Source organism: Halolamina pelagica, from assembly GCF_001307315.1.
GTDB lineage: Archaea > Halobacteriota > Halobacteria > Halobacteriales > Haloferacaceae > Halolamina > Halolamina pelagica_B.
Window position 1 is genome coordinate 724,929 of sequence record NZ_LGUC01000001.1, and the last position, 110,542, is coordinate 835,470.

Below are 110,542 nucleotides of genomic sequence, written 5' to 3' on the forward strand. Positions count from 1 at the left end.
GCCACCTCCTCGAACGCGGCGACGAGATCGTCGGCCGCGTGAGCGTTGGCGTCGGTGATGCAGACCTGCAGCCGGTGGTCGCCGATCACGTGGACGGCGAACCCCTCGTCCGCCAGGTCGTCGGCGATCGCGGCCGCGGGCTGGTCGGTGCCGACGACGAACTCTCGGAAGTGGTGGCGGTCGTCGACGGGCGCCTGCAGGCCGGTGATGTCGTCGAGGTCCGCCGCGAGATCTTGGGCGAGGGTCACGCAGTCCTCCGCGAGGTCGACGAGGCCGTCGGCGCCCAGGGAGGCGGCGTGCATCGCCGCCCGGAGCGCGACCCACGCCTGGTTCGTACAGATGTTCGAGGTCGCACGCTGCTTGCGGATGTGCTGTTCGCGGGTCTGGAGCGTGAGCGTGTACGCTCGCGTGCCGTCGGCGTCCTCGGTGGCGCCGACGAGCCGGCCCGGCACCTGTCGGAGGAACTCCTCCTTGCAGGCGAACATCCCCAGCCCCATGCCGTAGGCCGCGGGGAGGCCGAGCACGCCGGCCTCACCGACGACCACGTCGGCGCCGACGCTCGCCGGCTCCTCGAGGATCGAGAGCGCGACGGGGTCCGAGCCCAGACAGAACAGCGCGCCCGCCTCGTCGGCGAGCTCGCCGATCTCGGCCAGGTTGGGCTCGATACAGCCCCGGACCGTCGGCGTCTCGGCGTAGACGAACAGGGTCTCCTCGTCGACGGCGTCGGCGAGGGCGTCGACGTCGGCAGTCCCTGGGCTGTGGGGTAGCTCTCGACGCGGAGGTCGGCGCCGTCGACGTAGTTCGCGAGCACCGAGCGCTTGCCCTCGCGCAGGTTCTCCGGGACGAGCACGACCTCGCCGTCGGCGCTCCGGACGCGCTCGGCGAGCAGCGCGGCCTCGCCCAGCGCGGTCGCGGCGTCGTACATCGAGCAGTTGGCGATCTCGAGCCCAGTCAACTCCACGAGCATCGACTGGTACTCGAACAGCGCCTGCAGGAACCCCTGCGTGATCTCGGGCTGGTACTGGGTGTAGGAGGTGAGGAACTCCGAGCGCTTCGAGAGGCTGTCGATGACGCTCGGCACGTAGTGTTCGTAGTGCCCGCGGCCGAGGAACTCCGTCAGGTCGTCGTTCTCGGCGAGCAGGTTCGAGAACTCCCGGCGGAGTTCCTGCTCGCTCCGGGGCTCGATGCCGAACTCGCCGTCGAACGCGACGGGGTCGGGGATATCGAACAGATCGGCCTCGTCGTCGACGCCGAGGGCGTCGAGCATCGCGGCCGTCTCGGCGTCGGTGTGAGGAGCGTACGGGCTCCCGCTCCCTCCCTGCTGAGGACTGCCGTGGCTCATGGTTCGACAGGTGGGCCCTCGGGGACAAAGACGTGCCGACTCCGGCGCGTTAGTGGGGTGACTGTGCAGGGTCGTGTGGTAAAGGGGGCGACAACCGATCCCTAGCTACTGCTGCTCCCGGACTCGAACGTGGCGCCGTTCACGACGACGAACAGCACGAGGAGCATGACGCCGCCGACGCCGAAGGCGAGCGCGGTCGTCCGCTGTTGGCCCGGCGTCAGACCGACCCGCGCCGCGGCCCACGAGGTGCCTCAGGCTATCTGTGCTTCGTACTCGTCGGCGTCCATCAGCTCCTCGAACTCCGACTCGTCGCTCGGGTCGATCTCGAGCAGCCAGCCGTCGCCGTAGGGGTCCTCGTTGACCAGCTCGGGCTGGTCGTGGAGGGCGTCGTTGACGGCGACGATCTCGCCCGAAACCGGGGCGTAGAGGTCCGAGACGGCCTTGATGGACTCGACGACGCCGAACGGCTCGTCGTGGCTGATCGTGTCGCCCTCGTCGGGCAGTTCCACGAACACCACGTCGCCGAGCTCGTCCTGTGCGAAGTCGGAGATGCCGATCCGGATCGGTTCGTCGGTGGTCGCCCACTCGTGCGATTCGAGATACTTCCGGTCGTCGGGGGTGTCGAAGCTCATTGGTCGATGAAGGGGGTGTGGTGACTGCTGCGCGCTTCTCTTCGCCGCGGATCACGACGGCGACCTCGGTGCCGTCCTCGGCCAGTTCGGTCGGGAGGTAGCCCAGCGCGATCGGCTCGCCGAGCGTGGGGCTCATCGTCCCGCTGGTGACCTCACCCACCGTCTCGCCGTCGTGGGTGATCTCGTAGCCGTGGCGGGCGACGCCGCGGTCGAGCAGCGTGAGGCCGGTGAACGTCTCGTCGACGCCAGCCTCCTGCTGGGCCGCCAGCGCGTCACGGCCGACGAACTCGGTGTCGAGGTCGACCGTGAAGCTGACGCCGGCCTCGTACGGCGTTCGCGGGTTCTCCTCGGGGTGGAAGTCCTGGCCGGAGAGGAGCAGCCCCTGCTCCATCCGGAGGGTGTCCCGGGAGCCCAGCCCGCAGGGCTGGCAGTCGAACGCCGCCCAGACCGGCTCGGCGTCGTCGGCGTCACAGAGGATCTCGACGCCGTCCTCGCCGGTGTAGCCCGTCCGGGCGACCAGACAGTCGGCGCCGGCGATGGTCGCCTCGGTGGCGGTGAACCGCGGGAGGTCGGCGAGGTCGTCGCTCTCCTCTCCCAGGGGCGCGCCGACGGACTCGACGGCGTCGGCGGCGAGGCCGACCGCGTCGGGCCCCTGCACCGCGAACATCGCCCAGTCCGCGGTCTCGTTGGTGACCTCGGCGTCGAGCCCGTGCGCGTCGCGGTAGTCGACCCAGCGCCGCTCGGCCTCCTCGTCGTGGCCCGCGTTGGGGATAAAGAGGTACCCACCCTCGGGGAGGCGGTACGTCATCGTGTCGTCGTGGATGATCCCGTCCTCGTCGGTGATGCAGGCGTACTGGGCGTCGCCCGGCTCCATCGAGGCGATGTCGTTGGTCGTGAGTCGTTGCATCAGGGTCTCGGCGTCGGGGCCCTCGACGCGGATCTCACCCATGTGAGACACGTCGAAGATCCCGGCGGCCTCCCGGACGGCGGTGTGTTCGGCCCGGATGGAGTCGAACTCCACGGGCATCTCCCAGCCGCCGAAGTCGGTGAACCCCGCGCCGCGGTCCTCGTGGACCTCGTACAGCGGTGGTCGCCGTGTGGCCATACTGGCACTGTCGGTGGCGGGAAGTAATGTCTTGCCATCCCGGCCACCCCGACGATCGTGACCCGAGCAAAAAGGCTAACTCGCTGTCTCCCGACGCCGCTGACGTGCCGACACTCGCCGAACTGTTTCGGCTGGGGCAGGTCGTCGTGCTCTCGGCGACGCTGCCGCTCGCAGTCATCGCCGCCCGCGGCTTCCGGGACGCGCCGTTCGGCCGCGTCGTCCGGCCGCTGGTGCCGATCACGCTCACGTATCTCGCGATCGCCGCGATCAAACTGGCCGACCCGTCGATGGGGGCCGACGCCAGCAGACTACTCGGGAGCGTCGCCGTCGTGCTGATCGCGTGGACTGCCGCCCAGGGGATCCTGCTCCTGAGCGGCCGGAGGCCCCGATGAGCGTCCACGTCCTGGCGGCCCAGACCGTCGTCCTCGTCGTCGTCTCGCTGGCGATCCTCTACCCGGTCGTCGCCTACGCCCGGACGCTGCTGTACACCGAGGCCGTCACGCTGCTTGCGGCGTCGGTGCTCGTGTTCACCGCCGGCTCGGTACTCCAGGGTGGGCTCGGGATGGTGACGGCCGCCGAGGGGACGTATCTCCTCTCCTGTCTCTGCTTTGCCGGCTCTGTCTGGCTGTTCGCCCGCGAGTTCGTCCGGGTGGGTGACTCGTCGTTCGACACCGACGACACGCCGGGATCGTCCCCGGGGTTCGACGGGGCGACGACGGGCGTCCCGTCCCCGAGCGAGGAGGGGTTCGCCGGCGCCACGGAGGGGGACGATGGCGAGTAGCGAACAGCAGTCCCCCGCGGAGGGGCCGCTCGACCTCGAGCCGGGAGAGGCGGCGCTCGCGATGCTCTCGACCCGTGACACGCCGATCGCCTACCTCCCGCCGCAGGCGCTCGAGAACCTGCTCGTCGTGACTGTCGACGCCCCGAACGCGTCGAGCAGGCCGTGCGGGAGGCCGGCGGCGACCCGAAGAACGTGGGGATCGTGCCGGTCTCGGCGTCGCCGGTGCAGTACGACGGTCCCTGTTGGACCGCCGAGCGGGTTTCGCCGTCGGACCTGACGGGGATCAGTATCCAGTTCTCGCGGGGCGAGCGCTACCTCGCGGCGGATACGGGCTGGGTCGTCGTCGACGGGCTCGGGACGATGCTGATGTACGTCGAGGAGACGAAGCTCTATCGGCTGCTCTCGCATTTCGTCACCCGCGCCCGTGGCCGTCGGTTCCGGCACGTCACCGGCATCGCCGACGACGTCGTCTCGTCCGACACGCTTGCGCGGTTCCAGAGCCTGCACGACCGGTCGGTCTCGCTGGAGTAGCGGGTCGACCGAATCCCGGGTGGTCGGAGGCTCTCGGCCCGTTCCAAACGGTTTATACCCCTCACCCGGAAACTCCCACGTATGGCGAAAGAGCAGAAGCAGGTGCGTGAACTGCAGGAGGGGAGCTACGTGATGATGGACGAATCCCCCTGCGAGATCAACCACTACAGCACTGCCAAGCCCGGCAAGCACGGCAGCGCGAAGGCGCGGATCGAGGGCGTGGGCGTGTTCGACGAGAAGAAGCGCAGCCTCTCCCAGCCGGTCGACGCGAAGGTCTGGGTCCCGATCGTCGAGCGGAAGGGCGGCCAGGTCGTCTCCGTCGAGGGCAACGACGCGCAGGTGATGGACCTCGACACCTACGAGACGTTCACGATGCGGATCCCCGAGGACGAGGAGCTCAACCCGGACGACGAGATCGAGTACCTCGAGTACGAGGGCCAGCGGAAGATCGTGTGATGGGGTTTCCCGGCGCCGTCGCCGAGCGAGCGGCCGCCGACTACGCGATCGTCGGCGCACCCCTCGACGCCTCGACGACGTTCCAGCCGGGGACCCGGTTCGGCCCGGAACGGATCCGGCGGTTCGCGCGGACGTTCGACGACTACGACCGCCGCACCGACTACCACTTCTCCGACTGTGCCGTCCACGACGCCGGCGACGTGCGGGCGTGGGACGACGCGGTCGAGTACCTCGAGTTCCTCGGCGGCAGCCTCGCCGATCTCGCGCGTGACGACGCCGTCCCCCTCCTGCTGGGCGGCGAGCACACCGTCACCGCGGCGGGCGTCCGCGCGACCGACCCCGACGCGCTGGTCGTACTCGACGCCCACCTCGACCTCCGCGACGACTACGACGGCAACCCCTGGAGCCACGCCGCGGTCACGCGCCGCGCGCTCGACGGCGACCCCGACGACGACCCGCTCTCGACCGTCTCCGGCACCGCCGACCGCGCGGTGATCCTCGGCGCTCGAACGGGATCCGCGGCGGAGTGGGAGCGCGCCAAACAGGACGACGTGACGGTCGTCGCCCCCGAGGACACCGCCGACTGGGAGGCCGACTTCGCGGACGAGTCCGTGTACCTCTCGGTCGACATCGACGGCGCGGACCCGTCGGTCGCGCCCGGAACCGGGACGATGGAGCCGTTCGGGCTCGCGCCCCGAGAGATGCGGGACGTGGTCCGGCAGGTCGCGCCTCACGCCGTCGGTTTCGACGCCGTCGAGGTGAACGACCGCGACGACGGGCAGGCCGCCGCGCTGGCGGGCAAGCTGCTCAAGGAGTTCGTCTTCTCGCACGCCGACGCGTGAGTTAGCTGTCCGTGACTGTCCTTTCGACTGCACCGATCACCGCGTAGAGTACCACAGGGGCGGGCCAGAGGAGGAGGTACCAGCCGAACGGGGTCGGGTCGACGGGCGTCAGCCCGGAGGCGACGATCCGGTACGTCCCGAACGCGGAACCGACGAGGAGGAACACCGAGAGAGCCCCCGGCGCACGGGAGCCGTACTTCGAGTAGAGAACCGCCGGCACGAACCCGAGTGCGAACATCCCGCCGACGAGGTAGAACACGTACAACGGCTCGGTACCGACGGAGGACAGCAGATCCCCGAAATCGAGGAGGGACCACAGCACTAACGATAGCAGCGCGTGGCCGACTCCGACTGCGAGGCCCAACAGGCGCGGTCGGTCGTCGACGGACGCACGGAGGCTACTCGGGGACACGCGTCTCATATGTCGTGTGCGAGATAAACCCCTTCTGGGGCTGGGTCGCGGCGTCTGAGCGTGAGCCGGCTCGGCACGGCCGCGAAGGGAACGCTGTTCCGGACGCGACCCCGACGACTAAGTCCTCGGCCGCCCGCTCCCGAACTGAATGCGCGTCACCCTCCTCGGCACCGGCGACACTACCGGCACCCCGACGGTCGGCTGTGACTGTGCCACCTGCGAGCGCGCTCGGGAGCGCGGCGTCGAGCGCTCGCGCTTCTCGGTCCACGTCGAGAACGAGCGCACCGGCGAGTGCCTGCTGATCGACGCCTCGCCCGACTTCCGTCACCAGTTCCAGGCGACGGGCGCCGACCTCCCCGACGCGGCCGTGATCACCCACATCCACTTCGACCACTTGGACGGGCTGGGGAACTTCTACCGCCTGCTCGACGATCTGCCGGTCCACGCCGCAAGCGAGGTCGACCCGTTCACCGGCGAGAGCGTCGCCGACTCGGTCCGGGAGCGCTACGACTACCTCGACGTGGTCGAGGTGTTCGGCCAGGAGCCGCTGACGACGTTCGCCGCCTGTGGCTTCGAGTTGACGCTCGTCCCCGTCGACCACCCGCCGATGGCGTGCTACGGGCTGGTCGTCGAGGACCCCGAGACCGGGGCGAAGCTCTCGCTCTCCGGTGACACCAGCTACGACATCCCCGAGGCGTCCCGCGACGCGCTCCGGGACCCGGACCTCCTCCTGGCTGACGCGATCGTCCCGGCGTCGCTGGCGCCGAAACACCCGATGGGCGGCTCGGACGTCGTCGACGGCGTGCCGATGACCTTTGGCACCAAGCACATGACCCGCGAGGGGGCGATCCGGCTCGGTGACGACCTCGACGCCGACGAGACGCGGCTGGTCCACGTCGCGCACTACTACCCACCGACGGAGGCGTTCGCGGAGCCGCTAGCCGTCGACGGCGAGGTGTACGAGCTGTAGGGACCGCTAGAACTGGTCCAGCCCGGCCTGCTCGCGCGCGACGCCCGCCGGATCCTTCTCCCACGGGCTGCGCTCGGCGCGGCGGTCCTCGGAGTCGAGCTCCGGCGTCCCCCCGGCTCGTACCCCGGACAGTCCGTCCCGCAGTCCATCGACGGCACGACGAGGCGATCGTGGAACGAGCAGTGCGGAACTGCGTCCGGGGTCGCCGAACAGTTCGCACAGCCCGGGAACTCGGCGGGGCGCCAGCCTTTCCCCCAGGCTCGCTCGGCGATCCGGCGGCGCTGGCGCGCCTTGGCGTCGGTGTCGACGATGCGCACGTCGGTCCGCAGCGGTTCCTCCGCCAGGAGTTCGACGCCCGGTTCGTCGACGGGCAGCGACGACGCCTCGCGGACCGTTTCGCGCTCGCCCGTCTCGGGGTCGAACCGCCAGACGCCGACGGGCTCGGGGAGGCGGTTCAAGTGCGCGCCGGTGACGTAGCTCTCCGTCGCCAGCCACACCTCGTCGAACAGCCCCAACGCGGCGTCGAACCGGAGTTGGAACTCGAGATCGCCCGGCCGGCCGAGGTCGGGCTTGTTCTCGATCCCGACGAGTCGGTCGACCCACTCGGGTAGCGAGTCGTCTGCCGGACGTACGTGCGGCCGCCGCGGCGCGAGCGGTGGAAAAACCCCAGTTCGGCGGCGCGTTCGGCGACCGACGCGGCGTGTTCCGGGCTGCAGTCGAACGCCTCGGTGACGGGCACCGCCTCGCCGACGCCCACGTCGGCCTCGACGGCCAGCGGCGGGATGGTCCGGTCGGTGATCGCGGCGCGGTCGGTCACTCGCTCCGTCGGGACGACGCCGACGAGGTCCATCACGCGGGCGCCGGGGGTCTCGACGCCGGCGCCGAGTTGGCGAGCGACGATCCAGTCGGTCGCGGCTTCGAGGTGGGCCGACAGTGCGAGTTCGAACGCGACCTCCACGGGCGGGGGTGGGTGGGGCGCGGACAAAAGGGCGTCTCTCCGACGGATGCGGCCCCCACGAGGCCGGGAGAACAGCACCTTTATCAGTCGCTCGGGGTGAATTTAGAGTAGAATTCCTCTCAGGAGGTCATATGGTGACGGAGAACCCAACACAACCGGAGGTGAACATCGGACTGGTCGGCCACGTCGACCACGGGAAGACGACCCTCGTGCAGGCGCTGAGTGGTTCGTGGACCGACAAGCACAGCGAAGAGATGAAGCGCGGGATCTCCATCCGCCTGGGCTACGCCGACGCGACGCTGCGTCGATGCCCCGAGGAGGAGGAGCCCGAGTGCTACACGGTCGCGGAGCACTGCGACGAGCACGACGTGGACACCGAGGTCGTCCGCGAGGTGTCGTTCGTCGACGCGCCGGGTCACGAGACGCTGATGGCGACGATGCTCTCGGGCGCGGCGATCATGGACGGCGCCGTCCTCGTGGTTAGCGCCACCGAGGACGTGCCCCAGGCCCAGACCGAGGAGCACCTCATGGCGCTGGACATCATCGGCATCGAGAACGTCGTTATCGCCCAGAACAAGGTCGACCTGGTCGACCGAGAGCGGGCCCAGGAGAACTACCGCCAGATCCAGGAGTTCGTTGAGGGTACGGTCGCGGAGGACGCGCCGATCGTCCCGATCAGCGCCCAGCAGGAGGTCAACATCGACCTGCTGATCGACGCGCTGGAGCGGGAGATCCCGACGCCCGAGCGGGACCCGACGGCCGACTCGCGGATGTTCGTGGCACGGAGTTTCGACATCAACAAGCCGGGGACGACCGCCGACTCGCTGCTCGGCGGCGTCGTCGGCGGGTCGCTCGTACAGGGCACCCTCTCGGAGGACGACGAGATCGAACTCCGACCCGGCCGCGAGGTCGAGGAGGGCGGCCAGAGCGAGTGGCAGCCCATGGAGACAACCGTTCGCTCGATCCAGGCCGGCGGCAACCCCGTCGAGGAGGCGAGCCCCGGCGGCCTGCTCGGCGTGGGGACGGGGCTCGACCCGTCCTACACGAAGGGTGACGCGCTCGCGGGACAGGTCGCCGGCGAGCCCGGCACCCTGCCGCCGACGCTCGAAGGCTTCGAGATGGACGTCGAACTGCTCGACCGCGTCGTCGGCGAGGACGAGGACGAAGTGGAGGAGATCTCGACGGGCGAGCCGCTGATGCTCACCGTCGGCACCGCCACCACCGTCGGCGCCGTCACCAGCGCCCGCGACGGCGAGTGTGAGGTATCGCTCAAGCGCCCCGTCTGTGCGGAGCCGGGGGCGAAGATCGCGATCAACCGCCGCGTGGGCGCACGCTGGCGGCTCATCGGCATCGGCACGCTGAAGGAATGAGCGCGACGGCGGTGCTGGACACCAACGCCCTGATGATGCCGGTCGAACTCGACGTGCGCGTGTTCGACGAGCTCGACCGGCTGCTCGGGGCGTACGACGCCGTTACCCCCCGAGCGGTCGTCGCGGAACTGGAGAAGCTCCGGGACGGCAACGGGGCGGAAGGCACCGCCGCATCGGTCGGTCGCGATCTGGCCGAGCGCTGTCGGATCGTGGAGACGGACGAACCGTACGCCGACGACGCCGTCGTCGCGGTCGCGGAAGCGACCGAGGGCGAGGTGTACGTGGTGACCAACGACCGCCCGCTGCGTGATCGCCTGCTCGACGCGGGCGTTCACGTAATCGGTTTAAGGGGGCGGAACACACTGGCGATAACTGAAACCTAGCATGTACAAACGGGTACGACTCAAGGACACGGTCGAGGTGCCGCCGCGGAACCTGGCCGACGTGACGGAGGAGCGGGTGCGAGCTCTGCTCCAGGACAAACTGGAGGGACGGATGGACGAGGACGTGGGCAGCGTCGTGAGCGTCGTCGAGGTCCACGACATCGGCGACGGCGCCGTGCTGCCGAACCGACCGGGCGTCTACTACGAGGTAGAGTTCGACGCCATCACCTACGACCCGGACATGCAGGAGGTCGTCGACGGCACGGTCGTCGAGGTCGTCGAGTTCGGCGCGTTCGTCGGCATCGGCCCGATCGACGGGCTGCTCCACGTCTCCCAGATCTCCAACGAATACCTCGCCTACGACGGCGAGAACCAGCAGCTGGCGTCCTCGGACTCCAACCGGACGCTCGGCGTCGACGACGCGGTGCGCGTCCGCATCGTCACCAAGAGCATCGACGAGCGAAACCCCCGGGACTCCAAGATCGGCCTGACGGCCAAACAGCCGGGGCTCGGCAAGCACGAGTGGCTCGCCGAGGAGTACGAGAGCCGCCAGGAGGAGGAGGCGTAGATGGCCGACCCGCGACTGGCGTGTCGGGAGTGCCACTACGTCAACGATCCCGACAGCCAGAGCTGTGACTACTGTGGCTCCTCCAGCCTGACCGAGGACTGGGCGGGCTACGTGATCATCAACCACCCCGAGGAGAGCGACGTGGCCGACGAGATGGAAGTCACCGAGCCGGGGAGCTACGCGCTCAAGGTCCGGTAAGGTGCTCGCGCTTCCGCCCGAACTTCGGTCGGAGTTCAAGGAGCCGTTCGGCCCGGTCTTTTCCGACGCCGAGTCGCTACTCTCCGCGGCGGGCCGCCCCATCGTGGCCGTCGGCGACGTGGTCACCTACCACCTCCGGGAGGCGGGCCACGAGCCCCACGTCGCCGTCGTCGACGGCCGGACCGAACGCGAGACCGTCACCGAGGAGATCCGTCTCGCCCTCGAAGACGCCGAGCACCACCGAATCGAGGTGGTGAACGAGCCCGCCGAACTGTCCCGGGAGCTCCTCCTCTCGCTCCGCGAGGCCGTCGACGCCGAGGAGAACACCCTCCTGCTCGTCGAGGGCGAGGAGGACCTCGCGACGCTCCCCGCCGTGCTCGCGACGCCGCTGGGCGGCAGCGTCGTCTACGGCCAGCCCGGCGAGGGGATGGTGTTGATCGACGTGACCGAGTCGAACCGGGCGACGATGCGGGATCTGCTGGTCCGCTTCGACGGCGACGCGGACGCGGCGCTGGCGGCGCTGGGCGTGTAGCGTCGACCGTTCGAGTCGCGAACTCCGACAGTAGCCCTTCGAAATCCTTTTGCCGTTTTCCGGCGCATCTTCGGGCAACTGACCATGGAGATCGAAATCGTCCACGAGGAGGAGAACCCGATGTTGCACCGTACCGACGTCCGCTTCGAGCTCACCCACGACGAGGCCACGCCCTCGCGCCTGCAGGTCCGTGACAGCCTCGCGGCGAAGCTCGACAAGGACTCCGCGGAGGTCGTCGTGCGAAAGCTCGACACCAAGTTCGGCATGCGGAAGACGATCGGCGACGCGAAAGTGTACGAGTCGCCCGACGACGCCCGTGACGTGGAGCAGGACCACATGCTCGAGCGGAACAAGATCGAGGCCGACGCGGAGGCCGAGGAAGCGGCAGCGGACGGCGAGTAACGCCGAATGCGCGTTCTGGGTGTCGAGGGGACGGCCTGGTGTGCGAGCGCGGCCGTCCACGACACCGAGACCGACGAGACCTTCATCGAGTCCGACGCCTACGAACCCGACAGCGGCGGCATTCACCCGCGCGAGGCCGCCGAACACATGGGCGACGCCATCCCGCGGGTGATCGAGACCGCGCTCCAGCGAGCCGACGGCGAGATCGACGCGGTCGCGTTCTCGAAGGGCCCCGGGCTGGGGCCGTGCCTGCGCGTCGCCGGCACCGCCGCGCGCGCGCTCGCCGGCACGCTCGACGTGCCGCTGGTCGGCGTCAACCACATGGTCGCCCACCTCGAGATCGGGCGCCACGAGTCGGGGTTCGACTCGCCGGTCTGTCTCAACGCCTCCGGTGCCAACGCCCACCTGCTCGGCTTCCACGACGGCCGCTACCGCGTGCTGGGCGAGACGATGGACACCGGCGTCGGCAACGCGATCGATAAGTTCACGCGCCACCTCGGCTGGAGCCACCCCGGCGGCCCGAAGGTCGAGGAAGCGGCGAAAGGCGGCGAGTACGTCGACCTTCCGTACGTCGTGAAGGGGATGGACTTCTCCTTCTCCGGGCTGATGAGCGCGGCGAAGGACGCCGTCGGCGACGTCCCCGCGAGCGAAGCGAGTGGGGGCCAGTCGGAGCACCGCTCCGACGACGGCGAGGCCGTCGAGAACGTCTGTTTCTCGCTGCAGGAGCACGTCTTCGCGATGCTCACGGAGGTCAGCGAGCGCGCGCTCTCGCTGACGGGCAGCGACGAGCTCGTCCTCGGCGGTGGCGTCGGGCAGAACGCCCGCCTGCGGGAGATGCTCGCGGAGATGTGCGAGCAGCGCGGCGCCGAGTTCTACGCGCCCGAGCCGCGGTTCCTGCGGGACAACGCCGGGATGATCGCCGTCCTCGGCGCGAAGATGGCCGCCGCGGGCGACACGATCGAGATCGCTGACAGCGCGATCGACCCGGACTTCCGCCCCGACGAGGTGCCCGTGACCTGGCGCGACAACGAGTCCGTGGCGGTGGGCCACGGCGTGACCGACGGGACCTCGATGTCGGGGCTCTCCGACCCCCGGCGCGGCGCCGAGGCCGTCGTCGACGTTCAGGACGGCGTGATCGTCAAGCGGCGGCTCCCCAAGGGGTACCGCCATCCGGCGCTCGACGCGACACTCCGGCGGGATCGCACCGTGCTGGAGGCGCGGCTGCTCAGTGAGGCCCGTAAAGCGGGCGTACCGACGCCGCTGGTCCACGACGTGGACGTACCCGAGGCGACCCTCCGACTCCAACACGTCGGCGACAGCGACCTCGCGGACGCACTCACGGCCGAGCACGCCCGGGAGCTCGGCGGCCACCTGGCGCGCCTGCACGACCGGGGGCTGGTCCACGGCGATCCGACGACGAAGAACGTCCGGGTCGGCGACCGGCTGTTTCTCGTCGACTTCGGGCTGGGCTATCACTCCGGCCACCCCGAGGACCACGCGATGGATCTTCACGTGTTCGAGGGCTCCGTCGCGGGGACGGCGACGGACTCGGCAGCCATCTGCCGGGCGTTCGAGGACGGCTACGCCGCCGTCGGCGACGACGTGGTGCTGGAGCGGCTGGCGGAGATTCGGGGACGTGGCCGGTACCAGTAGCGTACCAAAACGATTTATCGCCGCCGACCGAGGGTGTAGCTATGGCAGACAACGACAGCGGCAAGCCCCAGTCCGGCGAGCTGTTCGGCATCCCGTACAACTTCGAGCAACCGAGCATCGGCCGGATGCTCTCGGCGTACTGGCAGCCCGGCGAGGGGATGCTGGTGGAGAAGCCGTTCGGCGTCGGCTACACGCTCAACCTCGCGAACTGGCGCTCGTGGCTGGTGGGTCTCGTCGTCGTCGGCCTGCTCTGGCAGGAGAGCCAGAAGGGTCGGGACACCGAGGACGACAGTGAGGAGCCGGTCGAAGTCATCGTCGACGACGACTGAACCTCGGCGACGGTCAGCCGAGGTTCTGTGACGACTGAGCGCGGCACTGGGCGGCCGCGTTTCGGTGACGACTGAGCGCGGCACTGGGCGGCCGCGTTTCGGTGACGACTGAGCGCGGCTGTCCGTCGGCGCATCCAGGGCGAACCGCACCCTTCTTTCCTGAACCACTCCCACCCCCGGTAGATGCTGCGCTACGTCACCACCAACCCCGGAAAGGTCCGCGAGGCCGAGGAGTACCTCGGCGAGGGGGTCTCCCAACTCGACTACGACTACACCGAGATCCAGAGCGACGACCTCGGCACGATCGCCGCCCGCGGCGCGCGCGAGGCGTACCGCCACGCCGGCGAGCCGACGCTCGTCGACGACGCCGGGCTGTTCGTCCGCGCACTCGATGGGTTCCCCGGCCCCTACTCATCTTACGCCGAGGACACCATCGGCGTCGAGCGGACGTGGGAACTCGCCCGCGAGGAGGACGACCGCGCGGCCTCGTTCCGTTGCGTGCTGGCGTACTGCGACGGCGAGGGGTTCGACGCCTCGCCCGATCCCGTCGACGTGGACGACCGCGTCGCCGCCGCCGCGGCGGGGCCCGAGGCCGACGACGACCGGGAGACGCTGCCGGTGAAGCTGTTCGAGGGCCGCGTGCGCGGCACGCTGGTCGAACCCCGCGGCGAGGGCGGGTTCGGCTTCGACCCGATCTTCGAACACGAGGGGGCGACGTTCGCCGAGATGGACGAGGCCGAGAAGAACGCCATCTCCCACCGCGGGCGGGCGCTGGCGAAGTTCGCGGAGTGGCACGCCGAGCGCTGATGGAGATTCGTCCGCTCCGGGAGGGGGAGGCGGCCGCGTTCGTCGAGGAGCTGTGGGTTCCCTACTCCGAGGCGCTGGCCGCGGTGGACCCCTACGGCGGCCTCGTCGACGGTCCCCACGCGGACGCGACCGAGCACCGCCGCGAGCGCGTCCGCGAGGACGGCACGTTCGACCGCGTCGCCGTCGCGGACGGCGCGCTGGTCGGCTACGTCGCCGGCGACTTTCGGCCCGCCCCGCCGGTCGTCCGTCACGGCGACACCGCCCACGTCAACGAACTCTACGTCCGCCCCGCGTACCGACGCGAGGGCGTCGCCGACGCGTTACTGGCCGAGGCGGAGGCGTGGGCCCGCCAGCGCGACTGCGTCTACGTCTCGCTGAACGTCCACCGCGAGAACGAGGCCGCGGCGGCGCTGTACCGCGACCGCGGCTACGAGGTGGCGCGGTACAACATGCGGAAACCGCTCGAGTAACGGCCCCGGTCAGGCCCGCGGATCTCGGTCCGGCCCGGGGTACTCGCCGCCGACGACTTCCGGATAGAGCGGCGCGGGATCGAACAGGGTCGCGAAGGCGTCCGGCGTCCGGACGGCGGTCTCGACGCGGTCGCGGACCATCGTGTTCCCCATCGCGCCCGTGAGCCGGTCGTCGAAGGAGAGCACGTGCATCGCGCCGCCGTGGAACGCCGACGCCAGCGCGGGGTGGTCGCCCGCCGGCTGCTCGACCGGCTCGCGGAGTTCTTCGATCCGTCCGCGCCAGTCAGCCGCGAGGTCGGCGTCCGCGAGCCGTTCGATCACCGCTTCGGCGTCGTCGAGCAGGGGATCGCTGGCGACGAGCGTGAGCCAGGAGTGACTCCGGACGTAGTCGAGACACTCCCGGGCCGGGCCGCCGACCAGTAGATCCGCCGCGAGCACGTCGCTGTCGGCGACGATCCGGGCCGGCGACGGCTCACTCATCTCTGACCTCCGCGAGCGCGTCCTCGACGGCGGCTCGGTCCACCTCGTACGCGGCAGCGCGGTCGAACAGCGACTCCCAGGGTTCGGCCATCGGTTCCCGTATCGGTCGCGGACGGTATCGGTGTTGCGGGTCGCCCCCGCGGAGCGCGGTCGTGGGGGTGCGTCGGTGCTGGCAGGCGATCGTCTGACGCGGGTTTAAGGTGGTCCGACAGCTGGGTTTCAGTGGGCGTACACCAATCCTCCCATCCTGTACGGTGCGCCCGACACGGCTCCTGACGGACGACGCCGGCCGTTGACCTTTCCCCACCTCCCCGGTGACGGCCAGGGCGTCGTCGTTTTCGGCGGCGTGAGCGTTATCAGCGCCGAGCGCTTACTTTCGCGAGATGATGGTCACTACCCACGCGCTGGCGGGGCTGTTGCTGGCGGTTCCGGTCGCGTTCGTCGCGCCGGAGTTCGCCGTCGTCGCCGCTGTCGCGGGGTTCTCGGGCGGGGTGTTCCCCGATCTCGACATGCCGGGCCAGCACCGCCGCACGCTGCATTTCCCGGTGTACTACTCGCTTGCGGCCGCCGTGGCGGGCGCCGTCGCGCTGGCGCTGCCGAGCGGGTGGACCGTCGGCGCCGCGCTGTTCCTGGCGGCCGCGGCGCTGCACGCCGTCAGTGACGCGGCCGGCGGGGGGCTCGAACTCCGTCCCTGGGAGGCGACCGGCGAGCGCGCGGTGTACAGCCACTACCACGGCCGCTGGTGGCGACCGCGTCGCTGGATCCGCTACGACGGGGCGCCGGAGGACGCCGTCGCCACGCTCGCACTCGCGGTGCCGGGCGTGCTCGTCTACGACGGCCACGTCGAGACGGCCGTTCTCGGCGCCGTCGCCGTCGGGGTGGGGTACGCGGCGGTCCGGCGGCCGATGATCGACTGGGCCGAGCAGGCGGTCGACCGGCTGCCGCCGGCACTGCTCGATCGCATTCCGGGATCGCTGCTGACTGACCTCCGCTGACAGGCCGGCGACGTGTTTTTCGCCCGGCCGTCCCTCCGTCGCGTATGGACACTGTCGATCTCGAGGACGCCTTCGCGGCGTTCGAGGAGCGTTGGGCGCCGCGGCTGGTCGCCTCGCTCAACGGCCAGGAGCTGAAAGTCGCCAAACTCGAGGGCGAGTTCGTCTGGCACAGCCACCCCGAGGCCGACGAGCTGTTCTGGGTGATCGACGGCGACCTGACGATCGAACTCCGGGACGAACCAGACGAACACCTCAGCGACGGCGAGCTCGGCGTCGTCCCCGCGGGCGTCGAGCACCGCCCGGTCGCCGACGGGCTGGCCGAGGTGGTGCTGTTCGAGCCGGCGGGCACCGAGAACACCGGCGACGCTGAGGGGACGGGCCGGACGAGCGAGGTCCAGCGACTGGAGGACTGACTCAGCGCGGGTCACCCCCGCCCGTCGACGACCCCGGAAGCCGGTCGAGCGCGAGCGCGGCCCCGAGGACGACGCCGGCGACGAGTAGCCCGCCCGCGGCTTCGTCGACGGTGTGGGCGCCGGTGGCGATCCGGCTCCAGACGAGCGCCGGCGGTACGGCGAGCAGCGGCGCGAACCGCCGGTCGGCGGCGACCAGTGCGCCCGCGGGGACGGCGGCGTAGATGACGTGACTCGACGCGTCCCACAGCGGGACGACGACGAGGTGGAGCAGCGAGGTGACGACGAGCAACGCCGCGTACGGCGGCACCAGCGATCCCCAGTCGAGGCGGCGCCACGCGAACGCGATGGCGCCGAAGGCGACGATCAGCCCGAGTGCCGCGAAGAAGTCCTCGCCGCCCGGGAGGTCGGTGCCGACCATCCGTGGGCCGCCCTGGTAGACGGCGACGGCGAGCACCCACGCGCTGGCGACGACGCCGGCGCGGCGAGCCAGCGAGCCCGCTGCGGGGTCGAGACGGCGTTCGTAGCCAACGAGCAGCAGCGTCGCGACGAGGACGAACAGCTCCGGAGCGAAAACCGTGGAGACGGTGGTTGCAACGCTCATACCGGAGGCGTGGAGCGCCCCCGAAAAGGCGTTTCGTCACGGGTCGAACTCGCCCGCCCGACCGCGCCGGAAGCCCCCGCCGGCGACGCCGAAGTCGGTCAGGTACACCGCCACGCGGATCGCGTGTCGACCAGCTGTTCGGTGGCCTATCCGCGTCTAGCGGTAGTGAAAACCGGATGCGAAGGAAACGGCAAGCCTAGGCCGGGATTTGAACCCGGGCTCTCGTCCTTACCAAGGACGCGCTTTACCGCTAAGCTACCCAGGCGCGCATCTTTGCTTACCGCGGTTTCGTCTTTAGTGGTTTCGATTCGCCCCGGAGTCAGGCATCCGTTCCCGTGCCACGCGCTCGGTCCGGCTCGACGACGCTGTCGGCGAAGCTCGCGATACGGTCCCGGGTCGACTGCGCCAGCAGCTCCGGCGCTGCCGGGAGCCCTCCGTCGTAGGAGCGAGCGATGTCGCCCGCGAACGCCAGTAGCTCCTCGGAGGGTGTGGCGTCGACGGCGGCGGCGCCGGCGACGATCGCGAGTTCGAACACGTCGACCTCGAGGTTCCGATCGATCGCCCCGGTCTCTTCGACGGTCTCACGCACGGTCTGGTCACGGCCGAACGTTCGAACCGTTTCGACCGCCCGGTCGGCGGCCGGCGTGCGAGCCAGAAGCGAGAACCCTCGCGAGACGAGCACGTCGGCGGCGACGACCGAGAGGTCGGCCTCGATGTCGGCGTCGGGGTCGGCCGCCCACGGCTCGTCGTGGGCCAACTGCCGGGTCAACGAGAGTCCCTCGTAGATCAACTGGACGCCGGCTGCGAGTTCGCCGAGTGCGGCCACGTCGGTTCTGGCGTCGAACGCGCGGGCGGATGCGAGCGTCAGCGCACCCGGCGCCATCGACGCCGTTGCCAGCCGCTGGTCGAGTGTCTCACGGAGGGGCTCGGGCTCGATCTCCCCCAGTGCGTTCCGGGCCGAGCGGCGGGCCACGGCGGCATCGTCCATCGTGTATGGAAAGCCGCGGCGGAGGCAAAGACCTTTGGAAAGCACACCAAAGCGCCAGTACCGTCGGTCAGTACTCTCCGGTTCGTTGGCGTCGCCGACCACCCGATAGCCAAGGGTTATGAGCGACGGGAGCGGTGGTGGAATATGGTCGAGTGTGAGTACTGTGGGGCGGCCTTCGACGACGAGGCGGCCTACCTCGAACATCTCGGCGAGGAGCACGCCGGGGAGCTCGGGCCGATCGATCAGCGCCGGGTCGAGTCAGTGCAGGACGACGAGGAAAGCGTCCCGATCGCGGGGCTGCTCTCCGGCGTCGCGGTGCTGGTGGTGCTCGTCGTCGCCATCTGGTTTTTCTTCCTGAGCGGCGGGGGCGGCGTGCAGGGCGTCGACGCGGAGCCGACAGGAATCGAAGACGATCCGCTCGAGGAACGCGGCGACGACGAGTGGATCTCGCAGGTCGAGACGGTCGAGAGCAACGGCGCTGCGCACCAATCGGACGCGGTCGAGTACGAGCGCGTGCCGCCACTCTCGGGCCCGCACTGGGACGGAACCGTCGCGGCCGGCTTCTACACTGAGACGCCGCAGCTGGAGGAGCTCGTCCACACGCTCGAACACGGCGCGGTCGTGATCTACTACGACCCGGCGACGCTGACCGACGAGGAGGAGGCCAGCCTGCGGGCCTGGAGCGCCAACTACCAGGGGACCTGGCAGAGCGTTGTCGTCGCCCCGAACCCCAACGACGACCCTCGGGGAGAGTACGTGTTGACGGCGTGGACCCACGAACTCGTGCTCACGGACTACGACGCCGAGGCCGTCCACGCGTTCGCCTCGGAGTATCTCGGCCGCGGGCCGGAGAACCCGGTTCGGTAGGCGACGCCGCCCCTTCTCACGTTATTCGCGTACTGAAACTCCCGGTGCGGGCGGCATCGACCGCTTGTGCGCGCTCCTCTCGACTAGTTCGACGACGCGCTCGACGTGGTCCTCGGTGACACCGTCGACGTAGCGCACCGTCGCGGCCTTCGATAGCGGGCCGTCGACGTGCAGCGCCAGCACGGCGTCCAGGTGGTCGTAGTTCAGCCCCATCTCTTCCTCGTCGGTCTGGCCCGCCCACATCTCGGCCGTTGGGGTCTGCATTACCAGTTCGTGGGGGACGCCGACGTGGGCGGCGAGCTGGCGGACCTGCTGTTTGTACAGGTCGCCGATGGGGTTGCAGTCGACGGCCTGATCGCCGTACTTCGTGAAGTAGCCGGTCATCGCCTCGCTGCGGTTGCCGGTTCCCAGCACGATCCGGTTCTCGACGTTGGCGACGTAGTAGTTCAGCACCGCCCGGGTGCGGACGCGGACGTTGCCAGCGGCGGTCCGGTCGTCGACGCCCTCCGGGAACGCCTTGTCGAACTGCTCGGCGATGGGCTCGATCTCGATCACGTCGTAGGGGATCCCCAGCGACTGGGCGACCGCCTCGGCGTCGCTCATCAGCTCGTCGTCGCTGACGCGGGCGGGCATCGTCAGCCCGTGGAGCCCCTCCTCACCCAGCGCCTCGACGGCGAGATAGGCGGTCAGCGTCGAGTCGATGCCGCCGGAGAGTCCCAGCACGGCGCCGTCGGCGCCGGCGGCGTCGACGGTGTCCTCGATGAACGAGACGATCTCCTCGCGGGCGGTTTCGAGTTCTTCCTCCGAGAAGCGGATGTCGAGCGGCGCGTTCTCGGTCAGGACGTCTTCGGGCATACGCGGGAGTTCTGTCCGCGCCGGCAAATAGGCACGCCCCGATCCGGTGACGTGGACGCGTGTCCGGTTCCGCCGGGGTCGACGCCGATGGGGTGGTGGATTCCGAAACCGACTTACCGGAGGCTGGCGTTCCTCGGAATGCAAGCACGCGCCGTTGGTCCAGTGGTAGGACAGTAGCTTCCCAAGCTACCGGCCCGGGTTCAATTCCCGGACGGCGCATTTCTGCCGAACGAAGTGAGGCGAAATCGCCGACGGGAATTGAAGTAGACGAGTCGCGCGCAACGAAGCGGGCACGTCTCGGCGTGGTTCAATTCCCGGACGGGGCACTCCTTCCCTACGGTCAGCCGTGCGCCGTCCGTTGTCTCGTTCGCTACGCTCACGAGACTCCCGGACGGCGCTTTTGGGTCACGGGGCGCGATCCGCTCCAGTGTCAAGGACGTTGTTGTTCGACCCCGACGCCGCTTTCTTCACCACCACCGCCGAATCCCCGCGCATGCACACCGTCTACCACGTCTCCGACGTCGACGCCTACCGCGTCGCCGAGCCGAAAGTTCGGAACCTCCTCGACGACGACACGCTCGAACTCGACGGCGTCGCGGTCGTCGTCGATCGACCCGTGGTCATCGACGCCGCGGCGGGGGAACTCCGGGAGACGACCGATGCGCTGGTCGGGATGGGGGCGACGGTGAAGCTCTGCTCGAACGCTGCCGTCGGCGCCGAGGCTGGCGAGGCTGATTTCGGTGAGGGCGTCGAATTCGTCTCCTCCGGTGTGGGCGAGTTGACGCGGTTGCAGGACGGCGGGTGGGCGTATATCCGGCTCTGAGGAGATCTCTCAATGATCAGTCTTTTCACCACTGCCCGTGATTAATGCGCTGTTCGTGTGCCGAAACAATCCACCGTCGAAGCCGAAATTTGACGATGACTGACGATAGCCTGCTCTCGAGTGAGCGGAACGCGGCACTGTTCACGGCGCTCGGCGTCGTCGCTCTCGTTGCCGGATTCACGGTTCTCGACGGGTGGCTGCTGCGCTGGATTGGCGCCGCCATCGTCGTCGGTGGGGTCGTTTCTCTCGCATTCTGGCGATTCGACGCTTCCGCGCGGACGGCAGCGACTCCAGCAGCGGCGTCGGTGCTCGTCGTCGGTGGATTGGTCGCGTGGCGAGGGATTCGGGCCGGGTCCGTACTGTGGACGACGGTCGGTGTCGGCGTCGCTGTCGCGCTGGGGCTGCTGATGCTGTTCCCGAACCGACTGGTGCTCGCCTGTGGACTCCTCACGGCCACGTTCGGCGGCGCCGGCGTCCTGTCCGTCGCGACCGGAGCACTCGCCACTGGGCTGGTGCTCGTCGGGTGGGCTGTCGGGTTCGCCTGGGTGGGCTACCAGAACCGGCCGACTGCGGAAAACTGACCGCTTATTCGCTCGACTCGCCCGGCGGCTGCAGGTCCCGCTGGAACTCGTCGAAGGCGTCCAAATCCTCGGGCAGGTCGTACTCGATGCGGCGCTCCTCCTTGTTGCGCTCCAGTCGGTCCTCGATCGGATCAGCCACGTCCTCCCACCCCGGCTTCACGCGGACCGACTTCGCGGGCTGGCCGACCGCAACGTGGTGAGCTGGCACGTCGCCGTCGACGATCGCCTTCGCGCCGACGACCGAGTTCTCGCCGAGCTTCGAGCCAGCCCGCACGAGGGTGTCGTAGGTCAGGCGGGCGTCGTCCTCGATGATCGTCCGGTAGTTGTCGACCTCGGTCTGGTCGACGACGTCGTGGTCGTGAGAGAGCACGTGAGCAGAGTCCGAAATCGAGACGCGGTCGCCGATTTCCAGCGCGCCGCGGTCGTCGAGGTGCACGTCGTCGTGGACGACGACGTTGTCGCCCATGGTGATGTTGTGACCGTAGGTGAACGTGATCCCCTTGAAGAAGCGGCAGTTGTCGCCACACTCCTCGAACAGGTGGGTCGCGAGCATCTGCCGGAAGCGCAGCGCGAACTCGACGTTGTCGGCCATCGGCGTCGCGTCGAACTGCCGCCAGAGCCACTGGAGGTGTTTCGAGCGCTGGAAGCGGTCCTCGTCCTTCTCGGCGTAGTACTCGGATTCGAGGGTCGAGTTACACGGATCGTACCCCTGCAGGCGGACGCGCTCGGCCGGGTTCACGTCGCCGCCGTCCTGCCAGCGCTCGTAGGCGTCGCGGTCGCCGAACAGGTCCACCAGCACGTCCTGCACCACGTCGCAGGTGTCCTCGTCGGACGCAAGTCGCTCGTCGACCGCCTCGATGAACTCGTCCACTCCTGCCTCGGCGTCCGACGGGAGCGAGGCGTGACGTTTGGTCATGCCCCGAAACTGGGGTGGCGCGGCCATATGGGTTCGGGTGTTCACACGCCGTACAACTGCCGTCGGGCAGTCGCCTCAGTCGATGCTCACGAGTCGACGACGGCTCGCGGGACCGAAGAAAACCGGTTGGTCGGTTGTTCAGGCCAGGAACACGTGTCGCGGCCGGTCCGCCAGCACGTCACGCCCCCACTGGACGGTGTCGCGGAACGCGTCCGAGCGGAAAAAGGCCATCGCGTCCTCCTGTGAGACCCACTGGCTCGCGATGAACATGTCGTTCTCGTCCTCGCGGTTCATCATCAGGTCCGTCTCCATGTGGCCCTCCATATCCTCGAGCAGGCCGCCGACGGTGTCGAACTTCTCGACGAACTCCTCGTGGTAGTCGGGCTTGACGGTGTAGAACATCCCCATCGTGCCGAAGCCGGACTCCTCGCCGGCCCGGGAGACCACGCCCGGCAGGTCCGAGAGGAACCCTGCCGCCGTCTCGGCGGCGCTTGCGGTGTCCCAGATGCTCACGACCGCCACGCGGTCGGTGTAGGTGCCCTCGTAGACGGCAGTCTTGACGTGGGTGTCGTAATGCTCGAAGTTGCCCCGGAGGCCGTCGACCTCGTCGGCGACCTCGTCTGCGCCGGCCTCGCTGTACAGCACCGTGGCGTACACGTCCTCGCCGTGGGGCTGACCCGCGTAGATGTCGAGGTCCTCGAGCTGGCCCCGGATGTCGCCCTCGTCGGCGTCGTCCCCGCCGTCGTCGTGATGGCCGTCGCCGTCGCCGTGGTCGTCGCCGTCGCCGTGGTGGTGGCCCGCCGCAGCCTCGGCGTGGTGGCCCTCGGTGTCGCTGGTCGGCACGGTCTCGCCGCGCAGGTACGCGCCCAGGTCCGCGGGCGGGAACCGCCGGCCGACGTAGAACGAGCCGAACTCGCCGTACTTCGAGGTGGCGTCGTCGAACCGCAGCTCGTAGACGATGTCCTTGATGTCGACGGCGTCGCCGGCGAACAGGGTCACGCCCCACTCCCAGTCGTCCAGTCCCAGCGAGGAGGAGATGATCTGGTCGACTTTCCCGCCCCACTTCCGGGCGGTTTCGCCGTGGCCGGCCATCAGGTCGGCGCGCTCGTCGAACGGCAGGTCGTACCAGTTGACCTCCTCGCCGCGGCGCTTGTCCATCGGGTAGAAGCAGACGTACTCGTCGTCGGGCAGTTCGGGCTTGATCTTCCCCTCGATGTACTGCTTGAGCCCCTCGTCGACCTCCTCCTCGTCCTCCGAGAAGTAGGCGTCCGAGACGTAGCCCGACACTTCCGTGACCGAGACGTAGGCGGTGGTCTGCTCGGTGTACTCGCCGAGGGCGGTGTGTTCGAACCGCCGCTCGGCCGTCGAGAGGTGGTCGAGCGTCGGCCGCAGGTGCAGCACCATGAGGTCGGCCTTGTCGCCGACGACGCTGAACACCGCCGAGGTGCCCTCGTCTGCGTCGACGACCGCCTCGTGGTCTTGGAGGTACTCGACGCCCTCGGAGATCGCCCGCTCCCGTTCTCGGTCGGGGGCGTCGCGCCAGGCGTCCCAGTCCACGTTCCGGAAGTCGTGGAGGACGAACCATCCCTCTTCGGTCTGCGGTGGCTCGGTCATACACGTAGTTGGGAACCAGGGGGCTTGGGCGTTGCGTGTTCGCGCGCTCCCACGCCCGAACCGGCCCAGAGCGGGACCGATCGTGTGCGCTGGTGGGTCGGCCGCACACGTGTCTCACGCCGGTCTCGACGGTCGCGTGCGCGGCTGAAACGCCGATTGGCGGACCGAAACGCTTTCGAGTACCCCCGCCGGTACGCTGAACGATGCGGAAGAGCGGCCCCCGAAAGGCCTCATCTCGTACATCGTGCTCGAACTCCTCGAGGAGAAACCCCGCTACGGCTACGAGATCCTCAAGGAGATCGGCGACATCAGCGGCGGACACTGGGAACCGTCCTACGGCTCCGTCTACCCCATCCTCTACAAGTTCGAGGACAACGGCTGGGCGGAACGGATCGAACGCGAGGACGAGCCCGACCGGAAGTACTTCGAGCTCACCCCGAGGGCGAGGAGGAACTCGCCGAGAAGCGCGTCGAGACCGGCGCCAAAGCCCGGGAGTTCGCCGACGTGATTCTCGGGTTCTACCACGTTTACGTCGCGTTCGCGACCGACGAGCGCTTCGACGTGGAACACCCCGCCGAACACTGGCGGTTCGACGAGACGTTCTCCCGGTGGATCTGCGAGCAGGTCGTCCGCCACCACGAGTACTACTTCGACGACTTCCAGCGCATCGAGGACACGCCCGAGGAGTTCTACGAGCGGATGGGCGTCGAGGAAGACCCCTACGAGTAGTCGGCGCGCTTAGGTGGTTCGGGAATCTCTGTCGCAGTAACGTGTCCCGACACCGGCCACGGAGGCTCCGATGAGCTTCGAGTCCACGTTCGTCGACGTCGTCGGCACCGATCCGGTCGTCCAGGGGCTCGCCGGCGGGCTGTTCATCGCGCTTCTGAACGCCCTCGGCGCCACCGTCGTGCTGGTCTGGCGGGACCCGAGCCGGAAGTGGCTCGACGGCTCGCTCGGCTTCGCGGCCGGGGTGATGGTGTCGGCCAGCTACACGAGCCTGCTCGTTCCCGGCATCGAGTTCGCCGCCGACCCTGCCTACCGGGGGCTCGGCCTCGGCCCGGTCGAACTGCGGGGGATCGTCCCCGTCCTGATCGGCTTCGCGCTCGGCGTCGCGCTGCTCGACAGCGGCGACCGCTGGGCACACAAGTTGAGTTTCCTCGTCAGCTCCCGGCTGACCGAGACGGACTCGGCGTCGCAGGAACACGACCCGCGGCTCACCTCCGTCCTCCTGTTCACGCTCGCGATCACGATCCACAACATGCCCGAGGCGCTGGCCGTCGGCGTCGGCTTCGGCAGCGGCGACGTCGCGGAGGGCCTCTCGTTGATGCTGGCGATCGGGATCCAGAACGTTCCCGAAGGGCTGGCGGTGTCGGTCGCGGCGGTCAACGCGGGGCTCGGCCGCCGCTGGTACGCCACCGTCGCCGGCGTCCGGGCCGGCCTGGTCGAAGTGCCACTCGCCGTCGTCGGCGCGTGGGCCGTCGTCGTCGCCGCCCCGTTGCTCCCCTACGCCATGGGCTTTGCCGCCGGCGGGATGCTGTACGTCATCGTCGACGACATCGTCCCGTCGACCCAGGAGCACGGCCACGGGCGGGTCGCGTCGCTCGGGCTGATGCTCGGCGCCGCCGTGATGCTCACGCTCGACGTGGTGCTCGGCTGAACCGGCGCCCCGCAGCGATCAGTTGAGCAGCTGCGGGCCGAACACCACCAGCAGCAGCGACGCCAGCATCGCCAGCCCGACGCTCGTCGTCACCGCCCGCGTGGCGGCGTGTTTGTCCTCGATCGGGAGCCGCGACACCACCGCCTCGACGCTGGCCCGGAGGATCCGCCCGCCGTCGAGCGGGTAGCCCGGGATGCAGTTGAAGAAGGCGAGGTTGAGGTTGATCCAGCCGGTCCAGAACAGCAGGTTCGCGAGCAGGAACACCCCGCCGCCGAGCGGTTCGAGCGGCCCGGTCACCTCGTAGAAGTTCCGGTTGGCCGCGACGAAGCCGGCGAAGTTGTACTGCGCGCCGCCGACGGCGCCGATGAACGGCAGCAGCAGGATCACCAGCGTCGCCCCGATCACCGACTGGCCGCCGATCGCCGTCTCGACGTCGCCGGTCAACAGGCCCAGGAACTCGGCGGCGGGGTAGCTGTCGACCCCGAGGCTACTCGCCTGGATGCCGCCGTAGCTCGCGACCGGCGAGATGCCGAGGTAGCCGCCGGTCTCGCCCGCACGGTAGTCTTCGGCGAGGGTGACGGTCTCGGTCCGGCGCTCGCCGTCGACGATGGCGACGACCTCGACCGACTGGCCCGCATCCCGGCCGGCGAGTGCGGCGGTCACGTCCGCCGGGGTGTGCGTCGACTCGCCGGCGATGCTGAGCACGGTGAAGGAGTCACGAGCCGGGAAGCCGGAGGCGTTGAGCGGGTGGTCGTCGGCCGTCCCGCCGACGCCCGGGAGGTCGGGCGAGGTCGCTCGCACGATCACGCCCATCGGCGCGGTCGTCGTCTCGCCGTCGTCGGTCCGGAGTTCGACGACCGACCGGTTCCCGACCGCCTCGCGGAACCCGCGCTCGGTGCGGACCTCGGTGCCGTTGACGGCGGTGATGGTGTCGTTCACGTCGACCCCCGCCGCGCCCTCGCGGTCGAACGGCGACCCGCCGTGGAGTCGGGTGACGAGCAGCGACCGTTCGACGGCCGCCTCGGTGCCGTCGCCCATGGTGACGGTGACCTCGCTCGCGGTGCTGGTCGCGAGGTAGGCGTCGAGTTCGGTGGCGTTCTCGATCTCCCGGTCGCCGGCCATCACGATCCGGTCCCCGGCCTCGATGCCGGCGTCGTCGGCCGCGGAGCCGGGGAGAACCCCGCCGATCGCGGCGCCGGAGGCGACGCTGATGGAGCCGACGACCGGGCCGAGCAGCAGGGCGAAGGCGAGGATCGTGACTGCGTAGTTGTTCGTGACGCCGGCGGCGAACATCCGGGCGCGGGCGCCGCGGTTCGCGGTTCGCTGGCTCTCCTCGTCGGGTTCGACGAACGCGCCGATCGGGATAACCGACAGCGTGACCAGCCCCATCGACTCGATGTTGATGTTGCCGACCCGACAGAGCAGGCCGTGGCCACCCTCGTGGACGACGAGGCCGATCAGCAGGCCGGCGAGGATCTCCGGGGCGACCGACAGCGGGAGGAACTCGTTGACGCCGGGGATCACCAGCACGTTCGCGGGCTCGTTCACCGGCGTCGGCGCCGGCGGGTTCTGGAGGATCGAGCGGCCCTGCTGGAGGAGGAGGAGGAACATCCCGACCATGATCACCAGCGTCACGCCGAGTCCGACGTTGGTCCAGGCTCGCCAGAACCGCTTGGGGCCGGCGAGCCAGTCGAGAAACGCCCGGCCGCGCTTGGTGTGGATCGTCGTGATCGGCCCCGAGACGCTGACCGACTCTGGGACGTATCCCTGGCCGTCGAGCCAGTACGCCGCGAGGGTATAGGCGGCGACGCCGACCAACACCCACGTGAGCGGGCCGAAGTCGGGAACAGCCTGAAGCAGCCCGTCGATCATCTGCCCGAGAGTCCGGTCCGCCCGGGCAAATGCGTTCGGGTCCCGGGGCGTCGTTCAGCCCTCGCGACGGAGCCGTTCGACCACGAACGAGCGGTCGAGTTCGCCCAGGAACTCGCCGAGCCGGGGTCCCTGAGTCTTGTCGAAGAACAGCCGGTAGCCAGCCGCGAACAGGTCGCTCGTCTCCAGGTCGTGGGCCTCGGCGAGCTCGTAGATCTCGCCCTGGATCGCCTCGCCGTCGTGGTTCGACTCGACGAACGCCGCGAGGTCGTCGAGCGCCGCCGCCTCGTCGTCGGTCAGGTCCACGTCCGGGAGGTCGGGCTGGAGCCGGTAGTTGTAGGCGTTGTCACACCGCTCGGCCCACGCGCGGGCCTTCTCGACGCGTTCGAGTGCGGCCTCGACCGTTGCCTCGTCGGCGTCTTCGGGGATGTGGCCCTCGTTGCGGGCCATCTGGACGCGAAGGTCGCGGTCCTCGACCATCCCCAGCACCGCCGCGAACGTGTAGGGGAGGCGGATGCGGTCCTCGCGGACTTCGTCCACTACGAATGGATAGGCGCGCTCGGCGAACCGCGTCAGCTCCGCGTCGTCGACCTCGCCGAAGTAGGCGCGTTCGAACCGGTCGAAGTCGTCGACCAGCTGATCGAGCCGCGAGACGTCGAAGTCCCGGGCCTTGTTCGGGTCGAGCGCGAAGAAGTACCGTAGCACTTCGGGTTCGAGCAGGTCGAGCACCTCCGGAACGGTGACGACGTTCCCCTCCGAGGAGGAGAGCGGCTCGCCGTTGAGCGTGAACCACTCGTACGTCATCGGCACCGGCGGCTGGATGCCGAGGACGTTCCGGGCGATGTCCTCGCCGCTGGGCCACGAGCCCTCGGCGTGGTCCTTCCCGAACGGCTCGAAGTCGACGCCGAGCAGGCTCCACTGGGCGGGCCACTCGAAGCGCCAGGAGAGCTTGCCGTCCCGGAACGTCGCCTCGCTGTGGTGGCCACAGCCCTCGATCTCGCGGTCGCCCGCCGTGATTCCCGTACACTCGTACTCGACGACGCCGGCGTCCAGATCCGCGACGGTCACGTCGGTGGTGACGATGCCGCACTCCTCGCAGACGACGCGGAACGGCGAGTAGCTCGCGTCGACGGAGTCCTGGTACGCCGAGAGCACCTCCCGTGCCGTGTCGACGTTCTCGAGGATCGTCCGGATCTCGGGTTCGAACTCGCCGGCCTCGTACAGTTCGGTGTTCGAGAGCACCTCGACGGGAACGTCCACCATGTCGGCGGCCTGGGAGAGCAGGTCCGCGAAGTGTTCGCCGTAGGAGTCGTGGCAGTCGCCGAACGGGTCGGGGATGTCGGTGTACGGCTTGCCGAGGTTCTTCCCCAGCGCGCCGGCGTCGACGGCGCCGAGTTCGACGACGTTCCAGTCGGCGTCGGCGAGCCGTCGGGGGAGCTTCCGCAGCGGGTCGCGGTCGTCGGAGGTGAACACCTGCCGGACCTCGTACCCGCGCTCGCGGAGCACTTCGGCGACGAAGTGGCCCCGGAGGATCTCGTTGAAGTGGCCGAGGTGGGGGATGCCGGAGGGGAGACGCCGCCCTTGATGACGATCGGCTCGGCGGGGTTGCGGGCTTCGATCTCGTCGGCGACCGCGTCGGCCCAGAACGCGTGGAACTCGTCCTCGCCGCCGCCGTCGCCGGCGTCGCTGCCGGCGGTCGGGCCGGAAGAGGGGCCGACGGCGTCGGCGTCGGGCGTCTGTTCGCTACTCATGCTGGGTCCAGTACGTCGGTTCGTCGGTCTCGCCCGTGGGGACGATGTCGGTGCCGGTGTGGTCGCCGCGCAGGACGGCGTCGACGACGGCCTGGGGGTCGGTGCCGTCGAGAACGATCGTGCGCAGCGAGGACCGCTGGATGAGTTTCGCCGCCAGCAGGTCGACGGGCGCGGAGGCACCGGCGCCACGCTCCATCGGCGCGATGACCTCGACCAGTTCGCTGGGCGTGAGCTGGCCGTACTGTTCGGCGTCGTCGTCCTCCTCGGGGTCGGCGCTGTACACGCCGTCGGCGCTGGTCGCGAACACCAGGAGTTCGGCGTCGACGTACTCCGCCAGCGCGGCCGCGACGGCGTCGGTGGTCTGGCCGGGCGTGACCCCGCCCATGACGGTCGTGTCGCCCCGGCGGATCGCCTCGCCGGCCTCGTCGTAGCTGGTCGCCGGCGTGCGCTGGACGCCGTGGCCCATCGCGGCGATGAGCAGCCGAGCGTTCAGCCGCGTGACGCCGATCCCGAGCTCGTCGAGTTGGAACTCGTTGGCCGCCAACTCCCGGGCGGCGCCGATGTACTGTCTCGCGACGGTGCCCCCGCCGACGACCGCGCCCAGCTCACAGCCCTCCGCCGAGAGCGTCTGCAGGGCGTCGGCGAACCCTTCGACGCGCTCGGGGTCGAGCCCGGGCGCGAGCACGCTACCCCCGATAGAGACGACGACTCGCATTAGGAGCAGTTGCGGCGGTGGCGCTCTTAAGGCCGGTGGTCGGCCGTCGCCGCGAGAAAAGGCCTAAGCCCGTGCCCACCCGCCTCACAGCTATGCAGGCTCTCTCCATCGTCGGCTCCGGCAGCGCCGAAATCCGGGACGCGGTCGTCGCACACCTCGACGGCCGGGTCGCCGCCGTCGGCCGAACCGAGTCGGTCGACGACGCCCCGGGCGACGCCGACGGCCGGTTCGAACTGAGTGAGGACGGCGACTGGACCGCCTCGGGCGGCGACCGTTCCTTCGCGGACCTGCTCGACGAGCTCGCCCCCGACTACGACTACGCCGTGATCTCGGGGTTCTCCAAACTCCGGCTCCCGACGGTCGTGATCGGGGACGCGGAGGTGCCGGGCGACGTGCTCCGGCGCGTCGACGACGCCGCGGCGCTCGATCCGGGCGATATCGCCGCGGAGCTCGACGAACTCGACCCGTACGTCACCCTGGAAACGCTCGTTACGGAAGCAAAGCAGTCGCCGCTCGCGGAACGCTCGGGCGCTATCGCGACGTTCACCGGCCGCGTGCGGGCGAAAGACGCCGCGGACGATAGCCGGACGACCCACCTCAAGTTCGAGAAGTACGACGGCGTCGCCGAACAGCGGATGGCCGACATCGCCGCGGCGCTCGAGGAGCGCGAGGGCGTGTTCGAGGTGCTGTTCCACCACCGGACCGGCGTCGTCGTCGACGGCGAGGACATCGTGTTCGTCGTCGTGCTCGCCGGCCACCGACGGGAGGCGTTCCGGACCGTCGAGGACGGAATCGACCGGCTGAAAGACGAGGTGCCGCTGTTCAAGAAGGAGACTACGGAGGACGAGGAGTTCTGGGTGCACGACCGCGCGTGACGCCGCGCCGCCGCGCCGAGTCTGCTCGCGGCCCGGTTTCGACGGGCGAACCGGGCGCGATCACGTTCTCGAGAAAGGTGGTCGATAACCGACTCAAAACTGTTTGTAAAAGGTCTAAGCTGTTTTCAGGCGCTCGTTAACGACTCGTTTTACGCCGATTTCACGCCTCAATCCGCCTGAAACGGTTCGAATTCCGGTGGACGGTCTGGAATTTATATCCCCCCAAGGCCGTGGCCCTGAGTGAGGCGAACACCAATGAGCGCAACCCGGAATCCCTCCACCGACGGCGTGACCGCGAGCGACGATCTCTCGAAAGAGGAGCGCCTCACGCGCTACCTGCGCGAGAAGGCTGAAGACGGCGAGATGTACTTCAAGTCGAAGTTCATCGCCGACGACGTCGACCTCTCGCCGAAGGAGATCGGCGCGCTGATGGTGAAGCTCAGCGACGCGGCATCGGACCTCGAGGTCGAGAAGTGGTCGTACACGAGCGCGACCACGTGGCGCGTCGAACCGGCCTAACCGATCCGTCCCGTAACCGACCACACGCCGCCGGGCACGCGACGCCGGCGGTCCCCCTGACAGCCGCCCTCCTCTTCTGCCGTACCAAGCCTTATGCGCGAGCGTCGGTAATCCGGACTGATGGCAGATAGGTCCGGGTCCGACGAGGTCCCCCACCCGGAGGCGCTCGACGCGTGGTTCCACCTGACGGCGGTCCGGCGCGACGGCGACCGAATCCGCTACCACGGCGAGTCGTTGGTCCCGCGCTCCCGACTCGCCGAGGAGCTACGGCCCGCCTTCGAGGCTGCGGGGTACGACATCCGCTTTTCGGTTGACGACGCGGGCAACGACGTGCTGGTCGCCCGCCCCTTCGGCGCTACCACCACGTCCGAGACCACCCCTACCACCAACATCGCGCTCCTGTTGGCCACGATCGTTTCGACGATGTTCGTGGGCGCGACAGTTTGGTACTACATCCCGCTCTCGGCGATCGCCGAGAACCCCCTCCGCGTGCTGGAGGCGTGGCCGTTCACCGCCGCGGTGCTGGGCGTGCTGTTGACCCACGAGATGGGTCACTACCTCGCCGGGCGCTGGCACGGCGTCGACGTGAGCCTCCCCTACGTGATCCCGTTCTACATCCCGTTCGGGACGATGGGCGCGGTGATCCGGATGCGGAGCCGCATCCCCGACCGCGAGGCGCTGTTGGACATCGGCGCCGCCGGGCCGCTGGCGGGGCTGGTCGCGACGATCGTCGTCACCGCCATCGGCGTCTCGCTCGACCCGATGTCGGTCCCAGAGCGCGTGCTGGCGGGAAACAGTGAGGCGATCATCTTCCACAACCCACCGCTGTTGAACCTGATCGCCGACACGCTGGGGCAGCCGACCGACTACAACGACCCGACGAAGGCGGTTCACCCCGTCGTGATGGGCGGCTGGATCGGGATGTTCTTCACCGTGTTGAACCTGCTCCCGGTCGGCCAACTCGACGGCGGCCACATCACGCGGGCGCTGCTGGGTCGGCGACAGGAGACCGTCGCCGCGCTGGTCCCCGGTGCGCTGTTCGCGCTCGCGGGCTACCTCTGGTACGTTCGGGACATGGGGATGCAGAACTCAGTCGGCCTCTGGGTTCTCTGGGGGTTCATCACCCTGCTCGTCTCCTTCGGCGGCTCCGCGAACCCCGTCGACGAGACGCCGCTGGGCTGGAAGCGCACCCTCGTGGCTGCGCTGACGTTCGGGCTGGGGGCGCTCTGTTTCCTCCCGGTGCCGATCGAGATCGCGACCGTCTGAGCCCGCGGCGGCCGATCACTCCGTCTCGCCGTGTGTGTAGCCTCGATCCGGGAGCGGCTCGCCGGCCGCGAGCACGCCGTCGTCGGTCACTTCGCCGATCACCGTCGCGTCGGTGCCGGTCGCTTCGACGGCCGCCACCGCGGCGGCGGGGTCGGGCGTCGTGAACACGAGTTCGAAGTCCTCGCCGACGTGGGCCGCACACTCCCGGCGGTCGGCCTCGCTCTCGGCGACGGCGTCGACAGCCGGATGGACCGGGAGCCGGTCCCACTCGACGGCGAACCCGCAGTCGCTCGCCTCCGCCAACTGGTGGAGCGAGCGCGCCAGCCCGTCGCTCGAGTCCATCATGGCGCTCGCGTGGTCCCGGAGGGCGCGGCCGGCGGCCACACGCGGGGTGAACCGGAACAGCTCGTTTCCCGCGTCGGCGTCGCCCGCGGCGAACCGTCGGAGTGCGGCCGCCGTCCGGCCGAGCACGCCCGTCACACAGACCGCCTCGCCCGGGGTCGCACCGCTCCGGTAGATCGGCTCATCGGCGTGGCCGACGGCGGTCGTGGCGGTCGTGAACTCGGAGTGGTGGTCCAGATCGCCGCCGACGTACTCGGCGTCGACCAGCTCGCAGACCTCGCTCGCGCCCCGGACGAACGCTGCAAGCGCCGCCTCCTCGAACGCGGGGGCGGCGTACACCGCGACCGCACAGGTCGCGTCGGCGCCCATCGCCGCGAGATCCGAGAGCGACGCGCCGACCGCCCGCCAGCCGGCGGTCTCACGGGTCGTTCCCGCGGGGAAGTCCGAGCGTTCGTGGAGCATGTCGGTCGTGATCGCGAGGTCGTCGACGACGGCCGCGTCGTCGCCGGCGGCGGAGAGGGATGTCGAGAGCATCGCCAACGCGCTTCGCTCGTCCATGGGGTCGACTGGTCGCGGGCGCCGATAAAGGGCCGGCGTCGAGCGCCGTTATCGGAGGCTTGAAACGCGCGCCGGGAGTTCCCAACGCCATGGAAACCGACCAGCTCAAGACGACTCTGGTTGGCTTCGTGGCGGCGATCGCCGTGCTCGCGGTGTTGCTGTACTTCGTGGGCGTCGGCGACCTGCTCCGGTACCTCCGCGACGCCGAGTTGTCGACCGTCGGGCTGGTCGTCGTCGTCACCGTCGGCTGGCTGTTCGCGTGGGGGATGGCGCTGCATACGGTTCTCGACGTGCTCGGGACGGCGGTGTCGCCGCTCAAGACGTTCCTCGTGTTCGCGGGGGCGACGTTCAACAACAACGTCACCCCGTTCGGCCAGGCCGGGGGCGAGCCCGTCACCGCGCTGCTGATTTCGGAGGTGACTGACACCGAGTACGGCACCGGCCTAGCGGCGATCGCGAGCGTGGACACGCTCAACTTCGTCCCCTCGATCACGCTGGCGCTGTTGGGAATGGGCTACTTCGCGACCGGGACGACGTTCAACACGCGCCTGGAGTCGGCGGCGATCGTCGTCGTCGGCCTCACCGTCGCGGTCGTCGGCGCCCTCGTGTTCGCCTGGCGGAACCACGAGCGCGTCGAGGCGGCAGTCGTGACTGCGGCCGCCCGCCTGTTTCGGGTCGTGGGGACGTACGTCCCGCGTTTGAGCGATCCGGGTCGAGCGGCCATCGAGCGTCGCGTCGGGCACTTCTTCGAGGCTATCGAACGCGTCGCGACCAACCCACGGGGGCTCGCGCTCGCGCTGGGGTTCTCCGCGCTGGGCTGGTTCCTCCAGATGTCGGGGCTGTGGCTGGCGTTTCAGGCCATCGGCGAGCCGGTGAGCCTGGCGGTGGTGATGTTCGTCGTCCCCATCGGCGCCATCGCGGGGATGACGCCGCTACCCGGCGGCGCCGGCGGGATCGAGGCCGTGCTCGTCTTCCTGCTCGTCGCGGCGCCGCTGCCCGGCGTCACCGAGTCGGTCGCGCTCGCGGCGGTGGTCATCTACCGCGGCGCGGTGTTCTGGGTACCGATCGCGATCGGCGGCGTGGTGATGGGGACCGTCGGGGCGGGCGCCCGTGCCGGCGCCTGACACCCGGCGTGGACACCGATACGATGGGTTTATCCGGAACAGGGAAGAAATCCTCCCTATGGCAACCCTCTACGACGTTCCGGCAGAGGACCTCCTCGAGGCCCTCGCCGAGGAGCTCGACGGCCGCATCGAGGAACCCGACTGGGTAGAGTTCACCAAGACCAGCGTCGACCGTGAACTCCCGCCCCAGCAGGACGACTTCTGGCAGGTCCGTACCGCCAGCCTCCTTCGGAAGGTGGCGATCCGCGGTCCCGTCGGCGTCGAACGACTCGCGACGGAGTACGGCGGCTCGAAGTCCGGCACGACGCGGTACCGCGTCTCCGGCAACGAACACACCGGCGGCTCGCGCAAGATCATCCGGACCGCGCTCCAGCAGCTCGAGGACGAGGGCCTCGTGGAGACGGCCAAGGGTGAGGGGCGACGCGTGACCGACGAGGGGCAGAGCCTACTCGACACCGTCGCGAGCGAGACGCTCGAGGACCTCGACCGGCCGGAGCTCCAGAAGTACGCCTGAGGACGCCGCAACCGTTTTGCGCAGAGAGCAGTAACACACGCCTATGAGTGGAAACTCCGAGGAGGACCGACTCGAACAGCTTCGTCAGGAGCGACTCGAAGAACTGCAGGACCAGGCTGGCGGTGAGGAGGCCCAGCAGGCCGCTCAGGAGCAACAGGAGCGCGCCAAAGCCCAGCAGGACGCGCTGCTGAAGCAGTACCTCACCGACGACGCCCGCCAGCGACTGAACGCAGTCGAGATGAGCAAGCCCGAGTTCGCGGAGAAGGTCAAGCGGCAGGTGACCGCGCTGGCTCAGAGCGGACGGATCCAGGGGAAGATCGACGAAGACCGGATGAAGCAGATCCTCCGCGAGCTGAAACCCGAGGAGAAGAGCTTCGACATCCGCCGGCGCTGATGGAACTGGCGCTTCTCTACAGCGGTGGGAAAGACTCCTCGCTCGCGGCGCTGACGCTCGACCGCTTCTACGACGTGACGCTCGTGACCGCTCACTTCGGCATCACCGAGGAGTTCGAGAACGCCCGGCGCGCCGCCGACGCGCTGGGGTTCCCGTTCGATACGGTCGAACTCGATCGCGAGGTCGCCGAGGAGGCCGTCGACCGCATGATCGAGGACGGGTACCCGCGCAACGGGATCCAGCGCGTTCACGAGCACGCACTCGAAGTCGTCGCCGACCGCGACGTGGTCGCCGTCGCCGACGGCACGCGGCGGGACGACCGCGTGCCGACCGTCTCCCGCGCCACCGCACAGAGTCTCGAGGACCGACACGGGATCGACTACCTCTCGCCGCTTGCAGGGTTCGGTCGCGGCGCCGTCGATCGGCTGGTCGAGCAGGAACTCGACGTAGAGACCGGCCCGAGCGAGGAGATCGCTCGCGCCGACTACGAGGGGGAACTCCGGACGCTCATCCGCGAGCGCGGCGGCGAGGAGGCCGTCGCGACCGTGTTCCCCGACCACGACCAGACGATCGTCCGCGGACTGGCCTAACACAGGATTCAAGCGCCGGCGCCCGGAACGCTGGGGCATGTACGACCGCCTGAAGGGGTTCAAGGATTTCTACCCCGGCGAGATGGCCGCCCGCCGTGAGGTCATCGACACGACCGAGTCGGTAGCCCGGCGCTACGGGTTCCGCGAGATCGCCACGCCCGCACTGGAGGACGTGGGGATGTACGTCGACAAGTCCGGCGAGGAGATCGTCGAGGAGCTGTACAACTTCACCGACAAGGGTGGTCGCGACGTGACGCTCACGCCGGAGCTCACGCCGACGGTCGCGCGCATGGTGGTCGCCAAACAGCAGGCGCTCTCGAAGCCGATCAAGTGGTTCTCGACGCGGCCGTTCTGGCGCTACGAGCAGGTCCAGCAGGGCCGCTTCCGGGAGTTCTACCAGACCAACGTCGACATCTTCGGCTCCGAGGCGCCCGAAGCCGACGCCGAGATCCTCGCGTTCGCCGCCGACACGCTGTCGGAGCTGGGGCTGCCCGCTTCGGAGTTCGAGTTCCGGGTCTCCCACCGGGACATCCTTGGCGAACTCCTCCGCTCGTTCGACGAGGACGTCGACGTGCAGGCGGCGATCCGGGCGGTCGACAAGAGCGAGAAGGTCGACCGCGCGGAGTACCTCGGGCTGTTGGCCGACGCCGGGCTCTCGATCGAGGACGCCGAAGCGTTCGACGACCTCCTCGCGGCCGGGAACGAGGATCTGGACGCGCTGCTGGCGGAGGTCGACCGGCCGACGCTGACTGCCGCCGTCGAGAACTTGCAGGCCGTGCTGGCGGCGACCGAGGACTTCGGCGTCCGCGACCACTGTGAGGTCTCCCTCCGGACGGCTCGGGGGCTCGACTACTACACCGGCGTCGTGTTCGAGTGTTTCGACACTCAGGATCGGGTCTCCCGAGCGATCTTCGGCGGCGGCCGCTACGACGACCTGATCGAGTCCTTCGGCGGCCAGCCCACCCCCGCTGTCGGCGTCGCCCCGGGCGTGATGAACTCGACGCTGCCGCTGCTGCTGCAGGAAGCCGGCGTGTTCCCCGAGGAGGAGATATCGACGGACTACTACGTCCTGACGGTCGGCGATACCCGCGCTGTGGCGTCCCGAATCGCCCGCGAGCTTCGGGCGGCCGGGAACGTCGTCGAGACCGACGTGTCGGCCCGGAGCTTCGGCGCCCAGATGGGCTACGCCGACTCGATCAACGCCGAGACGGTCGTCATCGTGGGTGAACAGGACCTCGCAAACGACGAGGTCACGATCAAGGAGATGCAGAGCGGGGATCAGACCACCGTGCCCGTCGACGAGTTCCCTGGCGATCGCGAGCAGCCACGCTACGAGGACTTCGCGTAGGGCGAACAGGCGACGACAGCGACGCGCCGGGGGTCGTCGCGCTCCCGCCTCGGCCCCGACGCGCTGGATTCACCGCACACAGGGGGTGGTCCCGTCTTCCTACTTGAGTTCGGCCCCCAGAGTTATGCTGCCGGCCGGCCCACCTCGGGGTATGTCCACCACACTACCGTCAGCGTCGCTGGCGCTCCTGCAGCTTCCGATGGGGGAGGGGATGCTCGGGCAGGCGCTTCTGGTCCTGCTGGCGATCGCCGTCGTTATCGTCGTCGGCCGGGTGGTCCTCAGCATCGCGTGGAAGCTGGTGCTGATCGCCTCGGTCGTGATTGGCGCGCTCTGGCTGGTGAGTACGGTTCTGGGCTGACAGCTACTCCAGCGCGCCGTCGAGGAAGTTCCCGATCACGTCGTGGCCCACCGCCGTCAACACCGACTCGGGGTGGAACTGCACGCACTCGATGGGGTGCTCCCGGTGGCGGACGCCCATCACTAGCTCTTCGGCGTCGCCGTCCTCGGGGTCGTCGACGGTCGTCGCCGTCACCGTGAACGCGCCCGGAACGTCGGTCGCGACCAGCGAGTGGTAGCGACCGGCCTGGAACCCTTGTTCGAGCCCCTCGTACACGCCCTCGCCGTCGTGCTCGACCGGAAACGCCTTCCCGTGGATCGGCCGTGGGGCGTGACCGACCTCGCCGCCGTACTCGTAGACGGCGGCTTCGAGGCCGAGACAGACCCCGAGCGTCGGAACGTCGGGGCTGACCTCGCGGAGCACGTCCATCGTCAGGCCGACGTCGCGCTCGTTCTTGGGGTGGCCCGGGCCGGGACTGATGACGACCGCGTCCGGGTCGATCTCCTCGACCTGCTCGAGCGAGGCCGTGTTCCGCAGGACGACCACCTCGGCGTCGGGTGCGCCCTCGCCGACGTACTCGACGAGGTTGTACGTGAACGAGTCGAAGTTGTCGACGAACAGCACCGTCGGCGATTCGTCGGCCGCCGCCGTCGGCGTGCTCATGGGTCACCTCCTTCGATCCGTTCCAGCGCGTCCAACACGCCGCGGACTTTCTGTTCGGTTTCCTCGTACTCGCTTTCGGGGTCGCTGTCGGCGACGACGCCCGCACCCGCACGGACCCGAACCGCGTCCGACTCGTCGCCGTCGCCGTGTTCGACCGTCGCGGTCCGGATCACGATCGCCGTGTCGGCGTCGCCGGTCCAGGAGAAGTAGCCGACGCCGCCGCCGTAGACGCCCCGCGGCTCGACTTCGAGCTCGTCGAGCAGCTCCATCGCCCGGACTTTGGGCGCGCCCGTGAGCGTGCCGGCGGGGAACGCCGCCCGGGTGGCGTCGAACCCGTCGAAATCCGGTGCGAGCCGTCCGGTGACGGTGGACTCGATATGCTGGACGTGGCTGTACTTGAGCACGTTCATGAACTCCTCGACGCGCACGCTGCCCTGTCGAGAGACCTGCCGCACGTCGTTTCTGGCGAGGTCGACCAGCATCGTGTGCTCGGCGCGCTCCTTGTCGTCGGCGAGCAGTTCGCCCGCGAGGCGGCGGTCCTCGACGGGGCTGGCGCCGCGGGCGGAGGTGCCCGCGATGGGGTTCGAGACGACGCGCTCGCCCGTCACCGAGACCAGCGTCTCCGGGCTGGCGCCGACGACCGAGCGGTTCCCGAAGGAGAGCAGGTACATGTACGGCGAGGGGTTGACCTCCCGCAGCGACTCGTACAGGCCGAGCGCATCGAGATCGCCCTCGATCTCGTGGCTGCGGGAGACCACGCCCTGGTACACGTCGCCGTCGAGGACGTGTTCCTGCATCTCGGCCACCGCGGCCTCGTACTCCTCGCGGGCGCCGGCGGTCGCGCGCTCGCGGTCGAACCCACCGGGATCGGGCGTGCTGGCGACTGCGAGATCGGCGGCGACGGACTCCGCTTCGGCGACGAGTCGGTCGTACACCGCGCCGGCGTCGTCGCCCGCGGCGACGACCGGCGTGAACACCAGCTCCACGGTGCCCTCGCGGTCGTCGAAGGCGAGGGTCCGGGTCGTGAGCACGAACTGTGCGTCGGGGACGACGGGGTCGGGCCTGTCGACGCCCACCTCCGCGAGGTGGAGGTCGTAGACGGCGTCGTACGCCAGGAAGCCGACCAGCCCGCCGTCGAGCCGCTGGCGGTCGCTCGCCTCGAAGCCGACGCGCTCCACGTCCGGGAGCGCGAGTCGCAGCCGATCCAGCGTGTCGGGGTCGTCGAGTTCGGTTCCGCAGGCGCCGACTTCCGCGCCCGCCGCGGCGTCGACCCCGTCGAGGAAGCGCGCCGCGGGGCCGAACCCCTGGACTTCGGTCCGGTCGGGGTACACCGAGACCAGCGCCTCCGGGTCGTAGCCGACGAAGGAGAAACGCGCGTGGCGGTCGGCGTCGCCGTCGCCGGCGGCCGGATCGGTGTGGCCGTCCGCGGGGGCGAACGCGCCCGCCGGGTCGCTGGATGCCACTTTCTCGGCGCTTTCGAGCAGGAACGTGTGGTCGCTGCGGTCCGAGAGCGCGGCGTACGCCGACAGCGGCTCGGTGTCCACGTCGAGCGTCGCGGTGAGTCGCGCGACGGCGGGGCCGTCGGCCTCGGCGAGCAGCGCCTCGAACTCGTCTCGAGAGTGGTCGAACGCCGGCATCAGGCGGTCCCCGTCTCGGCCGTCCGACTGGCTTCGCGAACGAACGCCCGGAGAGCGTCGTGGGCTTTCCGCCCCGGTTCGTCGGCGCGCTCGACGCCGCTTGCCACGTCGACGGCGAAGGGGTCGACGGTCTCGACGGCCGCAGCGACGTTCTTGGGTGTGAGCCCGCCAGCGAGCACTAGCGGCGTCGACAGCGCCTCGCGAAGCTCGCGGGTCGCGGCCCAGTCGTGGGTCTCGCCCGTGCCGCCGGCGCCATCGTCGCTCAGGGAGTCGACCAGCAGCGCGTCCGCGGCGCCGTCGAGATCGCGCGCCCGGTCGGGTTCGTCGGCGTCGAGGGCGACGATCACGTCGACGCCCGCACGCTCGCGGATCTCACGCACCTCGTCGGGGCTGAACTCGCCGTGGATCTGGAGCGCGTCGGGGTCGACGCGGTCGGCCACGTCGACGGCCCCACCGACGCTCTCGGGGATCGTGACGGCGACGGTCGTGACGAACGGCGGCACCGACGCAGCCAGCGTCGCTGCGCGCTCGGGGATCACTTCCCGCGGCGTGTCGACGCCGACGTCGGTGATGAACCCCAGCGCGTCGGCGCCCGCGTCGACGGCGGCACGCACGTCCGCGTCGGTGCCCAGCCCACAGAGCTTCGTTCGAACCATCACTCCGCCTCGACCGGCTCGCCACAGAGCGCGTCGAACTTCTCGGCCGCCGCGCCGTCGTCGATGGACTGGGCGGCCGTCTTGACGCCCTCCCGGAGATCGTCGGCGAGCCCGGCGACGTAGATCGCGGCGCCGGCGTTGGCGAGGATCACGTCCCGTTTCGGCCCGGTCACGTCGCCGGTGACGATCCCGCGGAGGTCCTCGGCGTTCTCTTGGGGGTGCCGCCGGCGATGGCGTCGACGGGCGCGCTGTCGAGCCCCAGGTCGTCCGGGGTGAGGGTGTACTCGGTAACCTCTTCGCCTTCGACTTCCGCGACCGTCGTCGGCCCGTGGAGCGCGATCTCGTCCATGCCGTCGCCGTGGACGACCAGCGCGTGCTCGACGGGCATATGGGTCAGCGCGTTCGCGACCAGGGGCACCAGCTCCTCGCTGTAGACGCCGAGCACCTGCGCGTCGGCGCCCGCGGGGTTGGTCAGCGGCCCGAGCACGTTGAAGATCGTCCGCATCCCGAGCTCTTTGCGCGGGCCGATGACGGCCTTCATCGCGGGATGGAACACGGGCGCGAGCATGAAGCCGATGTCGTCGCGCTCGATCGCGTCCTCGACGGCGGGGGTTCGGCCTCGACGTCGGCGCCGGCCACTTCGAGCACGTCGGCGCTCCCCGAGGAGGAGGAGACCGAGTAGTTGCCGTGCTTGGCGACGGCGACGCCCGCCCCGGCGGCGACGATGGCGCTGGTCGTGGAGACGTTGATCGTGCTGTAGTCGTCGCCGCCGGTGCCGCAGGTGTCGACCAGCGGCCCGCCGTCGGGGTCGATGGTGCGCGCGGCGTCGCGCATCCCCTGGGCGAAGCCGGCGATCTCGGCCTCGGTCTCGCCTTTGGCCCGAAGTGCGGACAGCAGCGCGCCGATCTGTGCCTCCGTCGCCTCCTCGAAGACCAGCGTCGCGGCCGCACGGGCCTCGTCGACGCTCAGGTCCTCGCCGTCTGTCACGCGTCGGATGAGTTCCTGCATGGATGGGGGATCCGAATGTACGGATTGGGTGTATAGTGTACAACTTTGTTCATCGACTTAAGGCTGTCGCGAGACTGGAGCACACGGCGGCGGCGCTGAATCACCTGCCGGAGCCGACTTTCGAAAGCTTCAACTAAGCCCGCGGGGTATCTGTGAGTGCGAAGTAAGCCCGGTCGGGTTGGTAGTCTAGTCCGGTTATGACACCTCCTTGACATGGAGGAGGCCGGCGGTTCAAATCCGCCCCAACCCATTCTCGCCGTTCACGTTTTACAAGGATACTCCAGAGCTATCGTCGTCTTTCTGCTCCCCCGCTGACCCGATATCGGCGGGCTGTTTCCGGTTCTGAACTCACCGTCTCAGCCGGTCAGGCAGGCGTTCCGAACGACGTCGAAGAACGCATCGAGCCGGGAACCGCGATGGTGACCTCACCCCCAACGCCCGCGACTGTGTCACACGCCGCTATATTGGACACCGCTCCCGCAGCCGACCGAGGCGATAACTGATACGGGAAGCGAGCTGCTGCGTCGCCGTTCGTGCGGCTTCCACACGTCGAGCGGCTGCGAACCGAACACCGTCGTAGGTGTTCCCGAGTAGGTTGCCGAAGTATATGGCCCGGACGAACGCCTGCACGTCGGCGGCCATCGCGTCCCCGTAGGTACGTCGTAACGCTGCCACCGCTTCCCGGCCGGGATCTTCGTTCGTCTCGGCGTATCGCTGGGCGAACTGCAGAGCAGGGAGCTCGTCGTCGTCGACAGCCGACTCGACGTCGTTTTCGAGGATGGTGGTGATGGTCTCACGGTCGACGCCTGTCTCCTGTGCGAGGTCGGTGTGATACCGGGTGCAGTACTGGCACTCGTTGACCGCCGTGACCGCCAGCATAATCTTCTCGGCGAACGCGTCGCTGACTCTGTCGGCGCGCTTGGCGCGAACGAGTCGGGGAAGGGTTTGCACGAATCGGACAGTTCCACTCGCCAACGACCGGGGCGTGAACGTCTTTTTCTGGAACTCGCTGTCGGCGGGGTTTTCGGCTCCCATGTCGTCTTTTCGTTCCACTCTTCGTTGTAAATCGATTGTGGTTGTTGGTTTCGCCAGTCAATCGAGCGCGGCGGGATTGTCGTTTCGTGGCAATACTGTCCTCCCTCTTTCGGTGTCAGATCCGGAGGCGTTCATCAGCGCCAACAATCTGCCAATATTGTCGTTACCCCCACGCCGGACCGCCGACCAAACCACGAGCACAGCGCCGTTGAAGCCGCGGCGCACCGACTTGCGGTGTGGGCTGTCGACTGTGCATCAATCGTGGATAATGGGGGGAACCCTTCCTCTTAGTGCGGGGCTGTCCGTCCACAGCAATGGCGATTCCCACGATGACTATCGAAAACGGAGTCGATATGGAGAAGTTCGAAGGACTCACTGCTGCCGCACAGTCGGACGCTGACAACGCCCAATTTCGCTTTTTCGCCGAGACGGAGTGGACAGGCGGGACGACGTGTACCACGTCGGTGAGCGACATCGAGAAAGGTGGGGAGATGGTTTCCTCGCCCGAATTCACGATGGAGGGTGCGCTGTTCGGACACCGGGATGGGCCCAACGCCCTCGAGCAGCTACTCGGCTCTATCGGCACCTGCCTCACGATTACGTACGCCGCCCACGGTGCCGAGATGGGCATCGAACTCTCGGAGATGCGCTTCGAGTTCGAGGGCGGTGTGGATATGCGTGGCCTCCTCGGTCTCGGTGACGACGTCCGCCCGGGGTTCGAGTCGATCGAGTGTACCGCAAACATCGAGTCGCCGGCCTCGACCGAGCAGCTCGAGGAGCTCAAGCAGGTGGCCCGCGAGCGGTCCCCACTTCTCGATACCCTCGAGAACGAAATCACCGTCGCTATCGAGCACGAACAGTAGTCGTCTCGCGTCGGCACTGAACCCCATCGAGTGGCGACGACTGAGGTGAGTGAACCCCGCCGCCGGCGTCAGATCACGAGCGACCACGCGATGACGACTGCGACGCCGCCGAGGATCGAACTCAGGGCGGCGTGTCGGCGGAGCCGATCCTGTAACTGGTGGACGTCGACGTCGTGATCCGCGGCGTCGACCGGACACGTCTCGCTCCCCGTGGTACACTCGGGCAGCAGATCGACGGCGACGTGGAGGAACACACCGGCTGCGACGCCGAACAGGAGCCCGCGAAGCTCGCCCCCTGGCGAAATACCGACGATACCCACCGGGAGAGCCACGAGGCCGACCGCCGCTGCGGGCAACAGCAGGGTCGTAACTGACTCCCCGCGCTCGGCGAGGCGGCGGGCCGCGGCATACCCCGCGGGTGCCTTGTGCGAGATCAAGGCGATCCCGAGGATGGAGGTGAGCGAGGGCATCGCCGTGTAGATCGCCCCGATGATCGCCCCGGCCGAGAGCGCGTGGATCGTCAGCTCCGTCGCGGTATGATCGACGGGCAAGTCCAGATGGGTGAAGCGGTGGCCGATCGTGTGGCCGACGTATCCGCCGAGGAAGCCGATCGCTATCCCCAAACTCCCGAGGCGGCCGTGCTGGCCGAGAGCCTGCGGTATCAGAAAGAGCGCGGCGCTGGTCACCATCGCGCCGCTGGCCAGCCCGTACCCCAAACAGGCTCCAGCGGGTGGCTGCTCCGCACTGCACGTGCGCCAAGTGGCGCACCGATGGCCATCGCCGCAAACGCCGTCCACGATATCGCCACGAGCTTCCAGTTGACACCGGTGAGCGTCGCGGCTACAGAGAGGACGGTCAAGGCCACCACCCCGGCCACCCCGATGATCCGTCCCGATCGGTCGCCGTCCGACTCGTCACTTCTGAGCGAAGGGTACTCCCGAGCACTATTGTACACTAATAACTATACTACATAAGTTAATAAACGTTCCGTGCCGCTTCTTGCCTAGCACGGACGGCCGTGTTTGTGAACTGTGGACCGCAGCAGTACGGCGTAGTTAGCCAGTCATGGCGAGGGCCTTCCCCGCTCACCGAAAGTGGTCCGCTACAGACCAGCAAGATAGGGGAATGCACGGGTCAAGCAACACACGAGGTTCGAGGAGACGGCGTTCGCGGCGTCGGCGGTTTACGAACGGGGTTGTGGATCGGCCGTGGGCTCCCATATCTCGGTCGCGCTCGGGGGCCAGGAGGGTCGACGACGCTCCCGCGAGGGTTATCGCCGACGCGACTGTCGTTCCCGTTCGAGGCGCTGGCAGCCGACCACGAGCGAATCCGGAACGTCGCCCGCCGTTCGCTGCAGCGACTCGAGGACGATCGCGATCTCGTCGAACTGCGGACCGCGGGCGGCGACGAATGGCTCCCGCTGCCACTCGATGAACCCACAGTCGGCCAACAGCGGAAGGTGAACGTGTCGCAGTCGGAGCCGAAACTCAGCCAGCACTATCGGGACGTTCGGATTACGGGCGCTCTCCGGAAGTGCGACGGTCTCCCCGGGTGGCGCGTCCGAGAGGGAGACGACGAGCTGGCGCCGTGGCTCCGCCGATAGCGCCGTAAACACGGTGTTCCACCTGTCGATCACCGCCTTCGCGTTCTCGACACGAACGGCCACGTCGCCCATAGCCCGGAATTGTTGGGGTACTCATATATAGGTTTACTCCCTGCTTCGGCGCCCCTCTCGCCGTTTTTCGAGAGGCGCAGGCGTACCGCCAGCTGCGGGGGTCGTCGACTTCGGGCTGACCAAACCGTGTGCCGGACCGGCTTGGAGCGGCTCCTGGCGGGCGGAGGTTTATCCGGCTACCTCTCCGAGTGACACGAGTACACATGGGCACGAGCGACGAGGCCGGTGGGCAAAACAGGGCTGGCGACGAACCCGAAGAGGCGTCGACGAGCGGTGACGGGGAGACGACAGTCACCGAGGAGGGGTCGGAGCTCGAACGCTCAATCGGCCTCACCGGGGGACTGTCGATCGGGATCGGGACGATGATCGGCGCCGGGATCTTCGTGTTTCCGGGGCTCGCCGCCGGGGATGCGGGGCCGGCGGCGGCCGCCTCGTTCGCGATCGGCGCCGTTATCGCCCTCCTGGTGGCGCTCCCGGCGTCGGAGCTGGCGACGGCGATGCCGAAATCCGGCGGCGGCTACTACTACATCTCGCGTGCACTCGGCACGCTCCCGGGCGCCGTCGTCGGTATCAGCATCTGGCTGGGGCTGGTGTTCGCCACCGCGTTCTACCTCGTCAGCTTCGGCAGCTACGCCGCCGCGCTGCTGTCGGAGGCCGGGGTCAACGTCGCCGGCCTCCCGATCGTGGGCACGTTGGCGCTCCTGTTCGGCGTCGTCCTCACCGTGGTCAACCTCGTCGGGACCGAGAACGCGGCGAAGCTCCAGAACTACGTCGTCGGGCTGCTGTTGACGATCCTCGTGGTGTTTCTGAGCTACGGCGGCCTCGACGTACTGGGGGTGTTCGGGTCGGAGAGCACGCCCGAGCAGTTCCTGCCGTTCGGGGTGATGCCGGTGTTCACGACCGCGGCGCTGGTGTTCACCTCCTACCTCGGCTTCGCGCAGGTGGCGACGGTCGCCGGCGACATCAAGGACCCGGGGCGGAACCTCCCGCTGGCGATGGTCGGCTCGGTGCTGACTGTCGCCGTGCTCTACGTCGCCACCATCTTCGTCGCGACGAGCGCGTTCGGAAGCGGGCGCCTCGCAACGTTCGGCGAGACGGCCATGGTCGAAGTGGCGCGGGCGTTCGTCGGCGACGCCGGGGCGATGGCCATCCTGCTCGGCGGGCTGCTCGCGACGGTATCGAGCGCGAACGCGTCGGTTCTCTCCACTTCGCGGGCGGTGTTCGCGGTGAGCAAGGACGCGCTGCTGCCGACGATGGCGAGTCGCGTGAACCTCCAGTACGGCACGCCCCACATCGCGCTGTCGATGGCTGGCGGGCCCGTGCTGGTGTTGGTCGCCTTCGGCCGGGTGGAGGTGCTCGCTGAGGTGGCCTCGTTCCTCCACCTGGTCATGTACGGGCTGATGTGCGTGGCACTGATCGCGATGCGTCGCGACGAGCCCGAGTGGTACGACCCCGATTTCCAGGTGCCGGCCCATCGCGCCGTCGCCGGCACGGGCGCGGTCGCGAGCTTCGGGCTCATCGCGTTCATGCAACGCGAATCGCAGATCATCGGCGTCGCCATCATGATCGCTGCCGCCGGGTGGTACAAGTACTACGCGGGCGATGTACGGCTCAAGGGGGCGCTGTAGATGGCCGACGAGCGTTCGGAGACACCCATGACCACTGATTCACACACGATCCGCGAACCGCCGCGGCTCCTCATCCCGATCGAGGTGCTCGAAGGAGAGTCGATCTCGGCGTCGCTCGTCGAGTTTCTCGCGCCCGCGGAGGTGGTGTTGCTCGGCTACCACGACCTCCCCGAGCAGACCCCGACCGAACAGGCGAGCATGCAGTACGAGGAGAAGGCCAGAACGGCCATCGACGACATCGCCGACTCGTTCCGCGGCGCCGGCGGCAAAGTCGAGACGCGGATCGCGTTCACCCACGACCGCGACCAGACGGTCGACCGAGTCGCGGCCGAGGAGTCGGTGACGGGACTGCTCCTCCCCAACCCGGTCGGCGAGATCGAGGAGGTGATCGTCCCGATCCGCGGGGCGATCGACGTCGACCGACTCGCCGACCTCGTTGCCACCCTGCTGGAGGACGGCAGCCGGCGGGTCACGCTCTGGGGGCTCGCCGAGGAGGGCGACGAGTTCGACGCCGAGGCGGCCGTCGAGTACACCCGCAACACGCTCTCCGAGCGAGGGCTGCCCGACGACCAGGTCAGTACGGAAGTGTCGGTCGCGGAGTCGCCCGTCTGGGACATCATCGAGCGCTCGAGCGAGTTCGACGTGATCGTGATGGGCGAGGGCGGTCCGGGGCTGCTCGCCTCGCTGTTCGGCGACCCCTCCGAGCGCATCGCCGAGGGCGCCGTCGCGCCGGTGATCGTCGTCCGCAATCGGTAGGCTGCCCGCAACGGCGCTCCAACGCACTTTTGCCGGCTCCGCCCGACCGCCTCGACATGTCCCCAATCGCCGTCAGCATCGGCGTCCCCGACGAGGACGACGCCCGTGAACTCTCCCGCACGCTCGTCGAGGAGCGTATCGCCGCCGGCACGCGAACGACCTCGGGCCTCAGCCACTACCGCTGGGCGGGGTCGGTCCACGAGCGCACCTACTGGACGGTCACCGCGTTCACCACCAGCGACCAGCTCGACCTGCTGTACGAACTCGTCGACGGCATGCACGACGACGACCTGCCGGGGATCACCTACACCGAGATCGACGCGAGCGAGGCGTACCTCGACTGGATCGACGACGGCACGGGTCGAGACGGCGACTGACGGCTGGCTCCTGGGCGACTGACTCGGCGTCCCGAGACGACAGGGATACGCAGTCAGTCCGAGCGCTCGGGGAGGAGCTGTCCCCACAGCACCTTCTCGACGAGCCGGACCGTCAGCGGCTCGTCGACCGTGATGCGACAGGAGAGCCGCGGGTAGCCGAAGCGCGCCGCCGCGGCGTCATGCCAGTGGGTCGGCGTCGGCGCGGACGCCACTTCGACGCCGCAGGTGCCACAGAGCCCCCGGCCGCCGCAGTTGGCGTGTTTCGAGACGCTGCCGTACACCGCGAAGCCGTTGTCGCGGAGTGCGTCTCGCAGCGTCCGGCCGCGTTCGACGTCGACAGTCGAGCGCTCATCACCGTCGACGACCGTCACCGGTACCGTGTCGCACATACCGTCACCTTCGGTCCCCGCCGATGTGAGTTCCGGGGCCGCCGGAAACGCGGCGTTTCGGACCCGGAACCAGCTGGCGCCTCTGTACCGTGGAAGCTTTACCCGCGCCCCCGCTCCGTTTCCAGTAATGCAGGGCGAGGACGCTCCGACGAATCGACGAACGTTTCTCACGGCGGTCGGGGGCGCTGCTGCGGCGGCGCTCGCCGGCTGTACTGACGGCGAGGGCACGCCGACGGGTGACGGAACCTCGTCGTCGACCCCGTCCGACACGCCGACCGACGCGTCGACGCCCGCGGGCGGCCCCCAGTCGGGCGGGACGCTCCGGGTCGGCTTCGAGTCCGAGCTCACGGGGCTGGACCCACACCGCACCGAGAGTGTGGTCTCGTGGCTGGTGGTGTTCAACGTCTGTGAGACGCTGATCACCTTCGAGGACGGCGCGCCGGCCGGCCGGCTGGCGACCGACTGGGAGATCGGCGACGACGGCCGTACGTACACGTTCACGCTGACCGAGGACGCCCGCTTCCACGCGCCCGTCGACCGCGCGATGACCGCCGACGACGTGGTCTACTCCTTCGAGCGCATGAACCAGGACGGCGCGATGGGTTCGGACCTCGTCGCCGTCGACAGCGTCGAAGCCACCGGCGAGTACGAGGTGACGTTCACGCTCGCGGAGACGTTCGCGCCCTTCTTCAACTTCCTCGGTCGCGTGCCGTGGGTGATCGTCCCCGAGGAGGCCGTCGAGGAGCAGGGCGGCGAGCTCGGCGACTTCCAGGAGCCCGTCGGCACCGGCCCGTTCCAGTTCGACGAGTACGAACCCGGCGAGAAGCTCACGCTGACGGCGTTCGACGACTACCGCGCGGACGACGTGCCGCTGCTCGACGCCGTCGAGATCACCCCGATCCCGGACGCGGACTCCCGGGTCGCCGCGCTCCGTGGGGGCGACGTGGACATGGTCCGGGGCGTCTCCGGCAGCGACGCCGAGACGCTGCGGGAGGACGCGGAGACCAAACTCTCCCGCCAGCGCGGCACCCAGTGGGGCCAACTCCACATCAACTGCAGCGAGCCGCCGTGGGACGACCCCGCGGTCCGGCGCGCCGTCGCCCACGCGATGGACCGCAGCGCGATCGTCGAGGCCGCGGTCTCGGGCTACGGGCAGGCCGCGTGGCAGCCCTACGCCGAGGAGAGCGTCTGGCACTACGACCTCGGCGACAGCCGTCGCACGCACGATCCCGAGCGCGCCCGCGAGATCCTCGACGACGCGGGCAACCCCCTCGACGGCGAGACGCTGACGATCAAGACCAACACGCGCTACGGGCTGATGGAGACCACCGCGGAGCTGCTGGTCGCCCAGCTCGGGGCCGCGGGCATCGACGCCGAGACCGAAGTGCTGGAGTGGGGGACCCAGCTCTCCGACTTCCTCGGCGGCAACTTCGGCGCGATGGCGTTCTCGGTCCCGTTCAAGATCGACCCCGACCGGCACTACTACGGGTTCGTCCACCCCGAGGGGACGCAGTTCAGCCACTACGGCGAGGACCAGCCCGACGCCCAGCGCATGTACGAGCTGCTCGAACGGGGCCGCAGCGAGACCGACCAGGACGAACGCGTCGAGATCTACGGCGAGTTCGAGCAGCTGGTGAACGAGCACTGCCCCTGGATCTCGGTCGCCCGCGCCGACGGGCTCGCGGGACTGCGCGCGGACGTGTACGGCGTGCAGCCGTGGCTGCTGCCGTACACGCGGTTCTGGACGATGTGGACGGAGGACTGAGAACGCCCGGCAATGGTCTCACGGCTCCAGGCGTTCCTGATCCGGCGGCTGCTCTGGGCGCTGCCGGTGCTCGCGCTGGTCTCGATCGCGATCTTCGGGCTGATCAGGCTCGTGCCCGGCGATCCCGCGATCGTGATGCTCGGCGCCGACGCCCCGCCGGAGCAGTTGGCGGCGGTCCGCGCCGAACTCGGCCTGGACGACCCGCTGCCAGTGCAGTACGTCGACTACGTCGCCGACGCCGTCCGGGGCGACCTGGGCCACTCCTACGTCGACGAGCGCGCGGTGAGCGGGGCGATCGCCTCGCGGCTCCCGACGACGCTGTTTCTCACGGCCGCGGGGTTTCTGGTCTCGCTCTCGATCGCGATCCCCGCGGGCCTCCTGAGCGCGACGAACCGCGGCGAGTGGCTCGACGGCGTCGGCCTCGGCTTCGGCCTGCTGGGCGTCTCGATCCCGAACTTCTGGCTGGGCGTGGTGCTGCTGTTGCTGTTCGGCGTCCACCTCGACTGGCTCCCGGTCGCGGGCTACGTCTCGCCGCTTTCCGACCCCGTGGCGGGGGTTCGCTACCTCCTGCTGCCGGGGATCACGCTCGGGACCGCGATGGCCGCCGTCGTGACCCGGATGCTGCGCTCGGAGCTGCTGGAGGAGCTGCGCCGGGAGTACCTCGACGCCGTCCGGATGAAGGGCGTCGGCGAACTGCAGGTGCTGACCCACGCGACGAAGAACGCCTTCATCCCCGTCGTCACCGTCATCGGGATGCAGTTCGGCTACCTGCTCGGCGGCTCGATCGTCGTCGAGACGGTGTTCTCGATCCCCGGGATGGGCCGGCTGCTGATCGACGCGATCCAGAGCCGCGACTACATCATGCTCCAGGGCGTGGTGCTCGTCTACACCACGTTCTTCGTCGCGGTGAACATCGTCGTCGACGGCGCGTACTTCTACCTGAACCCGAAACTGGGGGTGAGCGATGAGCGACGCGACCGAGTCGGACGCGGACGAGGGGACGACGCCATCCACGCGGCCGCAGTCGCCGCTGGCCCGCCGCGCCCGGGCGTTCGTCCGACGGTTCCGTCGGAACCGCCTCGCGGTGGGCGGCCTGCTCGTCACGGCCGCCTTCGTCGTGATCGCGCTGCTGGCGCCGGTGCTGGCCCCCTACGACCCCGCGGTCGTCGACGTGCCCGCACGCCTGCAGAGCCCCAGCCTCGCCCATCCGTTCGGCACCGATCGCTACGGCCGGGATCTGTTCTCGCGGGTGCTGTACGGCGCCCGGATCGCGCTCCAGGTCGCCGTGGCGACGCCGCTGGTCGCCGGCGCCGTCGGCGTCCCGATCGGGCTGGTCGCGGGCTACGTCGGCGGCCGCGTCGACGACGTGTTGATGCGCCTGATGGACAGCATCTTCGCGTTCCCCGCGATCCTGCTCGGGCTCACCCTCGTCGCGGTGTTCGGCCAGTCGCTGACCAACATCGTCGCCGCGCTCGGGATCGTCTACATCCCGCAGTTCGCCCGCGTCACCCGCGGCAGCGCGGTCTCGGTTGTCGAGGAGGAGCACGTCCGGGTCGCCCGATCGCTCGGCGCCTCCCACGCCCGGATCGTGCTCGTCCACGTGCTGCCGTTCTGCCTCTCGGCGATCCTCGTGCAGGCGACGGTGACCGCCGCACTCGCAATCGTGTTGGAGTCCTCGCTCTCCTTCCTCGGCGTCGGCGTCCCCTCGCCCACCCCCTCCTGGGGGTCGATCCTCCGGGTCGGCAAGGGGTACGTCGACAGCGGCGAGTGGTGGTACAGCGTGTTCCCCGGCGTGGCCATCGTCGTCGCCGTCCTCGGCTTCAACCTCCTCGGTGACGGCCTGCGCGACGTGCTCGACCCCCGAACCGACCCCAACAGGTGATCCAGCATGACTGACCCCATCCTCCGAGTCCGGAACCTTCGAACCCAGTTCGGCCGTCGCGACCCGCTCGTCGCCGTCGACGGGATCAGCTACGACCTCCGCGCGGGCGAGACGCTCGGCATCGTCGGCGAGTCCGGCGCCGGCAAATCCGTCTCCGTGCGCTCGCTCGTCGGGCTGATCGACGAGGGCGAGGTCACCGGCTCCGTCGAGTGGCGCGGCCAAGAACTGGTCGGCGCCCCCACGCGGACACTTCGCGAGGTCCGCGGCTCGGAGATCGGAATGGTGTTCCAGAACGCCGAGGCGGCGTTCGACCCGATCGAGACCGTCGGGAGCCAGATCGTCGAGGCGGTCCGGGCGAGCCGGGACCGATCGAAGCAGGCCGCCCGCATCGAGGCGATCGACTTGCTCGAGGAGGTCGGCATCGGCGATCCGGCGGGCCGCTTCGACGACTACCCCCACGAGTACTCCGGCGGGATGGCCCAACGTGCCGCGATCGCGATGGCGCTTGCGGGCGAGCCGGATCTGCTGATCGCCGACGAACCCACGACCGGGCTCGACGTGAGCGTGCAGGCCGGCATCGTCGACCTGTTCCGCGATCTCGTCGCCGAGCGAGAGATGTCGCTGCTGCTGATCAGTCACGATCTCGGCGTGGTCTCCCAGCTCTGTACGCGGATCATGGTGATGTATGCCGGCCGGATCGTCGAGCGCGGCAGCCGGCGCCAGCTGCTCGACTCGCCGCGACACCCCTACACGGGGCGTTCCTCCGGAGCGTCCCCGACGTGGACGTGCGCCGGGCGCTCGAACCCATCGGCGGCTCGCCGCCGAGCCTCGACGATCCGCCCTCTGGCTGTCGGTTCCACCCGCGCTGCCCCGCCGCGGAAGCGGGGCTCTGTGACGGCGCCGCGCCGCCGACGGTCGGCTTCGACGACGGGGACGACGCCGAGCGCCACGAAGCGACTTGCCACGGCTACACCGACGCCCACCCGGGCGGCGACGCGTTCGATCGGGACGCCGTCGACTGGGTCGAGCCGGCTGCCTCGGAGGTGGACGAGTGAGCGACCCCCTGCTCTCGGTCCGCGAGCTGAAACGCCACTACCCCGTCCGCTCGGGGATCCTCAAGCGAAAGACGGGCGCGGTCCGGGCCGTCGACGGCGTGAGCTTCGAGCTCCGGCAGGGGGAGACGCTCGCGATCGTCGGCGAGTCGGGCTGTGGGAAGTCGACGCTCGCGGAGACGGTGATCGGGCTGGACGAGCCCACCGCGGGCGAGGTCGTCTTCGACGGCGCGTCGCTCGCCGGCGGCGTCGACAAGTCGTTCCGTCGGCGAGTCCAGATGGTGTTTCAGGACCCGTTCTCCACGCTGAACGAGCGCATGACCGTCGGCCGCCTCGTCGCCGAACCGCTGGTGATCCACGACGAGCGCGAGGACGACCGCGCGGCGTACGTCCGGGAACTGCTCGAAACCGTCGGGCTCGACCCCGTCCGCCACTACGACGCGTTCCCGCACGAACTCTCCGGCGGGCAGCGCCAGCGCGTGGGCATCGCGCGGGCGCTCGTGCTCGACCCCGACCTCCTCGTCCTCGACGAGCCCGTCTCGGCGCTCGACGTGAGCGTCCGTGCGGGGATCCTGGAGCTGCTCCGGGAGCTCCAGGCCGAGCGCGGCCTCACGTATCTCCTGATCAGCCACGACGTGAGCGTCGTCCGGCAGGTCGCCGACCGCGTGGCGGTGATGTATCTCGGCGAGTTCGTCGAACTCGGCGAGCTCGCCGGCGTGCTCGACGACCCTGCCCACCCGTACACGGAGGCGCTGCTGTCGAGCGTGCCGCGGGTCCGGGCCGAGCCGGCGCCCGACGAACGCATCCGCCTGCCGGGCTCACCGCCCGATCCCGCGGACCCGCCCGACGGCTGTCGGTTCCACCCCCGATGCCACCTCCGGGAGCGGCTCGACGACGACGCCGCGGCCCGGTGTGTCGCCGACGAGCCGACACTCACCGAGCGGGGCGACGGCGGCGACCCCCGACAGAGCGGCGACGGCCGGACCGTTGCCTGCCACTTCCGGCCGGCGGACGAGTAATTACCAGCAAGCATCCCACGAAGTAGGAATTATTAAGCGACTGCATCCGTTACGATGGTGTATGACCGACCGAGTCGCGACTACACTGGGACTGTACCCGCTCCCGGACTGGGCGAAAGACGAACTCTCGAGCCTCAAAGGCCACCAGAAAGCCGACCTCGTCGACGGCAGCGAGGGGCCGGAGGTCCGTGCGGCCTACGAGCGCGTCCGCGAGGAACTGATCGACGACCAGCGCGAGGCCGGCCTCGACCGGATCGTCGAGGGGCAGGGCCGCTGGGACGACTGGCTCGCCCACCCGCTGGCGGTGCACGACGGCGTCGAAACCGGCGGCATCGTGCGCTACTACGACAACAACAACTTCTACCGCGACCCGCGGGTCGTCGACGACCTCGCCGCCGACGGGGGCGACGTGGCCGCCGAACTCGATGCCGCGACGGCCCTCCTCGAGGACGAGGAGTCCCTCCAGGCGGTCCTCCCGGGCCCCTACACGCTCGCCGACCTCGCGACCGACGAGTACTACGGCGACGACGCCGAGTTCCTCGCCGCGATCGCGGAGTTCCTCGCCGGCGAGGTCGAGGCGCTCCCCGAGCACGAGACGCTGTTCCTCCTCGACCCCTCGCTGGTGACTGATTCGCCCGAGGGCGAGGCAAACGAGCGCGTCAGCGACGCGGTTGACACGGTCGCGGCCGCCACCGACGCCGACGTGGTGCTCCAGAGCTACTGGGGCGCTCACGAGGAGAAGACGTACGCCCACCTGATGGACGCCGACGTGGACGCGTTCGGCTTCGACTTCGTCGCCGGCGACCGCGACGCCCACCTCTACAACGTCACCGAGTACGGCACGAAAGACGCCATCTCGGTCGGCCTCGTCGACGGACAGAACACCGCCGTCGAGAGCCCCGAGACAGTCGCTGAACGCATCGACTGGGTGACCGAGCAGATCCCGAGCCAGACGTTCGACACCGTCTACGCGACGCCGAACACCGAACTCGCCTACCTGCCCGTCTCGACGTACCGGGAGAAGCTCTCGGTGCTCGGCGAGGCGGTTGAACTGGCGCCGGAAACGGAGGTGAGCGCCTGATGGCCCGCGACGCCGCCAACCGCGAGCAGTTCCGCCCCGACGACCACGACCACGAGCACTTCCTGCTCACCAGCGTCGTCGGCTCCTACCCCAAGCCGACGTGGCTCAACCGTGCCGACGACCTCGTCGACGATCCCGACGCCTCCTTCGACGAGGCCGACCTCGAGGAAGCCCACGACGACGCCTGCCGCCTCATTACCGAGGAGCACGAGCGAACCGGCCTCGACACGGTCGTCGACGGCGAGATGCGGCGCAACGAGATGGTGGAGTTCTTCGCCGAGCGCATCGACGGCTACGAGTTCAACGGCCCCGTGAAAGTGTGGGGGCACAACTACTTCCACAAGCCGAGCGTCGTCGAGGAAGTCAGCTACGACGAGCCGTGGCTGGTCGACGAGTTCGAGTTCACCGACGCCGTCGCCGAGCGCCCCGTCAAGGTCCCGATCACGGGTCCATACACGCTCGCCAACTGGGCGTTCGACGAGCACTACGGCGACAGTGAGGCGCTCGCGTACGACCTCGCGGACCTGGTGAACGAGGAGATCGAGAAGCTGGTCGAGGCGGGCGCCCGCTACATCCAGATCGACGAGCCCGCGCTGGCGACGACGCCGGACGACCACGCGATCGTCGGCAGCTGTCTGGAGCGCATCGTCGACGGCGTGCCCGACGAGGTCCGCGTGGGCGTCCACGTCTGTTACGGCGACTACTCCCGGATCTACCCCGAACTCAACGAGTTCCCCGTCGACGAGGTCGACCTCGAACTCTGCAACGACGACTACCAGCAGATCGAGACGCTCGCCGACGGCGAGTTCGCGCCCGACCTCGCGCTGGGCGTCGTCGACGTGCACGACGCCGAGGTCGAGAGCGTCGAGGAGATCAAGCAGAACATCAAGCAGGGGCTGAAGGTGGTGCCGCCGGAGCAACTCACCGTCTCGCCGGACTGCGGGCTGAAGCTGCTCCCCCGCGAGGCCGCCTACCAGAAGACCGAGAACCTCGTCACCGCGGCTCGCGAGGTCGAGGCCGAACTCGACGCCGGCGAGATCGAGGTGCCGGCTCGGGACGCCCCGACGGCCGACGACTGAGCGGTAGTGTTCAGATAAGCTGGTTCCATGCGAAGGCGAACGCTTGAAGCCAATTTTCGACAGTATCTGCTTCGGCATGGCTGAAACAGTTTGAGAACTGGTTAGTTCGTCGTTTTAGTTCTCGAAAGACACGTTCGACGCTATTCCGATTACCGTGTTTTTCGTATCGGTAATCGAGGCCATGTCGGTGGAGTGCTGCTTGCAGCCACGGTGCAGAATCGACGAGAAAGACTGCGTCATCGACGAGATGTTTCTCGCGGAGTTCGGAGAGGAACATCTCGGTAATCGCTTGATTTCTCGTCGGAGAGAGCTTGACGTGCAGCAAGCGGTTCGTGTCGGTATCGACAGCAGCGTACAGCCAGAACCGTTCATCGTTGAGTTGGATCACGGTCTCGTCAACCGCGACGTGATCCGGATTTGCACCGCCAAGCGGCTGTAAATCGGCCTTCTGCACCCAGTTGTGAACGGTCGTTCGACAGCGTTCGACACCCAACCTATCGAGAATCGAAATGGTATCCGAAAGTGATAATCCAGCCAGATGGAGTCGGATACCGAGCTTCATCGCGGGCTCGGGTGTCGCCTCTCGCTTCACAAAATCTAACTCGAAGCAGTCGCTACCTCCGTTGAGGCGGGCGATTTCGAGCATTGACCACTCACAGATCGTCCCGCCTCACTCTTCATCCTTATCTGAACACCGCCGCCTTTCGTAGAGGGAAGGTTCTTAAGGTGTTCGACGGTACGACGAGGTATGGGACTGTTCGACCGACTCCGGGGCGAGAGTGACCCCCGAGTCGTCTTCCTCGGTATCGACGGTGTGCCGTTCAGCCTACTCGACGAGCACCCTGACGAGTTCCCTAACTTCGCCGCGCTCGCCGACGAAGGCAGCGCCGGCCCGATCGACAGTATCGTTCCGCCGGAGTCGAGCGCCTGTTGGCCGTCGCTGACGACAGGAGTCAACCCCGGCGAGACCGGCGTGTACGGCTTCCAGGACCGCGAGGTCGGTACGTATGACACCTACGTCCCGATGGGCCGAGACGTGCAGGCAACCCGGCTCTGGGACCGCGTCGCCAACGACGGCCGCGACGCGACGGTGATGAACGTCCCCGTGACGTTCCCGCCCCAGCGCAACGTCCAGCGCATGGTGTCCGGCTTCCTCTCGCCCAGCGTCGAGAAGGCCGCCTACCCCGACGATCTCCGGGACTATCTCCAGTCGATCGACTACAAGATCGACGCCGACGTGAAGCAGGGCCACGAGGAGGACAAGGAGCCGTTCATGCAGGACGCCCACGAGACGCTGGATAAGCGCTACGAGGCGTTCACCCACTACCTCGAACAGGACGACTGGGACCTCTTCTTCGGCGTGTTCATGACGACCGATCGCGTGAACCACTTCCTGTTCGAGGACTACGAGCGCGACGGGCCGAACAAGGACGCGTTCATGGAGTTCTACCGGCAGCTCGACGAGTACATCGGCAACATCCGGGAGATGCTGCCCGACGACACAACGCTCGTGGTCGCCTCGGACCACGGGTTCACCAGCCTCGACTACGAGGTCCACCTGAACGAGTGGCTCGAGCAGGAGGGCTGGCTCTCGTACCAGGACGACGATCACGAGGAACTCGGCGACATCGCCGACGACACCCGTGCGTACTCGCTGATCCCCGGCCGGTTCTACGTCAACCTCGAGAACCGCGAGCCCCGCGGGAGCGTTCCCGAGGCGGAGTACGACGCGGTCCGCGACGAGCTCAAGGCCGAACTCGAGGCGCTCGAAGGCCCCGACGGCCGGAAAGTCTGTGAGCGCGTCGTCGAGAAGCAGCAGGCGTTCCGGGGCGACCACGACGACATCGCGCCCGATCTGGTCGCGATTCCGAACCACGGGTTCGACCTCAAAGCCGGCTTCACCGGCGGCAGCGACGTGTTCGCCGACGGCCCCGAAACGGGATGCACAGCTTCGACAACGCCTCGCTGTTCATCGACACACCCGACGCCGATATCGAGGACTGCGACCTGCTCGACATCGCGCCGACGATTCTGGAGCTGATGGAACTGGAGTTCTCCCGGACGGAGTTCGACGGCGCCAGCCTGGTCCGGAACTAACCCCTCGGCTCCCGAAAGCGGCATACCCCTGCCGCCATACCCTCCGCCATGGAGTACGAGGAGCCCAAGTTCTTCGAAGTGATGGGCTACGTCGGCGACGCCGAACGCGACGTGATCGACATGGTCAGCGGCAACCCCGACTGGGAGCCGCCGCAGGCGCTCCGGGAAGGGCTGCAAGAGTACGCGACGTTCGAGCCGGATCGGTTCCAGTACCCCCCAGCGACGGCACCGCGGCGCTCAAAGCCGAGATCGCCGAGCGCCGCGGCGTCGACCCCGGCCGGATCGTCGTCACCAACGGCACCGGGGAGGCGAACTACCTGGGCATGGCGGCGGCGCTGGAACGAGACGCCGGGGACGAGGTGCTCCTGACCGATCCAGTGTACCCCTACTACCCGGGGAAGACGCGGATGCTCGGCGGCGACGCGACGTTCGTGCCCGCGAACCGGGACGGCAGCCTCGACGTGGACGCCTACCGCGAGGCGATGGGCGACGAGACCGGGCTGGTGGTGCTCAACACGCCGAACAACCCTACCGGGGCGGTGTACGATCACGCGAAGGTGGCGACGATCGTCCGGCTCTGTGAGGAGCACGACGCCGTCGCGGTCGTCGACGAGGTGTACGACCACTTCGACCTCTCGGGCACGTTCGAGTCCGCGCTCACGATCGACTCCGAGCACTGCGTCGTCACCTCGGGGTTCTCGAAGTCGCTGGCGATCACGGGGTTCCGTGTCGGGTACGCGATCTTCCCCGAGTGGCTCGCCGAGAACGCGAAAGCCCGCCACATGCTGGTCAACGTCGCCACCACCCGACCGGGGCAGTACGCCGTCCTCCGCGGGCTCGAGGGGCCGACGCGGCCTACTACGAGGCCGCCCGGGAGCTGATCCGCGAACGCGTGGACACGTTCACCGAGGCGCTCGACGCCGCCGGCGCCGAGTACACCCGCCCGGACGGCGCCTTCTACGTGATGGCGCGCTTCGACGACTACCCTGGGACGATGGCGAACGTGAAGCGACTCATCGACGAGGCCGGCGTCGCCGGCATGCCAGGTGAGGGGTTCGGTGAGGCGTACAGCGACTGGCTCCGCTTCGCGTTGGTGACCCCCGCGTCGAGGAGGCCGCCGACCGCCTGGCCGCGTTCTTCGCCTAACGGAGCGCTCGCCCACTCAGCGGCGGTTTCTCGCTCCGCCGACATCCGGCCAGTTGTCGGTGTCTCGTGAGCCCGTAAACCGTATTTCGAGATAGCGAACGGGGGCCGGTGCCGCCACACAACGCTCAAGCGCCCTCGGCGAGAACGCCCGGCCGTGTCGACCCGCGAGGAGAAACGCGAACTCGGCCTCGAACTGCTCGCCCATCTGGAGGACGAGGAGCTCTCGCTGGCCGAGACGATCGATCGGCTGGAGGCAGTGACGACCAGCCCCTCGCTCACCCGGGAGATCCTCGACGACGCCGAGAAGCGCGGGCTGATCGAGCGGGAGGACGGTCGCCTGCGCACACGCACGGGCGGGACGTTCGTCCGGATGGGCAGTGACGTGGTGCAGCGGGAGGGTGACTACGACTGCCGGCGCTGTGGCGCGAGCATCTCGACGGGCCACTTCGTCCAGTTCGAGAGCGGGGAACTGGGGCCGTTCGGGCCGTCGTGTATCAGAAAAGTGCTCGGACGGGAGTAGCTACCAGGCCGACCAGGCGCTCGTCTTCTCGTCGCGGCCGAAGACGCGCTTGATGTCCTTCGCGAACGCGAGGTCGCCCTCGTGGTCGAGCTTCTTGTGGCGGTAGTCGTCGGCGACGGCGTCGCGGAGCTGGAGGCTCTGGACCTCGAACTCGTCGTCGCCGAACTCGTAGGTCTTGCCGACGACGAACTCGAAGTCGCCCGGCAGGAACGCCTTCGTGGACCGGGACTGCTCGTTGCGGCCGTCGCCCTCCTTCGGGTGGATGGTGATGTTCACGCCGACGTTGTCGACGACGCGGGTCCAGACCGTTTCGACTTCGTCCATCGTGGCGTGTTCGGTGCGGCGCTCGGGGCCGAGCTCGATGCTCGTGACCTCGACCTGCTGGATCGCCGCCTCGGTCTCGACGACGAACTCGTCGCCGGCCTCGATCTCCTCCTCGGCGACGGCGTTCAGCGTCGCCTTGTAGGAGTCGCCGTCCTGGGAGACCACCACGTCGACGGTGACCTCGTCGGGCGTCTCGATCTTCTCTTTGTGGACGTGGCCACACTCCGTACACCGGACCGTCGTCTGTCCGCCGGGACTCAGTACCTCGTGGACTGTCTCCTCGTGGGGGAACAGGAGGGACAGGGAAGCGGCAGGCGATCAGCAGACTCACTCATACCTCCGATTGCCGGTCGAACGGTTTAAAAGCGCGTGTTCGGGGGCGCCGTGAGAGGGAGGCGCGCGGTCCGGCGCTGTCCGGCTCAGGGGAGCGCCCGGAGCGCCGCCAGCATCTCGTCCAAGTCTTTGGTCGACGCCGCGAGCGAGAACCCGTCACGCTTCGCGAGGGCGGGGGCGTGGTCCCACACGTCTTCGGGCTCGATGCCGTGGAGGACGACGGCGTTCGGCGTCGGCGTCAGCACTCGCAGGGCGACCAGCGGCGACTCGCCGCGCGTCACCTCGGTGAACACGAGCGCGCGGTCGGTCGACTCGCCGTAGAGCCGGTAGAACTCCTCGCTCGACAGGCGGGTGATCGCCTCGATGCTGTCGATCACGGTGTGGCCGTTGACGTGCGTGGACTCGCTGCCCGCGAGTTCGGTCGCCCCGGTCGCCTCGTAGAACTCCGAGAGCGGGACGGCCCGCGAGTACTCCCGCAGGTCGTGGACGATGTCGCTCTCGAAGCCGGCGGTCACCACGCGAGCGTACTGCCGGACGTGGGCGCCGCCGCGGGCGGTGTCGATAGCGAGCAGCCCCTCGACCAGCCGTCGGACGACGCCGATCCCGGGGCTCTCACGGCGGCCGCTCTCGTAGTCGGAGATCACCGACGAGGAGACGTCCATCTCCTCGGCCAGCGCCGTCTGGGACACCTCGAAGTCGGTGCGCCACTTCCGCAGCGTCGCGCCGGGATCGTCCGAGAGGACCACTTCGCCGGCGATCCGGCGGGCGAGTCGGCGCTCTGCGTTCTCGGTCACGCGTCGGCGTGGGCGGGCCCGCGAGATAGGCGTGTCGGTGCGGCGCTTCGCCCGGCGTCGACGCTACTCCCCGAGCGTGACGCTCTCGTCGGCCGCCGAGCGCAGCGCGTCCGAGCGACCGTAGCTCCCGGGCGCGATCGCGAGCGTGCGGACCCCCTCCCGCCCCGCGAGCTCGAAGGCGGGTTTGAAGTCGGTGTCACGGGAGGCGACGGCGATCGTGGCGACGCGGTTCCGGAGCACGAACTCCGCGGCGTCGACGGCGAGTCGCACGTCCACGTCGCCGCTGGTGGTGATCACTTCGAACCCGTGGGCTTCCGCCGCCCGAATCAGGCTGCCGGGCGCCGCCTCGTTGAGGTAGAGTCGTGCGGCGACGACCCGACCGGAAGCGGCCGCGGCCGCACGCACGTCGTCCAGATCCACGTCGAACTCCTCGCGCAACACGTTCGGCCCATCGACGAACAGCGCGACCCCCTCGCGCCGGTCGCCCAACAGCCGCCGAACCCAGTCCATAGCCGTCCCTGCACCTCGCTCGTGATATCGGTTCCGGGAAGCGCCGGTATCTTCGATACCGCTTATAAACAAATGTATAAACTGTATTAGTTGAACGGTTTTTGAGCTATATTTAGACTAAATCAGTACAAATATATGTTGCCACCCTCGTTGTGTTTCTGCACTATGCCAGAGGATAGCGAACACGGTTGGCAGCGACGTGGCGTTCTGAAAGGGATCGGCGCGCTGGGCGCCGCCGCGGGACTCGCGGGCGTGGGCTCCGCGACGCCGGGGCGGGATCCGGGTCCCAAAGAGGGCGAGGTGCTCGTGGGCGTGTCGGCGACCGCTGACGGCGTCGCCGCGACCGTCGAGCAGTACGTGCCGGGCAACGCCGAGCTCGTTCACGCCAACGAGACGCTGCGCTACGTCGCAGTGAGCTTCCCCGAGCAGGCGAGCGACGCCGCTCGCCAGAACTTCGTCGAGGCGGTGACGCAGAAAGATCACGTCAAGTACGCCGAGGCGAACGCGACCCACGAGGCGCTCGCGACGCCGAACGACCCGCAGTTCGGCGATCAGTACGCCCCGCAGCAGGTCAACGCGCCGAGCGCGTGGGACACGACGTTCGGCGACTCCTCGGTCACCATCGCCGTCGTCGACACCGGGGCGCAGTACGACCACCCGGACCTCTCGGGCAACTACGCCTCCGACCCCGGCCGGGATTTCGTCGATGCCGACTCCGACCCGTACCCCGACGTACCGCAGGACGAGTACCACGCGACCCACGTCTCCGGCTGCGCGGCGGCCGTCGTGGACAACGGCACCGGCGTCGCGGGCCAGGGGAACTCCACGCTGATCAACGGCCGCGCGCTGGACGAGAACGGCAGCGGCTCCACCGCCGACATCGCCGACGCGATCGAGTGGGCCGCCGACCAGGGCGCCGACGTGATCAACCTCAGCCTCGGCGGCGGCGGGTACACTGACACGATGAAGAACGCGGTGAGCTACGCGACCACAAACGGCGCGCTGGTCGTCGCCGCGGCCGGGAACGACGGCTCCTCGTCGGTCTCCTACCCAGCAGCCTACTCCGAGTGCGTCGCGGTCTCGGCCGTCGACGACAGCGAGAACCTCGCGTCGTTCTCCCAGTACGGCGACTCGGTCGAACTCGCCGCGCCGGGCGTCGACGTGCTCTCGACGACGACCGAGACCCGCGGGAGCTACGAACGGCTCTCGGGCACCTCGATGGCGTGTCCGGTGGTCTCCGGCGTCGCCGGCCTCACGCTCGCGCAGTGGGATCTCTCGAACAGCGACCTCCGGAGCCACCTGAAGAACACGGCCGCCGACATCGGGCTCCCCGACACGCAACAGGGCAGCGGGCAGGTAGACGCCGCGGCGGCGGTCACCACCGAACCCGGCAGCGGCGACGGCGGCGGCGGCGGTGACGGCGGGTCGGGCGACTCCACGTCGTCGTCGGTCAGCGGAACTCTCGACGGCTACTGGGACTACGACGACTACAGCTACGGCTGGAACTACGACAGCCCCTCGCAGGTCGTGATCGAACTCGACGGCCCCAGCGACGCCGACTTCGACCTCTACGTCAACACGGGCACCACCGCGAACGCGACGCCCAGCGACTACGACTACGGCTCCTACACGACCGACAGCCAGGAGTCGATCACGATCGACAGCCCCGACGACTCGACGGCGATGCAGGTCGACGTGGACTCCTACAGCGGGTCGGGGAGCTACACTGTGACGATCACCGAGTACCAGTAGCGACCAGAAATCGCCGGGTGGGCGGAACCCGGCGGGCGGCCGGCGATGGTGGGTCAGACAGCCAACACACCGCCGGTCACCCGACGCCTTCTCTCTCGTACCGCATCCAGTGTTCGAGTTGTCGGCGATACCACGCCACGTTGGTGATGCCGCCGCACGTACTCTGGCGACACCCGTTCACACCCGAACGTTCGGGGACGGGCTTACTGCCCGACGGGATCGGGACCTCCGCAACCGTCGCTGGCGGTCGAGAGCCCCAGACCTATTAGCCGCCGCCGCCAACCCCGGTGTAATGGCGACCTGCGACGAGTGTGGCAAGCAAGAGAACATGCCGTACGAGTGCCGCCGCTGTGGCGGCACGTTCTGTGCGGACCACCGACTCCCGGAGAACCACGACTGTCCGGGGCTGGAGTGGGACGACCCGGTCGGCGTGTTCAACCAGGCCGAGGAGCGTGACGCCGGGGCGAGTCAGGGGAGCCGTGCCGGCCTCCGACGCCGTGCCCGGTCGATCTGGCGGAGCTACGTCCAGAACAACGCGACGTTCGTGTTCCTGCTGTTGATGTGGGTGACCTGGGTCACCCAACTGCTGGTCCGAAATCTGGTCTCGCCCGAGCTCGAGGCCACGCTGTTCGTGCTCCGCTCGACCCACCCGGAGTACGTCTGGACGTGGATCACTTCGGTGTTCGCCCACGGCGGTATCTTCCACATCGCGGCCAACAGCATCGGGATCTTCTTCTTCGGCCAGGTGGTCGAGCGCCGAATCGGCACCAAGCGCTTCGTGGCGCTGTTTCTCGCCTCTGGCGCCGTCGCCGGCCTCGCCCAGATCGGCGCGAGCATCCTGCTCTCGCCGGCGGTCGCGACCGGCGTCGTCGGCGCCTCCGGGGCGCTGCTGGCGATCATGGGCGTCTTGACGATCCTGAACCCCGGGCTCACGGTGTATCTCTACTTCTTCCTCCCGGTGCCGATCTGGGCGCTGACCATCGGCTTCGCCGCGCTGAGCCTGCTCCAGGGGTTCGGACAGGTCGGCGGCGGCGCCGGCATCGCCCACTGGGCCCACCTGGCCGGGCTGGCGATCGGGCTGATCTACGGGCTGTACGTCCAGGACCAGATCGAACCGCCCCGCCAACTCCAGTTCGGCGGCGGCGGCCCGGGCGGCCCCGGACGCCGGGGCGGCGGCCGGTTCTGACCCGTGGCGCTGGACCGCCCCGAGTTCCGGCCCGATCCCGCGCTCTCGCGCGACGCGATGGAGACACTCCAGCGTGACATCGCCGACGCTGCCACGTTCGCCGACGACCTGCCGTTCGATCCCGACACCGTCGCCGTCGACGGCCCCGTCGAGGCCGACGCGAGCGGGACCGAGCGGCTCGGCGCGAGCAGCGACGCGCCGGTGATCGTCGGCGTCGATCAGGCGTTCCTCGACGACCGCGCGGTGTCGGCGATCGTCGCGATCCAGGACGGCGCCGTGATCGAGCGCGCTCACGCCGTGACGCCTCTGGAGATCCCGTACATCCCCGGACTCCTCGCGTTCCGTGAGGGCGGCCCGATCCTCGCGGCGTTCGAGACGCTCTCGGTCGAGCCAGACCTCGCGGTGTTCGACGGCTCCGGCCGGATCCACTTCCGGCAGGCCGGCATCGCGACCCACGTCGGCGTGGCGCTCGACCTGCCGAGTATCGGCGTCGCGAAGAAGCTGCTCTGCGGCGAGCCGGCCGAGCCGGTCGACGACCGACCGGCGGGCTGGTCGACGCCGATCGAGGCAGATGGAACTGTCGAAGCGCCCGATAGTACCGTGATCGGCTACGCCTATCAGTCCCGGCAGTGGGACCGCGACCAGTCGATCAACCCCCTCTACGTCTCGCCGGGCCACCGCGTCTCGGCGGCGACGACGCGTGACCTCGTCGACGCGCTCTGTGCGGGGTACAAGCTCCCCGAACCCACGCGGCTCGCCGATCGGAACGCCGACGACACGAAAGCGGCGCTCGGCTGAGCCGCCGGGGCGATCGGCGCGGCTCGCTGCCGCCCGCCCGGCTTCCTTTGCGCACACTTAACCCTCGGCCGAACCAGCACGTAGCTATGCGACCGGAGACGGTGCTGATCACTGGCTGTTCGTCCGGCATCGGCCGCGCCACCGCCGAGGCGTTCCTCGACGACGGGTGGACGGTGTACGCGACGGCCCGGGACACCGACGACCTCGACGCGCTCGCCGATCGAGAGAACTGCGTCGTCGACGAACTCGACGTGACCGACGACAGCGACGTGCGCAACGTCGTCAACCGGATGCTCCGCAACGACGACCGGATCGACTGTCTCGTCAACAACGCCGGGTACGCCCAGTTCGGACCGACCGAGGAGCTGCCCGTCGACGCCGTCGCGGACCAGTTCGCGGTGAACGTGTACGGCCCCCACCGACTCACGCGTGCGGTGCTCCCGCATATGCGCGAGGCGGGCGAGGGGACCGTCGTGAACGTCTCGTCGGTGGCCGGCCGAGTGTCGATGCCCGGCGGCGGCGCCTACTCGGGCTCGAAGTTCGCGCTCGAGGCGATGACCGACGCGCTGCGCTGGGAGGTCGAGGGCCACGGTATCGACGCCGTGCTCGTCGAGCCCGGCCCGGTCGAGACGCAGTTCACCGACCGCGCGAACGAGGAATCGGACCGGACGGAACGGACCGGCGCCTACGAGTGGTTCTGGTCGATGTTCGAGGACACCGAGGCGGTCGGCGGCGGCGGGACCGGCGCGGTCGAGCCCGAGCGCGTCGCGACGACGATCGTCGACGCCGCCAACCTCACGGACCCGCCCGCGCGGATGCCCGTTGGGCGGCTGGCGGAGCTGCTGGTGAAGTCACGATACCTCCCCGACTCGGTGGTGGATCTCGCGATCCGGTTCGCGCGCAAACGGCTGGCGTAGCGCGACCGATCCTTTCAGTCCAGACAGGCCGCAACGACGCGCAGCGCCGCCTCGCCGCGCACGTCGTCGGCCAGCAGCGGCACGCGCTTGACGTCCCGGCCGCGGTAGAGGTCGCTGGCTCGACCCAGCGCGTCCTGCTGGACGTTCCAGCGGCGCTGGCAGAACGCACAGTTCTCGAGGTTCGGCGTGACGATCCAGTCGTCGTCGACGGCGTCCAGGTCCGCCACGTCGGCGGGGTCCTCCATCACGCGGTTGACGACCAGCGTGCTCACGGGAATGTCGAACTCGTCCAGGCGTTCGACGAGGCGTTCGGACTCCACGACGCTCATCGTTTCTGGCACCATCACCACCCGGAAGTCAGTCCGGGATGGGTCACGCAGAATGCCTCGCAGCCGCTCGATGCGTTCTTTGAGCTCGTCGAGATCCTGCTGGCCCGCGGCGTCGCCGTCCTCGCCGCCGCCGAACATCCCCTTCAGGCCGTCCATCATCCCGGAGAACTGCTGGCGGAGCTTCACCATCCGGCCGACCATCGTGTCGAGCATCTCCGGCAGCTGGAGCAGGCGCAGCGTGTGGCCCGTCGGCGCGGTGTCGACGACGACGCGGTCGAACCGCGGGTCGTCCATGTGTTCGATCAGCTTCTGCATCGCCGCCGCCTCGTCGGCGCCGGGCATCGTGCCGCCGAGCAGCGACTCCATCCCGGCGCCGTCGCCGAGCATCCCCGCGAGGTCGCCGACGGGACCTTCCTCCTGCTGAGCCGCGAAAAATCCCTCCTCCATCGCGGCGTCGGGGTCGATCTCGACGCCCCACAGCGGCACGTCCTCCCGGAGCCGGCTCGGGTGGGCCGGGATGTCGACGTCGAGCGTGTCCGACAGCGAGTGGGCCGGGTCGGTGGAGACGACGAGCGTCTTGGTGCCCGCCGCGGCGGAGGCAAGCGCCGTCGCGGCCGCACAGGTCGTCTTCCCGACGCCGCCTTTCCCGCCGTAGAGGACGTACTCCGGCGCGTCGACGCGCTCAGGGAGTGCCGTCTCCGTGTCCAGTGTCTCGGGGGACGCGTGGTCGTCGTGGGCGGACGACTCCACGTCGATTGACTCGTCGTCCTCGACCGAATCGACCGGCTCCACGTCGATTTCGCTCATTGGCGGCTCTCGGCGGCGGGGACTTGTGTGTCTCTCGGTCCGGAGCCGGTCAGCCCTCCCAGTCGGTCGGGACGTACTGCTCGAAGCCGGGCTCCGGCTCGGCCCCCAGCGGCCGAAACGCGCGCTGGCCGTCGACCCGGAACTCGGCGATCGTCGACGCCGCCGTCCCGGTGAGATGGCCCACGAACGCCATCGCCAGCGGGTACGCCACGTCGTGGCGGGCGGGATTCGTGGGGATGACTCCGTACTCGTTACGCAGCAGCGCCGGCGGGTCGTCGATCCCACGGTCGACGTGGGGCGTCAGTGACCCCTCCCGCACCGTCAGGAAAGTGCCCCGGTCGGTCAGCGTGTACGCCCCCAGCTGCTCGGCGACGGTGAGCGTGTCGCCCATCCCCTGTCCGGTCTCGCGGTACCAGTCGCCGGCCGGGTCGCGGTCGGCCGCCGCCCAGATGCGCTGCTCGCGGATGTGGGTGCCCGAGCGGTCGCCCCGGGAGACGAACGGCGCTTCGGCCTCGGCGACGGCGCGGAAGGCCTGGACCGGGTCCAACCCCGCGGCGTCAGCCGGGTCGTCGGGCGGCCCGACGAGGAGGAAGTCGTTGACCATCAGCCGCCGGCGGTTGAGCCCGTGCCCGGAGCGGAGGAACGCGTCTTCGAGCGGGCGGGCGTGGACCACCACCACGTCACAGTCGCCGCTGCGGGCAGTCTCCAGCGAGCCGCTGGTGCCGCGGGGAAGCATCCGGACCGACGCGCCGAACGCTCGCTCGAACCCGGGGACGACGGCGTCGAGCAGGCCGCTGTCGTACGCCGTCGTCGCCGTCGCGAGGGTGAGCGTCCCCGCACCGTCGAACGCCTCGGCGTTCGCGGCGCCGGGATCGCCGCCACAGCCCGCGAGCGTCAGCGCCCCGCCGACGCCGACAGCCCGGAGGTAGTCCCGCCGATCCATACTGAGACAACCGCCCGAAGTTACAAATAATCACTGGAGTAGCCAAAATCAGTTTCACCGCGCCGCAGCCGACCACAAGCCACATCGTTCTGCGACGGCGACGCCCGCTGTGCAGCGACGCGCTCGTGTGGCACTCGGGGCGACGGTTCTCCTGATCGTCGGCCTCGGTGCCGTGCTCACTTCGCCCCGGTGGGTGCTGACGCGGCTGGACTGGCTGGCCGCCGATTCCGTGCGGTTCACCGCCGCGTTGGTCGCGCTGGCGCTCGTGCGGCCGCTGCTCGCGTGGCCCACCACGCTCATCGCCGTCGTCGTCGGCTACGGCTGGGGGCTCCGCGGGCTCCCGGTCGCGCTGGCGCTGATCGCGCTCACGAGCGTCCCGCCGTTCCTGCTCGCCGGCCGCTCGGCCGGCGGCGGCCGGGTCGCGACGGCGGGCGCGCGCGCCGTCGACGCAACCGGTGACCTCCGAGGGGTGATCGTCAGCCGCCTGCTCCCGGCGCCGTCAGACGTGGTCTCGGTCGGGATCGGGCTCTCGGGCGTCCCGTTGCGGGCGTTTCTCGTCGGCACGACAGTCGGTGAACTGCCGTGGGCGTTCGCGGGCGTCGTGGCCGGTGGCTCGATCCAGCGCGTGCTCCGGAAGGGGTTGAGGGCGGTGATCGAGCCGCAACTGATCCTCGCCGCGGCGATCGCCGCGCTGCTGTTGCTCGCTGGGCCGGCGTACCGCCAGCTCCGGGGTCCGGAGCCGCGCTAGCTCACTCGAACAGCGACTCGCCGGTCATCTCGTCGGGCTGGGGCATCCCCAACAGGGAGAGGATCGTCGGCGCCACGTCGGGCAACGAGCCTCCCTCCCGGATCGCCCGGCCGTGGGCGTCGCCCTCGGGCGAGACGTAGATCACCGGGACTGGGTTGAACGTGTGGGCGGTGTGGGGCGACTCGGGCGTCCCCATGTCGTCGGCATTGCCGTGGTCCGCCGTCACGAGCAGGTGTGCCCCCACTTCCGCGAGCACGTCCGCGAGCCGACCCAGTTCGCGGTCGACCGCTTCGATCGCCGCCACGGCCGCGTCGAAGTCGCCCGTGTGACCAACCATGTCCGGGTTCGCGTAGTTCAACACGAGTGCGTCAGGCTGGGGATCACCCTCGGCGACGGCTGCGACGGCGGCGTCGGTCACCTCCGCCGCGGACATCTCGGGCTGGTGGTCGTAGGTGGGGACGTCCGGCGAGGCGACGATCCGGCGCTGCTCGCCCGCGAACGGACGGTCCCGGCCGCCGTTGAAGAAGTAGGTGACGTGGGGTTCCTTCTCGCTCTCGGCGACCCGCAGCTGGGCCATCCCCGCGTCGGCCCACAGCTCGCCCAGTGTGCGCTCGGGCTCGTTCGGCGGGAACGCGACCGGGAACGGGTACGTCTCCTCGTAGCGGGTCATCGTCGTCAACCGAACGTCGGGGCGGTCGAGGGTGAACGGCCACTCGTCAGTTCCCACCCCACCCAACAGCCGACAGAGCTGGCGGGCCCGATCGGCTCGGAAGTTGAACACGATCACCGCGTCACCGTCTTCGACCGGGGCGCGCCACTGACCAGCGTCGGCTCCACGAACTCGTCGGTCTCCCCGCGCTCGTAGCTCTCTTCGACGGCGGCCACTGCGGAGTCGGTTTCGTATCGCGCATCTCGGTTTACGATGGCGTCGTACGCCTTCCGCGTGCGCTCCCAGTTGTGGTCCCGGTCCATCGCGTAGTACCGGCCCGTGACGGTGGCGACGTGGCCGGTTTCGTGCTGTTCGATCGTGCGCTGCAGGTCGGCGAGGTAGTCAGCGCCGCTTTTCGGCGGCGTGTCGCGGCCGTCGGTGAACGCGTGGGTGACGGCGTCGACGCCGCGTTCGGCTGCCAGTTCGATCAGTGCGTGGAGGTGGGACTGATCCGAGTGGACGCCGCCGTCGCTGACGAGGCCCGCGAAGTGGACCCGGCCGCCGGTGTCGGCGGCGTGCTCGAACGCCGCCGCGATGGCGTCGATCTCGCCCAGTTCGTTCTCGGCGATGGTGTCGTTGATCCGCGTGAACGGCTGTTTGACCACCCGGCCGGCGCCGAGATGCATGTGGCCGACTTCGCTGTTGCCCATCTGTCCCTCGGGGAGGCCGACCCGGCGGCCGTGGGCGGTCATCGTCCCGAACGCCCCGGCCTCACGAAGCGCGTCGAAGTTCGGCGTCGCCGCGGCGCCGACGGCGTCCCGACCTGACTGATCGTCGGGCGCGAGCCCCCAGCCGTCCAGGATCACGAGTGCAGCGTCCATGGCAGAACGATCGGGTGGCCGGCGTATCACGCCTTCGGTGCAGCCAAAGACACATACCTGTTCGCGCGAAACGGATCGGCAGACGAATGGACTGGGATAGGGTCGACAGGCGCCACATGCTTGCCCTACTCGCCGGCGGCGGCGCCACGGCAAGCGGCGCCTACCTCTTTTCGGGCAGTCCCGAGCCAGCCACCACCGACTCACTCGGCGACGAGGAGTCCCGACGACTCGCGGAGGCGCACGCGCCGACGCTGTACTACGGCGCCCACGAGCAGTGGCCCGCAACGGATCCTCGGGAGTACGAGTCCGAGCGCGACGGCAACACCGTGGTCGACGGGTTCGACGCACTCGACGGCTACAGCGTCGACGCCCGCGAGACCGAGTATCCCCACCCGACGGTGTTCTACAACGCCGTCGACTACCCCGACTCGCCGCTCGTCTGCGTGCAGTTCTGGGCGTACTCGGCGTTCGACCAGTTCTCGACGAACTTCCACTGGCACGACTGGGAGGTGCTACACGTGTTCGTCGATCGCTCCGGGGACGGCGAGGCGAGTTCGAGCACCGGGTCGTCGACGGCCGACGGCACGAACCAGTCGACGCCGGCCGGGACGGGCGAACCGGTGTTGTTCGTCGCCTCCGCCCACTCCCGGAAGGTGCCCAACAACGAGCACCTGGATCCGGACGTGGAGCGGGCGTCGATCATCAGCGAGGTGGGCTCACACTCCAGCACGCTCGGGGTGAACGCCCGGCCGACGACGTTTCAGCGAACCGCGGTCGACGGCCTCGCACCCGACATCAGCAACGACCCCGTGGAGGTCATCTCCGGCGAAGCGTCGCTCCCGCTGGCGTACGGCCTCCCGCGTGACGAGGGGCTGACGTTGCCGTACGCCGTGCCGGAGTACGAGGGCAAGCGCCTGCCGGAGCACGATCGCCTGCCGAACGTCCGCCCGGGGGACTTGATCCCCGAGGAGCTCACGGTCGACACGTACGACGCGCTGGCGAGCCCGCCAGCGTCGATCCCGAAACGCGAGGGCGAGGTCGCGTTCGTGCCGGACGTGCAGGCCGAGGCTGCTGTCGACGCCGACGCCCGGTACGAGCTGGTGGAGATCGAAGCGATCCGGCACATCGACGACTTCACCGGGCCACAGCTGAGCTTCAGCTTCACCGTGCCGGAGTTCGTCGAGGACGCCGTCTCGGGCCACATCACGACCGTCGGCGTCCCGTGGGACCAGCCGCGTTTTCAGAACCCCGAGACCGACATCAGCGACCCCCAGCACCGCGCCGCACTGGCCGACCGCTACGAGCCGATCGAGGCCGGTGGGGACGTGAGCCGCATCCTGGGCGCCGTCCGTGAGGCCACCGGCGCCGACGAGGCGCCCGGCAAAAACGGCGTCTCGCTGCTCGCCCCTCGATCGAGACCGTGGCGCTACTGGAGAGCGATCCCGAAGCGGTCCCGTCATTCTCTGGCGTGATCACGCTCGAGAACCCCGAGAAAGGCGACCACCAGCTCACCGTCAACGGCGCGGGGATGGCACCCTACAGCGAGCGCTTGACCCACGAGGGCGGCACGACCCGCGCCGGCGTCGACGGGGCGATCCCGATGAGCGCCAACGAGGACGCCGTCAAAGTCCGCGGCGAGACCGCCGAGGGGACGGCGCTGGCGTCGGTCGCGCTCGACGACGACTTCGCCGGCACCGTGTACGACGGCCGCCCGCCCAGCGACGACGGCCGGTTCGGGATCTACGCCCACCGCGAGGGCGCCTACACCGCGGAGATCCGCGACGAGTCCGGGGCGACGGGCGCGCTCCGTGTCAACCCCAACCCCGACGACGAGACGATCGATCTCTCGGGGATCGAGACGGGGAAGGTCGCGCTGACGGAGTTCCTGCTCCGGTTCCTCGTGGAGACTCGCCTCCAGGTCGCGGCGATCCGCGACGACGAGGATATCGACAGCGTGCCCACGGGACAGAACATCGACGAGGGGACGGTGGCCGAGGTCGTCGCGGCTGCGGAGGAAAACGCCGGCGAGCTCGTCGACGGCGTCGACGACGCGGTCGCCGAACTCCTCGGCGAGGAGAACGAGGACAGCGACGACAACGGCGGCGGGAACGGCAGCCTCGGCGGCGGTGTCGCGGGCGTCGTCCGCGCGGTCGACGCCGCGGTGCTGATCGCCGTCGCCGCCCGGGCAGCCGCCCGCGACGGTCGCGGGGATGACGCCGACCGACGGCTGGAAGGGCTCAGGACCCGACTCACGAGCCTCGACGACGCCGTCGAGGGGCAGGGCATGCCTGGTGAACTAGCGGGGTTCGTCACCGGCCGAACGGAACGGATCCGGCCGCGGATCGACGCCGCCGTCGAGGCCGAACTGGACACGGAGTCGTAGCCGGCTATCGCAACCTGATTGGCACACGATCACGGCATCACGCTCCGTGGCTCGGACATGGCGTCCGAGCGGGTCACGAGCCGTGACCGGCTACCCCTCGTCGGGGCGATGGGGCCGGCTGCTCCCATCGTCGGGGTCGAGGCGGAGGTACTTCGCGAACAGGTCCGCGACGCGCGTGTAGGCGTCGACGACGTTCTCACGCTGGCTGAACCCGTGCGGTTCCTCGGCGTAGGACTGGAGTTCGTGCCGTTTGCCGTGTTTCTCCAGTTCCTCACAGAGCTGTTCGGACTGGCTGAGCGGCACGCGAGTGTCCTCCTCGCCGTGGAGCACGAGCACGGGGTCCTGAATGTCGGGCACGTCCCGGATCGGGCTGGCCTCGCGGTAGTTCGCGAGATCGGTCGCGAGGTCGCCGAGCTCGCGCTTCATCAGCTGCCAGCCGACGTCGTCGGTGTCGTCGACGAACGTTTCGTAGTCGTAGACGCCGTAGAACGCCGCGCCGGCGTCGTAGGCGTCGGTGTTCCCCAGCGCGTTCACCGTCATCAGGCCGCCGCCGGAGCCGCCGAAGATCCCCGCACGGTCGCCGTCGACTGCGGCGAAGGCGTCGGCCGTGGCTTCGGCCGCGTCGATCACGTCGTCGAGGTCGCCGCCGCCCCAGTCGCCGTCGTTTGCCATGCGGTGATCCCGGCCGTAGCCGTCCGAGCCACGATAGTTCGGCATCGCGACCGCGTAGCCCAGCGCCGCGAAGTACTGCGAGCGGTAGTCCCAGCCGAAGTCGTCGAACGCGGTCGGACCGCCGTGGGGGTGGACCAGCACGGGCACCGAGTCAGGCTCCTCGGGGAACCCACCGACCGGGGGGTAGACGATAGTGTGGATCTCTCGACCGCCGGAGCGGAACGTGAACTCCGTCGGTCGGGCGAGTCGCTCGGGGAACCCGACCGAGCCGGTCTCGATCGCCGGCTCGCCCGCGCTGGCGTTCCAGACCTGCGGCGGCGTCGTCGGATCGCCCCGGACCGTGTACACGTCGCCGTCCAGCCAGACGGGGGCAGTGTGGAACGCGTCCTCCTCGCTCAGCAGGTCGGCGTCGCCGTCGAGGTCGGTGACACCGACGTACGAACGGCCCGCGGCGGTCGCCGTGAACGCGAGGCGGTCGCCGGCGGGGTGCCACGCGGGCGCGCCGACTTCCGTCTCCGCGGCGGCGTGGACCGTGGTCGTCTCGACTGCGCCCTCGGCCGCCGCTGCGACCGCCTCGCCGTCGGCGTAGTGGATCTCGTCGAACCCGTTCGCGTCGTGGACGAACGCGACACCGTCGCCGTCAGGGTGGGGCCGCGGCGTCTGGACCCGGACGGCGTCTTCGGCAACGACGAGTTCGGGGTCGGCGGCGACGGTGCCGTCCTCGATCGGGAACCGGACCAGTTCCGACTCGAAGTCGAACAGGCTGCGGTGGGGCGCCCGGATCGCGTAGAGGGCGTCGTCGCCCCAGCGCGGGTCGTTGTACAGATAGTCGTCGTCCGCGAGCACGCGCTGGCTCCCGGTGTCGGGGTCGACGAGGACCAGCGCGGCCCGCGAGACCGCGTTCGTGACGGCGGCGATCCCGGGGGTCCCCCACGCGAGCCCGAGATCCGGGTCGTCGTGGTGAGTGACCGTCTCGACCTCGCCGGTGTCGGCGTCGACCGTCGAGAGCGTCCCGGCGGCGTCGACGAACGCGATTCGGTCGCCGTCGGGAGCCCACGCGAGCCACTGGGTGTCGCCACGGCCGCGACGCATCGCGGTGACTCCCTCGCTCGTGAGGCGGGCGTCGGCGCCGTCCTCGTGGAGCCAGAGATCGGTCTGGTCCTCGCGGGTTCGTGCGTAGGCGATGCGGTCCCCGTCGGGGCTCGGCGCCGCCTGCACGGCGAGGTCGGCGGTCGCCATGTCGGCCAGCAGGCCGTCGCGGGACGTGTCCCGCAGGTCGCGTCGGTACATGGGCCGGAAGTGGCGGGCCCGCAGGGATAGCCTTTTGGCCCCCGGAAACGCCCGCCGTCGGCGGGGGGAGGCGGGTCCTGCAGTGAGACAGCCTTTTTGCTCCCTGCCGCCAAGCCGGAGTATGGACTCGGCGGTACTGCTGAACCTTCTGGGCAACGAGAACCGCCGGCGCATTCTGCGGCTCCTCTCGCATAAGTCCTGCTACGTCACGGAGATCAGCGAGTACCTCGGCGTGAGCCCGAAGGCGGTCATCGATCACCTGCGCAAACTGGAGGAGGCCGGCCTGGTCGAGAGCCACACCGACGACCAGCGACGGAAGTACTTCCACATCGCCCGCGCGGTCAGGCTCGAAGTGAGCGTCTCGCCGCACAGCTTCGGCGCGAAAAGCGCCTACCCCGCGAGCCGTGGCCTCGACATGACCGGCTGCTGTGCGCATCTGGAGATCGACATCGGCGACCAGCCCGAGGACGACGGGCTGGCGGGGCTCGCGAAGGAGTTCGACCGGCTCCAGAGCCTCGAACGCGAGCTCTCGCTGGCCCAGCGGTGGGTCGACGGCCGGGTGAACGAGGTGCTCGACCGGCTGAACGGCCACATCGGCGCCGAAGCCGACTCACGGTTCTACGCCGCGGTGCTGTCGGCGGTCGTTACCACCGACGGCTCACGCAGCGAGATCGTCGACGACGTCGACGCCGACGAGAGCGCCGTCGCGGACGCGCTGGAGCAGCTCACCGAGCACGGGCTGCTCCGGCGGGTCGAGGGCGCCGACGCCTGGGAGCTCGCCTAGATCGACTTCGTCAGCCCGGCTCGGAGGTCCCGTCCGAAGTAGTAGCCGAGCAGCGACGCGACCGCGCCGCTGCCGGCGCCGATGGCGCCCAGCGCCAGCCCGTACTGCTGGAGCCACTCGACGCCGATCGGGAGGAACACGCCGCTGAACACCTGCGTCACCGCCAGCACCGCCGCCACCGCCGCGCCCGCCACGCCGACTTCGAGATACTGGCGACGCGAGCGCGCCAGCCCGAGGAGGAACGTCGCCGCGACCACCCCCACAATCCGGCCGACGGTCCCCATGAACGGGACGACCCCGCCGATCGCGCCGCCGGCGACGACCCCGACGGTCACGACCGCCAGCGCGAGGAGGAACGCACGGAGGGAGAACAGCCGGCCCAGTCGTCGGCGAGCGCCAGCGAGCCGGCCGTCGCTCGACGCCGCCTCGTCGTCGGTGTCGGCGGCGAGATCCGCCGCAGTGTCCGTCTCCGGCTCGCGCGATCGCTGCATACCCCGTACTGGGGGAGCCGGCAGTATGGGTCTTGCGCCGTCACGGCCCTGGGAGCGCCGGAAGAAGGCAGTTTCAAGTCCGACCGACCGGAACCTGCGGGTATGAATCCCGGGGACCGCGTCCGCGTCGATCACGACGGCGCGACCGACGAAGGCGTCCTGATGCCGACGACCGACGAGGACCATCTCGTGCTCAAACTCGACGGCGGCTACAACGTGGGGATCGCCCGCGACGGCGCCGACGTCGAGATACTCGAGTCCGACGTGTACGACATCGCGGAGGGCGAGGCCGGCGGCGACGCCTCCGAAGTCGAGTTCGACGAGGCGCTCCCGACGATCGCGCTCGTCTCGACCGGCGGGACGATCGCCTCCACCGTCGACTACCGCACCGGCGCCGTCACGGCTCGGTTCGACGCCGAGGACGTGCTGCGGGCGGTGCCCGAACTCGCGGGGCGGGCGAACTACCGTGGCCGCGTCGTCGCCGACATCCTGAGTGAGAACATGGAGCCCGCGATCTGGCAGGAGCTCGCCCGGGCCGTCAAAGAGGAGATCGAGGCCGGCGCCGACGGCGTCGTCGTGATGCACGGCACCGACACGATGCAGTTCTCGGCGGCCGCGCTCTCGTTCATGCTCGAGACGCCGGTCCCGATCGTGTTCACGGGGAGCCAGCGCTCGGCGGATCGCCCCTCCTCGGACAACGTGATGAACGCGGTGTGTGCCGTCGAGGCGGCGACGGCCGACGCGGCCGAGGTGATGGTCTGCATGCACGCGACGCCCTCGGACGACGACTGCGCACTCCACCGCGGCACGCGCGTCCGGAAGAACCACACTTCCCGGCGCGACGCCTTCGAAACCGTCGGGAGCGAACCGCTCGGAACGGTCGACTACGACGCGGCGAAGGGCGGGCAGGGCGACGCCGCGGGCGTCGAGTTCCACGGCGAGTACGCCGACCGCGGCGAGACCGACCTCGCGATCCACCCCGATCTCGCGACCGACGTGGAGCTCGTCAAGCCGACGCCCGGGATGGACCCGGCCGCGTGGGAGTACCTCGACGGGAAGTCCGGCGTGGTCGTCGAAGGAACGGGGCTCGGCCACGTTCACACCGACCTCATCCCTCGACTCGCGGAGCTCGTCGAGAACGGCACGACCGTCGCGATGACTTCCCAGTGCATCGAGGGCCGGGTCTGTGACCGCGTCTACGACACCGGGCGGGACCTGCTCGACGCCGGCGTCGTGGAGTGTGGCGACACGCTTCCGGGCACGGCGAAGGTGAAGCTGATGTGGGCGCTCGAGAACGCAAACCAGCCCGCGGACGCGATGGGTCGGGACCTCGAAGGTGAGCTCACCAGGGAGTCCCAGCCATGGACGTAACGCGGGCGACCGAGTACAGCACGGACGCGGAGATCGAAGTCCGGGAGGCGGTTCCGGGCGACTACCCGGCGGTCGTGGCGTTCACCGCCGACACCTGGGAGAACGGCGACTACATCCCCGACGCGTTCCCGCGGTGGATGGCCGACGACGACCCGGACACGCGGACGTTCGTCGCCGTGGACACCGCCGCGGCGCCGCCGGCGCCGGAATCCGTCGACGGCGTCGATCCCGACGACGTGCCCGAACTCGCCGACGACCGCGCGGTAGGGATCTGCCAGGCGGTCGGCCTCAGCGAGCACGAGGGGTGGATGCAGGCGATGCGGGTCGATCCCGAGTACCGCGGCCGGCGGCTCTCGCGGGCGCTGAACGACGCCGGCTTCCACTGGCTCTACGAGACGGGACGGCGCGTGGCCCGGAACATGGTGTTCTCCTGGAACACCGGCGGCCTCGGCGCCTCCCGGGTCAACGGGTTCGATCCCGGCACCGAGTTCCGGTGGGTCCAGCCCGCCCCGGACGCCGACGCGACCGCGCGAACCGACGAGGCCGGCGTCGTCGACGCCGATCCCGACGCTGCGTGGGGGTTCTGGGCCGACGCGGCCGCGCGGGACGCGCTCGACGGGCTCGCGCTCGACCCGTCGGAGTCGTGGGCGGTGTCGGAGCTGACCCGCGACCGCCTCCGGCAGGCCGCCGCGGCCGACCGTCTGGTGGTCGTGTCGGCGCCCGACGGCGGTGTCGGGGGTTCAGCTACCGGGTCCGGACGAGCAAGCGTGAGGACGGCGACGGCGAGCCACGGACCCGCGCTGAGTACGGCGTCGCAGCGTGGCGCGATCCGGCGTCCTGCGACGCGCTGCTGGCCGCGATCCGCCGCGACGCCGCGTCCGTCGGCGCCGACACGACGCGGGTGCTGATCCCCGAGGCGGTGGAGTGGGTGAGCGACGCGGCGCTTGCGGGCGCCGACGTGGGCGACGAGCCCGACTTCGTGATGCGGGCAGATCTGACCGAACGTCACTGGGCGTAGTCCCCGGGCGCTTCTGTCGCCGGCTCAGACGGCGACGACCCAGGCGCGGTACTCCTCCTCGCACTCGTACACCTCGCGGAACACGCGGTCCGCGAAGTCCGCGAGGCGGTTGGCGTCCGAGCGGGCGGTGATGCGAACGTTGGTCCCCTCCGCCGTCTCGGGCGACTCGAGTTCGTCGATGCGGAACTCCGGGAACTCGTCGACTAGCGACTTGACACGCTCCAGTTCCGCGTCTGTGGCGTCGAGGTTGAACGTCTTCTCGGCGAACTGGAGCCACGGCTGGGGCTCCTCCTCCGCGTCCTCGTCGTCGCCGGATGGGTCGGCGGCGCGCTGCCGGCCGTCGTCGCCGGATGGGTCGGCGGCGCGCTGCCGGCCGCCGTCGCCGTCCGGGTCGAACGCCGGCGTCTCCGGCGGGGCGGCCTCGATGGTGAGGAAGGCGCTGCCGCGGTTTCGGTGGGCGGTGACGGCGTCGGCGAACAGCTTTCGCCGATCGGTCGGCGTGTCGGCGTCGAAGCGGGTCATACCGGCTCTGGGGCGCGCGGCGACTAATCAGTCCCGGATAGCGAGGAGCGCGTGCCAATCCTCCTCCTCACCGAGTGCAGTGATCCCGGTGAACCCCGCCGCGTCGAGACGGTCGCGGATCGCCGCCTCCTGCCAGAAGGTGAACTGCCGGCCGTCCGGCAGTTCCACAGCATCGGCACCGCGCGTCTCGCTCGCCATCACCGAGAGCAGCAGGGCGCCGCCGGGGGCGACCACGCGGGCGAACTCTTGGAGTGCCGAACCTGCCGTCCCCCGTGGGAGGTGGAGGAACGCGGCACTGCTCCAGAGCCCCTCGAAGCGTTCGCGACCGAACGGGAGTGCCCGCATGTCGCCGCAGACGAACCGTGCATCAGCGACACGCTCGTTCGCCTCCCGGAGGAACGCGGGCGTGATGTCGAGCCCGACGGTTTCGAGGCCGATATCGGCCATCGGGGCGGTGTCGGCACCGGGACCGCAGCCCACGTCGAGGACTCGAGGCGGGCGGTCGTCCGTCTCGGGGAGCGCGTCCCGGAAGGCGGCACCGTGGCGGTCGAACAGCGAGAAGTCGAGGTACTTATCGACGAAGTGGGTCGCCTGATCGGCGTACGTGCGCGCCGTGGTGGCGACGTGGACGGCCTCGTCGTCGATGGGTGTCGCGGGTGGATCGCCCATGCGGGGTGGATCAGTCGGCGGTCGCAAAAACGTGCCGCGCGACTGCTTTCTTCAAGCCTTTATGCGCGGCCCGAGTGAGTCCAACTATGGCCGACTACCACATCCTACTGCTGGGTCCGCCCGGCGCCGGCAAAGGCACGCAGGCGACGCGACTCTGTGAGACCTACGACCTCGATCACGTCTCGACAGGCGACGCCCTGCGGGCGAACAAGGACATGGAGACGGAGTACGGCACGCCCCGGAGCTTCATGGAGGCCGGCGAGCTCGTCCCGGACGAGGTCGTCAACGAGGTGCTCGCGGCGGCGCTCGAGGACGCCGACGGCTACGTGCTCGACGGCTACCCGCGCAACCTCGACCAGGTCGAGTACCTCGACGACGCGACCGACCTGGACTACGTGTTCTTCCTGGACGTGGACCGCGACGTGCTGGTCGAGCGCCTGACCGGCCGCCGCGTCGACCCCGAGACCGGCGAGAACTACCACGTCGAGTTCGACATGCCCGAGGACGAGGACGTGCGCGAGCGGCTCGTCCAGCGCGACGACGACGAGGAGGACGTGGTTCGCGACCGACTCGAGGTGTACGAGGAGAACACCGAGCCCGTGATCGAACACTACCGGGAGACGGGCGACTTGGTCGAGATCGACGGCGAAGGGACGCCCGAGGACGTGTTCGAGCGACTCAGCGACGCTATCGAGGCGTAACCGCCCCCTCGTTTCTCCGACTGCCGGCTACGTCGACAGCGGCAAGTAAAAGGTTCATTACGCCCGGTAGCGAAGGGAGTCTCAATGGTACGGACCGAGAAGCGCGTCCGCGAACTCGTCTCGGAGGACCCCGCGATGCGGGATGTCGTCGAGACGGTGCTCGACCGCGCCGACGACGGCGAGGTCGGCTGGACGGACGTGAAAGGCGAGATCGAGAGCGGCCAGTGGGGCCGACTGATCGAGAAGGAGGTGCTCGTCGAGGGCGAGACGGGGTTCCGGATCGAGGATCCCGCGGCCGCCCGTGAGGCGCTCGAGTCCGACGACGACCTCACCACCTCGTCGGTCGACCTCGACGACGTCGAGGGCACGTCGTGGTCGAAGTGGGACAAGATGGCCGGTGGCGGGACGGTGCTGTTCATGGTCGGGTACGCCTACGCCCCGGTTCGGAACGTCGTCGGCAGCACCATCGACCTCGTTCTCGGGCCGCTGCTCGAGGTGCTCCCGTTCTACGCGGTCGTCCTGCTGCTGGCGATGACGACCGGGCTCTACTCCACGGTGCTGCGTGCGCTGCTCATGGATATGGACAAGATGAGCATGTACCAGGACCGGATGAAGGACATCCAGGAGCGCCGGAAGGAGGCCAAGGAGCGCGGCGACGACGCCGCGATGCAGAAGATCCAGGAGGAGCAGATGGAGGCGATGGGCGATCAGCTCGGCATGTTCAAAGAGCAGTTCCGCCCGATGGCCTGGATCATGTTCCTCACCATCCCGGTGTTCCTGTGGATGTACTGGGCCATCGGCGCCCGCGGCGCGACCAGCCACCACGTGCTGGGTGAGGTCGTCTTCCCCATCTGGGGGAGCATGACCTGGACCGAGCCGATGCTCGGGCCGATCCAGCCGTGGATCTTCTGGTACTTCATCTGCTCGACGGCGTCGATCCAGATCATCCAGAAGGCGATGAACATCGAGATGACGCCGTCGACCTCGTAACTGCGCCGACGCTTCTTTGGTTTACCGCGGCTGACCGGTTGCCGGGTCGCTCGCCGATCACCCCGGCTGACTGTTGCCGTGTCGCCCCACGATCGACACGGCCGACCGTTACCATGTCGTCCCACCGCCACCGCCGGCTTTTTCGAGACGCGCCCCCATAGCCGAACTATGGACACAGTTCGCGAGGCGCTCCGAGAGCTCCCGGACGCCGTGTTTGCCGACCTGCTCGAGAGCGAGTCTGCCTACCGACTCGTGATCGACCTGCCGGGGGCGACCGCCGACACGACCGACCTGCGCAGCGAGGGCGGTCGACTCCAGATCGAAGCGCGCCGCGAGAAGTCGTTCGGCGGGGCGTTCGACTACGTGCGCGAGGACCGGCCGCTGTTCCTCGACGTCGAGATCCCGCTCCCGCCGGACGCCGGCAGCGATGCGGATGCGTCGATGGAGCGTGGCGTTCTCACCGTCACCATCCCGAAACGGTCGGCCGGGCCGGCCCAGTCGATCGACATCGACGAGGCCTGATGGTCGGACCGAGTTGCCACACAGGCGGGGAGCCGACGCGCCCAACGGTGGGGTGATTCAGGCTGGCGTCGCTCCGAGCCTACTGGCGGTTCCTCGTCGTCATCAAGGGGTTCTTCCCGCTGCTGTTCGCGTGGACGCGGGACCGGAACCGGTTCCTGCTGTTCGGACGGAGCCGCAGCGTCGATAGCGAGACGCGCGTCCGCCGAGCCGAGGCGCTGCTCGAGACGCTGTTGACGCTCGGGCCGACGTTCATCAAACTCGGCCAGCTGCTGTCGACCCGCCCCGACGTGGCGCCGCCGGAGTACGTCGACGTGCTCTCGACGCTGCAGGACGAGGTGCCGCCGGCCGACTGGGCAGCGGCCAAAGAGGTGCTGGAGGCCGAACTCGGCCCCGTCGACGAGACGTTCGACGAGTTCGACACCGAGGCGATCAGCGGCGCCAGCCTCGGGCAGGTGTACCGCGCCGTCCACGACGGCGAGCAGGTCGCCGTGAAAGTCAGGCGGCCGGGGATCGTCCCCCTGGTCAACGCCGACCTGCGGGTGATCCGCTGGTCGCTGCCGGTGCTGATCTACCTCGTCGACGAGTCGAGCGCGTTCTCGCTGTCGAACCTCGCCGACGAGTTCTCGAAGACGATCCGCCAGGAGATGGACTACGGCCGCGAGCGGACGATGCTCGAGGAGATCAGCGAGAACTTCGCGGACGACGAGGAGATCCGCATCCCGCGGACCCACGAGGGCGCCTCCGGTGAGTCGGTGCTGACGATGGAGTACCTCCCGGGGACGAAGATCAACGATATCGACGAACTCGACGCCCGCGGCGTCGACCGCACCGAACTCGCCGAACGTCTCCAGCGCATCTACCTCCAGATGATCATCGACGACGGCGTGTTCCACGCCGACCCCCACCCGGGGAACCTCGCGGTCGACGAGGAGGGCGCGGTGATCTTCTACGACTTCGGGATGAGCGGCCGCGTCGATCCGTACATTCAGAAGAAGATCGTGGATTTCTACGTCGCCATCGCCGAGCAGGACACCGACGCGATCCTGGACGCGCTGGTGAACATGGGGACGCTCTCGCCGGAGGCCGACCGCGAGGTGATGGGCCAGATAATGGAGCTCGCGATCCAGGACGCCCGCGGCGAGGACATCGAACAGTACCGCGTCCAGCAGATCATCGAGCAGGTCGAGGGGACGATCTACGAGTTCCCGCTGCGTCTGCCCCGCAATCTCGCGCTGGTGCTCCGGGTCGCGACGGTCGTCGAGGGGGTGTGTGTGACGCTGGATCCGGACTTCGACTTCATCAGCGTCGCCACCGACTACCTCGCCGAACAGGGCTACCGGGAGCAGACCGCCCGACGCATCGCCAGCGACGCCGCCGGGCAGGCACAGGAGACGGCTGGTGCGCTGGTGTCGGTCCCACCGAAGCTCGATCGAGTGCTCGACGGGCTGGAGGACGAGGACCTCACGGTCAACATCAACGTGAAAGACGACGACGACGTGATGCGGGATCTCGCCAAGCGGCTGATCCTGGGGATCTTCGTCGCCGCCGGCGTGCTCTCGGCGGCGCTGATCTACGCCTTCGGGCAGGACTGGCGGGTCTCGGCCGGCATCCTCGCGGTGACGGCGCCGATAGTCGTCATGCTCTGGCGCTCGTTCCGGCGCAAGCAGAAGTCGATCCGGGCGAAGCCGCAGTTCACCCGCCAGAGCATGCGCCAGCGCGAAGGGGACTGAGCCGGTCGCCGGCACCCGGTGGTTTTTGCGGCCGCCCGACGGACTGGGCGTATGGACGTCTCACCGTTCGGCCTCGAACGCTGGTTCGCGGAGTACGAACACGACGCCGACATCATGCTCGCCGAGAGCGGGATCCGCTCGCTGCCGGCCGACCGCTTCGACCTCGACCCGGGGAAGCTGGGCTACGTCATCCCGACCAACGGCGACCCGGAGTTCCGTGCCGAGGTGGGCGAACGCTACGGGCGGGGCGCCGACGAGGTGCTGTTCACCGTCGGCACGCAGGAGGCGAACTTCCTCACGTTCCTCTCGCTGTTGAACTCCGAACACGGCGATCACGCCGTCGTCGTCACCCCGACGTATCAGGCGCTCCACGCCGTGCCGGAGGCGTTCGGCGACGTGACGCGGGTCCCGTTGAACCGCGAGAACTGGAGCGTCGACGTGGCGGGCGTAAAAGAGGCGATCCGCGACGACACCGCGGTCGTCGTGCTCAACAACCCCAACAACCCGACGGGGAACTACCACGACGAGGAGACGGTCCGGGAGCTGTACGATCTCGCCGCCGAGCACGACGCCTACCTGCTCTGTGACGAGGTGTACCGGCTGCTCGCCGAAGAGCCCATCACCCCCGCGGCGGCGATGGGCGAGTACGGCATCTCGACGACGAGTCTCACCAAGGCGTACGGCCTCGCTGGCCTGCGCTTCGGCTGGGTCGTCGGCGACGAAGACGTCGTCGAGCGCGCGTGGCGCTGGAAGGACTACACCACGATCTCGCCGACGCTGTTCGGCCAGCACGTCGCGAAACAGGCGCTGGGCGATCAGGAACAGGATATTCTCACCGAGAACCGCGACCTCGCGACCGAACACCGCGATATCGTCGCCGACTGGATCGACGAGCACGACCTCGACTGGCACGAGCCGGTCGGCGTCAACGGGTTCGTGACGATCCCTGACGGCTTCGAGGACGCCGAGGAGTTCTGTCGCGTCGTCGTCGAGGAGGCGTCGGTGGTGCTGGCGCCGGGACACCTGTTCGGCCCCTACGAGAACCGCTTCCGCATCGGCTTCGGCCTGCCGACCGCGGAGCTACGGGAGGGGTTGGAGCGGGTCGGTGACGTGATCAGAAATCGCTGATCGCTCCCCGTCGCCGGGAGTCACTCACTGCTCGTCGTCGGCGTCGTCCTCGGTCGACTCATCGGACGGCGCCGCCGGTGCGGGGACGACGGTCACGTGGTCGATGCCGACGGAGTGGTTCTTTGCGGCCATATGCGAACCATCGGCCCGACCACCCAAGAGATTACCCATACGCATAACTCATCCCGATTACGCGGCGAATGTCTGGGAGGTATACCCATGTCTCCCACGTATGTGGTGTCTGGCGGCGAGAACTGCGGCGCATCGCCGCCGACGGATACGGGGCGGTACGTCGACGTTCGCGGACGCGCTAGCGCGCGCGGCCGCGTCACCTCCAGTCGCGAAGTAAGGGTCCGACATAGCGACGGCGACGCGCTCCGTCGCTCTGGTACGGAGGCCAGAGCACGTCGCGAGCCGAATTAGGTCACCACACAGCGACGGCGACGCGCTCCATCGCTCTGGCACGGAGGCCAGAGCACGTCGCGAGCCGTCGCTGGTTAGAACGTCTCGTCGTACAGCTCCTGGGCGTGCTCGATCGCGTCGAGGGACGCCTGCTTGTCCTCCCAGCCCAGCGTCGTGACCTCCTTGCCCTCCTCGAGGTTCTTGTAGGTCTCGAAGAACTCGTCGATCTCGTCGAGGGTCTGCTGGGGGATGTCGTCGATGTCCTGGATGTGGTCGAAGCGCGGGTCCTCACTGGGGACGGCCAGCACCTTGTCGTCCTGCTCGCCGTCGTCGTCCATCTTCATCAGTGCGACGGGGCGGGCCTCGATGACACAGCCCGGGAACGTCGCGTCCTCGACCATCACCATCACGTCGAAGGGATCCTCGTCGTCGTAGTAGGTCTGCGGGATGAAGCCGTAGTCGTAGGGGTAGTGGACGTTCGAGTGGAGAACGCGGTCGAGGACGACGCCCGGCACGTCCTTGTCGTACTCGTACTTGTTTCGCTCGCCTTTGAGGCACTCGACAACCGCGTAGATCGTCTCGGGCGCGTCGGGGCCGGTCTCCAGATCTTCCCAGAGGTTCGTCATGCCTCCTGAGGTTCCGGCAAGCCGGTCAAATGCTTTTCGGGACGTTCCTGTCCGGGCGAAAACGCTTTTACAGTTGGACGAGTAGAACATGTTGCGAGCACTGTACGAATACCCCGTACTGTGCGCCGGCGCTGACAACGCCCCGGGAAGGGGGCTTGTCACGTACACGGTGGGGGGTAGCGCACAGTGCCCCACATCAACTATGTCAGAGGCAGAAGCAGTCAACGACGAGCAGCCCGGTATCGCACGTGACCTCACCGCGTTCCAGCAGAACATCCTCGTCATCCTCTCCGAGGAGGCGATGTACGGGCTCGCGATCAAGCGTGAGCTCGAGGACTTCTACGGAACGGAAGTGAACCACGGTCGACTCTACCCCAACCTCGACGATCTGGTCGAGATGGGGCTGGTCGAGAAGAGCGAACTCGACAAGCGAACGAACCAGTACGCCCTGACCGAGAAGGGTCGCGACGCAGTGCTGGACAGTCTCGAGTGGACGCTCTCCCGGTACGTCACCGACGAGAGCCGCGCCGACGAGATCGGCGACATCGTCGACGACGCATACTGAGGCCAGCTTACTGGTCTTCGACCGGCGCCGGCGGCTCGGTCTCCGCCGCCGCGAACAGTTTTCGGACGGACTCCTCGATGAGCGACGCCTGCGTGTCGCTCGGCCAGGCGTTCCGCGGGTAGTACTCGTCGAGGAACTCCCGAACCTCCTCGGCGGTCAGCTTCTCGATCTCCTTCGCGTAGTGGTTGCTGGCGAACGCCGCCACCGCCTCGGCGTTGGCCTCGTGGGCCGGGGCGTCGTCGGCGACAGCGGCCACGAGGTCGTCGTTGTGGTCGGCGACTTCCTGCCAGTGCTCGGGATCGCCCGGGCCCGACAGCGTGACTTCGACCCCGCGGTCGGTGTTCTCGACGCGATCCAGTTGGACGACACCGTCCTCGAGCCACTCCTCCGGGTAGAGGACGAGCGTGTCGTCCTCGTCACGGATCCGGGTCTCGTAGTCGTGTTCGGCGACGAGCTCCTCACGGCGCGTTCGGTACACGTTGGCCTCCTCGGCCGCGGCGTCGTCCTCGCGGCGCTCGGCCGCGCGCGCCAGTCGGGTGAGCCGTTCGGCCTCGTCGACCGCGTCGGCCGGGATGTCCGGCACGCGCTCGTCGTCGGCGTCGCCGACGCCCACCACTTCGGTTCGTTCGGCCGTCTGGGGGTCGCTATCGGTCATCGAGTGCCTCGTTCGCTAGATCGTCGGCGCGTTCGTTTATCTCCCGCGGAACGTGCTCGACGTCCCAACGGTCGAACGCCCGCAGGAGCTCCCGAGCGGTCACACGTAGCTCCTGGAGCTCCGGGTCGTTAGTGTTCCACTCCCCGTGGAGCTGTTTGACCACGAGCTGTGAGTCGCCGCGAACGTCGATCTCGTCGAGCCCCAGATCGCGTGCGGCCCGGAGCGCCCGCAACAGCGCCTCGTACTCGGCCTGATTGTTCGTCCGGCGGCCGATCCGCTCGCTCCCCTCGGCGACGACGCCGTCGCTACTGACGATGGCCCAGCCGACCGCGGCCGGCCCGGGGTTGCCCCGACTGGCCCCGTCGAAGTAGACGTGTGCACGGCCGCCGCCGTCGCGCAGAAGCAGCGTGAGATCGGTGGGTGAACTCCCCTGGACGACGACCTTGTCGTCGTAGGCGACGGCGACGGCGTCGCCGCGTTCGGCTCGCCATCGCTCGTGGTCGGTGTTACCCGCCAGCACCTCGATACCGGCCTCACGCAGGCGGTCGCGGGCGTCGTCGGGATCGACAGTGACCGTCGGCATGGGGGCGCTATCCGGCCGGCGAGTAAAGGCAGTTCGTTCCCCAGCCGCGAACGCTGACACTCGCCCCGACACTCAAGTACGAGAACGGGACCAGCCACGCCATGCGCTGAGAACGGCCCCGGTCCGGCCGAGGCGGGAGCGCGACACACCGGCCGGGGCGCCGCCGTGACGCCTGTTCGCTAGCTGTGTGCCGCATCCGGGGTGCCGTGCACAGAACTTTCAAGCCGCCGTAGCGCCGAGTCCACGCTGATGCGACTCGACGAGTATCTCGAGTACGAGGCGGACGAGGCCGCCGAGCGACGGCGCCTCGCCGAGGAGAAGAACTACGAGATACTCGATCACCTGGAGTCCTTCGAGAGCCGGTTCGAGGAGCACGTCACGGGCGACTCGCTGGTCGGGAGCGTGTCGCCGTCGATCTTCGTCGGCCGGTCCGACTACCCGAAGGTCTCCACGGGGATCCTCTCGCCTGTGGGCCACGAGGAGGACGCCGGACGCTTCGAGACCAGCGGGGAGTGGTACGACGAGGGCGTGGGAATCGCGGACGTGTTCGAGCGCCGGACCAGCCTGCTGAACTCCAACCGCACGGGGGTCGGCGTCGACGTACACGACGCGTGGGACGGGTTCACCGGCGTCCAGCGCGAGATCGCGATCGCCGACCGGCCGGTCGGCGTCGAAGTCGGGCTCGACGGTCGGCCGGACGTGGACTACGACGTCTCCCGCGACGACGTGGCGACGCCGGTCGGCCCCCGAGCGACCGCTCAGTCGGCCGATCTCACCGAGAACCCACACGTCCCCGCCCCGTGGAGAAAACCCTCGAAGACGACGACTGGCAGGCCCAGGGTGCGATCAACTACCTCTACCGCCGCGGGTTCGACGTGTACGACATCAATACGATCCTCTCGGCGGGCGCGCTGGGCCAGGCCGAAAACCGGAAGCTCGTCCCGACACGGTGGTCGATCACCGCCGTCGACGACACCGTTGGCCAGTATCTCCGCGGGACGCTCCGGGGGAGCCAGAGCGTCGACAGCGTCCAAGTCTGGCACAACGAGTACCTCGGCAACAGCTTCTGGGTTGTTCTCGCCCCCGGGAAATGGGAGTACGAACTGGTCGAGATGAAGGCACCCGGGAGCATCTGGAACCCCGATCCCGAAGCGGGGACGTACCTCGCCAGCGCCCACGAGCAGTTCGAGGGACGGACGGGGTACGTCGACGAGACCGCGGGTGCGTACTACGCCGCCCGCCTCGGCGTGCTCGAACATCTTTCGGATATCGGCCGACAGGGGAAGGCGCTCGTACTCCGCCACGTCTCCGACGACTACTGGGGCCCGGTAGGGGTTTGGCAGGTTCGTGAGGCCGTCCGGCACGCGTTCGGAGGCGAACACGGCACCGCAGAGACACTGACGGGGGCGATCAGCGAGATCGCCAGCCACCTGCCGGTCCCGGAAGCGCGACTGCGAAGAAAGTCGACGATGGCGGCGGGGCTCCAGTCGAGTCTACTGGAGTTCTGAGCCGCGCTACTCGGTCTGGACCGGACCGCGGCCCACGATCGACTCGACGGTCTCGACGAACGTCTGCCGAGTGTCGAAGTAGCTGGTGTCCGACTCCGCCAGCACCTCCTCGAGGGAACGCGGGCCCTCGGGCGTCCGAATGGTCGCGTCACCCTCCTTCTCGACGATACGACTGCGCTCCTGTGGCCAGGTGAGTCGTGCGGCGACGCGAGCCAGGGGCGCCCCTCGACGGTACTCCCCTCGCCGAGTTCGACCGCCGGCTCTGCCGCCTCTTCCTCGGTCTCCTCTTCGCTCATACCCGGGACATCGCCCGTCCGGACGGTAACGCTTTCGATGGCGTCGACGGCCCGCGGCAGGATGTATTTCTACAGACATGTGTATGACGTACGGCTTTTTGTCCGTGGGGAGTATTGAGCCGTACATGACCAGTCTCTCGGAGGTGTACAAGCCCGATGCGGAGTTCCAGACCAGCCTCCGGCGACTGTACGCGGGGCTGGGCCTGTTCGCGGTCGGTGGTCTGCTGGCGATAGCCGGGGTGGTCGTAGGGGCGATCACGCCGTTCGACTCGCTGACGGCCTCCTGGGAGTGGGCGGGGATCCTCGCCGGGCTCGGCGTTCCGGCGGCGATCCTGGGTATCTTCTCCGTCCTCCCTTCCGGCCGACGCACCCGGGTCGCGGCCGTCATCGGCGCTGCGCTCTCGATCCTCGGAGTCGCGTTGTTCGTCCACGCCTACCCCTGCCAGTGGGTCGGCACGAACTGCCTCAACGGCCGGACGCTTCTGACGCTGCCGGTCGCGCTACTCTACGCGGCAGGGATCATCACCACGCTCTGGTGTCTGTTCACCGGGATCGTCAACTTCGAGTCCCGGAACAGCCCCGGCGGCACCGCTCACGTCGAAGTGACCACTCAGGGCGAGACGAAGGTGATCGAGGTGCCGACTTCGGAACTCTCGAAGTTCTCGGGCAGCATGGGCGTCCTCGGAGATACCCCGGACGTCGACCCGCCGGACAGGCCGGGTGCCGGCGGCGGGAACAGCAGCGTGGCGAGTGACGGCGGCGCGTCGACGAACACGGTCACCGACCTCGGTGGGAGTGGAGCGTTCGTTGACGAGTCGGAGATCGCCGACGCCGGCCCCAGCACCCCCTCGGCCGGGTCGGCGACGAACGAGCGGTCGAGTTCTGCCGACGCGAACGGCGGCGTCGACTCGGTCGGATCGAAGCCGCCCCGGCGCGAGAACCGTGAGTCGGCCGCCGGTCGCTCGGCGGGGCAGTCAAACAGTGCCACGGACGAGGTGAGCGAAGTGGGCCCGGGGAGCTCACCCCTGCGCGACGACGACTGGACGCCGACCGGCGCCACCCCGATCGCGCCGAAAGCGGCCCGGATCGGGACAGCTACTGTGGCTCCTGTCGTCACTTCGAGTACGTGCAGACCGAGCAGGGGATGCAGCCTTACTGCGCGTTCCACGAAGGACTCATGGACGATATGGACGCCTGCGACGACTACACGCCACGGCAGTAACTCACAGCCTCGACAGCGTCTCGCGAACGGCGTCCCAGTGTGAGCCTTTCCAGAACCACTGTCCACAGTCCCGACAGCGGTACGGTTCGGCGTCGTCGGGCACGTGTGCGGGCGCCTCGTCGGCGTCAGCGGGTTCGAGCTCGCCGTTACAGTTGCTACAGCGACGCGGCCGCGCCGGGAGCGAGAGGGCGACACCCGCCGCCTGTAGTTCCCGGAGTTGCCCCTCGATCCCACGCTCGGTCAGCAGGATCGCGTCGGCGGCCCGAGCGGCCAGCTGTTCGTCGCGGGTGAGCAGCGTGCGATCCTCGCTGGCCGCGAGCCGCAGGATGGGTTCGTCGGCTTCGAGTCCGCGATCCAGCGCGTAGGCGGTGTCGTAGCCACACATCCGCAGGAACGTGGCGAGCTTCCCGAGCATCACGTCGAGGATGAACCGGCGCTCGGTCACGATCAGTCGAGGAACGCCCGTACGCCGTCGATATCGCGAGCAGTGAGCACGTCGTCGGTCTCGGCCCAGCCGCGGCGTGCGGTGTGGACGCCGTACCGGCTCTCGGCGAACGCCCCCGGCCGGTGGGCGTCGGTGCCGATAGCGAGGACGGCGCCGGCCTCGACGGCCACCCGGACCGCCGAATCTCGGAGGTCCAGCCGGCTCGGGTTGGCGTTGATCTCCAGCGCCGTTTCGCTCTCGGCCGCGGCGTCGGCGAGCCGATCGATGTCGGGCGAGAGCCCCGGGCGTTGGTTGATCATGCGCCCGGTCGGGTGGCCGAGGATGTCCGTCTGTGGGTGCTCGATCGCGGCGACGAGGCGGTCGGTCGCCGGCTCGCGGTCCTGATCCAGCGCCGCGTGGGGCGAGGCGATCACGATATCCAGCTCCGCGAGCACGTCGTCGGGCGTCGAGAGCCCGCCGTCGGCGCTGACGTTGGTCTCGACCCCGTGAAGCAGTTCGAGGCCGTGGCCCGCGTCGGCGAGGGCGTCGCGGGCGTCGGCGATCGCGTCAGCCTGCTCCCGGATCTCGTCGGCGGCCAGCCCCGTGTTCCCGAACACGCCCGGGCCTTCGGCGTGGTCAGTGATCGCCAGGTAGTCGTGGCCGAACTCCGCGGCGCCGAGCGCCATCTCTTCGACGGTCGCGTCGCCGTCGGACCACTCGGAATGGGCGTGGAGATCTCCCCGGATCGCGTCCTCCGTGACGAGATCGGGGAGCGAACCCTCCCGGGCGGCCTCGATCTCCCCGGTGTTCTCCCGGAGCTCCGGCGGGATGAGCGGCAGGTCCAGCGCCTCGTACATCCCCGCCTCGGTCTCGCCGGCGACGCGCTCGCCGACGCGCTGGCCGGTGTCGGGGTCGTCGACGGCTGACACGTCGAAGCAGCCGTACTCGTTCAGCTTCAGCTCGCGGTCGATAGCGACGTTTCGCAGGTGGATGTTGTGGTCGCGGCTCCCGGTGAAGTACTGCAGCGCGGCGCCGAACTCCGAGGGGTCGACGACCCGGAGGTCGACGCGGACGCCGTCGCCGGTCCGGAGGCTGGCCTTCGTCGGGCCGGACTCGATCGTCTCGGTGGAGTTCTCCCAGTCGAGGAAGGCGTCGACGACCGCCTCGCCGTCCGTACTGGCCGCGAGCACGTCCACGTCGCCGATCGTCTCCTTCCAGCGGCGGTTCGAGCCGGCGAGTTCGGCCTCGTCGACGGCGTCGATGCCCGCGAGGAACGCCCGCGCGGCCTCGCCCAGCGGGCGGGCTTTGCCGAGCAGCGTTCGCTCGTGGGCCTGTCTGGCGAAGTCGATGCCGTCGAGAATGTTCTGCTCGGTTTTCGGACCGAACCCCTTGACGGCCCGGATCTCCTCGTTTCTGGCCGCCGTTTCGAGGTCGTCGAGATCGGTGACGCCGAGCTCCTCGTAGAGCGTGCCGACCGTCTTGGGGCCGACGCCCTCGACGCTCGTGAGCGCGGCCATGTCGACGGGCAGCTCCTCACGGAGCGTTTCGAGCTCCTCGATCTCGCCGGTCTCGACGTAGGCCACCAGCTTCGTCGCGATGGCGTCGCCGACGCGGTCGATCTCCGCCACGGCGTCCGGCCCCTCCGCGGCGAGCTCTTCGATCGGTTTCGGGTGCTCCCGGACGTTCTCCGCGGCCCGCCGGTACGCCGTGGGTTTGTACTCCACGTCCTTCGCGTCCAGCAGGTCGGCCATCTCTTCGAGCAGGGTCGCGAGTTCGTCGTTCGTGGGCATGTGGTAGCTCCGGATGGTGGCGGCGGTCTGTTCGTCGCAGTTGGTCGCTATCGTCAGAGCGATCCGCGTCGCGGGCCGCCGTCGTCGTGGCCCAGCGCCTGCTGGAGGAAGTTCATCCAGCGCTTCTGGTCGGCGGCCTCCTGTCTGGCGGCCTCGCTCTCGATGTCGCCGGCGTCGAGCTGTTCCAGCGCGTCGAGCGCGCGGTCGATCCCGATGATGCTGTTGGCGATCGCCTCCCCCTCTCGTGGCTGATCTCGCCGTCTTCGAGCAGTTCGAGGCGCTCGTTGCGCTCGCGGCGGAGGTTGCGTTTGGCCTCGTCGACGCGCTCGCGCTGCTCGGCGGGCACCGTCTCCCGGCGCTTGATCTCGAAGACGAACTGCTGGAGCTCGAGTGTCTCTCCCTGGACCTCGATCTGCTCCGGGATGTCGGCGCCGATAGTGGCGGCCTCACGTCCGACCCGCTCGAGGAGTTGCTTGCGCTTGTACTCCTTCACACCCGGGGTTGGGCGCGACGGCTCTTTGCTCCTTCGGCGAGAAAAACGAGAGGGCGCAGCCCGCGCTACAGCCCGTAGAGGTCGGTGAACTTCTCGTTCACGTAGTCGAGGAAGTAGTCGGCGGTCAGTGGCTCGCCGGTCGCCTCCTCGATCAGGTCCTCGGACTTGTACGCGCGGCCGTGGCTGTGGACGTTCTCGTTCATCCACTCGCGCATCGGCTCGAAGTTGCCGTTGCGGATCTTGCCGTCGACGTCCGAGATGTCCTCCCGCATCGCGGCGTCGAGCTGGGCCGCGAGCACGCTGCCGATCGTGTACCCCTGGAACCCCGCGAACCGGGAGGACCAGTGGATGTCCTGCAGACAGCCCTCGCCGACGCCGTCGGGCGTGACGCCGAGGTACTCCTCCATCTTCTCGTTCCACAGCTCCGGAATCTCGTCGACCTCGATCTCCCCGGCGACGAACGCGCTGTCGATCTCACACCGGAGGATGATGTGCATGTGGTAGGTGAGCTCGTCGGCCTCCACCCGGATGAGGTTGTTCGGGTAGATGCGGTTGACCGCCTCGTAGGCCTCCTGCACCGTGAGATCGTCGACGCCGTCGAGGTGCTCTTTCACCTTCGGGAGGAAGAACTCCCAGAACGGCTTCGTCCGGCCGACGTGGTTCTCCCAGAAGCGGCTCTGGGACTCGTGGACGCCCGAGGAGAGCGACTGGCCCAGCGGCGTGCCGTAGTGCTCCTTCGGGAGCCCGAGCATGTAGCTCGCGTGGCCGTACTCGTGGATCGTCGCCGTCAGCGCGTCCATCGGGTTCTCGGGCTTGTAGCGCGTCGTCACCCGAGCGTCGAACTGGGTGCCCGAGGTGAACGGGTGGGCGGAGATGTCCAGTCGCCCGTGGTCGCGGTCGTAGCCGATGGCGTCGAGGGCGGCCTCCGAGAGCGCGCGCTGATCCGCCTCGGGGTACTCCTGTCCCTGGTACGGCGTCGCGAGTTCGTCACCGTTCTCGGTGATCTCGTCGATGAGGGGGACCAGTTCCTCCTTCAAGCGGTCGAAGATCTCGTTCGTCCGCTCGCGGGAGATGTACGGCAGCCCGTCCTCGTACAGCACTTCGTAGGGCGGCTGGTCCGGACTGATGTGGCCGGCGCGCTCGATGGAGAGATCCCGCAGCGTCTCCAGGCGTGGCGCGAACAGCTCGAAGTCGTCGTTCGCTTTGGCTTCCTGCCAGATCTGCTGGTTCTCGCTCTGTACCTCCGAGAGCTCCTCGACGAGATCGCCCGGCACGTCGGCGGTCCGGTCGTAGCTGCGCCGGATCTCGCGGACGGCGGCCTGCTGTCGCCAGTCGAGGTCGTCGGCGACGTCCTCGCTCGCGACCAGCGCCGCTTCGAACTCGTCTGCGGTCATCAGGTCGTGGGTGACCGCCGAGAGCGCCGAGAGCTGCTTCGAGCGGGCGGGGGCGCCGCCCTCGGGCATGGTGACCTGCTGGTCCCAGCCAAGCACACCGCTTGCGTCGTTGAGGTAGGAGATCCGTCGGTTCTGCTCGATGAGGTCGCGGTACGGTTCGGGCGCGTCCTCAGGAGGTTCTTCGATTGACACAGCCCGTAATCAGCCTGCGAGCCTATCAATCCCCGGGCCCCGGCAGCCTGTGGGTCGCTACTCGTCGTCCTCGGCCGCCTCGAGGTCGTCGTCTTCCATCGCGTCCTGGTAGCGCTCCATCGCCTCCGCGAACCCGTCGCCGGCCAGGCGGTACGTCTCCCGCAGGTCCTGAATCGGCGTCTCGGTGGCGTCGACGCGCAGGTCGTTGTAGTACGGCGAGTGTTCCTCCTCCTCGGTGGTCCGCACTTTCAGCGCGGCGCTCTGGACGTGGAGCTCCTCGCGCTTGTCGCCGCCCTCGGCGTAGCCGGCCCCGAGCGCGTCGATGAGCCGCTGGGCGAGCGGGGCGTCCCGATCAGATTCCTCGTACGTCTCGGCGACGTTCTCGATCACCGCCTCGCCGGTGAGGAGGTTGCCCGCGACGGTGTAGTTCTCGCCCTCGAGGTGGCCGTACCAGCCCTTGCACTCCTCGCCGGAGAAGGTGAACGTCCCGTCGGCGTCGATGCCGTGAAGCTGGCGGTTCTCGGCCCCATCGTCGGCGTTCAACAGCGACTGGAGCGCGTCGTCGACCGCGAGCCCGTCGTCGATGTACTCGATCCCCCGCTCGCCGAGTTCGACGTTGACGAGGCTCTGGGTCGCCACCGCGCCGTTCTCGGAGGCGAACGGACAGAGCGTCCCGACCGCCGGGAGGCGGGTGGTGACGGCGACCCCGAACCGGAGCTGGTCGGTTCCGTCCTCGTCCTCGTACTCCTCGCGGACGCAGATGCTGAACGTCATAGCCGTCGCTGCGGGCGGCGCGGGGAAAAGTGGTCGTCTCCCGGCGAACGCCGCGAGGGATCGCCCCGCCGTCGTCCCGCCGGCGCAAGAACTAATGCGACAGCCCGGGTTGCAGCCCACATGGGAATCATGAGCAAAATCCTCGGCGGGGGCGGCAACCGCGACACCGAGGATTACGTCACCCTCGACCTCGAGGAGGACTTCGAGAGCCCCGGGAGCGCGGGGAGCATGAGCGTTCACTTCGCGGAGATCGGCGGGCAGCAGGACGTGATCGCGATCAAGGACGCCGTCTACGACGGCGACATGGTGATCGCCGACATCACTCGCCACTCCACGACCGACACCGAAAGCGACCGCATCATCGAGGAGCTCCGGCAGGTCGCCCAGGAGGTCGACGGCGACATCGTCCAGAAGGGCGACGATCAGATCGTCGTCACGCCGACGGGCGTGGGGATCGCCCGCGAGAAGCTGAACTGACTGCTGACGCCTGCTGTCGTCGATCCGCTGCTGCCGACCACTCCCGCCAGAATCGGGACGAACCGTCACCTACCTGTTCTTCCCCGGCGAACCCGGGTCCATGACCGAGCCATCGTCGAACGTTCGGGTCCGGGGGATCTACGCCACCGCGCTCACGCGGACGCTGCTCGACGCCGGCCACACTGTCGTACAGGCCTCGCCGCCGATCCAGCGGCGCTTCGACGCCGACCTCCCCGCCGCGGACCACGACGCCGCGGTAGAGACCGGGCCGGACCGACAGGGCGTCAACGTCGCCGGCGACCCCGACGCCGTCGACGCGATCCGGGAGCTGCTCGTCGACACCGGCATCGACACGCTGGCGTGGGACGACCCCGCCCCCGTCGGCGCGGTGTTCGACGGCCGCGTGACCGAGACGCTCGGCAGTGGCGCCGTCGTCACGCTGGGCGAGACAACGGGCTACCTCCCGTTCCGCGCCGTCGACGGCCGCGTCGACGAGGGCGACACGGTACGCGTGCAGGTGACCGAGGCCGCGGCGCCGTGGGACGACGACCGGCCGCTGCTCGACACCGGCCTGGCGGTCGAGGCCGGGCTGGCGACGCTCGTCCACGGGGGCGAGGGCGTCCGCGTGGCCGGCCGCGACGACGCCGCGGGCCGCGAACTCGCCGGGCTCACCGACCTGCTCTCGACTGCCCCGCCAGCCGGCTGGGGGCTGGAGTGGGCCCACGACGCCCGCGACGCCGAGATGGCGACGCTGGAGGACGCTCTCGACCGCGCGAGCCAGCGAGCCACGGCGCTGGAAGCCGCCGTCGACGACGCCGGCGACCCCGAGCCGGTTCGGGCGGTCGCCAGCCCCACCGCTGGCGCGTGGATCTGGTTCGGCCGCGAGTCCCGGTTCGCGCTGGACGAGCGTCGCCGGGAGGTGACGGCGACGATGCCCGGCCACCACCGCACCAAAGCCGGCACCACCGCCGCCAGCGCGGGCGTCGACTTCGTGGAGGCGCTCTGTGCCGACGGGCTGGGCGAGGAGTTCCCCTTCGACGTCGTCGCCGACCAGTTCGGCCCCACGAGGGGGAGACGGTCCGCATCGGCCACGGGAAGCCGGCGGGCCACCGGATCGTCCTCGGCGAGGCCGAAGTGACCGACCGCGACGGCGAGACGCTCGCGGTCGAACGCGAGATCTCCGCCGGCGGCACGTACGACGCGCTGGGGACGCCCAGAGCGGCTGGCGACATCGCTCACACGAAGTTCCGCGAGGGACGCTGGTGGTACCCGACGACGTACCGCTCCGCCGACGGCGAGCACAAGGGCACCTACGTCAACATCTGCACGCCGGTCGAGCTGTTCCCCGACACCGTCCGCTACGTCGACCTCCACGTCGACGTGATCAAATACCCCGACGGGACGGTCGAGCGCGTCGACGACGACGAACTCGACGCCGCCGTCGAGGCGGGCAACCTGCCGGAAGCGCTGGCGGAGAAAGCCCGTAGCGTCGCCGCGAGCATCGAACGCGCGATCTGAGTCGTCGCTACGCCTCGCTCTTGCAGGTCGTGTGGAGGTGGACGCGACCCTCGGCATCGACCTGAACCGAGACCTCGGCAGCGGCGGCCTCGCCGCAAGTGCCGGCGCCGACGCTTCGGATCGACTGCTCGGTGTTCGGAGCGGCGACGGTGGTGACGACGGTCGACCCGAACGCCACGGGTTCGAACTCGACGCCGAGCCCGGAGCCGCCCGTCGACCGGAACTGCCGGCGCTGGTGTGGCCCCACCGGTTCGAACGTCACCGCGCCGTCCCACGCGTCGGCGGGCACGTCGTCGAGGGTGTCGGCGTCCGGGAACGTGCGCTCGCTGTCGTCGCGATAGGTGATCCGGACGCCGCCGAGGCCCGCTTCCACGACGGCGGCGGTGAACACGAGCGTCCGGTCGCTCTCGTTCGAGAAGCTGACGGTGAGTCGTTGGCCGCCGGGGGTCGGCGTCGAGTCGGCCGGTGCGCTACAGCCGGCCACGGGAACGGCGAGTGCGAGCCCGAGCCCTGCGAAATACTGGCGGCGCTGCATACCGATACGTCGCGCGTGTTCGAAATGAAGCCACCGGCCCGGTCAGAAGTGATTGGGGTGCTCGGTCGCGTGCTGCAGTTCGCCGCCACGGCCGCCTTCGACGGTCGAGTCGCCCTGCTCGCCCGTCGAGGGGACGATGACGTGGACCTCGTCGACGTCGTCGAACTCCATGATCATGTCGCGTTTGATGTTCTGGGCGGTGAGATCGCTGATCCCACAGCCGGCACAGGCCCCGCCGAGTTCGACGCTGACGGTGCCGGTCTCCGGGTTGGCCTCCCGGACGACGCTTCGCCCGCCGTGCATCTGGATGATGGGCATCTGCCCGGTCATCCAGGTTTCGACGCGCTCTTTCAGGCTCTCCTGGCTCATTGTCTCTCGTTGGGGGCGGGGACACTGGTAGCTTGCGGTTTTCCTGCACGCTGGCGGCCGCGAAAAAACTGTATCACGATCGTTCCTCCCGGTGGCTCAGGGATGCTCGTGCCGCCGAAGCCGGGCGAGCGCGCCGGCGCCGACGCCAGCCAGCGCCGCGAGCGGGCCGAGTCCGGGCGTGCTCACGCGCGAGGGTGTCTCCGTCGCCGTCGGCGTCTCGGCGCTCGTCGGCGTCGCCGCGCCGTCGTCGAACCCCCACGTCGTCTCGCCGTCGGCGTCCGGGAACACGTACAGCGCCGCCGGCGACTGCCCGGTGGCGCGCGAGGCGGCGACGAACGTCGAACCGGGGACGGCGACGCGGGCGGTCCAGAACTCCGCGTGGGGGCGGTCGGCCCACCACGTCAGTTCCAGCGGCGCTGCGGGATCGGACACGTCGTGCCGCTTCACGCCGCCGCGGTACCACGAACTGTAGAGGATCTCGTTTCTGAACTCGAAGTTGTGGGCGGTCGTCCAGACCCCTTGCTGGGTCGCGTCCGGCGTGGGCGGCGGATCGATCGTCGCGCGGTGGGTGGGCGATTCCGGCGTCGACACGTCGTAGAGGTCGATCCCGCCCGGGCCGCCCTCGGGGCGCTCCTCGGTGGCCCAGGCCTCGCGCCCGATCGCGAGCAGGTCGCCGGACTCGTCGACGGCGGCGTAGTGGTCGTTGCCCGGGAGCCCGTCGTAGCCGTCCGCGCCGGACTCGTACTGGTCGATCACGGTCCCCGGGTCGCGGCCGATGTGGGTGAGTACCGTCGGCGACGCGGGGTCGGTCACGTCGAGCAGCCACGTGCCGGCGTCCCAGTGGGCGAGGTAGGCGACGCCGTCCTGGACGAACACGTCGTGGAGCGTCCGCGGGTACGGGGCGAGATCGCCCCAGCGCTCGTCGTGTTCGCGGAGCGACCACGCGCCGATCTCGGTCGGCTCGCCCGCCACGTCGACGATCGACAGCGCCCGCCGGTCACCCCGGTTGACGGTGAGGTAGGCGCGGTCGCCCTCGAGGTCGCAGTTGTGGATCGGGTAGTCGGTCTCGTAGAACGCGCGGTGCTCGGGGCGAGACGGCTCGGCAACGTCGACGACCAGCGCCCCCGAAAGGTCGCTCTGGCCGGGGTTCGCCGGGCCGACGACCAGCAGCGTGTCGCCCGAGAGCTTCACGTCGTATATCCCCGTGAGTGGGCCGCCCTCGCGGTCGGCGAGCAGGTCGCGGCGCTCGGCGAGGATCGCGGGGTCGTCGGGATCGGAAACGTCGACCACCACATAGCCCGTCGTCGCGGCGACGAACGCGGTGGTGCCGTCGTCGGAGACGACTGCATCGGTCGCGCCGCCGACGTGGAGCCGTGCGAGCGGGCCGTACCCCGTGTCAGTCCGGGTCGGCGGCGTCCCGTCGGGGTCGCCCTCCGGCGGCGTCGGGTGGGCAGCGGCCCGCCCGGGGAGGAGGGCGCCGGCGGCGAGCATGGCGAGCGCCTCGCGCCTGCGCATAGCTGTCGGGAGCGGGCGTGAACGGATAAGGGGCCGGGTCGTGCCAGCGAGCCTGACGGGGGCGAAACGGGCTTGGGATCGGCGCCCGACGACAGCGTATGGACGACACACCCCTCGCCGGACGGGTCGCGCTGGTGACCGGGAGCGCATCGGGGCTGGGGCGCGGGCTCGCGCTCGCGCTGGCGGACTGGGGCGCCGACGTGGCGGTCCACTACCACACCAGCGCCGAGGCGGCAGCCGCGACGGCGGCGGAGGCCCGCGAACACGACGTGTGCGCCACGACAGTGCAGGCTGACGTGACCGACCCCGAGAGCGTCGACGACGTGTTCGACGACGTGGAGACCGCGCTGGGGAGCGTCGACGTGCTGGTGAACAACGTCGGCGACTTCGCGCCCCAGCACTGGGCAGAGATCGATCTCGACACCTGGAACCGGGTGCTCGCGACGAACCTCACCGGGACGATGCTCTGCTCGCGGCGGGCGCTGCCCGGAATGCGCGAGCGGGAGTGGGGCCGCATCGTCAACGTCGGCTACGCGAGCAGCGAGCACGCGCTCGTCGGGCCGACGAACTTCCCCTACTTCGTCGCGAAGACGGGCGTGTTGATGTTCACCAGAATGCTCGCCGCCGACACGCAGGACGACGGGATCACGGTCAACGCAGTGTCGCCGTACGTGCTCGAAACCAGCGACGAGTTCCCCGACGACGCGCCGCGAGGACGCTGGGGGAGCGTGGAAGACGTCGCCAACGCGCTACGGTTTTTCTGTCGGCCGGAGAACGACTACGTCTCGGGCGAGAACGTCGAAATCGACGGCGGGTGGCTGCCCGAGGAGATCTAGTAGTCCGGCGCGTCGTCCTCGACTTCGCGCTTGAGCGACTCCCGCCGGGACTTGGCGTCACGGCCCGTCGCTTCGAGCAGGAAGTCGTTCTTCGTGTCGACGGCCTCGCCGGCCGCTTCGAGTTCGTCCGCGTCGAGTTCGGTGGGGTCACGCTCCTCGAACTCCACGCCGAGCCAGTCCTTCTTGCCGGAGTACTTCACCGCGCCGGCGACGACGCGGTCGAAAACGGGGTTGTCGGGGTTGCCAACGACGTAGAGGTCGTTCCCCTTGTACTCCTCAGTGCCGGTGATCTCGCCGAAGTACTCCTCGACTGCTGCCTCCATGTCCGGGATGCGCTCCTCCAGGGTCTCTCCGCGGCGCATCTTGTACTCCTTCATGCCCGCCCGTTTGCGAGCGGTCGGTTTACCTGTTATGGGTCGCTACTCCGCCTTCTGCTGCTCGGTGATGTAGCCGACGCGACACTCCGGGCAGATGTCGCCCGCACGCATCGAGGAGTTCCCGACGTCGCGGGTCAGCCCGCACTCGGGGCAGACGTACTCGAGCTCCGCGTCGCGGCTCGATCGCTCGAGGTCGACGTTCGCCGTCGGCGTCACCGACGCGTCGCGCGATTCGCCCGTCCGCGTCCGGTCGCCGTTCTCGCGATCGGCCTCGGTCGGTTCGGCGTCGGTGGTCGGCGAAGTCGTGGCGCCGGATTCGATGTCCGTGGCCGACGATGTCGCGGACTCGGGTTCGTCGTCCGTCGTGAACCCCTCGCCGAAGTCGATGTCCGCCGGTTCGCCGTCCGGAACCGTCGCGTCGTGACCCTCGTCCTCACCCGGGGCGTCGGGCCACGGCATGTGGCCGTCGTCGGTCTCCTCGGGGTCGCTCTCGGTCGGTTCGGCGTCTGCTGGCTCGGGATCGGCCGGGGTGGGGTCGGCGTCGACGATCTCGGCGTCCTCGGACTCCACTGCGGTGGGTGTCGAAGGCTGCTGCGTCTCGTCCGCTTCCGACCCCGTCGACGCCCGCGACTCGGACGACGCCGTCGGCTCGGGCTCCGGCTCGGCGACCGACGAGTCGGGATCGGCGTCGATGATCTCGGCATCGGTGCCCTCCGGCGCCGCGGACTCCTCGACTTCGGGGTCCTGATCGGGGACTTCCTCCGGGCTGGCTTCCTCTTCCCACTGCTTTCGGGCGTTCTCGGGCGGCGGCGTCTCGTCCTCGTCGAGGATGACGCCGTCGTCGTCCGCCGCGTCGGGGATCTCCGCGTCCTCGGCGGCCGCCGACCGCTGCCCCGGGTGGACGGGCACGTCGTCGTCCTCGTCATCCTCGGGCTCGGCCGGTCCCTGGAGCATGTCGTCGTCGCGCTCGGCCTGTTCGATGATGTCGGCGACGCCACGTTCGACGGGGTCCTCATCGGCGTCGGTGACTGCCTCGGACGACGCCTCGGCCGGCTCCGCGTCGGCCGCCGGCGTCTCGTCGGCGCTCGGCTCCGGCTCGGGGGCGCTCTCGGCTCCACCCGGCGAGAGCTCGTCAGTCCCCCACTCCTCGGCGCCTCCGGCGTCACTGTCCGGGGTTGCCGACTCGGTCGTCGGCGACTCGCCCGTCGCCGACTCCCGAAGCTGCTCGATCGAGGTGATCTCCTTGTTCTCGCTGACAACCTGCTTCTCGCCGCAGCGCTGGCAGGTCTTGACCTCCCGGACGGTAACGACGACCTCGTTACCCTCCTCCGTTCGTTCACGCTCGGTCTCCGGCTCGCCGAAGTCGTGTCCGAGCAGACACCTGAGTCCCATTACCCGAGTTAGACAGGCGGAAGGCTAAAAATACCCCGCCACCTCCCGGCGTAACTTGTTCCCCCACAGGCCGCACAGGCGAGCAGCCGCCGGTAGAGGTAAGCCGATCGCACACCCACAGACGGGTATGGCCGTCAGTCCAGAGCTTCGCGACAGGGACGAGGTGGAGTTCGAGGTGCTCGCGGCGCTGGCCGATCGCGCCGAGGAGGGGATGAGCGTTCTCGAACTTCGGGCGGCGGTCGACACGGACATCGACCGGCTCGAACCCGCACTCGGCGACCTGAAGGAGGAGGGGCTGATCGACGTCGAGAGCGACGGGGAGCGCGTCGTGCTCTACCCCGCCGAGGGCGTCGTCGCCGACCCCGAGGAGCTGGACGACGATCCGAGCATCCTGCAGCACCTCCGCGAGCGGTTCGGCTTCTGAGTCGCGGAACCGGCGGTGTTTTTCCCGCCGCCGGCTAACTTCCGGGCAATGACGTTAGTCGCCGGGAGCCACACCGACCACGGCGCCACGTTCGGCGATCGTGGCGGCCGATCCGTCGTCGAGGAGTACGGGCGTCCCGACCGTGCCGTGCGAGCGGTACGAAACGCGGTCGGGGTGATCGAGATGGGGTACGGCGTGGTCGTCGTCACCGGGGCGGACCGCCGGGCTGTCGTCGACGACGCCGTCACGAACGGGGTGCCAAGCGCGGACGGCGAGGGCTGTTACGCGCTGGCGCTCGCCGCCGACGGCACCGTCGAGACGGAACTGTTCGTGTACGACGCCGGCCAGCGCCTGCTGCTTTTCACGCCGCCCGGCCGCGAGGGCGCGCTGGCTGACCGGCTCAGCGGCGACCACCGGGACGCCGACGTCCGCGACGCGACGACCGAGTTCGGGGTGTTCGGCGTCCACGGCCCGATGGCGACGGAGAAGATCGCCTCGGTGCTCCACAACGCCGGCGCGCCGACGGGCGCGTACTCGTTCGTCCGTGGGTCGATGGGTGACGCCGGCGTCTCCGTCGTCGCCGGCGACGCCCCCGGCGGCGAGGAGAGCTACGAGGTGATCTGTGCCGCCGACGACGCCGCGGAGGTGTGGACCACACTCCTCTCGCGTGGTAACGGCGCGGCGCCGTTCGGCTATCAGACGTACGAGACGCTGACGCTCGAAGCGGGGACGCCGCTGTTCGAGTCCGAAATCCGGGGCGAACGACCGGAGACAGTCGGACTGACCGACGTGGCTGGCCTCGAGGGAGCCGTCGAGGATCCGACCCACCGACTGGTCGGCCTGGAGCTCGACGCCGATGTCGACGACTCGCTTCCGGCGGCCGGGTCGGCGGTGGTCGGTGAGGACCGACCCGTCGGCGAACTGACCCGCGTCCGGTGGAGCCCGTCGCTGTCGACGGCGGTCGCGTTCGCGCGAGTCGAGCCGGGAGAGACGGTGCGAGCAGTCAGTACCGACGAAGGGGAGATACCGGCTGGGGGAGTTGCGCTCCCGTTCGTCGAGGGGAGCGACCGGTCGAGGCGGCTCCCGACGTACTGAGCGCGCGGCCGTCACCGGGAGATCGTCCTACGGCAGGTAGCTGCGCAGGTGCTCCCGGGAGAAAAGCGTCGTCGGGCGGTCCATGTGGACGCCGATTTCGCCCGACGTGAGCCGGAGGCCGAGTCGCTGGACGGGTGCTGGGAGGGAGTAGGCTCGCCGGAGCCAGTGGCCGAGTCGGATCTCCCTCGCGAGTTCGTCGCGCCACGCGACCTCGTAAGCCGACAGCGTCGCCGGCTCTTCAGGGTCGATCTGTCGGACCGCGTGGTCGGCCGACCGCATCCCGTAGAGGATCCCGCCACCCGTGAAGGGTTTCGTCTGTGCGGCGGCGTCGCCGACGAGGAACACCCGGTGGGAGGTGACCGAGTCCGGCGGGCCGATGGGGATGGCGCCCGAGCAGAACCGGTCGATCTCGGCGCCGTAGGCGTCGACGAGACGGTCGAATCGGGCACGGGCGTCCTCGTCGGCGTCCGGGCGGACCGCGAGACCGTACTCGACGCCTGCCTCACCTCGTGGGATCCGCCACGCGAAGAAGCTCGGAACCGTGAGGTGCACGTCGACGAAGTCGCCGTGGTCCGGTTCCGGGTCGAACCCTAACACGCCGTGGAGTTTCTCGTCGGGTTCCGGGAGGTCGACCGCCCGGCGGACCCGCGAGACGGGGCCGTCACAGCCGGCGACCATCCGCGCCTCGACGGTGAAGGGATCGGCGTCGTCGGGCGAGACCGTGAGCTCGACGCTGTCGGCGCCCTCGTCAACGCCCGTAACGGTGTGGCCGTCGTGGATCTCCGCGCCGGCGTCGCGGGCCGCCGCCGCGAGCGTGCGGTCGAGTTGCTCGCGGTCGATGACGTTCGAGACGGGCTCGTCCTTGTAGAAGGGGTAGGCGTCGCTGTCCGGGCCGCCGACGTGGAAGTCGGCGCCGTACACCTCGTTCTGGAGCAGTTCCTCGCGGGCGCCGTCGGGTGTGTACTCCCAGATGTCTCTGGAGACGTGCCCCGAACAGGCCAGCGGCGTCCCGATCTCGCCCTGTTCGAAGGCGATCACGTCGTGGCCCGCCTCGGCCGCGCGGCGGGCGACGCGTGCGCCGGCGGGCCCGACGCCGACGACGGCGAAGTCGTACATGCCCACGGCTATCAGGGCGCGGACCATATGTCTCGTGGTTAGGGGCTCACAGCCGACGCGCTGCAGTTTGCGGGCCGGTGCGTCGGAACACCCGCCGTGTTCGACCCGCACGATCGGTTAGTGCATCGGCGGCGCTGGTCGCGCTCTGGTACTTGAACTCCGGGGCGTAAGTGCTCGCCGCGATCAGTCGACGATCGCGAGCCCACGACACGTCTGCTCGCCGACGGGCTCCGGCCAGGCAACGGCGATTTCGGCCCAAGAGTCGCCGCCGTCGTCAGTCCGATACAGCCCGTGGTTGTTCGCGGCCCACACCGTGGCCTCGTCGGCACCGCGTTCGAGCACCGCCCGGTACACCCCTCCCCGGTCGGAATCCCGCGGTCGTCGAGGCGCTCCCACGTGTCGCCCTCCCGTCGGTAAAGGTAGGACTCGCCGACGCGGTGGGCCTCCCGCGCGCTCGTCGCCGCCGAAAGGAGTACTCGCGGGGTGGGTCGACCGCTCGAAGCCTTCTCCAGCCCGACCGCGACGCTCCAGCAGTAGGTGTGGTCGAGCCCGGCCTGGGGGTGCTGCCAGGACTCGCCGGCGTCAGTCGTCTCGGCGTAGCCGTCGCCCGCCGCGACCCACGCGTGGCCCGGCCTGTCGGGGTGGGTGGTGATGGTGTGCGTATCGAGGCGAGCGCCCGGCACGCGATCGGTCCACTCGACACCGTCCGCGCCCAGGCGTGCCCGGACGAGCGCGCCGGCCTCGACGGCGACGTGGAGCAGGTCCGGGTCGCCGGGGTCGGGCTCGATCCACCGGACGTGGTGGGTGTCGGGTCGCGGCGGGAACGACCACTCGTCCGACGAAGGGAGGGTCGTGAGGCCGTCGAGTGGCTCGAACGTCTCGCCGGCGTCGGTGGACCGATAGACGCGACTGGGTTCGGTGCCGGCGTAGACGGTTTCGGGATCGTCGGGGGCGACCGCGATCGAGGTGACGGCGTCCTGCTCGATCCCGTCGGCGCGGGCCCACGATTCGCCGCCGTCAGTCGATCGCTGGAGGCCGTCCTCGAACGTGCCGACGAGGACGGCCCCGCCGGTCACCGCGACGCACTCGGTTCGGGAGTCGAACGGGCGCTCGCGCACCATCGACTCGCGGTCGGCGTCGACGACGAACAGGGCGTCCTCGTAGACGACGTAAGCGGTAGTCATAGCCGGGGTGAGGGCCGCTGGCGTCGAAAAGGTAGCGCCGGCGGCGTTACTGCCCGGTCGGCGTCTCGGTTTCGGTCCCCGTCCCGCTCTCGTTTGCGAGGTGGTCGTGGTGATCCTGGTGCGCGGCTTGGTCGCGGTAGGTGAGCCCGATCAGGTAGTCGGCGCCGTCGTACCGGTACACCCCACCCACGCCGTCGTCGCACTGGCGGGTGAACGTGTTCGAAATCTCCCGCCCCGTGGGGATCGACAGCCCGCGGTGGACGCGCTCGCCGTCCTCGGCATCCTTGAGTTCGTCGAGCGGGCCCCGGAGTTCGGGGATCTCGTCGACGGCTTCGGGATCGAGCCGACACTGGGTCTCGCTCTCCTCGCCGCTGGCTCGGATAACGGTCATCGACACCGGGGCTCGGCGAAGGGGTTGAGGCGGGCGCGCTCGGCGGCCGTACAGCCCGCGAGCCCCGTGGTCGCGACGGCGCCGACCGCCGCGAGCAGCCGCCGGCGTGTCGGGGCGTCGGTCATCAGTCGTCGTCGACCGCGGGCGCTTCGGCCTCCTCCTCGTCGGCGTCCTCGGCCGTCGTGGTGGCCGTCTCCTCCTTGGCGGGTTTCCGGCGGTCCGCCCGTGGCCCCTCGGCGTCGACGGCCGGGAGGTAGTCGCGGAGATACCGCCCGGTGTGGGACTCCTCGACCCGAGCGACTGCCTCCGGCGTGCCGCTGGCGACGATCTCGCCGCCGCCCTCCCCGCCCTCGGGGCCGAGGTCGACGATGTTGTCGGCGTTCTTGACGAGATCGAGTTCGTGCTCGACGACGACGACGGTGTTGCCGTTGTCGGTCAGGCGCTGGAGCACGTCGATCAGCTTGCGCTCGTCCTCCTTGTGCAGGCCCGTGGTCGGCTCGTCGAGGAGGTAGAGCGTGTCGCCGGTCTGTTTCTTGCCGAGCTCCTCGGCGAGCTTCACGCGCTGGGCCTCCCCGCCCGAGAGCGTCGTCGAGGGCTGGCCGAGCTTCATGTAGCCCAGCCCCACGTCCTTCAGGAGCTTGAGCCGGCGGCGGAGCTGGGAGTTGGCCTCGAAGAACTCGTAGGCCTCCTCCACGTCCATGTCGAGCACGTCGGCGATGGTTTTCCCCTTGAACTCCACGTCCAGCGTCTCGTCGTTGTAGCGCGCGCCGCCACACTCCTCGCAGGGGACGTGGACGTCCGAGAGGAAGTTCATCTCGATCTTCACGGTGCCCTGCCCGCCACACTCCTCACAGCGGCCGCCCTTGACGTTGAACGAGAACCGGCCCTTGTCGTAGCCGCGCTGTTGGGCGAGTTTGGTCTGGGCGAACGCCTCGCGGATGTGGTCGAACACGCCGGTGTACGTCGCGGGGTTCGATCGCGGCGTCCGACCGATCGGCGACTGGTCGATCAGGCGAACCGTCTCGATCGCCTCGGTGCCCTCGATGGCGTCGTGCGCGCCGGGGTCGACGCTGGTGTTGTCGTTCATCTTCCGAGCGAGCCCCTTGTACAGCACGTCGTGCATCAGCGTCGACTTACCCGACCCGGAGACCCCGGTGATGGCGGTGAACTGCCCGATCGGGAGGTCCACGTCGACGTTCTTGAGGTTGTGCTGGCGGGCGCCGACGATCGTGAGCGCGTCGTCGCTCTCCCGGCGCTCCTCGGGGACGGGCACCGCCTTCCGGCCGGCGAGGTAGTCACCGGTGACGGACTCGTCGCTCGCGACGATGTCGTCGAACTCCCCCTGCGCGACGATCTCGCCGCCGCGCTTGCCGGGGCCGGGCCCCATGTCGATCACGTGGTCCGCGCGGCGCATCGTCTCCTCGTCGTGCTCGACGACGAGCAGCGTGTTGCCGAGATCTCTGAGCCCTTCGAGCGTGTTCAGCAGGCGGTCGTTGTCGCGCTGGTGGAGGCCGATGGAGGGCTCGTCGAGCACGTACAGGACGCCGACGAGGCCGGAGCCGACCTGCGTGGCGAGCCGGATGCGCTGGCTCTCCCCGCCCGACAGGGTGGAGGCTTCGCGGTCGAGCGTGAGGTAGTCGAGGCCGACCTCCTCCATGAACCCGAGGCGGGCGCGGATCTCCTTCAGGATCTCCTCGGCGATCGTGCGATCGCGCTCGGAGAGGTTCGCCTCCATCCCCTCGAAGTGTGCACGGGCGTCGGCGATGCTGAGCTGATTGACCTCCGTGATGTCCGTGCCGTCGACGAGCACCGACCGGGACTGCGGTTTGAGGCGCGTCCCCTCGCAGGCCGGGCAGGTGGTGACGGCCATGTACTCCTCGATGTGCTCGCGGGTGGAGTCGCTGTCAGTTTCGACGTGGCGCCGTTCGAGGTTGGGGATGACGCCCTCGAAGCGCTTCTCCTTGCGCCGGGTGCCGTTTTTCGTCTGGCGCTCGAACACGACCTGCTCGTCCGTGCCGTAGAGGAACTGCTCCTGCTGGTCGTCGGGTAGCTCGGAGAACGGCGTCGTCACGTCGACGCCGAAGTGGGCGGCGACGGAGTCGAGCCGGGTCCGGTAGTACGAGCGGTTGTAACTCCACGGCTCGAACACGTCCTTGATCGGTTTGTCGCGGTCGACGACGACGAGGTCCTCGTCGACCTCCTTGGTCTCGCCGATCCCCTCACACTCCGGGCAGGCGCCGTGGGGCGAGTTGAACGAGAACGAGCGCGTCTCGATCTCCGAGAAGTCGATGCCGCAGTGGGTGCAGGCCAGCTCCTCGGAGAACTCGACGACGAGACGGTCGTCCCCGTCGTCGCCGGCGTCGGAGTCGTCGCCGGCGAGGTCACCGGTGCTTCGGGAGACGTTGCCGCCGAACGACTCGGGCAGCTCCGCCGGCGGCGACGGCAGGATCACCTTCAGCACGCCGTCGCCCTCCTCCAGGGCGGTCTCGACGGAGTCGGTGATCCGCGAGCGGTCCGCCTCCGCGACTTTCACGCGGTCGACGATCACGTCGATCGTGTGGTCGTAGTTCTCGTCCAGCTCGGGGTCGTCGGTCGTGAGGTCGTAGCGCTCGCCGTCGACCTCGACGCGGGCGTACCCCTCGGAGACGAGCTCCTCGAACAGGTCCTCGAAGGCGCCCTTCTGGTCGCGCACGACCGGCGCGGCGATCTTCGCGCGCGTGCCCTCGGGCAGTTCGAACACGCGGCGCACCATCTGCTGGGCGCTCTGAGTGCCGACCTCGCGGCCACACTCCGGACAGTGCGGCGTGCCGACGCGGGCGTACAGCAGCCGCAGGTAGTCGTGCAGTTCGGTGACGGTGCCGACCGTCGATCGGGGGTTGTTCGCCGCGTTCTTCTGGTCGATCGAGATGGCCGGCGAGAGCCCCTCGACGGACTCGACCTGTGGCTTGTCCATCTGGCCCAGGAAGTTCCGGGCGTACGCCGACAGGCTCTCGATGTAGCGGCGCTGCCCCTCGGCGTAGACGGTGTCGAACGCCAACGAGGACTTCCCCGACCCCGAGAGCCCCGTAACGACGCTGAACTCCTCC

The 110,542-nt window shown here is 69.2% G+C and carries 103 protein-coding genes, 3 tRNA genes and 20 pseudogenes (2 of these 126 only partly in view); 72 read left to right on the plus strand and 54 right to left on the minus strand.

Translation table 11 applies throughout. From position 1 onward, the window contains the following. The 3 genes and pseudogenes from gcvPA to gcvT form a co-directional block, all read right to left on the minus strand. Positions 1 to 1,342, minus strand: a pseudogene (gcvPA, locus tag SY89_RS03815) (aminomethyl-transferring glycine dehydrogenase subunit GcvPA) (it extends 7 nt beyond the left edge of the window). A 251-nt stretch (positions 1,343 to 1,593) separates the two neighbouring features. Beyond that, entirely contained in the window at positions 1,594 to 1,974 is a 381-nt protein-coding gene (gene gcvH / locus SY89_RS03820; protein WP_054583212.1) for a glycine cleavage system protein GcvH, read from the minus strand. A 10-nt stretch (positions 1,975 to 1,984) separates the two neighbouring features. Beyond that, positions 1,985 to 3,079 (minus strand): annotated as a pseudogene (gene gcvT, locus SY89_RS15700) (glycine cleavage system aminomethyltransferase GcvT); the annotation flags it as partial. 104 nt (positions 3,080 to 3,183) lie between these two features. Between gcvT and SY89_RS03830 the strand changes: the two are divergent. The 5 genes and pseudogenes from SY89_RS03830 (at position 3,184) to SY89_RS03850 (ending at position 5,689) form a co-directional block, all read left to right on the plus strand. Then, positions 3,184 to 3,471: a hypothetical protein gene (locus SY89_RS03830; protein WP_054583214.1), complete on the plus strand. Its 288-nt coding sequence runs from the start codon at positions 3,184 to 3,186 to the stop codon at positions 3,469 to 3,471. Further along, a complete protein-coding gene (locus SY89_RS03835; protein ID WP_054583215.1) occupies positions 3,468 to 3,860 on the plus strand; it encodes a hypothetical protein in 393 nt (130 codons plus the stop codon). The genes SY89_RS03830 and SY89_RS03835 overlap by 4 nt, the downstream gene beginning before the upstream one ends. A gap of 153 nt (positions 3,861 to 4,013) precedes the next feature. After that, a pseudogene (locus tag SY89_RS03840) lies at positions 4,014 to 4,391 on the plus strand (DUF7504 family protein); the annotation flags it as partial. An 81-nt stretch (positions 4,392 to 4,472) separates the two neighbouring features. Beyond that, positions 4,473 to 4,847: a translation initiation factor IF-5A gene (locus SY89_RS03845; RefSeq protein ID WP_054583217.1), complete on the plus strand. Its 375-nt coding sequence runs from the start codon at positions 4,473 to 4,475 to the stop codon at positions 4,845 to 4,847. Further along, a complete protein-coding gene (locus SY89_RS03850) occupies positions 4,847 to 5,689 on the plus strand; it encodes an arginase family protein (protein ID WP_054583218.1) in 843 nt (280 codons plus the stop codon). Before SY89_RS03845 ends, SY89_RS03850 begins: the two co-directional genes overlap by 1 nt. A 1-nt stretch (position 5,690) precedes the next feature. Here SY89_RS03850 and SY89_RS18095 read toward each other — a convergent pair whose 3' ends face one another. Then, positions 5,691 to 6,101 (minus strand): hypothetical protein, encoded by a 411-nt coding sequence (locus tag SY89_RS18095; protein WP_239685507.1) that lies wholly within the window; start codon positions 6,099 to 6,101, stop codon positions 5,691 to 5,693. Between the two features lie 148 nt (positions 6,102 to 6,249). Here SY89_RS18095 and SY89_RS03860 point away from each other — a divergent pair, with 148 nt between their 5' ends. Further along, on the plus strand, positions 6,250 to 7,071 hold the full coding sequence (locus SY89_RS03860) for an MBL fold metallo-hydrolase (RefSeq protein ID WP_054583219.1): 822 nt from the start codon (positions 6,250 to 6,252) through the stop codon (positions 7,069 to 7,071). Positions 7,072 to 7,077: 6 nt separating this feature from the next. Here the strand turns inward: SY89_RS03860 and SY89_RS03865 are convergent. Next, a pseudogene (locus tag SY89_RS03865) lies at positions 7,078 to 8,029 on the minus strand (DUF5787 family protein). A gap of 134 nt (positions 8,030 to 8,163) precedes the next feature. Between SY89_RS03865 and SY89_RS03870 the strand changes: the two are divergent. From SY89_RS03870 to SY89_RS03915, 10 genes are all read left to right on the plus strand, one after another. Next, positions 8,164 to 9,399, plus strand: coding sequence for a translation initiation factor IF-2 subunit gamma (locus tag SY89_RS03870; protein ID WP_054584657.1), 1,236 nt, complete (start codon positions 8,164 to 8,166; stop codon positions 9,397 to 9,399). Beyond that, the gene (locus SY89_RS03875; RefSeq protein WP_054583220.1) at positions 9,396 to 9,782 is read left to right on the plus strand and encodes a PIN domain-containing protein; all 387 of its coding nucleotides are present in this window, start codon (positions 9,396 to 9,398) and stop codon (positions 9,780 to 9,782) included. Before SY89_RS03870 ends, SY89_RS03875 begins: the two co-directional genes overlap by 4 nt. 1 nt (position 9,783) lies before the next feature. Beyond that, positions 9,784 to 10,350 (plus strand): DNA-directed RNA polymerase, encoded by a 567-nt coding sequence (locus SY89_RS03880; protein WP_054583221.1) that lies wholly within the window; start codon positions 9,784 to 9,786, stop codon positions 10,348 to 10,350. Continuing rightward, positions 10,351 to 10,548, plus strand: a complete 198-nt coding sequence (gene spt4 / locus SY89_RS03885) for a transcription elongation factor subunit Spt4 (RefSeq protein WP_049979771.1) — start codon at positions 10,351 to 10,353, stop codon at positions 10,546 to 10,548. It abuts the gene before it with no gap. 1 nt (position 10,549) lies between these two features. Then, positions 10,550 to 11,080: a GTP-dependent dephospho-CoA kinase family protein gene (locus SY89_RS03890; RefSeq protein WP_054583222.1), complete on the plus strand. Its 531-nt coding sequence runs from the start codon at positions 10,550 to 10,552 to the stop codon at positions 11,078 to 11,080. An 84-nt stretch (positions 11,081 to 11,164) separates the two neighbouring features. Continuing rightward, positions 11,165 to 11,482 carry a 30S ribosomal protein S24e gene (locus tag SY89_RS03895; protein ID WP_054583223.1) on the plus strand — a complete coding sequence of 106 codons (318 nt, stop codon included), beginning with the start codon at positions 11,165 to 11,167 and terminating at the stop codon, positions 11,480 to 11,482. Positions 11,483 to 11,488: 6 nt separating this feature from the next. Continuing rightward, complete coding sequence (locus SY89_RS03900; protein ID WP_054583224.1) at positions 11,489 to 13,135, plus strand: bifunctional N(6)-L-threonylcarbamoyladenine synthase/serine/threonine protein kinase; 1,647 nt, start codon at positions 11,489 to 11,491, stop codon at positions 13,133 to 13,135. Positions 13,136 to 13,176: 41 nt separating this feature from the next. Then, positions 13,177 to 13,464, plus strand: a complete 288-nt coding sequence (locus SY89_RS03905; protein ID WP_054583225.1) for a DUF5808 domain-containing protein — start codon at positions 13,177 to 13,179, stop codon at positions 13,462 to 13,464. A gap of 183 nt (positions 13,465 to 13,647) precedes the next feature. Continuing rightward, positions 13,648 to 14,271 carry a non-canonical purine NTP pyrophosphatase gene (locus SY89_RS03910; protein WP_054583226.1) on the plus strand — a complete coding sequence of 208 codons (624 nt, stop codon included), beginning with the start codon at positions 13,648 to 13,650 and terminating at the stop codon, positions 14,269 to 14,271. Beyond that, a complete protein-coding gene (locus SY89_RS03915; protein ID WP_054583227.1) occupies positions 14,271 to 14,741 on the plus strand; it encodes a GNAT family N-acetyltransferase in 471 nt (156 codons plus the stop codon). Before SY89_RS03910 ends, SY89_RS03915 begins: the two co-directional genes overlap by 1 nt. Before the next feature lie 9 nt (positions 14,742 to 14,750). On the opposite strand, the gene SY89_RS03920 is transcribed toward SY89_RS03915, so the two are convergent. Continuing rightward, positions 14,751 to 15,221 (minus strand): DUF7384 family protein, encoded by a 471-nt coding sequence (locus tag SY89_RS03920; protein ID WP_239685508.1) that lies wholly within the window; start codon positions 15,219 to 15,221, stop codon positions 14,751 to 14,753. A gap of 383 nt (positions 15,222 to 15,604) precedes the next feature. Here SY89_RS03920 and SY89_RS03925 point away from each other — a divergent pair, with 383 nt between their 5' ends. Both SY89_RS03925 and SY89_RS03930 read left to right on the plus strand, forming a co-directional pair. Then, the gene (locus SY89_RS03925; protein ID WP_054583228.1) at positions 15,605 to 16,216 is read left to right on the plus strand and encodes a hypothetical protein; all 612 of its coding nucleotides are present in this window, start codon (positions 15,605 to 15,607) and stop codon (positions 16,214 to 16,216) included. A 44-nt stretch (positions 16,217 to 16,260) separates the two neighbouring features. Beyond that, complete coding sequence (locus SY89_RS03930) at positions 16,261 to 16,629, plus strand: cupin domain-containing protein (protein WP_054583229.1); 369 nt, start codon at positions 16,261 to 16,263, stop codon at positions 16,627 to 16,629. Position 16,630: 1 nt separating this feature from the next. Here the strand turns inward: SY89_RS03930 and SY89_RS03935 are convergent, their stop codons facing one another. The 3 genes from SY89_RS03935 to SY89_RS03945 form a co-directional block, all read right to left on the minus strand. Further along, the gene (locus SY89_RS03935; RefSeq protein ID WP_054583230.1) at positions 16,631 to 17,230 is read right to left on the minus strand and encodes a hypothetical protein; all 600 of its coding nucleotides are present in this window, start codon (positions 17,228 to 17,230) and stop codon (positions 16,631 to 16,633) included. 193 nt (positions 17,231 to 17,423) lie between these two features. Continuing rightward, positions 17,424 to 17,495: transfer RNA gene (locus SY89_RS03940), tRNA-Thr, on the minus strand. A 54-nt stretch (positions 17,496 to 17,549) separates the two neighbouring features. Next, entirely contained in the window at positions 17,550 to 18,218 is a 669-nt protein-coding gene (locus SY89_RS03945; protein ID WP_054583231.1) for a DUF7114 family protein, read from the minus strand. A gap of 144 nt (positions 18,219 to 18,362) precedes the next feature. On the opposite strand from SY89_RS03945, the gene SY89_RS03950 reads away from it, so the two are divergent. After that, a complete protein-coding gene (locus tag SY89_RS03950) occupies positions 18,363 to 19,085 on the plus strand; it encodes a DUF3105 domain-containing protein (protein ID WP_054583232.1) in 723 nt (240 codons plus the stop codon). Between the two features lie 21 nt (positions 19,086 to 19,106). Here the strand turns inward: SY89_RS03950 and SY89_RS03955 are convergent, their stop codons facing one another. After that, the gene (locus tag SY89_RS03955; protein WP_054583233.1) at positions 19,107 to 19,940 is read right to left on the minus strand and encodes an NAD+ synthase; all 834 of its coding nucleotides are present in this window, start codon (positions 19,938 to 19,940) and stop codon (positions 19,107 to 19,109) included. A gap of 148 nt (positions 19,941 to 20,088) precedes the next feature. Here SY89_RS03955 and SY89_RS03960 point away from each other — a divergent pair. From SY89_RS03960 to SY89_RS03970, 3 genes are all read left to right on the plus strand, one after another. Continuing rightward, positions 20,089 to 20,159: transfer RNA gene (locus SY89_RS03960), tRNA-Gly, on the plus strand. A 208-nt stretch (positions 20,160 to 20,367) separates the two neighbouring features. After that, entirely contained in the window at positions 20,368 to 20,763 is a 396-nt protein-coding gene (locus SY89_RS03965; RefSeq protein WP_054583234.1) for a DsrE family protein, read from the plus strand. A 95-nt stretch (positions 20,764 to 20,858) separates the two neighbouring features. Next, positions 20,859 to 21,344, plus strand: coding sequence for a hypothetical protein (locus tag SY89_RS03970; protein WP_054583235.1), 486 nt, complete (start codon positions 20,859 to 20,861; stop codon positions 21,342 to 21,344). 4 nt (positions 21,345 to 21,348) lie between these two features. Here the strand turns inward: SY89_RS03970 and SY89_RS03975 are convergent, their stop codons facing one another. After that, positions 21,349 to 22,260 carry an acyltransferase gene (locus tag SY89_RS03975; protein ID WP_054583236.1) on the minus strand — a complete coding sequence of 304 codons (912 nt, stop codon included), beginning with the start codon at positions 22,258 to 22,260 and terminating at the stop codon, positions 21,349 to 21,351. A gap of 138 nt (positions 22,261 to 22,398) precedes the next feature. Next, the gene (locus tag SY89_RS03980) at positions 22,399 to 23,874 is read right to left on the minus strand and encodes a heme-binding protein (RefSeq protein ID WP_054583237.1); all 1,476 of its coding nucleotides are present in this window, start codon (positions 23,872 to 23,874) and stop codon (positions 22,399 to 22,401) included. Positions 23,875 to 24,077: 203 nt separating this feature from the next. On the opposite strand from SY89_RS03980, the pseudogene SY89_RS03985 reads away from it, so the two are divergent. Next, positions 24,078 to 24,603 (plus strand): annotated as a pseudogene (locus tag SY89_RS03985) (PadR family transcriptional regulator). A gap of 70 nt (positions 24,604 to 24,673) precedes the next feature. Further along, on the plus strand, positions 24,674 to 25,531 hold the full coding sequence (locus SY89_RS03990) for a ZIP family metal transporter (protein ID WP_054583238.1): 858 nt from the start codon (positions 24,674 to 24,676) through the stop codon (positions 25,529 to 25,531). 18 nt (positions 25,532 to 25,549) lie between these two features. On the opposite strand, the gene SY89_RS03995 is transcribed toward SY89_RS03990, so the two are convergent. From SY89_RS03995 to pyrH, 3 genes and pseudogenes are all read right to left on the minus strand, one after another. After that, positions 25,550 to 27,403, minus strand: coding sequence for a site-2 protease family protein (locus tag SY89_RS03995; RefSeq protein WP_054583239.1), 1,854 nt, complete (start codon positions 27,401 to 27,403; stop codon positions 25,550 to 25,552). Positions 27,404 to 27,457: 54 nt separating this feature from the next. Then, positions 27,458 to 29,151 (minus strand): annotated as a pseudogene (gene lysS, locus SY89_RS04000) (lysine--tRNA ligase). Then, complete coding sequence (gene pyrH / locus SY89_RS04005; RefSeq protein WP_054583240.1) at positions 29,144 to 29,866, minus strand: UMP kinase; 723 nt, start codon at positions 29,864 to 29,866, stop codon at positions 29,144 to 29,146. Before pyrH ends, lysS begins: the two are co-directional and overlap by 8 nt. 92 nt (positions 29,867 to 29,958) lie before the next feature. Here pyrH and SY89_RS04010 point away from each other — a divergent pair, with 92 nt between their 5' ends. The 3 genes from SY89_RS04010 (at position 29,959) to SY89_RS04020 (ending at position 32,526) form a co-directional block, all read left to right on the plus strand. Further along, positions 29,959 to 30,741: a molybdopterin synthase gene (locus SY89_RS04010; protein WP_054583241.1), complete on the plus strand. Its 783-nt coding sequence runs from the start codon at positions 29,959 to 29,961 to the stop codon at positions 30,739 to 30,741. Between the two features lie 255 nt (positions 30,742 to 30,996). After that, a complete protein-coding gene (locus tag SY89_RS04015; RefSeq protein ID WP_054583242.1) occupies positions 30,997 to 31,260 on the plus strand; it encodes a DUF7123 family protein in 264 nt (87 codons plus the stop codon). A gap of 120 nt (positions 31,261 to 31,380) precedes the next feature. Further along, the gene (locus SY89_RS04020) at positions 31,381 to 32,526 is read left to right on the plus strand and encodes a site-2 protease family protein (RefSeq protein ID WP_054583243.1); all 1,146 of its coding nucleotides are present in this window, start codon (positions 31,381 to 31,383) and stop codon (positions 32,524 to 32,526) included. Positions 32,527 to 32,541: 15 nt separating this feature from the next. On the opposite strand, the gene thiL is transcribed toward SY89_RS04020, so the two are convergent. Further along, a complete protein-coding gene (gene thiL, locus SY89_RS04025) occupies positions 32,542 to 33,426 on the minus strand; it encodes a thiamine-phosphate kinase (RefSeq protein ID WP_054583244.1) in 885 nt (294 codons plus the stop codon). Positions 33,427 to 33,515: 89 nt separating this feature from the next. On the opposite strand from thiL, the gene SY89_RS04030 reads away from it, so the two are divergent. The 6 genes from SY89_RS04030 to SY89_RS04055 all read left to right on the plus strand — a co-directional run bounded on the left by SY89_RS04030 (position 33,516) and on the right by SY89_RS04055 (position 37,754). Then, complete coding sequence (locus tag SY89_RS04030) at positions 33,516 to 34,550, plus strand: lysylphosphatidylglycerol synthase transmembrane domain-containing protein (RefSeq protein WP_054583245.1); 1,035 nt, start codon at positions 33,516 to 33,518, stop codon at positions 34,548 to 34,550. A gap of 58 nt (positions 34,551 to 34,608) precedes the next feature. Further along, entirely contained in the window at positions 34,609 to 35,064 is a 456-nt protein-coding gene (locus tag SY89_RS04035; RefSeq protein WP_054583246.1) for a 30S ribosomal protein S19e, read from the plus strand. 43 nt (positions 35,065 to 35,107) lie between these two features. Next, complete coding sequence (locus SY89_RS04040) at positions 35,108 to 35,458, plus strand: DNA-binding protein (protein ID WP_054583247.1); 351 nt, start codon at positions 35,108 to 35,110, stop codon at positions 35,456 to 35,458. After that, positions 35,458 to 36,048, plus strand: a complete 591-nt coding sequence (locus SY89_RS04045) for a DUF7411 family protein (RefSeq protein ID WP_054583248.1) — start codon at positions 35,458 to 35,460, stop codon at positions 36,046 to 36,048. Before SY89_RS04040 ends, SY89_RS04045 begins: the two co-directional genes overlap by 1 nt. A gap of 37 nt (positions 36,049 to 36,085) precedes the next feature. Next, on the plus strand, positions 36,086 to 37,396 hold the full coding sequence (hisS, locus tag SY89_RS04050) for a histidine--tRNA ligase (RefSeq protein WP_054583249.1): 1,311 nt from the start codon (positions 36,086 to 36,088) through the stop codon (positions 37,394 to 37,396). Between the two features lie 151 nt (positions 37,397 to 37,547). After that, the gene (locus SY89_RS04055) at positions 37,548 to 37,754 is read left to right on the plus strand and encodes a hypothetical protein (RefSeq protein WP_054583250.1); all 207 of its coding nucleotides are present in this window, start codon (positions 37,548 to 37,550) and stop codon (positions 37,752 to 37,754) included. A gap of 3 nt (positions 37,755 to 37,757) precedes the next feature. Here SY89_RS04055 and trpG read toward each other — a convergent pair whose 3' ends face one another. From trpG to trpD, 4 genes and pseudogenes are all read right to left on the minus strand, one after another. Further along, the gene (gene trpG / locus SY89_RS04060; RefSeq protein WP_054583251.1) at positions 37,758 to 38,396 is read right to left on the minus strand and encodes an anthranilate synthase component II; all 639 of its coding nucleotides are present in this window, start codon (positions 38,394 to 38,396) and stop codon (positions 37,758 to 37,760) included. Then, positions 38,393 to 40,033 (minus strand): anthranilate synthase component I, encoded by a 1,641-nt coding sequence (gene trpE / locus SY89_RS04065; protein WP_054583252.1) that lies wholly within the window; start codon positions 40,031 to 40,033, stop codon positions 38,393 to 38,395. The genes trpG and trpE overlap by 4 nt, the downstream gene beginning before the upstream one ends. After that, a complete protein-coding gene (locus tag SY89_RS04070; protein WP_054583253.1) occupies positions 40,033 to 40,689 on the minus strand; it encodes a phosphoribosylanthranilate isomerase in 657 nt (218 codons plus the stop codon). The genes trpE and SY89_RS04070 overlap by 1 nt, the downstream gene beginning before the upstream one ends. Next, a pseudogene (gene trpD, locus SY89_RS04075) lies at positions 40,689 to 41,697 on the minus strand (anthranilate phosphoribosyltransferase). Before trpD ends, SY89_RS04070 begins: the two are co-directional and overlap by 1 nt. Positions 41,698 to 41,872: 175 nt before the next feature. Here trpD and SY89_RS04080 point away from each other — a divergent pair. Beyond that, positions 41,873 to 41,947 (plus strand) — tRNA-Val (locus tag SY89_RS04080). A 209-nt stretch (positions 41,948 to 42,156) separates the two neighbouring features. Here SY89_RS04080 and SY89_RS04085 read toward each other — a convergent pair. Further along, on the minus strand, positions 42,157 to 42,648 hold the full coding sequence (locus SY89_RS04085; RefSeq protein ID WP_189319105.1) for a carboxymuconolactone decarboxylase family protein: 492 nt from the start codon (positions 42,646 to 42,648) through the stop codon (positions 42,157 to 42,159). 437 nt (positions 42,649 to 43,085) lie between these two features. Between SY89_RS04085 and SY89_RS04090 the strand changes: the two genes are divergently transcribed. Then, complete coding sequence (locus tag SY89_RS04090; protein ID WP_189319106.1) at positions 43,086 to 43,595, plus strand: OsmC family protein; 510 nt, start codon at positions 43,086 to 43,088, stop codon at positions 43,593 to 43,595. A 68-nt stretch (positions 43,596 to 43,663) separates the two neighbouring features. Here the strand turns inward: SY89_RS04090 and SY89_RS04095 are convergent. Further along, positions 43,664 to 44,373, minus strand: a pseudogene (locus tag SY89_RS04095) (ZIP family metal transporter). A gap of 492 nt (positions 44,374 to 44,865) precedes the next feature. Continuing rightward, positions 44,866 to 45,270 (minus strand): hypothetical protein, encoded by a 405-nt coding sequence (locus SY89_RS04100; protein ID WP_054583256.1) that lies wholly within the window; start codon positions 45,268 to 45,270, stop codon positions 44,866 to 44,868. Positions 45,271 to 45,473: 203 nt separating this feature from the next. On the opposite strand from SY89_RS04100, the gene SY89_RS04105 reads away from it, so the two are divergent. The 3 genes from SY89_RS04105 to cutA are packed head-to-tail and all read left to right on the plus strand — an operon-like array spanning position 45,474 to position 48,031. Beyond that, entirely contained in the window at positions 45,474 to 46,898 is a 1,425-nt protein-coding gene (locus SY89_RS04105; RefSeq protein WP_054583257.1) for an APC family permease, read from the plus strand. A gap of 27 nt (positions 46,899 to 46,925) precedes the next feature. Continuing rightward, positions 46,926 to 47,654 (plus strand): universal stress protein, encoded by a 729-nt coding sequence (locus SY89_RS04110; RefSeq protein WP_189319107.1) that lies wholly within the window; start codon positions 46,926 to 46,928, stop codon positions 47,652 to 47,654. Between the two features lie 56 nt (positions 47,655 to 47,710). Beyond that, positions 47,711 to 48,031: a divalent-cation tolerance protein CutA gene (gene cutA, locus SY89_RS04115; RefSeq protein ID WP_054583259.1), complete on the plus strand. Its 321-nt coding sequence runs from the start codon at positions 47,711 to 47,713 to the stop codon at positions 48,029 to 48,031. A gap of 53 nt (positions 48,032 to 48,084) precedes the next feature. Here cutA and SY89_RS04120 read toward each other — a convergent pair whose 3' ends face one another. Beyond that, positions 48,085 to 48,420, minus strand: coding sequence for a 2Fe-2S iron-sulfur cluster-binding protein (locus SY89_RS04120; protein ID WP_054583260.1), 336 nt, complete (start codon positions 48,418 to 48,420; stop codon positions 48,085 to 48,087). 127 nt (positions 48,421 to 48,547) lie between these two features. Between SY89_RS04120 and SY89_RS04125 the strand changes: the two genes are divergently transcribed. The 8 genes and pseudogenes from SY89_RS04125 (at position 48,548) to SY89_RS04165 (ending at position 56,298) form a co-directional block, all read left to right on the plus strand. Then, positions 48,548 to 50,185, plus strand: a complete 1,638-nt coding sequence (locus SY89_RS04125; RefSeq protein WP_054583261.1) for an ABC transporter substrate-binding protein — start codon at positions 48,548 to 48,550, stop codon at positions 50,183 to 50,185. Between the two features lie 12 nt (positions 50,186 to 50,197). Beyond that, a pseudogene (locus SY89_RS15705) lies at positions 50,198 to 51,079 on the plus strand (ABC transporter permease); the annotation flags it as partial. Between the two features lie 70 nt (positions 51,080 to 51,149). Further along, entirely contained in the window at positions 51,150 to 52,067 is a 918-nt protein-coding gene (locus SY89_RS04140) for an ABC transporter permease (RefSeq protein WP_054583264.1), read from the plus strand. A 6-nt stretch (positions 52,068 to 52,073) separates the two neighbouring features. Beyond that, positions 52,074 to 52,556: pseudogene (locus tag SY89_RS19495) on the plus strand (ATP-binding cassette domain-containing protein); the annotation flags it as partial. A 290-nt stretch (positions 52,557 to 52,846) separates the two neighbouring features. Then, positions 52,847 to 53,122, plus strand: a complete 276-nt coding sequence (locus SY89_RS17090; protein WP_189319108.1) for an ABC transporter ATP-binding protein — start codon at positions 52,847 to 52,849, stop codon at positions 53,120 to 53,122. After that, positions 53,119 to 54,138 (plus strand): ABC transporter ATP-binding protein, encoded by a 1,020-nt coding sequence (locus SY89_RS04155; protein ID WP_080506587.1) that lies wholly within the window; start codon positions 53,119 to 53,121, stop codon positions 54,136 to 54,138. The genes SY89_RS17090 and SY89_RS04155 overlap by 4 nt, the downstream gene beginning before the upstream one ends. 61 nt (positions 54,139 to 54,199) lie before the next feature. Further along, positions 54,200 to 55,219, plus strand: coding sequence for a 5-methyltetrahydropteroyltriglutamate--homocysteine methyltransferase (locus SY89_RS04160; protein WP_054583267.1), 1,020 nt, complete (start codon positions 54,200 to 54,202; stop codon positions 55,217 to 55,219). Continuing rightward, positions 55,219 to 56,298: a methionine synthase gene (locus SY89_RS04165; protein ID WP_054583268.1), complete on the plus strand. Its 1,080-nt coding sequence runs from the start codon at positions 55,219 to 55,221 to the stop codon at positions 56,296 to 56,298. Before SY89_RS04160 ends, SY89_RS04165 begins: the two co-directional genes overlap by 1 nt. Before the next feature lie 10 nt (positions 56,299 to 56,308). Here SY89_RS04165 and SY89_RS15715 read toward each other — a convergent pair whose 3' ends face one another. Next, positions 56,309 to 56,944 carry an IS6 family transposase gene (locus tag SY89_RS15715; protein WP_080506588.1) on the minus strand — a complete coding sequence of 212 codons (636 nt, stop codon included), beginning with the start codon at positions 56,942 to 56,944 and terminating at the stop codon, positions 56,309 to 56,311. A gap of 102 nt (positions 56,945 to 57,046) precedes the next feature. Here SY89_RS15715 and SY89_RS04175 point away from each other — a divergent pair. The 3 genes and pseudogenes from SY89_RS04175 to SY89_RS04185 all read left to right on the plus strand — a co-directional run bounded on the left by SY89_RS04175 (position 57,047) and on the right by SY89_RS04185 (position 60,061). Beyond that, positions 57,047 to 58,395, plus strand: a pseudogene (locus SY89_RS04175) (alkaline phosphatase family protein). Between the two features lie 48 nt (positions 58,396 to 58,443). Then, positions 58,444 to 59,541: pseudogene (locus SY89_RS04180) on the plus strand (pyridoxal phosphate-dependent aminotransferase). Between the two features lie 154 nt (positions 59,542 to 59,695). Next, positions 59,696 to 60,061 (plus strand): DUF5830 family protein, encoded by a 366-nt coding sequence (locus SY89_RS04185; protein WP_054583270.1) that lies wholly within the window; start codon positions 59,696 to 59,698, stop codon positions 60,059 to 60,061. Here SY89_RS04185 and SY89_RS04190 read toward each other — a convergent pair. The 3 genes and pseudogenes from SY89_RS04190 to SY89_RS04200 all read right to left on the minus strand — a co-directional run bounded on the left by SY89_RS04190 (position 60,062) and on the right by SY89_RS04200 (position 62,022). Continuing rightward, a pseudogene (locus SY89_RS04190) lies at positions 60,062 to 60,720 on the minus strand (HVO_0476 family zinc finger protein). A gap of 84 nt (positions 60,721 to 60,804) precedes the next feature. Beyond that, positions 60,805 to 61,512 (minus strand): helix-turn-helix domain-containing protein, encoded by a 708-nt coding sequence (locus SY89_RS04195; protein ID WP_054583271.1) that lies wholly within the window; start codon positions 61,510 to 61,512, stop codon positions 60,805 to 60,807. Positions 61,513 to 61,575: 63 nt separating this feature from the next. Continuing rightward, positions 61,576 to 62,022 carry an NYN domain-containing protein gene (locus SY89_RS04200; RefSeq protein ID WP_054583272.1) on the minus strand — a complete coding sequence of 149 codons (447 nt, stop codon included), beginning with the start codon at positions 62,020 to 62,022 and terminating at the stop codon, positions 61,576 to 61,578. Positions 62,023 to 62,187: 165 nt separating this feature from the next. Here SY89_RS04200 and SY89_RS04205 point away from each other — a divergent pair, with 165 nt between their 5' ends. The 4 genes from SY89_RS04205 (at position 62,188) to SY89_RS04220 (ending at position 66,675) form a co-directional block, all read left to right on the plus strand. Further along, the gene (locus tag SY89_RS04205; protein ID WP_054583273.1) at positions 62,188 to 63,774 is read left to right on the plus strand and encodes a S8 family serine peptidase; all 1,587 of its coding nucleotides are present in this window, start codon (positions 62,188 to 62,190) and stop codon (positions 63,772 to 63,774) included. A 292-nt stretch (positions 63,775 to 64,066) separates the two neighbouring features. Then, positions 64,067 to 64,960: a rhomboid family intramembrane serine protease gene (locus tag SY89_RS04210; RefSeq protein WP_054583274.1), complete on the plus strand. Its 894-nt coding sequence runs from the start codon at positions 64,067 to 64,069 to the stop codon at positions 64,958 to 64,960. 3 nt (positions 64,961 to 64,963) lie between these two features. After that, a complete protein-coding gene (locus SY89_RS04215; protein WP_239685510.1) occupies positions 64,964 to 65,758 on the plus strand; it encodes an endonuclease V in 795 nt (264 codons plus the stop codon). A gap of 86 nt (positions 65,759 to 65,844) precedes the next feature. Then, positions 65,845 to 66,675 (plus strand): SDR family oxidoreductase, encoded by an 831-nt coding sequence (locus SY89_RS04220; RefSeq protein ID WP_054583275.1) that lies wholly within the window; start codon positions 65,845 to 65,847, stop codon positions 66,673 to 66,675. A 14-nt stretch (positions 66,676 to 66,689) separates the two neighbouring features. Here the strand turns inward: SY89_RS04220 and SY89_RS04225 are convergent, their stop codons facing one another. After that, positions 66,690 to 67,811, minus strand: a complete 1,122-nt coding sequence (locus SY89_RS04225; protein WP_054583276.1) for an ArsA family ATPase — start codon at positions 67,809 to 67,811, stop codon at positions 66,690 to 66,692. A 49-nt stretch (positions 67,812 to 67,860) separates the two neighbouring features. Next, a complete protein-coding gene (locus SY89_RS04230; RefSeq protein WP_054583277.1) occupies positions 67,861 to 68,754 on the minus strand; it encodes an ABC transporter substrate-binding protein in 894 nt (297 codons plus the stop codon). A 109-nt stretch (positions 68,755 to 68,863) separates the two neighbouring features. Between SY89_RS04230 and SY89_RS04235 the strand changes: the two genes are divergently transcribed. Further along, positions 68,864 to 69,502 carry a TVP38/TMEM64 family protein gene (locus SY89_RS04235; RefSeq protein WP_054583278.1) on the plus strand — a complete coding sequence of 213 codons (639 nt, stop codon included), beginning with the start codon at positions 68,864 to 68,866 and terminating at the stop codon, positions 69,500 to 69,502. A 1-nt stretch (position 69,503) separates the two neighbouring features. On the opposite strand, the pseudogene gpmI reads toward SY89_RS04235, so the two are convergent. Next, positions 69,504 to 71,032, minus strand: a pseudogene (gene gpmI / locus SY89_RS04240) (2,3-bisphosphoglycerate-independent phosphoglycerate mutase). A 116-nt stretch (positions 71,033 to 71,148) separates the two neighbouring features. Here gpmI and SY89_RS04245 point away from each other — a divergent pair. Beyond that, a complete protein-coding gene (locus SY89_RS04245; RefSeq protein ID WP_144427129.1) occupies positions 71,149 to 72,504 on the plus strand; it encodes a hypothetical protein in 1,356 nt (451 codons plus the stop codon). After that, positions 72,453 to 73,415, plus strand: a complete 963-nt coding sequence (locus SY89_RS04250) for a hypothetical protein (protein WP_144427130.1) — start codon at positions 72,453 to 72,455, stop codon at positions 73,413 to 73,415. Before SY89_RS04245 ends, SY89_RS04250 begins: the two co-directional genes overlap by 52 nt. Positions 73,416 to 73,505: 90 nt before the next feature. Here SY89_RS04250 and SY89_RS04255 read toward each other — a convergent pair whose 3' ends face one another. After that, positions 73,506 to 75,377, minus strand: a complete 1,872-nt coding sequence (locus SY89_RS04255; RefSeq protein ID WP_054583281.1) for a S9 family peptidase — start codon at positions 75,375 to 75,377, stop codon at positions 73,506 to 73,508. 121 nt (positions 75,378 to 75,498) lie between these two features. Between SY89_RS04255 and SY89_RS04260 the strand changes: the two genes are divergently transcribed. Continuing rightward, on the plus strand, positions 75,499 to 76,161 hold the full coding sequence (locus SY89_RS04260) for an ArsR/SmtB family transcription factor (protein ID WP_054583282.1): 663 nt from the start codon (positions 75,499 to 75,501) through the stop codon (positions 76,159 to 76,161). Here SY89_RS04260 and SY89_RS04265 read toward each other — a convergent pair. After that, positions 76,158 to 76,652 carry a hypothetical protein gene (locus SY89_RS04265; RefSeq protein WP_054583283.1) on the minus strand — a complete coding sequence of 165 codons (495 nt, stop codon included), beginning with the start codon at positions 76,650 to 76,652 and terminating at the stop codon, positions 76,158 to 76,160. The genes SY89_RS04260 and SY89_RS04265 overlap by 4 nt on opposite strands. A 102-nt stretch (positions 76,653 to 76,754) precedes the next feature. Between SY89_RS04265 and gatD the strand changes: the two genes are divergently transcribed. Together gatD and SY89_RS04275 are read left to right on the plus strand one after the other, a co-directional pair. Then, positions 76,755 to 78,023: a Glu-tRNA(Gln) amidotransferase subunit GatD gene (gatD, locus tag SY89_RS04270; RefSeq protein WP_054583284.1), complete on the plus strand. Its 1,269-nt coding sequence runs from the start codon at positions 76,755 to 76,757 to the stop codon at positions 78,021 to 78,023. After that, positions 78,014 to 79,041, plus strand: a pseudogene (locus tag SY89_RS04275) (N-acetyltransferase family protein). Before gatD ends, SY89_RS04275 begins: the two are co-directional and overlap by 10 nt. Before the next feature lie 24 nt (positions 79,042 to 79,065). Here SY89_RS04275 and SY89_RS04280 read toward each other — a convergent pair. Beyond that, complete coding sequence (locus SY89_RS04280) at positions 79,066 to 79,563, minus strand: hypothetical protein (protein WP_054583285.1); 498 nt, start codon at positions 79,561 to 79,563, stop codon at positions 79,066 to 79,068. Between the two features lie 27 nt (positions 79,564 to 79,590). Beyond that, entirely contained in the window at positions 79,591 to 80,232 is a 642-nt protein-coding gene (locus SY89_RS04285; RefSeq protein WP_054583286.1) for a class I SAM-dependent methyltransferase, read from the minus strand. Between the two features lie 86 nt (positions 80,233 to 80,318). On the opposite strand from SY89_RS04285, the gene SY89_RS04290 reads away from it, so the two are divergent. The 5 genes from SY89_RS04290 (at position 80,319) to SY89_RS04310 (ending at position 85,303) form a co-directional block, all read left to right on the plus strand. After that, the gene (locus tag SY89_RS04290) at positions 80,319 to 80,933 is read left to right on the plus strand and encodes an adenylate kinase (RefSeq protein ID WP_054583287.1); all 615 of its coding nucleotides are present in this window, start codon (positions 80,319 to 80,321) and stop codon (positions 80,931 to 80,933) included. Between the two features lie 84 nt (positions 80,934 to 81,017). After that, positions 81,018 to 81,923, plus strand: a complete 906-nt coding sequence (locus tag SY89_RS04295; protein ID WP_054583288.1) for a DUF106 domain-containing protein — start codon at positions 81,018 to 81,020, stop codon at positions 81,921 to 81,923. A gap of 168 nt (positions 81,924 to 82,091) precedes the next feature. After that, entirely contained in the window at positions 82,092 to 82,445 is a 354-nt protein-coding gene (locus SY89_RS04300; RefSeq protein ID WP_054583289.1) for an Hsp20/alpha crystallin family protein, read from the plus strand. A gap of 62 nt (positions 82,446 to 82,507) precedes the next feature. Continuing rightward, entirely contained in the window at positions 82,508 to 84,175 is a 1,668-nt protein-coding gene (locus tag SY89_RS04305) for an ABC1 kinase family protein (RefSeq protein ID WP_054583290.1), read from the plus strand. Between the two features lie 51 nt (positions 84,176 to 84,226). Next, positions 84,227 to 85,303, plus strand: a complete 1,077-nt coding sequence (locus SY89_RS04310; protein WP_054583291.1) for an aminotransferase class I/II-fold pyridoxal phosphate-dependent enzyme — start codon at positions 84,227 to 84,229, stop codon at positions 85,301 to 85,303. 497 nt (positions 85,304 to 85,800) lie between these two features. Here the strand turns inward: SY89_RS04310 and SY89_RS04315 are convergent, their stop codons facing one another. Then, positions 85,801 to 86,331, minus strand: coding sequence for an inorganic diphosphatase (locus SY89_RS04315; protein ID WP_054583292.1), 531 nt, complete (start codon positions 86,329 to 86,331; stop codon positions 85,801 to 85,803). 202 nt (positions 86,332 to 86,533) lie between these two features. Here SY89_RS04315 and SY89_RS04320 point away from each other — a divergent pair, with 202 nt between their 5' ends. Further along, positions 86,534 to 86,896 carry a PadR family transcriptional regulator gene (locus SY89_RS04320; protein ID WP_054583293.1) on the plus strand — a complete coding sequence of 121 codons (363 nt, stop codon included), beginning with the start codon at positions 86,534 to 86,536 and terminating at the stop codon, positions 86,894 to 86,896. A 7-nt stretch (positions 86,897 to 86,903) separates the two neighbouring features. Here the strand turns inward: SY89_RS04320 and SY89_RS04325 are convergent, their stop codons facing one another. Together SY89_RS04325 and rnhA are read right to left on the minus strand one after the other, a co-directional pair. Further along, complete coding sequence (locus SY89_RS04325) at positions 86,904 to 87,551, minus strand: DUF7108 family protein (protein WP_204374418.1); 648 nt, start codon at positions 87,549 to 87,551, stop codon at positions 86,904 to 86,906. Next, the gene (gene rnhA, locus SY89_RS04330; protein ID WP_054583294.1) at positions 87,541 to 88,134 is read right to left on the minus strand and encodes a ribonuclease HI; all 594 of its coding nucleotides are present in this window, start codon (positions 88,132 to 88,134) and stop codon (positions 87,541 to 87,543) included. The genes SY89_RS04325 and rnhA overlap by 11 nt, the downstream gene beginning before the upstream one ends. Before the next feature lie 249 nt (positions 88,135 to 88,383). Between rnhA and nreA the strand changes: the two are divergent. Next, positions 88,384 to 89,642: pseudogene (gene nreA, locus SY89_RS04335) on the plus strand (DNA repair protein NreA). A gap of 6 nt (positions 89,643 to 89,648) precedes the next feature. Here the strand turns inward: nreA and SY89_RS04340 are convergent. Then, positions 89,649 to 89,938, minus strand: a pseudogene (locus SY89_RS04340) (DUF5789 family protein). Positions 89,939 to 90,063: 125 nt separating this feature from the next. Between SY89_RS04340 and SY89_RS04345 the strand changes: the two are divergent. Next, on the plus strand, positions 90,064 to 91,203 hold the full coding sequence (locus SY89_RS04345) for a phage holin family protein (protein WP_054583295.1): 1,140 nt from the start codon (positions 90,064 to 90,066) through the stop codon (positions 91,201 to 91,203). On the opposite strand, the gene SY89_RS04350 is transcribed toward SY89_RS04345, so the two are convergent. From SY89_RS04350 to SY89_RS04370, 5 genes and pseudogenes are all read right to left on the minus strand, one after another. After that, the gene (locus tag SY89_RS04350; RefSeq protein WP_054584661.1) at positions 91,162 to 91,575 is read right to left on the minus strand and encodes a Mut7-C RNAse domain-containing protein; all 414 of its coding nucleotides are present in this window, start codon (positions 91,573 to 91,575) and stop codon (positions 91,162 to 91,164) included. The two genes, SY89_RS04345 and SY89_RS04350, sit on opposite strands and share 42 nt — an antisense overlap. Before the next feature lie 32 nt (positions 91,576 to 91,607). Beyond that, positions 91,608 to 93,374, minus strand: coding sequence for a DNA polymerase/3'-5' exonuclease PolX (gene polX, locus SY89_RS04355; RefSeq protein ID WP_054583296.1), 1,767 nt, complete (start codon positions 93,372 to 93,374; stop codon positions 91,608 to 91,610). Positions 93,375 to 93,427: 53 nt separating this feature from the next. Continuing rightward, positions 93,428 to 93,867: pseudogene (locus SY89_RS15720) on the minus strand (DUF5788 family protein). Positions 93,868 to 93,932: 65 nt separating this feature from the next. Then, a complete protein-coding gene (locus SY89_RS04365; protein ID WP_054583298.1) occupies positions 93,933 to 95,453 on the minus strand; it encodes a carboxypeptidase M32 in 1,521 nt (506 codons plus the stop codon). 57 nt (positions 95,454 to 95,510) lie between these two features. Next, a complete protein-coding gene (locus SY89_RS04370; RefSeq protein WP_054583299.1) occupies positions 95,511 to 96,227 on the minus strand; it encodes a DUF1028 domain-containing protein in 717 nt (238 codons plus the stop codon). Between the two features lie 120 nt (positions 96,228 to 96,347). Between SY89_RS04370 and SY89_RS04375 the strand changes: the two genes are divergently transcribed. Together SY89_RS04375 and SY89_RS04380 are read left to right on the plus strand one after the other, a co-directional pair. After that, positions 96,348 to 96,704, plus strand: a complete 357-nt coding sequence (locus tag SY89_RS04375; protein ID WP_054583300.1) for a cell division protein SepF — start codon at positions 96,348 to 96,350, stop codon at positions 96,702 to 96,704. 100 nt (positions 96,705 to 96,804) lie between these two features. Further along, positions 96,805 to 98,222 (plus strand): annotated as a pseudogene (locus SY89_RS04380) (ribonuclease FAU-1 family protein). 7 nt (positions 98,223 to 98,229) lie between these two features. On the opposite strand, the gene SY89_RS04385 reads toward SY89_RS04380, so the two are convergent. From SY89_RS04385 to SY89_RS04395, 3 genes are all read right to left on the minus strand, one after another. Further along, entirely contained in the window at positions 98,230 to 98,757 is a 528-nt protein-coding gene (locus SY89_RS04385) for a hypothetical protein (protein WP_054583301.1), read from the minus strand. 42 nt (positions 98,758 to 98,799) lie between these two features. Continuing rightward, on the minus strand, positions 98,800 to 99,126 hold the full coding sequence (locus SY89_RS17095) for a NifU family protein (protein ID WP_054583302.1): 327 nt from the start codon (positions 99,124 to 99,126) through the stop codon (positions 98,800 to 98,802). A 96-nt stretch (positions 99,127 to 99,222) separates the two neighbouring features. Continuing rightward, positions 99,223 to 100,641 (minus strand): LVIVD repeat-containing protein, encoded by a 1,419-nt coding sequence (locus SY89_RS04395; RefSeq protein ID WP_054583303.1) that lies wholly within the window; start codon positions 100,639 to 100,641, stop codon positions 99,223 to 99,225. A 98-nt stretch (positions 100,642 to 100,739) separates the two neighbouring features. Between SY89_RS04395 and SY89_RS04400 the strand changes: the two genes are divergently transcribed. Next, a complete protein-coding gene (locus SY89_RS04400) occupies positions 100,740 to 101,477 on the plus strand; it encodes an SDR family NAD(P)-dependent oxidoreductase (RefSeq protein ID WP_054583304.1) in 738 nt (245 codons plus the stop codon). Here SY89_RS04400 and SY89_RS04405 read toward each other — a convergent pair. Together SY89_RS04405 and SY89_RS04410 are read right to left on the minus strand one after the other, a co-directional pair. Continuing rightward, entirely contained in the window at positions 101,474 to 101,854 is a 381-nt protein-coding gene (locus SY89_RS04405; protein ID WP_054583305.1) for a DUF5611 family protein, read from the minus strand. The two genes, SY89_RS04400 and SY89_RS04405, sit on opposite strands and share 4 nt — an antisense overlap. 42 nt (positions 101,855 to 101,896) lie before the next feature. Then, the gene (locus SY89_RS04410) at positions 101,897 to 103,246 is read right to left on the minus strand and encodes a DUF7093 family protein (protein ID WP_054583306.1); all 1,350 of its coding nucleotides are present in this window, start codon (positions 103,244 to 103,246) and stop codon (positions 101,897 to 101,899) included. Positions 103,247 to 103,373: 127 nt separating this feature from the next. On the opposite strand from SY89_RS04410, the gene SY89_RS04415 reads away from it, so the two are divergent. Then, entirely contained in the window at positions 103,374 to 103,670 is a 297-nt protein-coding gene (locus SY89_RS04415) for a DUF6432 family protein (RefSeq protein WP_054583307.1), read from the plus strand. Between the two features lie 48 nt (positions 103,671 to 103,718). Beyond that, the gene (locus SY89_RS04420; RefSeq protein ID WP_054583308.1) at positions 103,719 to 104,765 is read left to right on the plus strand and encodes a glycine cleavage T C-terminal barrel domain-containing protein; all 1,047 of its coding nucleotides are present in this window, start codon (positions 103,719 to 103,721) and stop codon (positions 104,763 to 104,765) included. A gap of 27 nt (positions 104,766 to 104,792) precedes the next feature. Here SY89_RS04420 and SY89_RS04425 read toward each other — a convergent pair whose 3' ends face one another. The 5 genes and pseudogenes from SY89_RS04425 to uvrA all read right to left on the minus strand — a co-directional run. Further along, positions 104,793 to 105,881 (minus strand): geranylgeranyl reductase family protein, encoded by a 1,089-nt coding sequence (locus SY89_RS04425; protein ID WP_054583309.1) that lies wholly within the window; start codon positions 105,879 to 105,881, stop codon positions 104,793 to 104,795. A 183-nt stretch (positions 105,882 to 106,064) separates the two neighbouring features. Beyond that, positions 106,065 to 107,065: pseudogene (locus SY89_RS04430) on the minus strand (WD40/YVTN/BNR-like repeat-containing protein). A 46-nt stretch (positions 107,066 to 107,111) separates the two neighbouring features. Beyond that, a complete protein-coding gene (locus SY89_RS04435; RefSeq protein WP_054583311.1) occupies positions 107,112 to 107,456 on the minus strand; it encodes a hypothetical protein in 345 nt (114 codons plus the stop codon). Continuing rightward, the gene (locus SY89_RS18980) at positions 107,453 to 107,581 is read right to left on the minus strand and encodes a hypothetical protein (protein WP_275575392.1); all 129 of its coding nucleotides are present in this window, start codon (positions 107,579 to 107,581) and stop codon (positions 107,453 to 107,455) included. The genes SY89_RS04435 and SY89_RS18980 overlap by 4 nt, the downstream gene beginning before the upstream one ends. After that, positions 107,581 to 110,542: the 3' portion of an excinuclease ABC subunit UvrA gene (gene uvrA, locus SY89_RS04440; protein WP_054583312.1), read on the minus strand. The gene runs 74 nt beyond the window's last position; the window shows 2,962 of its 3,036 coding nt (coding positions 75-3,036); the start codon falls outside the window, past its right edge; the stop codon is at positions 107,581 to 107,583. Before uvrA ends, SY89_RS18980 begins: the two co-directional genes overlap by 1 nt.

Excerpts from the sequence above, each read along its gene's own strand:
- gcvH (WP_054583212.1), bottom strand. The coding sequence starts at position 1,974 with ATGAGCTTCGACACCCCCGACGACCGGAAGTATCTCGAATCGCACGAG.
- SY89_RS03835 (WP_054583215.1), top strand. The coding sequence starts at position 3,468 with ATGAGCGTCCACGTCCTGGCGGCCCAGACCGTCGTCCTCGTCGTCGTC.
- SY89_RS03845 (WP_054583217.1), top strand. The coding sequence starts at position 4,473 with ATGGCGAAAGAGCAGAAGCAGGTGCGTGAACTGCAGGAGGGGAGCTAC.
- SY89_RS03850 (WP_054583218.1), top strand. The coding sequence starts at position 4,847 with ATGGGGTTTCCCGGCGCCGTCGCCGAGCGAGCGGCCGCCGACTACGCG.
- SY89_RS03860 (WP_054583219.1), top strand. The coding sequence starts at position 6,250 with ATGCGCGTCACCCTCCTCGGCACCGGCGACACTACCGGCACCCCGACG.
- SY89_RS03875 (WP_054583220.1), top strand. The coding sequence starts at position 9,396 with ATGAGCGCGACGGCGGTGCTGGACACCAACGCCCTGATGATGCCGGTC.
- SY89_RS03880 (WP_054583221.1), top strand. The coding sequence starts at position 9,784 with ATGTACAAACGGGTACGACTCAAGGACACGGTCGAGGTGCCGCCGCGG.
- spt4 (WP_049979771.1), top strand. The coding sequence starts at position 10,351 with ATGGCCGACCCGCGACTGGCGTGTCGGGAGTGCCACTACGTCAACGAT.
- SY89_RS03895 (WP_054583223.1), top strand. The coding sequence starts at position 11,165 with ATGGAGATCGAAATCGTCCACGAGGAGGAGAACCCGATGTTGCACCGT.
- SY89_RS03900 (WP_054583224.1), top strand. The coding sequence starts at position 11,489 with ATGCGCGTTCTGGGTGTCGAGGGGACGGCCTGGTGTGCGAGCGCGGCC.
- SY89_RS03905 (WP_054583225.1), top strand. The coding sequence starts at position 13,177 with ATGGCAGACAACGACAGCGGCAAGCCCCAGTCCGGCGAGCTGTTCGGC.
- SY89_RS03910 (WP_054583226.1), top strand. The coding sequence starts at position 13,648 with ATGCTGCGCTACGTCACCACCAACCCCGGAAAGGTCCGCGAGGCCGAG.
- SY89_RS03915 (WP_054583227.1), top strand. The coding sequence starts at position 14,271 with ATGGAGATTCGTCCGCTCCGGGAGGGGGAGGCGGCCGCGTTCGTCGAG.
- SY89_RS03920 (WP_239685508.1), bottom strand. The coding sequence starts at position 15,221 with ATGAGTGAGCCGTCGCCGGCCCGGATCGTCGCCGACAGCGACGTGCTC.
- SY89_RS03925 (WP_054583228.1), top strand. The coding sequence starts at position 15,605 with ATGATGGTCACTACCCACGCGCTGGCGGGGCTGTTGCTGGCGGTTCCG.
- SY89_RS03930 (WP_054583229.1), top strand. The coding sequence starts at position 16,261 with ATGGACACTGTCGATCTCGAGGACGCCTTCGCGGCGTTCGAGGAGCGT.
- SY89_RS03935 (WP_054583230.1), bottom strand. The coding sequence starts at position 17,230 with ATGAGCGTTGCAACCACCGTCTCCACGGTTTTCGCTCCGGAGCTGTTC.
- SY89_RS03945 (WP_054583231.1), bottom strand. The coding sequence starts at position 18,218 with ATGGACGATGCCGCCGTGGCCCGCCGCTCGGCCCGGAACGCACTGGGG.
- SY89_RS03950 (WP_054583232.1), top strand. The coding sequence starts at position 18,363 with ATGGTCGAGTGTGAGTACTGTGGGGCGGCCTTCGACGACGAGGCGGCC.
- SY89_RS03955 (WP_054583233.1), bottom strand. The coding sequence starts at position 19,940 with ATGCCCGAAGACGTCCTGACCGAGAACGCGCCGCTCGACATCCGCTTC.
- SY89_RS03970 (WP_054583235.1), top strand. The coding sequence starts at position 20,859 with ATGACTGACGATAGCCTGCTCTCGAGTGAGCGGAACGCGGCACTGTTC.
- SY89_RS03975 (WP_054583236.1), bottom strand. The coding sequence starts at position 22,260 with ATGACCAAACGTCACGCCTCGCTCCCGTCGGACGCCGAGGCAGGAGTG.
- SY89_RS03980 (WP_054583237.1), bottom strand. The coding sequence starts at position 23,874 with ATGACCGAGCCACCGCAGACCGAAGAGGGATGGTTCGTCCTCCACGAC.
- SY89_RS03990 (WP_054583238.1), top strand. The coding sequence starts at position 24,674 with ATGAGCTTCGAGTCCACGTTCGTCGACGTCGTCGGCACCGATCCGGTC.
- SY89_RS03995 (WP_054583239.1), bottom strand. The coding sequence starts at position 27,403 with ATGATCGACGGGCTGCTTCAGGCTGTTCCCGACTTCGGCCCGCTCACG.
- pyrH (WP_054583240.1), bottom strand. The coding sequence starts at position 29,866 with ATGCGAGTCGTCGTCTCTATCGGGGGTAGCGTGCTCGCGCCCGGGCTC.
- SY89_RS04010 (WP_054583241.1), top strand. The coding sequence starts at position 29,959 with ATGCAGGCTCTCTCCATCGTCGGCTCCGGCAGCGCCGAAATCCGGGAC.
- SY89_RS04015 (WP_054583242.1), top strand. The coding sequence starts at position 30,997 with ATGAGCGCAACCCGGAATCCCTCCACCGACGGCGTGACCGCGAGCGAC.
- SY89_RS04020 (WP_054583243.1), top strand. The coding sequence starts at position 31,381 with ATGGCAGATAGGTCCGGGTCCGACGAGGTCCCCCACCCGGAGGCGCTC.
- thiL (WP_054583244.1), bottom strand. The coding sequence starts at position 33,426 with ATGGACGAGCGAAGCGCGTTGGCGATGCTCTCGACATCCCTCTCCGCC.
- SY89_RS04030 (WP_054583245.1), top strand. The coding sequence starts at position 33,516 with ATGGAAACCGACCAGCTCAAGACGACTCTGGTTGGCTTCGTGGCGGCG.
- SY89_RS04035 (WP_054583246.1), top strand. The coding sequence starts at position 34,609 with ATGGCAACCCTCTACGACGTTCCGGCAGAGGACCTCCTCGAGGCCCTC.
- SY89_RS04040 (WP_054583247.1), top strand. The coding sequence starts at position 35,108 with ATGAGTGGAAACTCCGAGGAGGACCGACTCGAACAGCTTCGTCAGGAG.
- SY89_RS04045 (WP_054583248.1), top strand. The coding sequence starts at position 35,458 with ATGGAACTGGCGCTTCTCTACAGCGGTGGGAAAGACTCCTCGCTCGCG.
- hisS (WP_054583249.1), top strand. The coding sequence starts at position 36,086 with ATGTACGACCGCCTGAAGGGGTTCAAGGATTTCTACCCCGGCGAGATG.
- SY89_RS04055 (WP_054583250.1), top strand. The coding sequence starts at position 37,548 with ATGTCCACCACACTACCGTCAGCGTCGCTGGCGCTCCTGCAGCTTCCG.
- trpG (WP_054583251.1), bottom strand. The coding sequence starts at position 38,396 with ATGAGCACGCCGACGGCGGCGGCCGACGAATCGCCGACGGTGCTGTTC.
- trpE (WP_054583252.1), bottom strand. The coding sequence starts at position 40,033 with ATGCCGGCGTTCGACCACTCTCGAGACGAGTTCGAGGCGCTGCTCGCC.
- SY89_RS04070 (WP_054583253.1), bottom strand. The coding sequence starts at position 40,689 with ATGGTTCGAACGAAGCTCTGTGGGCTGGGCACCGACGCGGACGTGCGT.
- SY89_RS04090 (WP_189319106.1), top strand. The coding sequence starts at position 43,086 with ATGGAGAAGTTCGAAGGACTCACTGCTGCCGCACAGTCGGACGCTGAC.
- SY89_RS04100 (WP_054583256.1), bottom strand. The coding sequence starts at position 45,270 with ATGGGCGACGTGGCCGTTCGTGTCGAGAACGCGAAGGCGGTGATCGAC.
- SY89_RS04105 (WP_054583257.1), top strand. The coding sequence starts at position 45,474 with ATGGGCACGAGCGACGAGGCCGGTGGGCAAAACAGGGCTGGCGACGAA.
- SY89_RS04110 (WP_189319107.1), top strand. The coding sequence starts at position 46,926 with ATGACCACTGATTCACACACGATCCGCGAACCGCCGCGGCTCCTCATC.
- cutA (WP_054583259.1), top strand. The coding sequence starts at position 47,711 with ATGTCCCCAATCGCCGTCAGCATCGGCGTCCCCGACGAGGACGACGCC.
- SY89_RS04120 (WP_054583260.1), bottom strand. The coding sequence starts at position 48,420 with ATGTGCGACACGGTACCGGTGACGGTCGTCGACGGTGATGAGCGCTCG.
- SY89_RS04125 (WP_054583261.1), top strand. The coding sequence starts at position 48,548 with ATGCAGGGCGAGGACGCTCCGACGAATCGACGAACGTTTCTCACGGCG.
- SY89_RS04140 (WP_054583264.1), top strand. The coding sequence starts at position 51,150 with ATGAGCGACGCGACCGAGTCGGACGCGGACGAGGGGACGACGCCATCC.
- SY89_RS04160 (WP_054583267.1), top strand. The coding sequence starts at position 54,200 with ATGACCGACCGAGTCGCGACTACACTGGGACTGTACCCGCTCCCGGAC.
- SY89_RS04165 (WP_054583268.1), top strand. The coding sequence starts at position 55,219 with ATGGCCCGCGACGCCGCCAACCGCGAGCAGTTCCGCCCCGACGACCAC.
- SY89_RS15715 (WP_080506588.1), bottom strand. The coding sequence starts at position 56,944 with ATGCTCGAAATCGCCCGCCTCAACGGAGGTAGCGACTGCTTCGAGTTA.
- SY89_RS04200 (WP_054583272.1), bottom strand. The coding sequence starts at position 62,022 with ATGGACTGGGTTCGGCGGCTGTTGGGCGACCGGCGCGAGGGGGTCGCG.
- SY89_RS04205 (WP_054583273.1), top strand. The coding sequence starts at position 62,188 with ATGCCAGAGGATAGCGAACACGGTTGGCAGCGACGTGGCGTTCTGAAA.
- SY89_RS04210 (WP_054583274.1), top strand. The coding sequence starts at position 64,067 with ATGGCGACCTGCGACGAGTGTGGCAAGCAAGAGAACATGCCGTACGAG.
- SY89_RS04220 (WP_054583275.1), top strand. The coding sequence starts at position 65,845 with ATGCGACCGGAGACGGTGCTGATCACTGGCTGTTCGTCCGGCATCGGC.
- SY89_RS04225 (WP_054583276.1), bottom strand. The coding sequence starts at position 67,811 with ATGAGCGAAATCGACGTGGAGCCGGTCGATTCGGTCGAGGACGACGAG.
- SY89_RS04230 (WP_054583277.1), bottom strand. The coding sequence starts at position 68,754 with ATGGATCGGCGGGACTACCTCCGGGCTGTCGGCGTCGGCGGGGCGCTG.
- SY89_RS04245 (WP_144427129.1), top strand. The coding sequence starts at position 71,149 with ATGCTTGCCCTACTCGCCGGCGGCGGCGCCACGGCAAGCGGCGCCTAC.
- SY89_RS04255 (WP_054583281.1), bottom strand. The coding sequence starts at position 75,377 with ATGTACCGACGCGACCTGCGGGACACGTCCCGCGACGGCCTGCTGGCC.
- SY89_RS04260 (WP_054583282.1), top strand. The coding sequence starts at position 75,499 with ATGGACTCGGCGGTACTGCTGAACCTTCTGGGCAACGAGAACCGCCGG.
- SY89_RS04265 (WP_054583283.1), bottom strand. The coding sequence starts at position 76,652 with ATGCAGCGATCGCGCGAGCCGGAGACGGACACTGCGGCGGATCTCGCC.
- gatD (WP_054583284.1), top strand. The coding sequence starts at position 76,755 with ATGAATCCCGGGGACCGCGTCCGCGTCGATCACGACGGCGCGACCGAC.
- SY89_RS04280 (WP_054583285.1), bottom strand. The coding sequence starts at position 79,563 with ATGACCCGCTTCGACGCCGACACGCCGACCGATCGGCGAAAGCTGTTC.
- SY89_RS04285 (WP_054583286.1), bottom strand. The coding sequence starts at position 80,232 with ATGGGCGATCCACCCGCGACACCCATCGACGACGAGGCCGTCCACGTC.
- SY89_RS04290 (WP_054583287.1), top strand. The coding sequence starts at position 80,319 with ATGGCCGACTACCACATCCTACTGCTGGGTCCGCCCGGCGCCGGCAAA.
- SY89_RS04295 (WP_054583288.1), top strand. The coding sequence starts at position 81,018 with ATGGTACGGACCGAGAAGCGCGTCCGCGAACTCGTCTCGGAGGACCCC.
- SY89_RS04300 (WP_054583289.1), top strand. The coding sequence starts at position 82,092 with ATGGACACAGTTCGCGAGGCGCTCCGAGAGCTCCCGGACGCCGTGTTT.
- SY89_RS04310 (WP_054583291.1), top strand. The coding sequence starts at position 84,227 with ATGGACGTCTCACCGTTCGGCCTCGAACGCTGGTTCGCGGAGTACGAA.
- SY89_RS04315 (WP_054583292.1), bottom strand. The coding sequence starts at position 86,331 with ATGACGAACCTCTGGGAAGATCTGGAGACCGGCCCCGACGCGCCCGAG.
- SY89_RS04320 (WP_054583293.1), top strand. The coding sequence starts at position 86,534 with ATGTCAGAGGCAGAAGCAGTCAACGACGAGCAGCCCGGTATCGCACGT.
- SY89_RS04325 (WP_204374418.1), bottom strand. The coding sequence starts at position 87,551 with ATGACCGATAGCGACCCCCAGACGGCCGAACGAACCGAAGTGGTGGGC.
- rnhA (WP_054583294.1), bottom strand. The coding sequence starts at position 88,134 with ATGCCGACGGTCACTGTCGATCCCGACGACGCCCGCGACCGCCTGCGT.
- SY89_RS04345 (WP_054583295.1), top strand. The coding sequence starts at position 90,064 with ATGACCAGTCTCTCGGAGGTGTACAAGCCCGATGCGGAGTTCCAGACC.
- SY89_RS04350 (WP_054584661.1), bottom strand. The coding sequence starts at position 91,575 with ATGCTCGGGAAGCTCGCCACGTTCCTGCGGATGTGTGGCTACGACACC.
- polX (WP_054583296.1), bottom strand. The coding sequence starts at position 93,374 with ATGCCCACGAACGACGAACTCGCGACCCTGCTCGAAGAGATGGCCGAC.
- SY89_RS04370 (WP_054583299.1), bottom strand. The coding sequence starts at position 96,227 with ATGACGTTCAGCATCTGCGTCCGCGAGGAGTACGAGGACGAGGACGGA.
- SY89_RS04375 (WP_054583300.1), top strand. The coding sequence starts at position 96,348 with ATGGGAATCATGAGCAAAATCCTCGGCGGGGGCGGCAACCGCGACACC.
- SY89_RS04385 (WP_054583301.1), bottom strand. The coding sequence starts at position 98,757 with ATGCAGCGCCGCCAGTATTTCGCAGGGCTCGGGCTCGCACTCGCCGTT.
- SY89_RS17095 (WP_054583302.1), bottom strand. The coding sequence starts at position 99,126 with ATGAGCCAGGAGAGCCTGAAAGAGCGCGTCGAAACCTGGATGACCGGG.
- SY89_RS04395 (WP_054583303.1), bottom strand. The coding sequence starts at position 100,641 with ATGCGCAGGCGCGAGGCGCTCGCCATGCTCGCCGCCGGCGCCCTCCTC.
- SY89_RS04400 (WP_054583304.1), top strand. The coding sequence starts at position 100,740 with ATGGACGACACACCCCTCGCCGGACGGGTCGCGCTGGTGACCGGGAGC.
- SY89_RS04405 (WP_054583305.1), bottom strand. The coding sequence starts at position 101,854 with ATGAAGGAGTACAAGATGCGCCGCGGAGAGACCCTGGAGGAGCGCATC.
- SY89_RS04410 (WP_054583306.1), bottom strand. The coding sequence starts at position 103,246 with ATGGGACTCAGGTGTCTGCTCGGACACGACTTCGGCGAGCCGGAGACC.
- SY89_RS04415 (WP_054583307.1), top strand. The coding sequence starts at position 103,374 with ATGGCCGTCAGTCCAGAGCTTCGCGACAGGGACGAGGTGGAGTTCGAG.
- SY89_RS04420 (WP_054583308.1), top strand. The coding sequence starts at position 103,719 with ATGACGTTAGTCGCCGGGAGCCACACCGACCACGGCGCCACGTTCGGC.
- SY89_RS04425 (WP_054583309.1), bottom strand. The coding sequence starts at position 105,881 with ATGTACGACTTCGCCGTCGTCGGCGTCGGGCCCGCCGGCGCACGCGTC.
- SY89_RS04435 (WP_054583311.1), bottom strand. The coding sequence starts at position 107,456 with ATGACCGTTATCCGAGCCAGCGGCGAGGAGAGCGAGACCCAGTGTCGG.
- SY89_RS18980 (WP_275575392.1), bottom strand. The coding sequence starts at position 107,581 with ATGACCGACGCCCCGACACGCCGGCGGCTGCTCGCGGCGGTCGGCGCC.